This window comes from Planomonospora antibiotica (genome assembly GCF_014647955.1).
Lineage (GTDB): Bacteria > Actinomycetota > Actinomycetes > Streptosporangiales > Streptosporangiaceae > Planomonospora > Planomonospora parontospora.
In genome coordinates this window covers 110,024-194,801 of sequence record NZ_BMQE01000011.1, presented here as the reverse complement: position 1 = coordinate 194,801, position 84,778 = coordinate 110,024, and the positions used below count along the sequence as shown (strand labels likewise).

The window sequence follows — 84,778 nt, the reverse complement described above, 5'->3', positions numbered from 1 at the left end:
CGGCAGCTCGTCGATGGAGTATCTGCGCAGGAAGCCGCCGACCGGGGTGACCCTTGGATCGAAGCGCATCTTGAACAGCACGCCGTTGCCGTCGGCGACCCGGCTCAGCCGCTGCTTGGCCGTCTCGGCGTCCGGCACCATCGTGCGGAACTTGTAGATCCGGAACTCGCGGCCCCCCCGGCCCACCCGGGTCTGCGTGAAGATCGCCGGGCCCCGGTCGCCGAGGCGGATGGTGAGCGCGACCGCCAGCATGGGCAGGGCGAGGACGAAGAGGAAGGTCAGGGCCACCACGCGGTCGAAGACGTTCTTGAGGAGCTGCCGGTAGCCGGTGAGCTCGGGGTGGGCGACGTGCAGCAGCGGCAGTCCCGCGATCGGCTTGATGGAGGTCCGTGGTCCGGCGACCTCCATCAGAGCCGAGGCGACGTACAGCGTGATGTCGTCGTTCTCCAGTTCCCAGGCCAGCCGCCGCAGCGCCACCCCGTCGAGTTCCGGGCAGGCGAGCACGGCCACGGCGTCGGCGTCGTAGTGCCGCACCACCTCGTGGACTTGACGGAAGTCCCCCGCCACCGGGACGCCGTTCAGCTCGTCCTCCGCCGCGGGGAAGGGGGGCACGCACGCGGCCACCACGGTCATCCCGTGATGGCGTTCCTTGCGGAACTCGGTGATCAGAGCCTGGACGGAGGAGCGGTGTCCGACGGCCACGACACGGTGCCGGGCCGTGCCCCGGATGTACCACCGGTGCAGTCGTTTGCGCAGGAGGTGCCGGCCGATCAGCGTCAGGCATGTGGCCAGCGGGAGCGCGACGACGACGTAACCCCGGGCGAAGGGGATCTCGGTCGCGTACGCCACGGTCGCCACCACGGCGATGAGGGTGACGGCCGATTGGAAGACCCGACGGAACTCCTCGGGCCCCACCCCCGCGAACCGCGGCTCGTATCCGCGCGCGAGCGCGATGGCCCCGGGCCACATCACGCAGAGCACCACGCCCATTGTGATCTTTTCGGGAACCGTGGTGCTGGCCAGCGTCCGAGTGAGCTCGATCAGGCAGGCGAGCGTGATCGCCGCTGTGTCGACGAGGAACATCAGCCGGGCGTGCCTGCGCAGCGGCGAGGGGGAGGCCGAGGCGACCTTGCCGCGAGTGAGGCGTGAAGGCGGGGGGAGTGCCGCAGGTGACGTCATGGGACGCTCGCGCGGGCACGACGGGACCGTTCCGCCACGTGTGCCTCCGGGTGGAGTAAAGAAGAAGTGGGCCTTACTTTAGGAGAAACGGGTAATTCCGGCTGTAAACAGGACACTCTTTGGGAGAACCGTATCCGGTTCGTTAAGCAGGCTGGAAACCCGCCGGAGGCGGTGGTTCGACCGGGCCGCTCTGGCGGGTCGGCCGGCCGTCCCGGGAGGTCCGGCCGTGCAGAGGGCCCAGGGCCCGGTGCGCCGAGGACCGGTCCATCGGAGCGGTCCTCGGCCGGAGAAACGAACGGCCCCTCCGGTCGCGAGACCGGAGGGGCCGTATGCGGGCGGGGCGCGCCTATCCGATGCGCCAGGTGTCCCCAGACAGGAGCAGGTCGTCCAGGCTGCCGGGGCCGCGCTGCGCGACGGCCTCCTCCAGCTGCGTGGACATCAGCTCGTCGTAGGCGGGACGGTCGACGCTGCGGAAGACGCCGATCGGGACGTGCTCGAAGGCCGGCTCGTCCAGCCGGGAGAGCGCGAAGGCCAGCGACGGGTCGGCGCGGTGGGCGTCGTGGACGAGGATCTCGCTCTCGGCCACCTCCGCCCGGGGGACGACCTCGATGCCGCCGTCGGCCGCCCGCCGTACGGCCTTGGAGGCGCTGGCGATGGGCTGCCCGTGCTCCAGGCGCAGCGTGATGTCGTCGCGCTGCTCGGGGTCCTTCAGCTGGTCGAAGGCGCCGTCGTTGAAGATGTTGCAGTTCTGGTAGATCTCCACCAGCGAGGTGCCCTTGTGCTCGGCGGCCTCGCGCAGCACCGACTGCAGGTGCTTGCGGTCGGAGTCGATGGTCCTGGCCACGAAGGAGGCCTCGGCGCCGATCGCCAGCGAGATCGGGTTGAACGGCTTGTCCAGCGAGCCCATCGGGGTGGACTTGGTGATCTTGCCGACCTCGGAGGTCGGGGAGTACTGGCCCTTGGTCAGACCGTAGATCCTGTTGTTGAAGAGCAGGATGTTGAGGTTGACGTTGCGGCGCAGCGCGTGGATGAGGTGGTTGCCGCCGATGGAGAGCGAGTCGCCGTCACCGGTGATCACCCAGACGCTCAGGTCGGGCCGGGAGGCGGCCAGACCGGTGGCGATCGCGGGCGCGCGGCCGTGGATCGAGTGGAACCCGTAGGTGTTCATGTAGTACGGGAACCGGGAGGAGCAGCCGATGCCCGAGACGAACACCATGTTCTCGCGCTTGAGGCCGAGCTCCGGGACGAAGGACTGGACGGCGGCCAGGATGGCGTAGTCGCCGCAGCCCGGGCACCACCGGACCTCCTGGTCGGACTTGTACTCCTTCATGGACTGCTTGGCGTCGGACTTGGGGACCAGCGCCAGGCCCCTGCCGTTCAGGCCGGGGCCGCTCAGAAGCTCACTCACTGTCGATCACATCCTGGATCACGTCGGCCAGCTCCTCGGCCTTGAACGGGAGCCCCCGCACGCGGTTGTAGCTGATGATGTCGACCAGGAAGCGGGCGCGGAGCAGCATCGCGAGCTGGCCGAGGTTGATCTCCGGGAGCAGCACCTTGTCGTAGGACTTCAGCACCTCGCCGGTGTTGGCGGGCAGCGGGCTGAGGTGCCGCAGGTGCGCCTGCGCCACCTTCCCCCCGGACTTGCGGATGCGCCGTACGGCCGCGGCGATCGGGCCGTAGGTGGAGCCCCAGCCCAGCACCAGCACCCGGGTCCCGCCGTCGGGACCGTGCGGGTCGTCCACCTCCAGCGGCGGGATGTCCTCGGCGATCCCGTCGATCTTGGCCTGCCGGATCCGGACCATGCGGTCGTGGTTGTCGGGGTCGTAGGAGATGTTGCCGGTGCGGTCGGCCTTCTCGATGCCGCCGATCCGGTGCTCCAGGCCCGGGGTGCCCGGGACGGCCCACGGCCGGGCGAGGGTCTCGGGGTCGCGCAGGTAGGGCAGGAACTCCTCGCCCTCGGCCGGCGCGGCGGCGAACGCGGTGGAGATGTCCGGCAGGTCGGCGGCGGCCGGCACCCGCCACGGCTCCGAGCCGTTGGCGAGGTAGCCGTCGGAGAGCAGCATGACCGGCGTGCGGTACTTCACCGCGAGGCGGGCGGCCTCGACGGCCGCGTCGAAGCAGTCGCTGGGAGACATCGGCGCGACGACCGGCAGCGGCGACTCGCCGTTGCGGCCGTACATCGCCATCAGCAGGTCGGTCTGCTCGGTCTTGGTCGGCATGCCGGTCGACGGGCCCGAGCGCTGCACGTCCACCACGATCAGCGGCAGCTCGGTCATGACGGCCAGGCCGACCGTCTCGGCCTTCAGCGCCACGCCCGGACCGGAGGTCGTGGTGACGCCCAGCGCGCCGCCGAAGGCCGCGCCGAGCGCCGCGCCGACGCCCGCGATCTCGTCCTCGGCCTGGAAGGTGCGGATGCCGAAGTGCTTGTGCCGGGAGAGCTCGTGCAGGATGTCGCTGGCCGGCGTGATCGGGTAGGACCCGAGGAACAGCGGGAGCCCCGACCGCACGGAGGCGGCGATCAGGCCGTAGGCGAGCGCCTGGTTGCCGGAGATGTTGCGGTAGACGCCGGGCGCCAGCGGGGCCGGCTTGACCTCGTAGGAGACCGAGAAGGACTCGGTGGTCTCGCCGTAGTTCCAGCCCGCCTGGAAGGCCGCGATGTTGGCCTTGGCGATCTCGGGCTTCTTGGCGAACTTGTTCTCCAGGAACGAGATCGTCGCCTCGGTCGGCCGGTGGTAGAGCCAGCTGAGCAGGCCCAGGGCGAACATGTTCTTGGAGCGCTCGGCGTCCTTCTTCGACAGGTCGAAGCCCTCCAGGGCCTTGACCGTCAGCGAGGTCAGCGGCACCGGGTGGACGCGCCACTCGGCGAGCGAGTCGTCCTCCAGCGGGCTGGCGGCGTAGCCCACCTTCTGCAGGTTGCGCTTGGTGAACTCGTCGGTGTTGGCGATGATGTCGGCCCCGCGCGGCAGGTCGCCGAGGTTGGCCTTCAGCGCCGCCGGGTTCATCGCGACCAGGACGTTCGGCGCGTCACCCGGGGTGAGGATGTCGTGGTCGGCGAAGTGCAGCTGGAAGCTCGACACGCCGGGCAGGGTCCCTGCGGGGGCGCGGATCTCGGCGGGGAAGTTGGGGAGCGTCGACAGGTCGTTGCCGAACTCCGCCGTGCCCGCGGTGAAGCGATCACCCGTCAGCTGCATGCCGTCGCCGGAGTCGCCGGCGAAGCGGATGATCACGCGGTCGAGTTGCTGAACCTGCTTGGTCACAGCTCAGTCCTCCTCGACGCGAAGGGCGCCGTTGCTGTTGCCACCATGTTTACTTCCATGCTAGATCCCTCGGGGGTCACGCGTAGTCTTTCGCGTTCCGCACGGCGTGGGAGTGTGACGCATGTCGCAGTCCCCGGCGTGCCGCGGTGGTGGAGCGTGGGGGGCTCGGGCGTCGCGCCCGCGGCTCGGGGGGAGGCCGCGTGGATCACGATCGCGAACGGTCGTCCCGACACAGCCCGGCGGCGAGCCGGCACAGGTCGACGTGCAGGCGGCCGAAGAGGACAGTAGGGGTCACGATCGCCAACTATATGTCCTTCCCAGCAGGGGGCCCCATCTCTTCCGGCTATGGGGTCATAGCCGTCGGCTATGGCCGTGCCGCGGGGGCCGGGCCGGAGCGGTACGTCCCGCCCGCGCGCATCCCCGCGGAGCCGAACAACTCGGGCACGGTGACGAAGGCGTAGCCCTGCTCCGACAGCCGCCGCACGATCTCGGGGAGCGCCTCGACGGCCGGGCGGTGGACGTCGTGCATCAGGACGATCGACCCCGGCCGCGCCCCGGCGACGACCCGGCGCGCGACGGCCCGCGGGTCGCGGTCGCGCGCGTCCATCGCGTCGACGTCCCAGCCGACCACCGCCAGGCCCAGCCCGCGCGCGGCCTCGGCGACCCCGGCGCCGGCCGAGCCGTACGGCGGGCGCACCAGGGTGGGGGCCTGGCCGATCGCCTGGCCGATCGCCTCCTGGGCCCGGGTCAGCTGGTGGGCGGCCCTGCCCGGGGGCAGCGAGGCGAGGTCGCGGTGGGACCAGGTGTGGTTGGCCACCAGGTGCCCCTCCCGGCTCATCCGCCCGAGCAGGTCGGGGCGGGCGACCGCGTTCGAGCCGGTGACGAAGAAGGTGGCCCTGGCGCCGCGGGCGGCCAGGGCGTCCAGCAGCTCGCCGGTGGCCGGGCCCGGCCCGTCGTCGAAGGTCAGCGCGACGCACTTGACCGCCGCGCAGTCCACCGTGCCCGCCCGGGTGCTCCGCGCCGGGGGCCTGCCGGCGGCCGCCGCCCTGATGGACTCCCTGATGGATTCGGCGGTGGGCGTCGAGACCGGCAGCCGCCCGGCGCGCACGGCCGCGGCCCGGGCCCGCAGGCCGGTGGGGGAGAGCAGGCCCTCGGTCCTGCCCGCCGGCACGGCGACCGCCACCCGGCCGAGCGAGCCGGCGGCCACCTGGTAGTCGTCGAACTCCACGACGAGGTCGCCGTGCCGGTTGAACCCGACGGAGTCGAAGAGCCGCGCGTCCGCGCGGACGGCCGAGGCGTCCACGCCGGGCCCCCGGCCGGCCAGCTCCGCCCTGACCAGGCCGGCCAGCGAGGCCAGCGCGGGAGCGCCGGAGAGCAGGCCGGCGGAGTCCACGGCCCGCCTCTCCACCCGGTCGTACCAGACGGTGGTCCTGGACTCGCGCCAGCCGGACTGGGTGAGCTCGCCGACGCCCAGCCGCACGCCGACGACCTGCTCGGTCGCGGCGGGCAGTTGCCAGTCCACGTTGAGCTCGGGGCGGGTGCTCCCGTCCGGGCCGGCCGGCCGGGTGGCGGTCGCGGTGAACCGGTCCAGCCGCTCGGTCACCACGGCGCGGAGCCGTTCGGTGAGGCGGGGTGCGTCGGCCAGGACGGGGTAGACGATGTGCACGCTGCGTTCGCCGGAGTCGCCGTCGGTGATGGTGGCCGTGGTCAGGCCCTCGACCCGGGAGGGGTCCGCGTACTCGACGAGCGTGGGCTCAGAGGGGATCAGGCCGTCCGCCGCGAGGGAGGTCGCGGTGGAGCCGCAGCCGATCATGGCTACTGTGAGTAGCGCCACCCCGCCGACGAATCGCATTCTGTGCATGGATGTCACCGTAGGGCGGGAATGGCGCTGTTTACCTTTTCTTGGTACGACCGGTAAGCAGGCTTTGGCTGATTCAGGTTTAACCGCTCCACTCGGTGACGAGACATGTCGGATCCGTTAGCGGCCGGAGTCCGGGACCTGTGTGGGACGGGTCCCCGAGAGGAGATCCATTGGACGGCTACTTCGGTTCCTACGCCGTGGTCTTCGCGCTGCTCGCGATCGGGGTGGCGATCTTCGCCGGAGGGCTCCTGGCCAACCGGCTGCTCCGCCCGCACCGGCCGACCGCCGAGAAGCTGACCACCTACGAGTGCGGCGTCGACCCCGTCGGCGGGGACTGGGCCCAGTCCCAGGTGCGCTACTACGTCTTCACCTACCTGTACGTGGTGTTCGCGGTGGACGCGGTGTTCCTCTTCCCCTGGGCGACGGTCTTCGCCGCGCCCGGCTTCGGCATGACCACGCTGGTGGAGATGTTCGTCTTCCTCGGCTTCATCGCGCTCGGCATCCTCTACGCCTGGCGCAAGAGGGTGCTCGCCTGGACGTGACCCGCGGGGGGAGAATGGACCCATGGCGGATCTCCCGATGCCCACCGTACGGCCGGCGGTGGGGCCGGTCTCGCGACTGGCCCCCAAGCCCATGCGCTTCGTCCTCAACTGGGGGAGGCGCTACTCGCTCTGGGCGTTCAACTTCGGTCTCGCCTGCTGCGCGATCGAGTTCATCGCCACCTCGATGAGCCGGCACGACTTCATCAGGTTCGGGGTGATCCCGTTCGCCAACGGCCCCCGGCAGGCCGACCTGATGATCGTCTCGGGCACCGTCACCGACAAGATGGCCCCGGCCGTCAAGCGGCTGTACGAACAGATGCCCGACCCCAAGTACGTCATCTCCTTCGGCGCCTGCTCCAACACCGGCGGCCCCTACTGGGACTCCTACTGCGTGACCAAGGGCGTCGACCAGATCATCCCGGTGGACGTCTACGTCCCCGGCTGCCCGCCCCGGCCGGAGGCGCTGCTGCACGGCATCATGAAGCTCCAGGAGAAGATCGCCGCCGAGCACCTGGGCGACCGCTACGCCGCCGAGGGCGGGCGGGGGTGAGCGGGCGGGCGGACGTCTCCGCGATCGAGGAGCGGTACGGCTCCCGCGTCCGGGTGACGGAGTCGTTCGGCGAGACCACGGCGGACGTCGACCCCGGTGACTGGACCGGCCTGCTGGAGGCGGCCCGCGACGGGGGCCACGTGTTCCTCGACTGGCTGACCGGCGTCGACGAGCCGCCGGAGGGCTTCTCCGTCGTCGCCTGCGTCTACGACCCGGACGCCCGCTCGCGCCTGCTGCTGCGCACCCGGGTACCGCGCGAGGACCCCCGGCTGCCCACCGCGACCGGCGTGTTCCGGGGCGCGAACTGGCACGAGCGCGAGACCTTCGAGATGTTCGGCGTGGTCTTCGAGGGCCACCCGAACCTCGTCCCGCTGCTGCTGCCGGACGGCTTCGAGGGCTTCCCGCTGCGCAAGGACTTCGTGCTGGCCTCCCGGGTCGCCAAGGCCTGGCCGGGGGCGAAGGAACCGGGTGAGTCGGATCACGGCTCCCCGAGCCGCCGCAAGACCCTCCCGCCCGGCGTGCCCGCGGACTGGGCGCGCGACGGCCGGGCCGAGGGGCGTTCCGAGACGGAGGCGTGATGCTCACCGAGGTGCTCGACGCCGCCGTCCGGCTGGTCGCGATCGTCGCGGTCTTCCTCGTGCTGCCGCTGGTCGCCGGCCAGATGGAGCACAAGGTGATGGCGCACATGCAGGCCCGGCTCGGGCCGATGTACGCCGGGGGCTTCCACGGCTGGGCCCAGCTGATCGCCGACGGGGTGAAGTTCCTGCAGAAGGAGGACGTGATCCCGGCCGCCGCCGACCGCCGGGTCTTCGCCGTGGCCCCGGCCGTGGCGCTGGTGCCGTACCTCGTGGTGCTGGCCGTGATCCCCATCGGTCCCGGCCTGGTCGGGGTGGACCTGGACGCCGGGCTGTTCTTCGTGCTGGCCGTGATGGGGGTCGGCGTGCTCGGCTCGATCATGGCCGGCTGGTCGTCGGGGAACAAATACTCCCTGATGGGCGGGATGCGCTCGGCCGCGCAGCTGATGTCCTACGAGCTGCCGCTGGTGCTGGCCGCGTCCAGCGTCGCGATGGCGGCGGGCACGCTCTCCCTGCCGGGCATCGTGGCGGCCTGGCAGTGGTGGTGGCTGCCCTGGCAGGCGGTCGGCGGCGTGGTGTTCTTCGTCGCGGGACTCGCCGAGCTGCGCCGCCCGCCGTTCGACATGCCGATCGCCGAATCGGAGATCATCATGGGCCCGATGACGGAGTACACCGGCATCCGCTTCGCCCTGTTCATGCTGGCCGAGTACGCCGGGATCATCGTGCTCTCGGCGCTCACGAGCGTGCTCTTCCTGGGCGGCTGGCACGGCCCGCTGCTGCCCGGTCCCGTGTGGATGCTCCTGAAGGTGTTCGCCCTGGTGTTCGTGGTGATCTGGGTCCGGGTGAGCTTTCCCCGGCTCCGCGAGGACCAGCTGCAGAGACTCGCCTGGACCGGCCTGGTGCCGCTGGCGCTGGTCCAGCTCCTGCTCACCGGGGTCGTCAGGGTCGCGGCCGGGTGACCTCCCCGTCCGTCGGGGTACGGCTGGAGCCAGTGGACCATGCCGTCGTCGGGATCGCGGCCGGATGACCGCCCCGCCCGGGGATCGCGGGCGGGACGGTCACTGCACGGTCACTGCACGATGCGCAGCATGATGTCGGCGGCGGTGGGCCGGTTGGCGGGGTTCTTCTCCAGGCAGGCGGCGGCCAGCGGGCGCAGGGAGGCGGGCAGGACCGACAGGTCCGGCTGGTGGTTGATCACCCGGTTGAGGATCGCGGGGATGGTGTCCGAGCCGAAGGCGGTGCGGCCGGAGGCGGCGTAGATCATGGTGGACGCCCAGCTGAAGACGTCGGTCTCCGGGCCGATGTGCCCGCCGGCGAGCTGCTCGGGGGACATGTAGGCGGGGGTGCCCATGACGCTGGAGGTCACCGTGACCTGGTCGAGGGCGCGGGCGATGCCGAAGTCGATCACCCGGGGGCCGTCGGCGCCGATCAGCACGTTGGCCGGCTTGAAGTCCCGGTGCACGACGCCCGCCTTGTGGATCGCGGCCAGCGCGCCCGCGGTGGCCAGGGCGAGCCGGGTCAGCCCGTCCTCGCCGCGCGGCCCCTGGTCGCGGACGAGCTGCTCCAGCGACATCCCGTCCACGTACTCGCTGACGACGTAGGCCTGGTCGTCGTTGATGTTCACGTCCAGCACCCGGGCGGTGGAGAAGGTCGCCACCCGGCGCGTCGCCTCCACCTCCCGCAGGAACCGGTCCCGGGCCGCCTGGTTGCCGGTGAACCGCTCGTGCAGGACCTTGATCGCCACCTTCTGCCCCTGCGGGCTGAGCGCGAGGTGGACCGTCCCCTGCCCGCCCCGGCCCAGGGTGTCGATCACCCGGTACGGCCCGATCCACTCGGCGGACCGGTCGGACTGCGCGAAGGTCCTGTTCACGTTCGCGTCCGAGGACTGCGGGCTGTACATCGTGTGCTGCGTGTGGGGCGGCGCGTGCCGCGGGCCGGGCGGCGGGACCGGCGTGTACGGCCCGGGGGCGGGGCCGTACCGCGGCGGCGCGGTGTGCTGCGGGTGGGCGTGCCGGTCGTACGGCGCGGCCACGGTGGGCGCGGTGTGCTGCGGGTGGGCGTGCCGGTCGTACGGCGGGGCCGCGGTGGGCGGGTGCGGCGGAGGGGCGACCGGGGGGTGGTAGGGCGTCCCGGTGAAGGAGGGCCGCTCCCGGAAGACCGAGCCGCGGATGATCAGCGCGTGGCCGAGCCCGCCGAACCACGAGCCGAACAGGCCGACCATCATCAGGGCGTCCAGCCAGACGGGGATCAGATCGGAATCCCCGTAGATCCCCGCCCCGATGACGAACACCGCGATCCCTAGGGCGTAGACGGCGGTGGCGAGGACGAGCGGGGCGCTCCGGAGCCGCCGGGCGGCGTGCCCCATGATGAACGGGGTGCCGATGCCGCAGGTGAACAGGGGGACCAGCGCCCACACCACGCTCCATCCGGTGGTGGACGGGGCGGGTTTCTGCGACGGGTGCCAGGCGGGGCCGTACTGCTGGGACATGGCCGGAACAATACGTACATCTGCGGGCGCTCGCAGTCCCTCTCCCGGTTGATCTCCCAAGGGTCCGGCGACTCGAACGCACAGCCTGTGGAAAACGGTTGTGGATAACCTGCGGCATCTGTGGACGCAGCCCTCGCAGTCCTCGCGGACTTCCGCGCCTTGGACGGGACCGCCGCATTCCCGCGGGACCCTCGGTGCGTCATGATGTCCAAGTGGCGCGAATACCGGGAGTAGGACTGGTGAAGGGGCTGTCCGTCACCCTCCGGCACATGCTGAGCCGGTCGGTGACACAGCAGTACCCCGAGGTCAGGCCGGATCTGCCGGCACGGAGCCGGGGGGTGATCGCGCTCGTCGAGGAGAACTGCACGGTGTGCATGCTCTGCGCGCGCGAGTGCCCCGACTGGTGCATCTACATCGACTCCCACAAGGAGACCCTGCCCGCGCCCGAGGGCGGGCGCCCGCGCGCCCGCAACGTGCTCGACCGCTTCGCCATCGACTTCTCCCTCTGCATGTACTGCGGGATCTGCATCGAGGTCTGCCCCTTCGACGCATTGTTCTGGTCCCCGGAGTTCGAGTACGCCGACGGGGACATCCGCAACCTCGTCCACGAGCGGGACCGGCTGGCCGCCTGGGTGCAGACCGTCCCGCCGCCCCCCGCCCACGAGCCCAACGCCGACCCGCCCAAGGAGCTCGCGGCGGCCTCCCGCCCCGCCCGGCCCCCGGCCCCGGCCCGGCCCCGGCCGCAGGCCGCCGAGCCAGCCGCAGAACCACCTCCTGCCGAGCCGGGTCCCGCGAAGGCGGAGGAGGAAACGGAGCGGCCGAGGCGCAGGACATCGGCCAGGCACGCCAGCGTCCGGGCGATCAGGCCGCCGGGGGCGCTTCCGAAGAAGGACGGCCCGTCGGACGGCCCGCCGAGCGGGCCGTCCCCGGAAGGCCCGCCCACAGGCGGCCCGTCCGGGGAGGGGTCTCCGGGAGCTCCGCCCACAGGCGGCCCGCCCGGGGAGGGGCCTCCGGGAGCCCCGTCCACAGGCGGCCCGCCCGGCGGTGATCCGTCCACAGGCGGGAGCGGCGGGCCTCCGGCGAAGGGCGGACCGGGAGATGCTTCCACCACGGACCCGGGCGGCGGTGAGGAGGAACCATGACCCAAGCGGTGCCGTCCTACCTGTCGCCGACCGGGCAGGAGATCGTCTTCCTCCTCCTGGGGGTGCTGGCCGTCGGCTCGGCGCTGCTGGTGGTGACCACCCGGCAGCTCGTCCACGCCGCGCTCTGGCTGGTCGTCTGCTTCGGCGCGCTCGCCGGGTGCTACCTGGTCCTGACGGCCGAGTTCGTGGCATGGGTCCAGGTGCTGATCTACGTCGGGGCCGTCGTCGTCCTGCTCCTGTTCGGCATCATGCTCACCCGCGCCCCGATCGGGAGGGCCGCCGACCTCGACAGCGGCAACCGGGTCGCCGCCGCGGTCGTCGCCCTCGCGACCGCCGCCGTCCTGGTCACCGTGGTCGTCGACGGCTTCCACACGGCCTACGCCCCCCTGGATCCGGGCCGGGGTTCGGCGGGCGAGCTCGGTTCCAGCATCTTCCGCACCTGGGTGCTCCCCTTCGAGGCGCTCTCGGTCCTGCTGCTGGCCGCCCTGATCGGCGCCATCGTCATCTCCCGCACCGACATCCGCGGGAGGGAGTGACGTGCACATCGTCTATCCGGCGGTCGTCTCGGCGCTGCTGTTCTCCATCGGCGTGTACGGCGTGCTCGCCCGCCGCAACACGATCCTCGTCCTGATGTCGGTCGAGCTCATGCTCAACGCGGTCAACCTCAACCTGGTCGCCTTCGACGTCTGGCTGCGCGACCGGCTCCACGGCGGCCAGGTCCTCACGCTCTTCGTCATCGTGATCGCCGCCGCCGAGGTCGGCCTCGGCCTCGCGATCATCCTCGCGCTCTACCGCAACCGCCGGACCGTCGACCTCGACCGCCTGCGCGCCCTGGCCGAACCCGGCGCCTCCGAGCCGGACGGCACGGCTCCAGGGACGGTGACGCCGTGATCGCCCTCGCCGCACTCGCCGTCGCGCTGCCGTTCCTGTCCGCGGCCGTGGTGCTGCTGGGATCGCGCTGGCCGGGGCACGCCCGGGGCGGACCCGCCGACACGGCCGCGAACCGCCGGGCCGCCTGGATCGCGGCCGTCCCCACCGCGGCCTCCGCCGCCCTCGCGGTCTGGCTGGCCTCCACCCACTGGGCGAGGTTCGGCGACGGCCGGAGAGGGCCGTTCCCGTTCGCGGCCGCATCCGACGTCCCCGCCGTCACCGGGACGCTCACCGTCGTCGACACGGGCTCGGTGCCGATCGCGCTCGGCCTCCAGCTCGACGGTCTGTCCACGGCCGTCGCGGTCCTGGTCACCGTCGTCGCGCTCGCCGTGCAGGTCTACTCGATCGGCTACCTGCACGGCGACCGCCGCTACCCGTCCTACAGCGCGTTCGTCAGCCTGTTCACCGCCGCGATGCTCCTGGTGGTCTACGCCGCCGACCTCATCGTCCTCTACGTGGGCTGGGAGATCATGGGCCTGTGCTCCTACCTCCTGGTCGGGCACTGGTGGGAGGAGCGGGCCAACTCCCGCGCGGCGGTCAAGGCGTTCCTGGTCACCCGGCTCGGTGACGTCGGCTTCCTCTTCGGGATCTTCGTCCTCGGTTCGGCGGCCGGGAGCTTCAAGGTCGCCGACGTCCTCGCCGCGGTTCCGGACATGTCCTCCGGCACGGTCGTCGCGGCCACGATGCTGCTCCTCGCCGGGGTGGCGGGCAAGAGCGCCCAGGTCCCGCTGCACACCTGGCTCCCGGACGCGATGGCCGGCCCGACCCCGATCAGCGCGCTCATCCACGCGGCGACCATGGTCGCCGCCGGGATCTTCCTCGTCGCCCGCCTCTACCCGGTCTTCCTCCAGGCGGGTCCCACCCTGGACGTCCTCGCGATCCTGGCCGCCCTCGGCATGCTCGGCGCAGCCCTCGCGGCCCTCGCCCAGGACGACCTCAAACGCGTCCTGGCCTACTCCACGATCAGCCAGCTCGCCTACATGGCGGCGGCCCTGGCCGCGGGCTCCGACGGCGCCGCGGTCTTCCACCTGATCACCCACGGTGCCTTCAAGGCCCTGCTCTTCCTCTGCGCCGGAGCGGTCATCCACGCGGTCGGCTCCAACCTGATGAGCGCGATGGGCGGCCTGCGCCGGGAGCTGCCCGTCACCTTCGCCGCGATGACGATCGGCTTCGCCGCCCTGATGGGCCTCCCTCCGGCCAGCGGGTTCTTCAGCAAGGACGAGGTCCTGGTCGCCGTCGAGCGGGCCGTCTCGCAGGGACCGCTCACCGACGCCGCCGCCCTGCTGCTGTACGGCAGCGCCCTGGCCACGGTCGCGGTGACCGGCGCCTACGCCACCCGCGCCTGGTTGCGCACCTTCTTCGGGGAGCGTCCCGCGGTCGCCCTTCCCGAGCCGGCCCCCGGCACGGCCCACGTGATCGACGTCCACGAGGCTCCGGCCACCATGCGCCGGCCGATCCTGGTGCTCGCGGTGCCCGCCCTGCTGCTGGGCTTCGCCGGTGCCGCCGGCGTGCACTGGGGCACCGCCGCGTTGAGCGTCGCGGTGGCGCTGCTGGGCGCCGGGGCGGTCTACGCCGTGTGGCGGAGCGACCCGCGGACCGACCCCGCCCGCATGCTCGGTCCCTTCCGGGCCCCCTGCGAGCGGGCCTTCTACGTCGACACCGCCTACCGGAAGCTGTTCGTCGGCCCGGTCCTCGCCCTCGCCGGACTGGTCGTCCGCACCGACGACCGGGCGGTGGACGGCGCGGTGCGCGGTTCCGGCCGGGCGGCTCTGGGACTGTCCGGTCTGATGCGGTCGGCGCAGAACGGCAACCTGCAGCTCTACCTGACGGGCCTGCTCGCGGGCGTGCTGCTCATCGCGGTCGGGGCGGTGGTGCTCGGATGAGTTCCCTCCTGCCACAGGGGACGGGCGCGGTGAGCCCGCTCCTGATCCCCGGGGCGGGGCTGCTCCCGATCCACCGGATATGGCCGCCCCCGATCCGCCGGGAGGCGACGTGCCGATGAACTGGGTGCCGATCGCGCTTCTCGCGGTGCCGCTCGCCGGGGCCGCCGCGCTGCTGGCACCGCTCCCGGCGGACGCGGCGGCCAGGGGGCGGCTGCTGAGACTGCACGGGCTGGCCGTCTCCGGGATCACGCTCCTGCTGGCGGTGGTGCTGGCGGCCGGGTTCGACCACACGGATCCGGCACGCGTGCAGTTCACGACGGACCTCGCCTGGATCCCCGGCCTGGACCTCCGGTTCCACCTCGGCGTCGACGGGATCTCGCTCCCGCTGGTCGTGCTGACCGCGCTGCTGACCTTCCTCTGCTTCGTCTACCTGTGCTGGGGCCGCTCCGACGGCCCCGGGCAGCTGCTGCGGCCCCGGCCGGGCGGCAACCGTCCCCGGGCCCTGGTGTTCACCCTGCTGGTCCTCGAAGTCGGCATGATCGGCACGTTCCTCGCGCTCGACCTGCTGCTCTTCTTCGTCTTCTTCGAGGTCGTCCTCATCCCGATGTACTTCGTGATCGCCGTCTGGGGCGGCCGGGCCCGGCGCGCGGCGGCGACCAAGTTCATCCTCTACACGCTGCTCGGCTCGGTCGCGCTCCTGGTCGGCCTGCTGCTCGTCTGGGCGCAGACCGGCACCCTGGACATGGTCTCCCTCGCGGGGGCGCAGGGCACCGGGATGCCCCGGGCCGTGCAGATCATCGCCTTCCTGGCGATCGGCGTCGGGCTGGCGGTCAAGACCCCGATGTGGCCGCTGCACACCTGGTTGCCGGACGCCCACACCGAGGCTCCCACGGTCGGTTCCGTGCTGCTCGCCGGCGTGCTGCTCAAGATGGGCACCTACGGCTTCGCCCGCATCGCGATCCCGGTCCTGCCCGACGGGGCCGCCGCTGTCGCCCCCTGGCTCGGCGCCCTCGCGGTGGTCGGCATCGTCTACGGCTCGCTCGCGTGCCTGGCCCAGCGCGACCTCAAACGGATGATCGCCTACTCCTCGATCGGCCACATGGGCTTCGTGCTGCTCGGTTTCGCCACGCTCACCCCGGTCGGGGTCAACGCCGCCCTGTTCGGCAACATCGCACACGGCCTGATCACCGGTCTGCTGTTCTTCGTCGCCGGGGCCGTCAAGGAGCGGTACGGCACCGCCGACATGCCCACGCTCGGCGGAGGCATGCTGGTACGGCTGCCGCACCTCGGATCCGTGCTGACCTTCGCCTGCGTCGCCTCCCTCGGGCTGCCCGGCCTGGCCGGCTTCTGGGGGGAGATGCTCGCCCTCCTCGGTGCCTTCGAGCCCGCTCCCGGCCTGTCCCGCCCGCTCTTCCTGACCTTCATGGCCGTCGGCGGCCTCGGGACCGTGCTCACCGCCGCCTACTTCCTGGTCATGCTCTCCCGCGTCACGCACGGCCGTCCCACCGAGACCGTCCACGCCCCGGTGCTCGCCGGCACGGGCCCCGGCGACGCCGTGGCGGAAGCCGGACCCGGAGGCGGGGGAGGACTCCGGGACGTCAGGGCCTACGAGGTGGCCGCCTGGGCGCCCCTGATCGGGCTGATCCTGCTGTTCGGCCTCTGGCCGAAGGCGCTGCTGCTCATCACCGACCCGGTGGTCCGGACCTTCGTGGGGGCCCCGTGATCCAGTCGATCGACCACTACGCGATCGCGCCGCCGCTGATCCTGGCGCTGGTCGCGGGTCTCGTCCTGCTCCTGGACGCCTTCCTGCCCCGCAGGCCGTACTCCCGGCCGCTGCTGGGCGGGGTGACGCTGGCCGGGGTGCTCGGGGCGCTGGGCGCGGTCGTGGCGCAGTCTCTGCGCACCGGCGCGCCGCTGCGGACCTTCTGCGTGCCCGAAGGCCTGGCGGGGCCCTCGCGGCCCGGTCTCATCCCGCCCGGTGCGATCGGCGGCGGACCTCCGGCGGGGGACCTGCCCGCCCTCGCGGCGGGCCCCTCGTGCTCGTTCGTGGTGGACGGCTTCACGCTCGTCTTCGCGGGGCTCGCGCTGGCGGCCGGGATCGTGGTGGTGCTGCTGTCGATGGCGGAGATCTCCTCCGGAGCCGACGTCCCCGCCGGGGAGTGGCACTTCCTGCTGCTCTGCGTGCTGACCGGCGCGGTGGTCCTGCCCGCGGCCCGCGATCTGATCACGCTGGTGGTCGCCCTGGAGCTGGTGTCCCTGCCGGTCTTCGCGCTCACCGCGCTGAGGCGCTACGACGGCCGCGCCTCGGAGGCGGCGGTCAAGCTCTTCCTGGTCTCGGTGGTCTCCACCGCGGTGATGCTCTTCGGAGTCTCCCTGCTCTACGGCGTGACCGGGACCGTTCACCTCGACCGGCTGGCGCAGGCCCTGCGTCCGTACACACCGTGGTCCGGCGCGGTCCCCGTTCCGCCGGCGGAGAGCCCGCAGGCCTACGCCTCCTCGCTGCAGATCTCCCACGACCTGCCGCCCGTGCTCACCGTGGCCATGGTGCTGGTCCTGGCGGGATTCGCCTTCAAGGTCGCGGCGGTGCCGTTCCACGCCTGGGCCGCCGACGTCTACCAGGGGGCGCCGGTCCCGGTCGCGGCGCTGCTCTCGGTGGTCTCCAAGGCCGCGGGGTTCGCGGGCCTGATCCTCATCCTGGTCGCGGCCCTGCCCGCCCAGGTGCCGGTCTGGGCTCCGATCATCGCGATCGTGGCGGCGCTGACCATGACCGTCGGAAACCTTCTGGCCCTCCGGCAGCGCCACGCGGTCCGCCTGCTCGCCTGGTCGTCCGTGGCCCAGTCCGGCTACATCCTCGCCCCCCTCGGCGTCCAGACCCGCGAGGCGGCGAACGCCTCGATCACCTACCTGGTGTTCTACGCCGCGATGAACCTGGGGGCGTTCGCCGTGGTCATGCTCGTGTCGAGGCGGGACGGACAGGAGGGCATCGACGGCTACCGGGGGCTGGCCTTCCGCAGTCCCGCGGCGGGCCTGTCGCTGGTGTTCTTCCTGATCTGCCTGGCCGGTCTGCCGCCGGGGCTGGCCGGGTTGTTCGCCAAGATCGTGGTGTTCCGGGAGATCGTTGACGGTGGCGGGGCGTGGCTGGCCGCCGTGATGGCGGTCAACACCGTGATCGGTCTCTACTACTACGCCACCTGGGCCGCCCGCATCCTCACCCCGGTCCCGGCACGCGCACCGGCCGCCGACGGGACCGCCGTCACCGTTACCGTCACTGCCGATGCAGCCACCGCTGATGCAGCCACCGAGGATGTCGCCACCGAGGATGTCGCCACCGAGGATGCAGCCACCGCTGATGTCGCTACCGGGGCGCCGGGTGCGGCCCGCGCGGCGTCCGGTGCGGCCCGCAGGGGACCCGGCTCAGCTGCCGGATGGCTGCCCGTGGGCGTGGCGATCGCCCTGTCCGGCATCGCCGCGGTGGCCTTCTCTGCGGCTCCGCAGGCGGTGCTCGACCTGGTGCCGGGTTTCCTGATCGCCTCGCGCTGAGCGTTCCGGGGAACGCTCGGCCGGGCCGGAGACGTTGTCACTGCAGAACCAGCATCAACGTCACTGCAGGAACCAGCATCAACCGGGTGGGAGATGTCGTGCGGCACAACGGTCTGCGCACCGCGATCCTTCTGGGTGCGCTGTCCGCGGTGATCATCGCGGCGGGGGCGTGGCTGGGAGGCGGCGTCGGCGTGCGGATCGCGGTCGTGATCGCCCTGCTGGGCAACGGTGCCGCCTACTTCCTCTCCGACCGGATCGCCCTGTCCGCGATGCGCGCCCGGCCGGTGGGCGAGGTCGAGCAGCCGGTCCTCTACCGGATCGTGCGCGAGCTCTCCACCGAGGCCCGCCAGCCCATGCCGAGGCTCTACGTCTCCCCGACCATGCAGCCCAACGCCTTCGCCACCGGGCGCAACCCGCGAAACGCCGCGGTCTGCGTGACCTACGGCATCACACAGCTCCTCGACGAGCGCGAGCTGCGCGGGGTCATCGGCCACGAGCTGTCGCACGTGTACAACCGGGACATCCTGATCTCGTCGGTGGCCGGAGCGCTCGCCACGATGATCACCTATCTCGGTTACGTCGGCATGTTCTTCGGCGGCGGGGACGACGACGAGGGGCCGGGCTTCCTCGGTGCGCTGCTGATGATGGTGCTCGGCCCGGTGGCGGCCGGCATGATCCAGATGGCGATCTCCCGCTCCCGGGAGTACCACGCGGACGAGTCGGGCGCCCGGCTGACCGGTGACCCGCTGGCCCTCGCCTCGGCGCTGCGGAAGATCGAGATGGGTGCGAGGCGGCTCCCGCTCCCGGAGAACGGCCGCCTCGCCTCGACCTCGCACCTCATGATCGCCAACCCTTTCCGGGGAGCGGGGATCGGCCGGATGTTCTCCACCCACCCGCCCACCGCCGAGCGGGTCGCCCGCCTGGAGCGCATGGCCGGCTACCGCCGCTGAAGCCGGTACCCGGAGTCCGCTGGAACCCGTACCGGCGGTCCTAGGAGTGCAGGACGGCGGGGTCGGTCTCCCCGGGCGAGAGACCGGGGATGCCGTCGATGCTCTCGCGGTTGTTCTTGGCCCGGTAGGCGCGCTTGGCCTTGGAGTCCTTGCGCTGGGCCCATTCGTCCAGCAGCGTGCGGTCCTGGTCGTAGGACATGAAGGGGACGGAGAAACCGCAGGAGTCGGCGATGCGGTCGCAGTCGACGACGATGATCGATCTCACCCCCGGGTGCGGGCCGAACCTCGCGAGCAGCTCGGGGAAGCCGGGGTCCTCCGGCACGACGACGCGGCCCGTGCCGTACAGGCGCACGATGTTGGGCGGGCCGGAGAAGGCGCAGAACATGATCGTGATGCGGCCGTTCTGGCGGAGGTGGGCGATGGTCTCCACGCCGCTGCCGTCGAGATCGAGGTAGGCGACCGTGGCGTCGTCGATGACGGTGAAGGTGTCGGAGTATCCCTTGGGGGAGACGTTGACGTGACCGCCCTGCTCAGGAGCGGTCGCGACGAAGTAGACCGGCTGCGCTCCGATGAACGCGCGCAGCCGGTCGTCGATCCTGTCGTGGATTTTCCCCATGGAAGGGAAGATAACCGAGCTCACTCGCCCGGCAACCACCACGTCCAGAGACCGGACTTGATCTTGAAGGAGTCAAGCCTGCGGGTGGTGCCGGTCGCCGCGCCGACCGTCCGCTGCACGGCGGAGGTGATGTCGCCTTCCGAGTCCCCGCGCGAGGTCCAGAGCGTCAGCGCCCCGGCCGGGTCCCAGAAGAGCCGCTGCGGGGTCTCCCCCTCGGGGATGCCGAGTGCGACCGCGTCGGAGACGGTGTCGGAGGCCAGGTCGTAGGTACGCAGCCGCGAGGCGCCCGAGGCGCCGGTGACGATCAGCGCCACCGTGGTGGCGTCGTCGGCCAGGGCGACTGGCGAGTTGTTGGAGACGACCTGCGGGACCACCTGGCTCGCGGTCCTGCGCCCGCCGGTGTCGAAGACCCTGAACTCGGTGGTGTTGTCGTCGGTGAACCGGCTGGTGAGCAGGTGCCGGCCGTCCGGGCTGAAACCCAGCACGGTGTCGCCCGGCGGCAGCTCGGCGACCCTGCCGTTCGCCACGTCGGCGATCAGGGTGGGCAGTCTCGCGGCGGTGTCGAGGTAGTCGACCGCGACGATCGAGCCGTCGGGGGAGAGCGCGACGTCCACCTCGCTCATGTCCAGCCCTCCGGGCAGGGAGGCGGCCCTGCCCGGCAGGGAGCGGATCTTCCCGCTCGACACGTTCCGGACCACGAGCCGGTCGCCCTTGAAGTAGTTCACGACGCGGCCGTCACCGCTGACCGTGAAAAGGGCTCCGGCGCTGGTGTCGCTCTTACCGCCGGCGTACGCCGGATGGACCCGGGCGTCGGGCAGCCTGACGGTCCTCCCGCTGCGCAGGCTCAGCGTCCAGGCGCCGCAGGGGGCCGCGGCGTCCTTCTTCGTGCAGCTCTTCAGCCAGGCGTACCGTACGGCGTCGGCGTCGGCGTCGGCGTCGGTAGAGGCCGCCGAGGCCGGGGCGGAGCGGGTGGCGGAGGCGGCTCCCGTGTTCGCCTGCGCCGGGGTGGCGATCGTGGTCGTGGTCGTGGCCGTTGCGACGGCGAGGGTGAGCGCGGCGAGCGCGCGTGAGGGGGAGATCGGGCCCATCAAGGACTCCTTTCGTCGCCCGGATAGATGCGGCCCGGCCGCGAAAGGTTGTGTCACGAGTCGGTCACGGGGTCGGTTCTCCAGGCTCCGGGGAAGCACGGGAACTCCTTGCGGGCGTGAGGCGGTGTGCCTGCGGGTGCGGGTGCGGGTGCGGGTGCGGGTGCGGGTGCGGGTGCGGGTGCGGGTGCGGGTGCGGGCGTGAGGCGGTGCGGGTTACGCGCCTGCGGGTGTGGAGCGGTGTGCCTGCGGCCGCGCGGCAGCGTGCCTGCGGGTGCGGACGGGATGAAAGGGACGAAGCGGGTGCGGATGCGAGGGGCCGACGGGGAATCCACCGCTGTGGAGCGGAAAGCGCGGACGGAAGCCCGGCTTGTCGCCGCATGACAGCCCGGTGCCCGGAGTTTGGCTCCGGAGTGCCTAGGAAGTGTGAGGTGCATCACACAGAATTGCCGATCATGTCTGGTGTCGGGGGCCGTCGAAAGGATCGGAGATGGCTGTTTCCCGCACCGCCCTCCGCAGGTGCCTGCAGAGGCTGGCCGTATCGGTGAGCGCCGCCGCCGTCACCTTCGCCGGCACGAACGCGGCCTGGGGCACGGCGCGCACCGAGCCGCTGCGCGACGTGCTGCTGGTCGGCAACGCCCAGGCGGGCACGGTCAGCTTCATCGACGGCCGCACCTTCCAGAACCTGGGCTCGCTCGACGCGATCCCCGACCTGGAGGAGCGGCTCGCGGCGATGAACCCGGTGGAGAGAGCCGGATACGAGGCGGTCAACGCCGCGCAGGGCTACCGGAAGTTCGTCGACGACATGGCGCTCTCGCCGGACGGCCGGACGCTCTACGTCTCCCGTGGCAACCTCGCCGACGTGGTCGCCTTCGACGTCAAGGCCCGCAGGATCCTGTGGCGCCACAAGATCGAGGGATTCAAGGCCGATCACGCCGCGCTCTCCCCGGACGGCACCCGGTTCGTCGTCTCCGCGCTGACCGCCGCCAAAGTGGTGGTCCTGGACACGGCCGACGGGCGGTCCGTCGCCTCCTTCCCGACCGGGACCTATCCGCACGGCAACGACTACTCCCCGGACGGGACGCTGCTGTACAACCAGAGCATCGGCGTCACCTCGCTGCCCAGGGCGTTGAACGTGCTCAAGGGGGACAAGAGGGTGACGGTGGTCGACGCCCGGACGCACCGGGTCCTGCGGACCCACCGGTTCGCCTACGGCGTGCGGCCCTCGGTGTTCACCGCCGACAACAGGTACATGTACGCCCAGTTGTCCTACCTCAACGGGTTCATCGAGTACGACCTGAACGCCGGCAGGACCGTCCGCACGGTCACCATGCCGTTCAGCGACCGGGCCCGGGACATGTCCCCGGACGCCTATCCGCAGAACTCTGCCCACCACGGCATGGCGCTCTCCGGTGACGAGCGGAGGCTCTGCATGGCGGGCACGATCGACGACTACGTGGCGATCGTCGAACGGCCCTCGCTGTCCGTGGCCGGATACCGGCACTACGCCGCCGACAGCCTGCCGTACTGGACCGCCACCAGCGTGGACGGCCGGCACTGCTTCGTCTCCCTCAGCAACCAGGACGTCGTCTCCGTGATCGACTACGCCACCGCGGAGGAGGTGGCCCGCGTCCCGGTGGGGCGCTTCCCCCAGCGGGAGCGCCTCGGCGCCGCGCCCCAGGACGTGCTGGACTCGCTCGCCACAGGCTGACGGCCGGTTGAACCGATCAGGCGGGGCGGGCGTCTCGGCGTCATGAGGATCACCCGCCGGGTCGCCGCCGTCGCCGTCACGCTGATGGGCAGGAGCGGCGACGAGCTATCTGATCCGGTTCGCCTACCCCGATGGTCGGGCCCTGTGGCTGGGCAGCGCCGAAGAGCCCAACTCCTGCATGGACACCACCAACGGCACCGCCCACAGCCGCTCGTACATCGGACCCCGCATCACCGCCGCCTACCGGCGGGGAGCCTGGGATCCCGTACGGCCCGACCCCTGCGGAGTCGGTACCGGCCGGAGAGGCCAGGTCGAGCGGATGGTGCCCGAAGGGCCCGTCTCGGTCGTGGGCTGCAGGCACGATCCGCACGCCGGACGGCACCCCCGGACGGGGTACGGCGGGCAGGTCGTCCAAGCCCTGGCCACGGCGCTGAACTCGCTGGAGACCGTGCCCAGCGAGAACCAGTGCCAGGAGATCGGAAGGGCCGCCCACGACGTGTTCCGGCTCTCGTTCGGCTACCCGGACGGGCCGCCGGCCGAGGTGACCGTCCTGCCGGGCTGCAGGCCCGGCGTGAACAACGGCCTGCTCCAGGCCGACCTCGACGGTTCCGTCGAGAACCTGCTGGTACGGCTCGCTCCACCGGATTGAACCCCTACTCCCGCACGGGGGCTTGCGGGGTCACCCTCGTCCGTCCGGCGCGTGCCGCCGGAGGAACGCCCTCGCTGCGGCCTGTGCCCGGTCCGCCGCCGGGCTGAGCCAGAAGCCCAGGTGGTCGTCGCGCTCCATCCAGTGCCGTTCCGCTCTAGGTATCCGCGCGGCGGCGAACTCCCCGTGGTCGAAGGGCACATCGCCGTCCTGGGTGCCGTGGATCAGCAGTGCGGGAGCCGCGATCCGCCCCAGAGGCAGGTCGCCGCGCCGGGCCTGCACCGCGTCGTTGTCGGTGCCCGCCCAGCGCTCCTGGTAGGGGAACGTCGTATCGAACATCGCTTCGAAGAGCGCCCACACGCGCGGGGTGCTCATGATGTACGAGGTGCGTTCCGCCTGCTGCTCCTCGGTGAAGGTGCTGGTCTCGTCCAAGGTGCCCGCGACGATGGTCTCGAACGAGAGCCGCGCCGTCAGCAGGGCGAGCTTCTGGCCGACGGCGTTCAGGAACGTCCTCCGCAACGAAGAGGCTGGCTTCGCGGGCTGGGGCTTGCTCACTCCGCCGACGGAGATCAGCCCCCAGATCCGATCCGGATGGCGTGCGGCGAAGGTGTAGCCCACCGGGCTCCCCGCCGAGACCGCGAGGACCCCGACCCGGTCGATGCCGAGTTCGTCCAGCAGGGCGGCGAGCAGATCGGCCTGCTCCTCGTTGGTCCGGCCGCTCTCCAACGGTGTGCCCAGGTAACCCGGCCGGGAGGGACTCAGGATGCGGAACCCGTCCTGCTGCAGCCAGCCGGCGAACAGGCGCCCCTGGTCGGCTCCGCCGAGCCCGGCATGGACGGACAGCAGGACGGGACCTTCCGCGCCGTACAGGTCGTACTCGATCGGACCGAGCCGCGTGGTTGCCGTCCGCAGGTCGATCCGGACACCGTGGAGGAGCTCCCGGCGCGGATCGGTGTCGATGCCGCCGTCCCAGAGGAGAAGCCCGGTGACTCCCACGGCCGGCAGGCCGACCAGCACGGCGAGCACCACACTGACGATCTTGAGGGTTCTCGGTCTGCGCACCGCTCCGGTGGCGGCGGTGCCGTACCCGAACGCACTCGAGAACAACCGGGCGGCCGACGACACGGTCCTCTGGACGTACCTGATCGGGGTTCTCATGAGCCGATGATCGTCCAGCAGTCGACTGCGGGAATCCCCCGGCGGGAGGCTGCGCTCGTACACCGCGGGGATGAGGATCCGCCGCCCCGGGAGCAGTTGGCCCGCCTCTGGAGCGGGCGGCTGTTACGGCTTCTGCGGGTCGAAGACGATGCCGGCCACGCGGACCGTCGTGACCCGGACGGCTCTGACGAAGGTCTCCTGAGCAGGATCCTCTGCGAGGTGGAACATGGGTCTCACCGCCTCGGACGGGTGAGCGGCCGGGGCATGGGAGACCTCCTGCCCCGGCCGTGTGCCCTGGATGTGCCCTGATCAAGGATCAGAATCACGGAATCCCAGTGGAGACGCTGATTCCCGCCTGGTTAACGGTAGTTCGTGAACCGAACCCGGCCAGCCGACGACCTGCGGAGATCCCCTGATCGTGGCTCTGAGCTGCTGTTACACCCCTCGTCACCTGCCGTCGTTTCAGGCCGTTTCCCGGCGCAGTGTGCCCTCGTTGTGCCCTGAGGTTGCCTCGCTGGTGCCCTCTACAAGGACTGGCAGAGGCGGGACTGGTGCCGGTTTGAAGGGAGTGCAGCCGTACAGCTGGCGCATGCGGAGTGGGCTGCGCGAATGCCCCGCGCAGCCCGCACCCCCGCGAGGCCGGCCACCACGTTACTCGGTGGCAAGCCGACCCGGAGCGCAGGGCCCCTAGGCCCGAGCACCGGAAGCGGCGCGGCAGCATGACGCTATATACCAAGCGAATAAATCAATTCTGACCCATTGGCCAATCTCTTACGAGGAGAGCAAAAACAGATCTTGGGAAAATGTCGATAGATCGCTCAATTAATATTGGGTGACCTATCGACATTTAATGAGGCTTATTGGCCTTGAGGGCTTCTCTGTCTGCTTGTGTCACAGAAGTCTTTCTTGAGAAAGTGCTCCAGCACGTCGTAGACGCGCGTAGTCGAGAAGTTCGCTTACGCGGGTATTCTTGGCATGCCAGTCGTGAATAATGCTCTCACCAAGCAGTGCGTAATGCCAGTAAAGATCACCGCGTTGATAACTCGGGAGCTGATTGATCTGATCGCACCACGCAAGTGCTGCTCGTTGCTTACGCTTGACATTCTCGTCGCTGAGCGCAGACTGCGCCTTAGTTTCAACTACATACACGTCGGTATCCGTGCGAACGAGAAAGTCTGGGGAATATTGGGCAGGCATGCCGTCTGCCTTAAGATATGGGCGCCGCAGGAAAGCATGTCGATACTCATGTATCTTCAGGAGAGCCTGAATTCGAGTATCTTTATCGGCCCACTCAATGAACAGTCTCTCCAGGCCCCCACCCTTAGACGGGACCGGAAGTTTGGGATAGATGCATTTCTTGACGTCGACGCTCGAACTGGATCGGACCGGAATGGTCTTTACCTCAGACAGCATTCGGTACTGGATTAATGCTTCTGCGGCAGATTGAGTCTCCTGCAATTCGACGAGTTTGGTAGCGAATACTCCTGCAATTTCGTGCGCTACATCATCGATCAGCAGGACGCGCCATTTTTCTTCCGCTAATGGGTCGAAGCTGCAGTTAAATAGCCGATTTCGGATATAAGAATCGAGCCATCCTGTCAATAGAGGCTTGTATGCCTGCAAGATTGGAAATTGGCTGATTTCCTTATATTTCCCTGCGCTGCTAGTCAAACTACGACCGAGTGCTTCGGTGATACGCGTAGTCATACGAGATAGGTAGTCGTTATACCCCGTAGCGGTTAGGATTCCGCCATCGACGCGATAGTCGCCATATTGTGTTCCTGTTTGTGCATCATGAGAAACGAATCGATCGCCCTTGCCGATTTGCTGGATAAGCCAGTCGATCTGATACTTGCTCGGGGTGAGCTTCAGTGGATCGATGCTTGGCTGTTTTAGCTCCTCATCGGCATCGCGAATAATAATCGGCACTTCGAAATCGTATGCTTGGAAACCTTCGCGTAGGTCAATATGTTCCAGGTCACCGGTGGCTTCCGCGGAGTCAGCGTCATCACCGACCTCTCCAACAAGGTCGCCGCCGAGCAGCTCCTCATAGAACCTAGAAAAGGCTGGATGTTCGATGATGAAGAGCACATCGAAGTAGTTTGTCGGCTCCTCACGTCTAGCGATCCGTTCGCGAGTTTCGCGCTTAAGTTCGTCAATCGCGTTGTTACCTCGCCACATCAGGCGTAGACCGCGGCCAATTGTCTGTTCTAGCAGAATTGAGGCCTCAGAGGAGCGTAGAGGTACTATGACGCAGATATTGTTAACATCGAACCCTTCGCGGAGCATGAGTACCGATACGACGACTTTTGGCTGCTTATGGCGGTCGACATCAAAGAGCCGTTCGCGAATTGGCTCCCAATCCTTTGGTCCGAGCTCCTGCTTACGACCAGAGTCGACCCGAAGAATGTCACCCTCAGACAATCCGGTGCTCTGTAAGAATTCTACGACATGGGGAGTAACGGTGGTGTCTTCACAGATCACCAGTAGCTTTGGGTGTTTATATGGATCGGCAGAGGTAAACTGCTCCTCCAGGATCTGAAGCTTTCGGAGGCCAGCTCGAAGCATGACACGCTGACCTTGAGATAGACCGGTTACACGGTTCGTTTCGTCTCGCTCAGCTTTGAAGTCTAAGGGAAGCGAGGCGACTTCCTTTCGCTTATCCAGAGCGAGAGACTTCACTAACCCAGCGCGCATAGCTGAGGTCAAGTCAAAATCAACAACGATATGCGGGAAGTACTGCCGGCCCTTCTTCTTTCCTGAACCGACCTCGTTGTATGGAGTTGCAGAGAAATCGATCTGGATGAAGCGAGATCCCTTAGTAGAGGCAATCTCCATTAGGCTCTTCTGCCACTCCACGTCCGTAACTTCATCGGCTTTGCGGACTTCATGGATGTGGTGAGCCTCGTCATTGAACACTAGGAGGTCAGGTAGGTCCTTCAGTGCAGCTAGTGGACCCCCGCGAAGGAAACGACGGTCCAGTACGTCGAGAGCGTTTCCTGTTGCGGTTCCAGGAGCCAGAGGGAAAAAGCTCTCCACTGCAGCTTTAGGATCGATCTCGCGACCAGAAGCCTCTATATCTTCTTCGTCGGATACAAAATCTGGATCCTCTTGCCCAGCGAGTAGGTGCCAGTTAGTGATCGCTACTAGGCCAGATCCAGTAACTTTTTTGCCGATTTCCGCCTTGGGAACTATCGACGATTGCAGGAATCCGAAAACCTGAGTACGGTAATTTTCCGGAACGAATAGCTCTTGCTGCTGATAGATATCGCTCGTAGTGAAGTCGCGTTCCCCGCCGACTAGCTTGCCTTGAAACGAGTCCAGTAGGCGATCATAAACGATCAATCCTGGAGCGACTAGTAAGAAGTTGCTAGTGAAATTCTCATCCAGAGGATTAGCTACCTTATTAAGGTATTGCCAAACTAGCAGTGCATTTAGCACCCATGTCTTACCTGTGCCGGTCGCCATCTTTGCTGCATATTTCGGGTGCGCATGCCGATCGCGCGTAATCTCACCGAGGATGCCGCTGTCAAGGATCGCTTCACCGGCGACGGCTTCATAAAGTTCGCGCAGGCTCTTCGCGCCGATAATTTCATGCGCATAGATAATGTGCAAGATAGCTGAGCGCTGCCCTTCGTGGAAATTGAAGGTACGCAGGTCACAGTAATCCTGCTGGAACCAGAACTTCAGCAGTTCCGCCGTAGTTGGCGTCACATGCTCAAGTAGCTCAGTTGAAAGTCCCGAAACAAGGCTAGGGATCTGGCTGTTGATACGCTTGGAAAGTCCAACGGCGAGAGGAAAGAGATTATGGCGCTGATTCACTGATCTACCTCCACACCGTCGATCACGACCTCGGATTCGAAACCGAAAACGTCAACCGCTCGGACGCAGATCCGGCGTGCACTTCCCTTGGGAGGGAGTTGCATTCGTGCAGATGTGACGACGCGCAGCGGATCGCTATCGTTCTCAGTATTGCCGCGATAGTCCTGCCAGACAGACCTGAATACTTCGCCATCGTAGTCCGGGTCAACTGCCCAGTACTCGATTAGGGAGAGTGGTTCAGCGTTCATGACATCGCGAAGTGCGGACCGATTTTTTTCATCCAGGCTAATTGATTCGGGAGATAGCAGCACGTAGTTTTCAAGATCTATGCGCAATTCCTGGCCGTCTTTGGTGTCCTTGAAGGACGCGACTCGTGCCTGGAGATATTGCAGACTCGCGAAACGAACCTGGCTTGCTAGTTTGTCAGCCCCCTTCTTCTTAAGCCGGTCAAGTAGGTCTGGCGGGATGACGAGGACTTCAAGGTTGGGGTCGTTGAGAGCTGCGATGTCCTCGCCGATGCCGGCTGAGAAATTCCAGCCAAGTACGATCACCTTATCGAAACCACCGAGCTTGCTATCGCGGTATCCCTGTGCACGACGAAGTGTTGACACGGTCGTCAGCTTCGACGGGCTGTCGGCGAATACCAGAGTACGAGAGTTAGGCAAGCGGCCAAGGCTGCCGTTCACGTTGTCCTCGTGCGGTAGCGGCAGGGCACCGAACAAGTTGAGCACGACCTTGGCGAGATCGCCAACGCGGAAAGATCGGCCAAGTGTTGACCGTGCCTGCTCAACCTGGTAATCACCGATTGCTTGATACAAGAAAGGCTTGGCGTTCTGGTCGATGAGACGCTTGCGGGTCACCATTACTGCTGGTTTTCCCATGTCTGTCACAATCCATCGACGGCCAAGCCGTTCGGCCACTGCAGCAGTAGTACCAGATCCAACAAAGAAATCGGCGACTATGTCACCCTCATTCGAGGATGCCTTGATTACTCTTTCTAGGAGTTTTCCGGGCTTCTGTGTGCCATAGCCCGTGGTTTCGCCTTTTTGTAGGGTCTGGATGTCCGACCAAACATCTCGGCATCTTACACCATCAGGATTGAGGTAGATTTTTTTCTGAGGTACACGTCCGGGTTTTACAACCAAAATTCCTTCGTTCAGCCATTGAATGGCTGTTTCGTAGGGCATCCGGTAGCCGCCAGCCGGAGGCTTCTCTCCGAGTCCTAGTTCGTATTGGTAACCACCGCCTCCAGGGTTATCAATCGGACCAAGTCGGTATTCGCCCAGGTCGTCACTCTTGAGGCGTTTTTCATTCGTCTCCGCATGGGCCTGGAAGACATCATTCCATACGATGTGAGACGGAGATTTCCTGTAAAAGAAAAGCGTATCGTGGGATTTGATGAATTTTTTATTCTTTGCCGAAGAGTCTCCGATGGCGCCTGGCCATGCAATCTCATTTACGAATGAGTCGCGACCGAATATGTCGTCGAGAATTATCTTCAAGTAGTGAGCTACGCGATAGTCAATATGAACATAGAACGAACCGGAGTCCGCAAGTAGTTCACGCATCAAAACTAGACGGGGGACCATCATTGCGATATATGATGCTGTCCCATCCGCCCATGTGTCGGAGTAGGCGAACTGCTCGAGAACGGTGGGTCGCTGTTCGATTGTCGTACCAGGAAGTGTAATCTTTGTGCGATAGTCCGCTTTCGAATCAAATGGGGGGTCAATGTAAATGAGATCAATCTTGCCGCGCAGGCTCGGACTGTCTTCGTCGCCAGCCAGTAATGCTGCCATAGCAAGAAGGTTATCTCCGTAGACGAGACGATTGGATGGCCCATCGCTTAGCGGAGCGTCGTTCATGCTCTCGGTGTGTTGCACATGACGGAATAAGTCGAGGCTAGAAGTGTCCTTAGACGGAATCACAAGCTCGCGGGTCTGGAGAGTGACACGGTTGCGTCCTTCAAGGTGCTCAAGGATCTGAGCAGCTTGGCGCTTGCCGGCCGCGACAATACCGGGGAGCTGCTCAAGTAGCGACTTGCTCATGATCGATCTTCCATTCCGTGGGCGTGTCTCACCCTCCGTGCCACACTCTGTGTCTCTCGGGGGCATCGCTGGACTCAACTTTAAGGGCGACTAGCAGTGCTTGCCTCCTAGATCGCCGACTTGAAGTACACCGGCTGGACACAGGACTGGCTCCGCCCCTGAACCGCTCCGACGCTTCCATGGATGTTCGAGGTGCTCTGAGCGGCTGACCCTGTACCGCTTGCGGCCGGGCTTGGAGTGCTGGCTGTGGCCCTCTAGGATGCCTCCGTGAGGTCCCGCTTCTGAGGACAGATGGGCGGGGCCTCACATCTATAGGCTTCCGGCATGGTCCGCAGTGGTTTTTCAGCGCGCGGGCGGCGCGGCCGCGACCGGCCGAAGAGCCGCAGCGCGGCCGGCGACCGCCCAACGCGCGGCGGGCCGCGGAGCGGACCGCCCTTGAAGACGAGAAGATAAGTTACGTTCGATCATGCTGGCGGAGCCTGTCAGGCTGTTGGGCATGGCCGTAACGCAGCAGCTTGCCCGGATTCCGGAGCAGTGGTTGGAGTCCTGCCGGGCTTCGGCTGATGAGCTGGACCGGTTGTGCTCCTTCGAGATGGCTCCCCGCTCTGATCACCTGGATCTGGACTGGTCTCCGGGGCCGCTCCTGCGCATCGGCGAACTGGCCTGTACCGATCCTGAGGTCCTTGCCGTGCTTCGGCGAGCGTTGACCGGGGACACAGAGGTGAACCCGTCGTACCAGGACCACCCGGACGCGGTATGGGAGCATCCGGTCACCGCGTTGGAGCCTGTTGCGGTCGCCTTGGTGGCATCGATGCTGCCGGAGGCGGAGTCAGTGGTGCTGGGAGCTCTGTCGTCTCCCGACGGTGAAGCTCCGGGCATGGCCGGCGAACTCCTCCCGGGTGTCGACTCCTCCCGGGACTACCTGGAGCGGCACCTCACCGCGCTTCTCGGGTTCTATGCCGGGGCTGCACGTCGCAGTCTGGCCGTCGTCTTGTGGTGGGACTGACCGTGCCGCGCTCGGTGCTCTTCGGGCCGTTGGTGTGTCCTCAGGCCTGGTGGGTGCTCGTCGTCTCGGCCTCGTTCCAGACTCGTTCGAAGCTGTCGAGGTAGGTCGCTGCGGCGTTGTCGGTCTCGGTGCGGGTCAGGTAGATGACCGGTGCCTCCGGGGCTCGGGTGCCGTAAGCATGCAGGTTGACCAAGAGACCGTCGTCGGCGTGGTAGATCGAGTTGTAGAGCACCGTGCGGTGGAGCCGTACCTCGATGCCGTCGACGTCTTGGAGGGGTCGGTAGAGGGCCAGGGCGTTGCGGGCGCGGGCGGCCATGACGTCACCGCCGATGCCCTCTTCGACTCCTCGGGCCGCTACCTGTGGGCTGTCGGGGTCGCCCAGGGCGATACGGACCCGGACGCCTGCGCGGGCCTGCTCGGTGAGGACGCGCAACAGGCCGGCATCCTCGGCCAGGAACAGGCCGCTGTAGACGAGAATGCCGATCTCCTTCTCCGCCGCCTGGAAGAAGCCGCGCCAGGTCTCGGCCGGTACGGCCCAGCGGTGCGGATAGACCGCCTTGATCTCCCCGGGGAGTATCCGCCGGCCTTCGGCCTGCTCGGGCCAGAGCTCGCCCTCGTCCACGCCGAGGAGGTCGGCGACCGCCAGGCGGTGGCGGGGGTAGGGGATCCGGCCGCTGATCCAGCGGGCGACGGTCTTGGGGTCCACCGCCAGGCGGGCGGCGATGTCGACGGGTTGCAGTCGCGCCCGGATGAGCGCGTGACGGAGGTTCTCGTTCATGAGGGGGCGCACCTTCCGCAGCAGGGCCGGTGCCTGCGACGGTAACACGAGACGTCCCTAGACGTCCCTAAGTCGTGGTAGGGAAGTCCCGCCCCTCGAACGAAGCTCGTCGGCACGGACCCACCTGGGTATCGGGTCCGCCCTCCACAGATGGGAGTCTCCATGAGTGCCGTGAAAGCCAACCAGCGGGCCTATCAGGTCGACCTGCTCACCGCGCTGCGCAACGAGCTGGTGGACCGGGAGGTCATCGCGGTTCTGATCATCGATGACAAGGATCGGCCGTGCCTGGACGTCACCGACAGCACCTTCCGCGCCCGCCGGGTCTACCTCCACCTGCCGTTCCAGTGGTTCTACTGGGGCGACCAGCACGACGAACGGGTCTCCTGCCTCAAGCTGTTCCCCGCGGCCGACCGGATCGCCGAAGCGGCACGGGCCGGCTGGCGCGAGGGCGAACAGGGAGAACTCGGCCTCGACCTCAGCCGGATCATCAACGCCTACCGCTCCTGACACGATGTCCGAACATGAGAGCAGGTGGCTGACCGGCGGGCGGGTCTACCGGCAACTCGCCGACCGGCTCCGCGCCCAGATCACCGCGGGCACCTACCCGCCGGGAAGCGCTCTGCCCTCCGAGACGGCCCTGAGCGCGCAGTTCCGCGTGGCCCGCACCACCACCCGCCGGGGCCTGGCCGTCCTGGAGAACGAAGGGCTGATCGTCACCCTGCCTGGCAAGGGCCGCATGGTGGCCGGCGACGGGCACGCCGTGGCGGCGTACCGCTACCAAGTGATCGCCCGGGACCTGCGCGAGCAGATCCACGCCGGGACGATGGCCGCCGGGACGGTGCTGCCGAGTGAGCATGTCCTTCGCCGTCGGTACGGGGCTTCCCGCAACACCGTCCGCCGCGGCCTGGCCGACTTGGAGCGGGAGGGGCTGATCACCACCGAGCACGGTAAGGGTCGGTTCGTCCGTCCTGATCGGGATTGAGACGTCTCAGGACGTCCCTGGCCGGACCCTGGAAGTCCCCTGGGGTCCGGCATTTATCGTGAACCGCATGGGACAAGCTGAATGGGCCCGTGAGCTGGCCAGAACCATCCTGGAAGAGCCGTTGCCGCGCCGCTGGGCGCACTCGCAAGGGGTGGCCGCGAAGGCCGAATCACTGGCGCCGATCCTCGGGTCGGAAGCAGACCTGCTGATCGCCTCGGCCTGGCTGCATGACATCGGATATGCACCCGACCTCATCGACACCGGGTTCCATCCGCTCGACGGCGCACGCTACCTGCGAGACGTCGAGCGGGCCGACGCCACGTTGTGCGGCCTGGTGGCCTACCACTCGGGGGCGATCAACGAGGCTCGGGAGCGCGGTCTGATCGACCTGTTGACCGCTGAGTTCCATGAGGGACGGTCCGAGCTGGCCGAAGCGCTCATCTACTGTGACATCACCACCGGCCCGAGCGGCGAGCGGTTCACCGTGCATGAGCGTCTGGCGGAGATTCGCGCCCGTTATGGTCCCGGTGATTTGGTGACCCGTGTCATCGGCATCAACGAACCGTTGCTGCTGGCCGCGGTCGCCTCCGTTGAAGCGGCGCTAGCCGATGTGCGGTAGGTCGGCACCCTTCAGATAGTGCTCGATCCGCATCCGCATCGCCCGGTCCATCGGGAGGGACAGGACGTCCTCGCGCGGGACCCACCGTACTTCACGTGACTCGCTGCTCGTCGTTGGCGATCCCCCGACGGCACGCGCGGTGAGCACGATGGAGAACTCCTGCCGGGCCTCGCCGTTGGACGTGTAAAGGATCACGTGCCGGGGGTCGGTGTAAATCCCGACCATTCCGACGATCTCGCACGTGATCCCGGTCTCCTCTGCCGTCTCGCGTACCGCGGCCTGCGGGACCGACTCGCCCAGATCGATCGCACCCCCGGGGAGTGCCCAGTTGTCGTTGTCGGTGCGGTGGATCATCAAGATGTCGCCGGCGTCGTTGGTGACCACCGCGTTCACGGACGGAACCATGCTGTTGGGCGTGGGGGCGCCGGGGTCGTCGTGGTAGTCGATCCGCCGAGACATGATCACCACTCTACCGGGCGGGCTTCGTTCCATATCTTGTCGAAACTGTCCAGGTACGTGGTCACCATGTCTCCGCCGGCCACCCGGCGCAGGTGCAGCACTGGGGCGTTGGAGGCCACCTCGCCGTACACGTGCGTGTTCACGAGAACCTGATCGTCCGCCCGGAAGATCGAGTTGTAGAGCGTCGTACCGTGCATTCGGAACTCGGCCACCTCGCGCAGCGGCGCGTACAGGGAGAGCACATTCCGGATCTTTGCTGAGATCGCGTCCTTGCCGATGCCCTCATCAGAGCTACGCCGGATCACTTCCTCGGATTCCGGGTCACCGAGCAGTACGCGAAGCTGAGCCCCGGACCTGCCCCTCTCGGCGAGAAGTCGGATCAGCCCGGCATCCTCGGCAAGGAACATCCCGACGTACACCAAGATGTCGATCTTTTCTGATGCGCCGCGGAACAGGCTCTCCCACGCGCCCCGGGGCATCGTCCACCGATGCGGGTACACATTGATGATCTCGCTCTCGGACGCGGCCACGACCTGCTCTTGGCTGAGGGCCTGTGGCCACAGGTAGGTCTCGTCTGTACCCAGCAGCGACGCCACGGCGAATCGGTGTTTCCGGTACGGCTCGCGTCCCTTGGTGATCCACCGCTCGACGGTCTTGGGATCCACCGCGATGGCCTCGGCCAGCACGGCGACACTCATACCCTTCGCCAACAGCGCCGCGCGCAGCCGCTCGTTCGCCATCTCACCTGCCCGTCAGGGACGTCCGGGGACCTCGACATCGTATGCCGGACGTCCCGAACATGTCCCGTCCTGTAGTGATCTCGTCCCACCCTTCGGGCGGATTCTCGGTGTCACACCGCACGACACCGACTCGACGAAGGGAGACACAACCATGATCGACCTGATGGCCTCGCTAGAGGAAGGACCGGTCTGCGCCTGCGGCGCGACCGTAGAGGAGGGGCAGACGCTCTGCCGGAAGTGCCATGCGCTGGCGCGCTGGCTGCGCCGTACGGCCAAGCGGCGCAAGGCGGGCGGGCGGCGCGGCGAGACCCGGCGGCCGGCCGGTCGCCCGCAGGACTTCGCCGAGGCGGGGGTGATCTGGACGTGACCGCGATCCCGCTGATCATCGGCCTCGTGCTCGGGGCGGCCGTGCTCGTCGGCTACGTGCTCGTCATGGTCGGCATGCGCCAGGAGGACCGGCGCATGCACCTGGCCGCGACGCCTCCGAGCCGCACTGCGGGCCTGGCTCGCCGGGTGACCGGCTGCCACGTCCGGGGCGAGAGCGCTACCTACGGTCGGACAGCTCCGCTTCGACCTTCGCGAGTCGCTCCGACAACTCGCGCAGCGTGAGGCGGATCTCGGTGATCTCGTCGGCGGGTGGCGGGGCCGGCGCCGCGTCCTCCCGGACGAACACGCCCTTGCCCTGCTGGCCGACGACCAGGCCCTCGTTCCGCAGGATGCCGACGGCCATCTTCACCACGCTCAGCGATGCGCCGTACTGCTCGGCCAACTGGGCGGTGGAGGGCAGCGGGGTACCGAGCGCGAGAGCACCGCCACGGATCTGCTCCCGCAGATCGTCGGCGATCTGCAAGTAGCCGGGCCGCCCGGTGTGCTTGACCATCCGTCCCTCTTCCGCCGCGTCGTCTGCCTCTAGTTCAGCACAGCCGCGGAACCAAGCCAACCTTGAGAACATTGACAACTCAGCCAACTAGGTTAACTATGTTGACCACGACGAATAGGAGGTCACCCGCCATGCGCAACATCCCGATCCCGGTCGACACGACCAAGCTGCAGTTCGTCTGCGTCGCCGCACCCCGCCCGCGCCTGCTCAACAAGGACACCGGCGAGATCAAGACCGACAAGAACGGCACCCCCGTCTACGAGGTCGCCCTGTCGGCCATCAACAGCGCCGGCCGCATCGAGCTGATCCGCGTCAACACCTCCGGAGAACCGCCCGTCACCCTCGGCATGCCCGTCCACCCGGTCGACCTGGTCGGCTTCGTGTGGGAGCAGACCCGAAACGGCGAAGTGCGGTGGGGCATCAGCTACCGGGCCACCTCGATCGTCCCGGCGGAGGTGAGCGCCCTTGCGTGATGACCTGCTGCTGAGACTCCTCGACGCCTTCGTGGTCCTGACCGTCGCGGTGGCCGGCCTGTGGACCTGGCGGCGCTGGCACTACCGGTCCTTCTGGCTGGTGGTCGGCTACCCGCTCATGGCCGTCAGCGTCCGCACCACCTGGCGCAAGGTCGCCCTCGGCTGCGGCCTGACCAAGAAGCGCCACCGCTGGTGGTTCACCCTGGTCCCCAACGCGGTCGCCTCCACCGGCATGGTCAAGGTCCGCCGCCGCTTCCAGCGCATCGCGGTCGACACCAAGCCGTGGATGTGGCTGCCCCGACCGACCCGGTACGGCTGGCGGGTGACAGTCCACCTGCTGGAGGGCCAGATCCCCGACGACTACGCCCAGGCGGCCGAACGGCTCGCGCACTCCTGGCGGGTGCACGCCGTACGGGTCTCCTCGCCCCGGCCCGGCCGGGTCGTACTGGCCGCGACCATGCGCGATCCTCTCGTCCGGGTGGACGAGATCCCGCCGTCCTCGGAGCTGCTGAAGGTCACCGTGGGGCGGCTGGAGACCGGCAAACCGTGGGAGATCGACTTCCGCACCGTGCCGCACTGGTTGAACGCCGGGGCCACGCAGTCCGGCAAGTCGAACCTCGCCAACGCGCTCATCGTCGGCCTATCGCCGCAACCGGTCGCCCTGGTCGGCTTCGACCTTAAGAGCGGCGTGGAGTTCACCCCGTACGGCCCTCGGCTGTCGGCGCTGGCGACATCCCGCGCCGAGTGCGTCGGCCTGCTCGATGACCTGGTGGCGCTGATGGCCGACCGCATGGGCCTGTGCCGCCAAGCCGGGGCGCGCAACATCTGGCAGCTCCCACCGGGCGTGCGGCCGGTGCCGGTCGTGGTCCTGGTCGACGAGCTGGCCGAGCTGTACCTGATGGCCGACAAGAGCGAGAAAGACGAGATCGCCAAGACCTCAACCGCGTTGCTGCGGGTGGCGCAGCTCGGGCGGGCCTTCGGCATCTACCTGTTCTGCTGCGGCCAGCGCATCGGCTCCGACCTCGGCCCCGGTGTCACGGCGCTGCGCGCCCAGTGCTCCGGCCGCATCTGCCACCGGGTCAACGACCCGGAGACCGCGACCATGACCCTCGGCGACCTCGACCCGGCCGCGCTGGTGTCCGCCCGCGCGATCCCCGCCGAGACGCCCGGGGTGGCGATCGTGGCCGGCCAGGACGGCCAGTGGTACCGCGCCCGCTCCTTCTACGTCTCCGAGCACGCGGCCGAACACGCCGCCCGCATGTACGCCGACCTCACCCCCGCGTGGGAGGAGATCACCGCGGGAACCTGCGGCGCGGAGATCACCGAGGCCGACCTGAACGAACTCATCGACGCCTGAACCACCGAACCGACCTGACCTGACCTGGTCAGAAAGGGGGACACGATGCGACGCCTTGCCTGCTGGCTGCTCGACTCCGGGCCGGTCCTCGTCCTGGCCGCCATCGCGGGTGCCGGATCGTTCACCCACATCCACGACACCGCCAGCGAGCACGGGCAGACCGGCTGGATGGCCTGGGCCGTGGCCGTCTGCGTTGACCTGACCTGCGTCATGGCCGCCCGCGAGCGCCAGCGCGACGCCAAGACCGGCCGCCAGCGCTCCGGGCCGGTCTCCTGGCCGACGCTCGTGCTCGCCGGTGGGGTCGTGCTGTCCCTGGCCGCCAACCTCCACCAGGCCGAACCCTCGGTGTGGGGCTGGCTGGTCGCCGCCACCCCCGCCGGGGCGTTCCTCATCGCGGTCTCGATGCTGGAACGCCGCGCCGCCGCCTCCCGTCCCGCTCCGGCCCCGGTGACGGTCACCGCCTCGGCCGCGCCCGTCCCGACGTCACCGATGCCCGAACTCACCCCGGCCGATCCCGACGGCTCCGAGGCCGCGGCCGGACCGTCCCCGGCCCTGGTCACCTTCGCCCGCCGCGTCGCCGACGAACACCACACCCAGCACGGCGCACCCATCACGCCCGAACTGCTGCGCGCCCGCCTCGGCGTCTCCGACCAGCTCGCCGCCGACCTGCTGCGCACCCTGCACGCCGTACCGCAGACCGCCCGATGAGAAAGGAGACACACGCGATGACCGACACCGACCACCGACCCGCCGTGATCAAGGGCCTGCGCGAGCTGGCCGCCTTCCTGGAGGTCAACCCCGCCGTCCCCGTCCCGCCCCACGGCGTGACCATCCTGCACTTTCCCGCCCGGGGCACCGACGCCGAGATGATCGCCGAGATCGACCGGATCGCCGCGCTCCTCGGCACCGCACCTGACCCCGACGACATGGCCCACGGCCACCACAAGGCGCGTCTGACCTTCGGCCCGGTCAGCTATGAGGCACTCGCGATCCTGGCCGCCCCGCGCGCCCGGTATGCGGCCCTGGCCAGCTACTCCGGCTGCGTCGTCCCGGATGTCGTCGATGTCGACTGAGACCAGCGAAGAGACGACCGTCCCGCCCGTCCGTCGACCGCTCCCGCCTCGGCGTTGGCGCTGCTGCGACTGCGGGGGCACCGGTCTCGACTCCCTTGGCGGCACCTGCCGCCTGTGCGACGGCCTCGGCTTCGGCTGAGTCGTCGGCGCCCCCGGCCTGGCCGTACATCCGCCAAGACGCCTGCCAGGTCGGGGGCCATCCCCTTTGCACCCCAACGAGTGAAAGGAGGTCTCCATCTTGCCCGTACCCGCGCTCAACCCGCACGCGATCCGCGGCATGATCACCCGCCTGCACGATCCCGACTACGCCCGGTGGGCCGCCCAGATCCGTGCCACCGGCGGCTGCCGACAGCCCATCCACCTGCGGGGCCGCGTCGACCACATCGACCGGGCCACCGGTGAGCTGCTCCACCGCTACACCACCCGCACCGAACCCGGCGGCGTGCTGCGGGTGCCGTGCAAGACCCGGCGGGCCTCCCGCTGCCCGGCCTGCGCCGAGGTCTACCGGGCCGACACCTACCAGTTGATTCGCGCGGGCCTGTCCGGCGGCAAGGGCGTGCCCGAGACGGTCACCGGCCACCCGTGCCTGTTCGTCACCCTCACCGCCCCGTCCTTTGGGGTCGTCCACGCCCGGCGGGAGAAGAACGGCAAGGTCCTGCCCTGCCACGCCCGGCGCGACGCGGCCACCTGCCCGCACGGGCGAGTCATGTCCTGCACGAAGCGCCACGGTACCGAGGACGCCTGTCTCGGGGAACCGCTCTGCGGCGACTGCTACGACTACGCCGGAAGCGTGCTGTTCAACGCCTTGGCCTCCCAGCTCTGGCGGTACTTCACCGACGCCCTGCGCCGCCGCGTCGCCAAGCTGGGCGGGCTGACCCTGCGAGAGCTCCGGGAACGGCTCACGATCGCCTTCGCCAAGGTCGCCGAGTACCAGCGGCGCGGTGTCGTGCACTTCCATGCCGTCATCCGTCTCGACGGCCCCGACGGTCCTGCCTCTCCGCCTCCGGCCTGGGCGACGGCCGACGCCCTGGCGGACGCCGTACGGCATGCCGCCTCGGCCGTCTCCGTGCCGGTTCCGGCCGTCGCCAACGAGCCCGCCCGGGTGCTGCGCTGGGGCGCTCAGCTCGACATTCGCCCGATCACCATGGGCGGGGAACTGACCGAACAGGCCGTGGCCGGCTACATCGCCAAGTACGCCACTAAGGCCGCCGAGTGCGTCGGCACCCTGGACCGGCGGATCAGCCCTCTCGACGACCTGGACGCGCTTCCGCTGCGGGAGCACGCCCGGCGGCTCATCGCCGAGTGCTTCCGCCTGGGCACCCTCGACAACCTGGCCGACCTGCGGCTGACCCAGTGGGCACACATGCTCGGCTTCCGCGGCCACTTCTCCACCCGCTCCCGGCACTACTCCACGACCCTCGGGGACATCCGCGCCGATCGGGAGACCTTCGTCCGCGAGGAGGAGATCAGCACTGGGCGGTTGCCGCTCTTCGATGAGGACACCGTGCTCGTCGTCGCCGAATGGGAGTACGCGGGCAAGGGCCTGGCCCCCGGTGACGCCCTCCTCGCCGCCGCGCTGACCGGCGTCCCCCTGGCCGATCCCGGGGGCCCGCGATGAAGACGATGAACCGGCTCTGGACGGTGGAGGAGGTCGCCGAGTACCTCGGCGTGCCGGTCGGGACCCTCTACCAGTGGCGCTACAAGAAGACCGGCCCTCCCGGCCGGCGGATCGGAAAGTACCTGCGCTACCTCCCTGAGGACGTGCACGCCTGGGTGCGGGAGCAGACATGACCGTCTACGACCGGTGGCACAAGTCCCGGCCTGCTCCCGGTGAGCCGACCTGCAAGGAGCACAAGCGTGTTCCCACGAGCGGGCACGGGACCGGCGAGAGGTGGCAGGTCCGCTGGCGTGACGATCAGGGAGAGCAGCGCAAGCGGAACTTCACGAAGAAGAGCGACGCGGACAGCTTCGACGCGGAGACCAGGAACAACATCGACAAGGGTGTCTCGATCGACCTGGCGGCGGGCCGTGAGCGGGTGAAGGACGCGGCGGCCAAGTGGCGGGCCGATCTGCTGCACCGCGGGTCGACGAGCGAGCGGATGAACCGGGTGTTCCGGCTTCACGTGGACCCGATCCTCGGTCATCTCCAGATGGCCCAGGTACGGCCGTCGCACATTCGCGCGTGGGTGAAAGACCGTTCCCAGGTGCTGGCTCCATCCACGCTGAGCGTGGTCTACAGCAACCTCGCCGCGTTCTTCGCCGCGGCCGTCGTCGATCGGGCCATCGGCTTGTCCCCATGTCTCGGGGTGCGGCTGCCGAGTGCGGAAGAGCGACGGCAGTTCATCCCGACCCCCGACCAGGTGCACACGCTTGCCGAGTCGCTTCCCGCGCGTCTCGCGTCCGCGGTCTACCTGGCGGCGGGCTGCGGGCTCCGCGGTGGTGAGATCTTCGGGCTGGAGCTCGACCAGCTCGACCTGAAGCGTCGTGAGGTCGACGTGAGCCAGCAGCTCGTGTGCGTCAGCGGTCGCCTGCCCTACCTCGGGCCGCCCAAGACCAGGACGTCGGCGCGGACCGTCGAGCTTCCGGAGGTGGTCTGCAAGGCGTTCGCCGAGCACCTGAAGCGGTTCGGGCCGGTCGAGATCGAGATCGACGACGAGACCGATCCCCGCGATCCGCACCGCCGTACCGCCAAGCTGCTGTTCACCACGAAGATGCTGCTCCCGGTCCACCGGGCCACCTGGGCGCACGCCTGGGCGCCGGCGGCGCGCGCGGCGGGGATCCCGAAGGGAACCGGGCTGCACGTCCTGCGGCACTACTTCGCGACCCTGCTGATCCATAAGGGCGCGAGCGTCAAGACCGTTCAGCTCGCGCTCGGGCACAGCACGCCCACGGTCACGCTCAACACCTACGTGGGGGAGTGGCCCGAGGCGCAGGAGAGAACGCGTGCCCTGGTGGACGGCGCCCTCGGCCGGGTGCCCCGGATGGCACTGCCGAACTGACGACCGTCCGGCGTCTCAGGTGCCGGGCTGCTTCGAGCGGGGGAGCGGCCGGGGCTTGGGAGATCTCCTGCCCCGGCCGTGTGCCCTGGATGTGCCCTGATCAAGGACGGGAATCACGAACCCCCAGGTCAGAGCGTTGACTGCCCGCCTGGTTAACGGTAGTTCGTGAACTGGAGGGCGAGGTCCAGGTCCTTGCCCTTGAGGAGGGCGATGACCTCCTGGAGCTCGTCCCGCTTCTTGGAGCTCACCCGCAGTTCGTCACCCTGGATCTGCGCCTTGACGCCCTTGGGGCCCTCGTCCCGGATGATCTTCGAGATCTTCTTGGCGCTCTCCTGGTCGATGCCCTCCTTGAGGGTGACCACGAGGCGGTAGTCCTTGCCGGACAACTTGGGCTCGCCCGGGTCAAGGATCTTGAGGGACAGGCCTCGCTTGATCAGCTTCTCCTTGAACACGTCAAGGACGGCGTTGGCGCGCTCCTCGCTGTTGGCCTTGATCTCGACGGCCTTCTGGCCGCCTGACCACGCGATGCTCGCGCCGGTGCCCTTGAAGTCGAACCGGTGCCCGATCTCCTTGACCGTCTGGTTCAGCGCGTTGTCGGCCTCCTGATGGTCGATCTTGCTGACGATGTCGAAACTGCTGTCGGCCATGCGTCGACTGTCCTCTCTAGCTCTCTCGACGACCCTAGCGCTTTGCCTGTCAGCCCATGATGAAGGTGATCGTCGACATCATGGTGCCCCTTCCGGCAGCGAGCCGGTCCGGGCGGTGGAGCGCGGGGGCAAGGCGCGGGGAGGGGATCCAGGGGCAGGTGGAGGAGGCCGCCCGGCACGGGTCCGCCGACCGGGTTCCGGGCCTCGGACGTCGTGGTCGGACCGTGGGCGCGGGCCGGCGGACTCCGGCGCGACAGGCCGACGGCGGGAGCCGCCGCCGATGTCACGTCACGTCCGGAAGTCCGCTATTCTTCTTCATGTCGCCGCCTCGAGCGGATGATGCGGCAGGTTGCCCGAGTGGTCAAAGGGAGCGGTCTGTAAAACCGTCGGCTCAGCCTACGCAGGTTCAAGTCCTGCACCTGCCACCAGTCAAACTGGCAGCTCAGAGGCCCTCCGGGGCCTCTTTTGCTTTCCCGGGACATACGTCCCCGGGCGACCGGCCGACGCCACGGCCCCGTTCGGGGGTGATCCTCGTGGTCGTCGGTCAGGAGTCGAGCACCTGGGTGTTCTGGCAGGCGGCCAGGCGCCAGCGGCCGTCCTCCTTGGACATGACGTACAGCGGGCTCCCCTCTTCCCCGACGGGTCGGCCGTCGAGGGCCAGATACCGCTGGCGCACCTTGACGGCGGCGACGTCGGGGCGGATGAACAGCACGTGCACCACCTCGTAGACGGGTGTCATGTCCTTCATCGCGCCGGGGAGCACCCGGCGGGTGAACGCCGCGATCTCCTCGCGGCCGAAGAGGCGCCTGCCGTGGCCCGTGGTCCAGATCGCGTCGGACCGGAAGAGGTCGGCGAACGCGTCCGGGAGCTCGTTCCGCTGGGAGTGCTCGACCGCGGCGACCACCTGCTTGATCGCCTCGATCTCGGTTTCACGCGTCTGCTCGTCGAGCGCTGTCGTATTCATGGGGGCCAGCCTGATACCTCCACCAAAGTCGAGGTCAAGGGGGTGCGCGTGGCACCCTTCACCGGCTGAGCGCGGCCCACAGGGTGGCGAACTCCTCGGCGGTCAGCGGGCTCAGCCCGAAGTCGTCCGGGTAGAGCGGTCCTTCGGCCAGGAAGCCGTGCTCGTCCTCCATGCGGTGCCACGAGTACTGGCGGGCGAGGCCGTCGGCGCCGAGTTCGGCGTGCCTGACCGGCCAGTACTCGCCTCCGTCGTCGAGGACCGTCTCGAACAGCCACACGTGGCCGGCGGCGTCGACCCCGTGCCAGTAAAGGTGGGGGCGGTCGCTCTCGTCGAGGGCCCGGATCGCCTGCTTGCGCTGGTCCTGCACTGGTCCTCCTCATCGGCGGGAAATCGGTAGGAGAGCGGGCGGGCCCCGGCCCGGGCCTCCTCTCCTCATCATCGGGGAGACGGGGGACCGGCCGGGACCGCGGCGACCGCCTCGACCTCGATCAGGATGTCGGGCCGGAACAGGCCCGCGACCTGGACGAGCGAGCTCGTGGGGGGCCGCTCCAGGTTGACGAACTCGTCGCGTACGGCCCGCACGACGGGCAGCGCCGAGGTGTCGACAACGAAGATCGTCAGCTTGAACACGTGCTCCCAGGCCGCTCCGGCCGCCTCGAGGGCGGCACCGACGTTCCGCATGACCAGGCGGGTCTGGGCCTCCCAGTCACCGGCGGGCGCGGGTGTGCCGTCCGCGGCGATCGGGACCTGACCCGAGGTCCAGACGAGCCGGCTGCCCGGTGGAACGCTCGCGACGTGGCTGTAGCCGTTGGTCGCGGGCAGCGTCGCCGGGGTGCCGAACTCGATGTGCGTCATGCGTTCTCCTTCGTGCGCGGCCGGGCTTGCGGTGCCCGGCTCAGGCGGGACCGTACCGGAACAGGGCGTGCGATCTGATTTCACATCGCGTGCGCCGGGCGTGTATGGTTACACCTGTCCGCAGCGCGAGAGCGACAACGGACAGGCCCCTATAGCTCAGTCGGCAGAGCGTCTCCATGGTAAGGAGAAGGTCAACGGTTCGATTCCGTTTGGGGGCTCCACAGCCTGAATGCCCTGGCCTTATGGTTGGGGCTTTTGGCTTGGGTGGACTCGATGCAGCCACCTGGAAATGCTCAAGGTTCCCGGCACGTGGGCGGGCATATCGGGGCAAGCCCCTGATAGTGGCTCTGACCTGCACAGGTACGCGGTCGCTCCGCGAGTCGGGTATCCTTGCGGAGGCCGGTCGATTTCGTCGGCCTCAAGGCGGAGTAGCTCAGTCAGGCAGAGCAAACGGCTCATAATCGTTGTGTCGCCGGTTCAAGTCCGGCCTCCGCTACTACCCTCCCGGGCTCCCTTCCCTAGAAGGAGCCCTGGCGTGGGTTGTCCCAGTCCCGAACGTAGAAAGGCACTCCCACGTGGCTGCCACCGACGTTAGGCCCAAGATCACGCTGGCCTGCCAGGAGTGCAAGCACCGCAACTACATCACGCGGAAGAACCGGCGTAACGACCCGGACCGGCTTGAGCTCAAGAAGTACTGCCCCAACTGCAAGACGCACCAGGCGCACCGCGAGACCCGCTAGTCTCCGCGCGGCCCTCCGCTCCGCGGTGGAGGATGAGCGCTTCTGCAGATCTGCAGTTCTGCGGCATTCACATATTCATTCGGCGACCGGCGTCCTCCTCGAGGGCGCCGGTTTGTCGTTTCCGGACAGCTTTCCCGGGCGGGTGTTGACCGTGCTCCACACCCGGGCGGGCCCGTGGCCGGGCTACGGTTTCCTGGTGGCCGTCGGGGGACTGCTCTCCCGAACGTTGTTCTGTTAATGTCGGCCTCACCAGCTCGGATTCCGTAAAGGAGCACGATGGCTCTGAACCGTGATTTCGTCGGGCGGGCGTCCGCGCCCTCCTCGCCCTACGAGGTCAGTCGCGTGAAGATCAAAGAGTTCGCGACGGCGATCGGGGACAACAACCCGATCTACCGGGACAGGGAGGCCGCGCGGGCCGCCGGTCACCCGGACGTCGTGGCCCCGCCGACCTTCCCCATCGTGTTCAGCCTGGCCGGAGGGGCGATCCTGGCCGACCCCGAGCTCGGCCTGAACTTCGCGATGGTCGTCCACGGCGAGCAGCGCTTCCAGTACCAGCGGCCCATCTACGCCGGTGACGAGCTGGTCAGCGTCTCGACCGTGACCGACATCCGCAGCGTCGGCCGCAACGAGTTCATCACCGTGCGAAGTGATGTGACGACCGTCGGGGGCGAGCCCGTCTGCACGACCTACAACACCATCGTCGAGCGTGGAGGAGCGGGCTGATGGCCGCGACGGTCAAGTACGACGACATCGAGGTGGGCCAGGAGATCCCGGCCGTGGACTACCCGGTCCGCCGCGCGAGCCTGGTGATGTACGCCGGCGCCTCGGGCGACTTCAACCCCATCCACTGGAACGAGCGCTTCGCCAAGACCGTGGGGCTGCCCGACGTCATCGCCCACGGCATGTTCACCATGGCCCAGGGGGGGCGCTTCGTCACCGACTGGGCGGGGGACCCGGCCGCGGTCGTCGACTACGGCGTGCGGTTCTCGTCCATGGTGGTCGTCCCGGACGACGAGAAGGGCGCCGTCATCACGGTGAGCGGCGTGGTCGAGGAGAAGCTCGAGGACAAGCGCGTGGTGGTCGCCCTGACCGCCAGGTGCGACGGCTCGCGGGTGCTCTCCAAGGCCCGCGCGGTGGTCCAGCTCTCCTGACGGGGGGTTCCACCGCCCGGCGCTTCCGTGGCACCGCCGCGGATCGGGGTGAGAATCTTCCCCCGGTCCGTGGGTAGGCGTCCGGGCATGAGCGAAACACCACGTCACGTCAGTGAGCGAGCTGAGGAGCGGGCCGGCGAGAGGGTCCACGACCGGCCCGTGGAGGAGGCCGCCGAGACCGCGCGGCGGGGCGGTTCCCCGGAACGGGCGGACCCGCCCGGCGCCAAGCTGCTCGCCGACGAGGAGGCGGCGCCGGAGCAGGTGCCCGAGGGGTCCGAACTCGTCGGCCGGGAGGGTGACAACGAGCTGGAGGGCGACCCCGAGCGGGCGGTCTCCTCCCAGCGCCTCTGGGACGGAAGCCTGTCGGTGTCGCGACTGGACGAGGCCATGCCGCAGGGCCAGGACGAGGACCCCGCGGGTTCCCCGGAGCCGTCCCGGCGCGACGGCGCGGCGACCTGACCGCCCCTTCGAGACCGGCTGTGTCCCGGGCGTTCGAGGCCACATAGGCTGGTCGCGAATTTTGTCGGGTCTGCTGGGGATGGGGCATGGCTGAGCGGCTTGCAGGGGTACGGCTGGCGCCGTACACGACGTTGGGGCTGGGCGGACCGGCTCGGGCGTTCGTGGAGGCGAGGTCGGCGGAGGAGCTCGTCGGGCTGGTCGCGGAGGCGGACCGGGCGGGTGAGCCGGTGCTCGTGCTCGGCGGTGGCAGCAACCTGGTCGTGGCCGACGAGGGGTTCGACGGTCTGGTCGTGCGCGTCGCGTCGCGGGGGATCGAGGTCGCTGGGAACGGGGATTCCGCTGCCGGCGAGACCGGCCGGAACGGCGGGAGCGAGGACTCGGGCGCAGGCGGCAGCGGCCGGAACGGCGGGGACGGGGACTCCGGTGCCGGCGAGACCGGCCGGAACGGCGGGGACAGGATCACCGCGCAGGCCGGGGAGGACTGGGACGCGTTGGTCGAGCGGGCCGTGGCCGAGGGAAGGCCGGGGATCGAGTGCCTGTCGGGCATCCCCGGGCTGGTCGGCTCCACCCCGATCCAGAACGTCGGAGCCTACGGGCAGGACGTCTCGCAGACGATAACCGCGGTCCGGGTCTACGACCGGGTGGCGGGCGAGGTGCGGGACCTGACCGCGGCCGAGTGCGGATTCGCCTACCGGCACAGCGCCTTCAAGCAGGAGCCCGGACGGCACCTCGTGCTCGCGGTCACCTACGCGCTCCCGCGGGACGCCGGGAACGGCGGCCTGTCCGCCCCGATCGCCTACAAGGAGCTCGCCGCCCGGCTGGGCGTCGGCCTCGGCGACCGGGCGCCGCTGGCGGAGGTACGGCAGGCGGTCCTGGCGCTGCGCGCGGGCAAGGGCATGGTCCTCGACCCCGCCGACCCGGACACCCGGAGCGCGGGCTCGTTCTTCACCAACCCGGTGCTGACCGCGGACGAGGCGGCCGAGCTGGAACTGCGCGCGTCCGGCTTCCCCCGCTGGGACATGCCCGGCGGGGCCGTGAAGGTCCCCGCGGCCTGGCTGATCGAGAACGCCGGCTTCCCCAAGGGGTACCGGCGCGGCCCGGCCGCGATCTCCACCAAGCACACCCTGGCCCTGACCAATCCGGAGCTGGCGGCGACCACCGAGGACCTGCTCGCCCTGGCCAGGGAGGTCCGCGACGGCGTGCGCGAGAAGTTCGGGGTGACGCTCGTCAACGAGCCTGTGATGACCGGCACACGTCTGTAGCGGAATGAGTCCCGGACGCCGGGTGTTAGGGTCGGGTGGAAACATCCGAAGGGGAGTAGTCCCAATCGCGTGATCGACATACTGGCGCCCCAGGGCGCCCGGTCGCGCGGGCCTGGCAGGCACAGGCGGACGAGACCTTCGGCCTGGCAGGCATACCGAAATCGATGCCGCCGGGCCGAAGCGCGCCCGAGACTCCCCGGGTGCCCCCTTCCGGCCCGGTCGCATGCGCGTGAAGGGCGACCCCGTTGGAAGCGTTCTGGATCAGTCTCGCTGTGATCTTCGTCGCTGAGCTCGGCGACAAGAGCCAGCTCATGGCGATGACCTTCGCCACCCGGTTCAAGCCGTGGCCGGTCCTGGCCGGCATCACCCTGGCCACCGCGGTGGTCCACCTCGTCAGCGTCGGCCTCGGCGGGCTGGTCGGCGACTTCCTGCCCACCACCGCCATCACGATCGTGGCGGGCATCGCCTTCCTCGGCTTCGCCCTGTGGACGCTCCGCGGCGACGAGCTGACCGAGGAGGAGGCGGCCAAGGCCAAGCGGACCACCCGGTCGGCGATCATCGCGGTGACCGTGGCGTTCTTCCTGGCCGAGCTCGGCGACAAGACCATGCTCGCCACCATCACCCTGGCCACCCAGCACGGCTGGCTCGGCACCTGGATCGGCTCGACGGTCGGCATGGTCGCCGCCGACGCGCTGGCCATCGTGGTCGGCCGCCTGCTCGGCAAGAACCTGCCGGAGAGGGTCATCCGGTACGGCGCCGCCGCCGCCTTCGCGGTCTTCGGCGTGCTCCTGCTCCTTGAGCCGGTGCTCACCTGATCGGCATGATCCCCGGCTGGGGGACGCGCCGCCGGGCGGCCCCCACCGGCCCTCCGGCCAGGCGGCAGGCGAGGCAGTCGGCGTGGGCCGTCATCGGGTCCCGCAGCCTCCAGTCCCACTGGTCCGCCGGCCGGGGACCGCTGGGCTTGCCCCAGCCCATCAGGTGCAGCGCCCACGTGATCAGTCCGGCGGCCGCGACGGTCCCCGCCCCCAGCCAGACGCCGGGGAGCCACGCCGCGCACACGGACACCCCGATGGTCGCGGCCCCGGCGAGGGCGACGCCGCACCCGGTCCAGCCCGCGACCGTGTGGCCCAGGTCGCAGTCGCCGTGCATTCCGCTCATGGCTCTCCTTGGCGAGGCTTCGATCTCCGGCGTAGAGTGGAGAAAGATTTATCTTACGTACTAAATATCTTAGATGCTAAGGAGAACGGTCGTGGAAGGCAAGCCCCGCCCTGAGGCGTCGAGCGCCCAGGCGCTGGCCGGCATGGACCGGCTCATCGCGCTGAGCATCGTCGGGCAGCACGACATCGCCCAGCGGCTGGGTCTGAACGTCACCGACCTCACGTGTCTGGCTCACATCTGGGACTTCGGAGACGAGCCCCCGACCGCGGGCGACCTGGCGGAGAAGGCCAACCTGACCACCGGTGCGATCACCGGGGTCGTCAACCGCCTCGAACGGGCCGGTTACGCCCGCCGTCAGGCCGATCCCGCCGACCGCAGGCGGGTGCGGATCATCGCGGACGCGTCCGCCGCGGCCCGGGTGGCCGTGGTCTACCAGCCCTTCTACGACCGGCTCTCCGAGCTGTTCGCCGACTACTCACCCGACGAGGTCGCCGTGCTGGCCGACTGGTTCACCCGCGCCGCCGACGCGATGCGCCTCTCGCTGGAGGAGATCCGCGGGAAGGACTCCCGGACCGCGTCCTGACCGCGACCCGACCTCGTCCCGTCCGTGCGCGAGCCGTGCCTGTGCCCTGTCCGTGCGCAGGCCGTTCCCGCGCCCTGGTTCGTGCGCGGACGGCGCCCGCGGGCGCCTCAGCCGATCAGCGCCAGGCGGTGGGCGGCCGCCGCGGCCTCGCCGCGGGTCGAGACGCCGAGCTTGCCCAGGATGTTCGAGACGTGCACGCTCACCGTCTTGGCCGAGATGAACAGCTCCGCGGCGATGTCCCGGTTGGAGCGTCCCTGCGCGACGAGCCGGAGCACCTCCTGCTCGCGCGGGGTGAGCGAGACGGCTTCCGCGGTCCCCTCCGCCGCCTGCCGGGCCTCCGGTGCGAGCGCGGCGCCGACCCGGCGGGCCAGGGACTCGATCTCGGCGATCAGCGGCCGGGCCGACAGCGCCTCCGCGACCGGATGGGCGGTGCGGAGCCGTACGGCGGCGCCCTCGCGGTCGCCCGCGGCGGCGGCGGCGCGGGCCGCCTGGAGCAGCGACGAGGCGCGCAGGAACGGCCGGTCCAGCCGCTCCCAGGCGGAGGCCGCGGCGTCGTGGTCACCGGTGAGGCAGAACCGGTAGGCCTCGGCGACCGGGCCGTCCACGGTCATCGCGGCGGCGGTCGCCTCGATCCGGTCGCGCAGCGCCGCCGCCCGCTCGGGCGCGATGAGGCCGGCTGCGTCGCACACCACGGCGATCTGGGCGACCAGCCGCCAGCCGAGCTCGGGCTTGCTCAGGATGCGGGCCTCCAGCGTGACCTTCTCGGCCACGTCGAGGGCGGTCGCCGGCTCGCCCTCCAGCAGGTGCAGCCGCATCGCCAGGCAGGCGTTGACCACCGTCTCCTGGGTGAACTCCGCCTGCTCGGGGGAGAGCGCCAGCTCGGCCAGGACGGCCCTGAGCACCTCGGCCTCACCGCGCGCGGCGGCCACCGCCGCGCGGGTCCGGTTCAGGTGGTGCCGGTCGCGCGTGGAGGGATCCCTGGCGAGCTCCCGCTCGGCCAGCTCGGCCGCCTCGTCGAAGCGGCCCAGCGCCTCCAGCACCTCGGCCCGGTTGTTGGCGATGAAGGCGCCGTGGGCGCGGTAGCGGCCGTACTTGCGGGCCAGCCTCTCGCCCTCCAGCGCGAGCTCGACGGCCTCGGCCGAGCGGCCCAGGTTGTTGAGCGCGTCCACGCTGTTGGCCAGGGCGCGCAGCACGATCCGGCCCGAGCCGAGGCGTCTGCCGATCTCCATGGCGGTCTCGTTGGCCTCGACCAGGAGATGGAGCCGGCCCGCGATCGAGTGGCCCAACCCCAGGTTGAGCAGCAGGTCGGCCTCCAGGCACTCGTCGCCGTGGGCGCGGGAGATGGCCAGCGCCTCCTCGGTGAGCGCGGTCCCCTCGTCCACCTCGCTGCGGAACATCAGGTAGGAGCCAAGCCTGGCCAGCACGTGGGCGCGGGCCAGGCCGGGCCCGGGGACCAGCCGCTCGGCGTAGCGGAGGTCGGCGAGCGCTCCCGGCTTCCGCTTGGCCAGCTTGAACTGCGAGAGCCGTACGACCAGCTCGGCCACCCGCTCGGGTTCCGTCTTCTCGTCCAGCTCGGTGAGGGCGGCCTTGACGAACTTCGTGCCGCGGTCGAGCTCCCCGCAGGCGTAGGCGGCCTCCGAGGCCTGCTCCAGCACCGTGGTGTGGTCCGCGCCGATCCGCGCCGAGGCGTCGGGGACCTTGCTCCACAGCGCGAGGACCCGCTCCAGCAGCTGCACCTTCTCGTTGTAGGCGAAGGTCCGCGCGGCCTTCTGTGCGGCCTCCCAGGCCGAGACGAGGGCCCACAGGTCGTCGCGGGCGGAGTACCAGTGATGGGCGATCTCGATGGCGGCGCGGCCCGGCGGGACCAGCGCGCGGTCCCGCCCGATCTCCTCGGCGAAGCGGGCGTGCAGCCGCACGTGCTCGCCGGGCAGCAGCTCGTCGTGCACGGCCTCGCGGATGAGCGCGTGCCGGAAGGCGTACGCGCGGCCGTCGGCGACCTGGATCACGTTGGCCGCGACGGCGGGCCGGATCGCGTCCTCCAGCTCCGGGTCGGACAGGCCGCTGACGGCGGCGAGCAGATCGTGGCCGACCCGGATGCCGCCCGCGGCGGCGACGCGCAGCACGCGCTGGGTCTCGTCCGGCAGCCGCTCGACCGAGCCGATGATCAGGTCGTGCAGGGAGTCGGGGAAGGAGCAGCCGTCGCCGCACTCCGTCAGCGCCTCGACGAACAGCGGGATGCCCTCGCTGCGCCGGTAGACCTCGCCGACCCGGGCGAACTCCGGGACCGTGCCGAGGATGCCCGCCATCTGCGCGGCCACCTCGTCCTGGGTGAGCCGGGGCAGGTCCATCCGCAGGACCCCGTCCACCCGGCCGAGCTCGGCGAGCACCGGCCGGAGCGGGTGCTGGCGGTGCAGGTCGTCGGAGCGGTAGGTGAGGACCATCAGGACCGGCGCGGTGCGCAGGTTGCGGCTGAGGAAGGCGATCAGGTCGCGGCTGGACCGGTCGGCCCAGTGGATGTCCTCTATGACGAGGACGACCGGGCGCTGCTCGGCCAGGCGCTCCAGCAGGGTCAGGATCTGCTCGAAGAGCCGGGCCCGCGCGGTCTCGCTCTCGGTGTCGCCGCCGGGTTCGCCGAACTCGGGCAGCAGCCGGGCCAGGTCGCGGGCCGCGCCGTCCGGCAGCAGCGCCGCCACCTCGTCGGCTCCCCGCTCGCGGACCAGCTGGCGGATCGCGGCGGTGAAGGGCGCGTAGGCGAGGCCCTCGGCGGACAGCTCGACGCAGCCGCCGGCCAGCACCCGCGCGCCGTCGAGCGCGGCCCGCTCGGCGAAGCACGTGACCAGGCGGCTCTTGCCGACCCCCGCCTCGCCGCCGAGCAGCACCGCGGCGGCGTTCTTCTTCCGCGCCTGCTCGAAGGTCTCGGCCAGATCCGCGAGCTCCGCCTCCCGCCCCACGAAGACGGGGCTCACCGCCCGACCCATCATGTTTTCCAGCATGTCATGTCTTCTGTCGTGATTCCTCCGTTTAACCGGAGGGCCGCCCGTCTCGGGGAACCGCCCGCCGGGGAACCGTGCGCCCCGGCGGCGGGACGCCTGCGGCGGCGGATACACCTCCGCGGGCGTGGACGCCTGCGGAGGAAGAGGCATGTCCGCAGCCGGGAGCACCTGCGGAGGAAGCGCCCCTACGGAGGCAGAGATGCCCGGCCGGGCAGAGGCGTGCGGCCGGGCTCTCGTACGGACCTCATGCGGCGCTGGTCTTGCCGAAGAAGCGCAGCCCCCGGCGGAGACCGCCCTCGGAGCGGACCTTGCGGGCGGCCTGGACCTCGCGCGCCCGGCGGTGCGCGGCCGCCTCCTCACGGAGCTCGGCGTTGCGGTTGATCATTACCTGGAAGTGAATCTCGGGACCCATGTCGGGCTCCTCCTTGAAGCGGTGCGATTTCCTTACACACTCAAGGTTCGTCCTAAGGCCCCCGGTCCCACATCGGACGGATGCCTTATCTCGGGGCGCAGATCGCCTCATCCACGGCCTAGGACGTCCCCCCGGACGCCTAGGACGGGCCTGGGGCCGCCGGGCTGGAGCGAAGGAGGGGCCCGCCGCTCCCGCGGAGGTCCCGGGCGGGCCGTGACCATGTCCGGTCCGTTTCGTCGCTGAACTCGGCGAATGTTCACGAAAACCCGTTACCGGTCTCGGCCATGTCCAGTTTGGAACTGAACACACGAGTCGGCATGCTGGAGTGGTGTCAACCATGACTACTCCGCTCGCTGACGTGGCCTCGTCCGACGCCACGCTGCGAGCCTTCCTGCACGGCCTGCCCGGTGTCGACCGGGTGGGCGCGGACCAGCGAGCCGCGATGCTCGGTACCCGGTCGATCAAGACGACCGCCAAGGCGGAGGCCGTCGACCTGGCCATCCGCATGGTGGACCTGACGACCCTGGAGGGCGCGGACACGCCCGGCAAGGTCCGCGCGATGTGCGCCAAGGCCGTCCACCCCGATCCGGGCGACCCGTCCGTGCCCAAGGTGGCCGCGGTCTGCGTCTATCCCGACCTGGTCGCCCTGGCGGTGGACGCGCTCGCCGGCTCCGGCGTGAAGGTGGCCAGCGTCGCCACCGCGTTCCCGAGCGGGCGTTCGTCGCTGGACGTCAAGGTCGCCGACACCGCGCTCGCGGTGGCCGCAGGCGCCGACGAGATCGACATGGTCATCGACCGGGGCGCGTTCCTGTCGGGCGGCTACGCGAAGGTCTTCGAGGAGATCGTCGCGATCAAGGCCGCCTGCGCCCGCCCCGGAGACGGGCACGACGCGCACCTCAAGGTGATCCTGGAGACCGGCGAGCTCGCGACCTACGACAACGTACGGCGTGCGTCCTGGCTGGCGATGCTGGCCGGCGCCGACTTCATCAAGACCTCCACGGGCAAGGTCCAGCCCGCCGCGACGCTCCCGGTCACGCTGGTCATGCTGGAGGCGGTCCGGGACTTCCTGGCCGCGACCGGCCGCAAGGTCGGGGTGAAGCCCGCGGGCGGCATCCGGACCACCAAGGACGCGATCAAGATGCTCGTCCTGGTCAACGAGACCGTCGGCGAGGGCTGGCTGGACCCCGACTGGTTCCGCCTGGGCGCCTCCACCCTGCTCAACGACCTGCTGATGCAGCGCCAGAAGATGGCGACCGGCCGGTACGCGGGCCCCGACTACTTCACCCTGGACTGAGGCGATGTTCGAATACGCACCGGCACCCGAGTCCCGCGACGTCGTCGACATCCAACCGTCCTACGGCCTGTTCATCGACGGCGAGTTCACCGATGGGGCGGGCGCCGCCTTCAAGACGATCAACCCCGCGACCGAGGAGACCCTGGCCGAGGTGGCCGCGGCCTCCGAGGCCGACGTGGACCGCGCCGTCCGGGCCGCCCGCAGGGCGTTCGGCACCTGGTCGGCGATGCCCGGCTCCGAGCGGGCCAAGTACCTGTTCCGGATCGCCCGCATCATCCAGGAGCGCTCGCGCGAGCTGGCGGTGCTGGAGACGCTGGACAACGGCAAGCCGATCCGCGAGGCGCGCGACGTGGACCTGCCGCTGGTCGCCGCGCACTTCTTCTACTACGCGGGCTGGGCCGACAAGCTCGGCCACGCCGGCTACGGCCCGGACCCGAAGCCGCTGGGCGTGGCCGGCCAGGTCATCCCGTGGAACTTCCCGCTGCTCATGCTCGCCTGGAAGATCGCCCCGGCGCTGGCCTGCGGCAACACGGTGGTGCTCAAGCCCGCCGAGACGACGCCGCTGACCGCTCTGCTCTTCGCGGAGATCTGCCGGCAGGCCGACCTCCCGCCCGGCGTGGTGAACATCGTCACCGGCGCGGGGGAGACCGGCGCGGCCGTGGTGAACCACCCGGACGTGAACAAGGTCGCCTTCACCGGTTCCACCGAGGTCGGCCGCCTGATCGCGCGCAGCGTCGCGGGCTCCGGCAAGAAGGTCACCCTGGAGCTGGGCGGCAAGGCCGCCAACATCGTCTTCGACGACGCCGCGATCGACCAGGCCGTGGAGGGCATCGTCGACGGCATCTTCTTCAACCAGGGCCACGTCTGCTGCGCGGGCTCCCGGCTGCTGGTCCAGGAGTCGGTCGCGGACGAGCTGCTGGAGGCGCTCAAGCGTCGCCTGGGCAGGCTCCGGCTCGGCGACCCGCTGGACAAGAACACCGACATCGGCGCGATCAACTCCGCGGAGCAGCTCGCCCGGGTCCGCGAGCTGTCCGACATCGGCGAGGCCGAGGGCGCCGAGCGCTGGTCCCCGGCGTGCGAGCTCCCGGCCCGGGGCTTCTGGTTCCCGCCGACGATCTTCACCGGGGTCGCCCAGTCGCACCGGATCGCCCGCGACGAGGTCTTCGGCCCGGTCCTGGCCATGCTGACCTTCCGCACCCCGGCCGAGGCCGTGGAGAAGGCCAACAACACCCCGTACGGCCTGTCGGCCGGCGTCTGGACGGAGAAGGGCTCGCGCATCCTGTGGATGGCCGACCGGCTCCGCGCGGGCGTGGTGTGGGCCAACACCTTCAACAAGTTCGACCCCACCTCGCCGTTCGGCGGCTACAAGGAGTCCGGCTACGGCCGGGAGGGCGGACGGCACGGGCTGGAGGCGTATCTCGATGTGTGAATACCGGAGGTCGGGACCCGGCGGCTCCAGGGCCCGCCGGTCCCAGAGCACCCGGGGCCATGGTTTCGCCCGCGCCGGTCGCCCGGCGTTGCGGGGCTGGTTCGCCCACCGGTGCGGGGTGAGCCGCTGCGGCCAGGTCTTCGTGCCGGTACGGCTGGCACAGCAGCAGAGCACGTGGAGAGGGCGCGGAAATGACTGAGGCGGAGCAGCCGGGCAAGGAGCAGCCGGGCAGGGAGCGGGCGGAGGCGGCGCCGGACGGGCGCCGATCCGGTGCGCCGGGCCGGGCGGGCAGGCCGGGCACCGGGAGGTCCGGCGCGGGGAGACTCGGCGCCGCGGACTCCGACACCGCGGGCTCCGACGCCGCCGACTCCGGCGGGCCGGCGTCCGGCGAGTCGGTGTCCGACGGGCGTGAGCACGCGCGGGAGCTCTCCCGGCTGGCCGTGCGCAAGACGTACAAGCTGTACATCGGCGGGGCGTTCCCGCGGTCGGAGAGCGGAAGGTCCTACCCCGTGGCCTCCTCTGAGGGCGAGTTCCTGGCCAACGCCTCGAAAGCCTCGCGCAAGGACGCCCGCGACGCGGTCGTCGCGGCCCGCAAGGCCTTCGGCGGCTGGTCGGGCGCGACGGCCTACAACCGGGGGCAGATCCTCTACCGGATCGCCGAGATGCTGGAGAGCCGCCGGGCGCAGTTCGCCGCGGAGCTGGCCGCGACGGGCGCCGAGCGGCCCGGCGAGGCCGTGGACGCGGCGGTCGACCGGCTGGTCTGGTACGCCGGGTGGTCGGACAAGATCACCTCGGTGGCGGGGGCGGCCAACCCGGTCGCGGGGCCGTACTTCAACCTCTCCTCGCCGGAGCCGACCGGCGTGGTCGCGGTGGTCGCACCGGACGAGCCGCTGCTGGGGCTGGTCTCGGTGATCGCCCCGGTGATCGTCACCGGCAACACGTGCGTGGTGGTCGCCAGTGAGCGGGCACCGCTCCCGGCGATCACCCTGGCCGAGGTGCTCGCCACCTCGGACCTGCCCGGCGGCGTGGTGAACGTCCTCACCGGCTCGGTGCGGGAGCTCGCCCCCTGGCTGGCCGCGCACATGGACGTCAACGCGATCGACCTCACCGGCGTGACCGACGCGGACCTCGCGGTGGCGTGCGAACAGGCCGCGGCGGAGAACCTCAAGCGGGTGCTCCGCCCGTCCGCCCCGGACTGGTCGGCCGACCCCGGCGTCCGCCGGATGACGGCCTTCCTGGAGACCAAGACGGTCTGGCACCCGACGGGCGTCTGACCCTTTCCCGCCGCGTCCTGCCCGTTCAGAGGGGCGGGGCGTGGCGGGGCCAGGGGCGGGCGGCCTCGATCCGGGCGGCCAGGGTGAGCAGCTGCGCCTCGCCGCCGGGGGCGGCGACGAGCTGGACGCCGATGGGCACGCCGGTGGAGTGCCTGCCGTACGGGACGGTCATGGCGGGCCAGCCGGCCAGGTTCCAGGCGGCGGTGGCGGGGGCGTAGGCCAGGTTGACGCGGACGTTGGCCAGCAGGCCGCGCCCGCCCCAGCGGGCGGCGGGCGGCGGGACCGCGGCGAGCGCGGGGGTGACGAGCACGTCGGCGTTGCCGAACCACTGGTCGGCGCCGTGGGCCCGCCAGCGGTCGCGCCCCCTGGCCCCGTCCAGGCCGAACCGGCCGAGGAGCCTCCCGGCGCGGGCCAGGGCCTTCGTGCGCCGTTCCAGCCTGCGGCGGTCGAGTCCCGCGACGTCCTCGCGGGCGCACGCGAACCAGGCGGCCACCGCGGCGGAGCCGAGCCAGAGGGGCAGCCGGGCGCCGTGCTCCACGACCGTGTGCCCGGCCTCGCCGAGGGTGCGCGCGGCGTCGGTCACCGCCCGCTGGAACTCCTCGTCCACCGCGAACCCCGGCGGGAGCGGCCGCGGCGCGACGGCGACCCGGAGCCGCACCGGCTCGGACGGGAGCAGCCCGCCCGGGTAGTCGTCGATCGTCTCGTCCACCCGCAGGGACTCGGTCCGGTCGGGTGTGGCCAGGGACATGTCGCCGGCCATCACGGCGAGGGCGAGGGCGAGGTCGGCCACGGTCGTGGCGAGCGGGCCGTTCTCCGACATGGCGTGCCAGTCGTGCTCCGGCGGCGGGACCAGGCCGTGGCCGGGCTTGATCGTGACGAGGCCGCAGCAGGCGGCCGGGATGCGCAGCGAGCCGAGGCCGTCGTTGCCGTGGGCCAGCGGGACCATCCCCGCCGCCACGGCCGCGGCGCTCCCTCCGGACGATCCGCCGGGGGTGCGGGCGGGGTCCCAGGGGTTGCGCGCCGTGCCGTACACGCTGTCGGAGAACCCGGCCAGGCAGAGCTCCGGCACGTTGGTGATCCCGACGACCACCGCGCCCGCCGCGCGGAGCCTGGCCACCACGGGGTGGTCCTCGGGCTCGGGGGCGCCGGAGGTGGCGGCCGAGCCGTTGCGGAGCGTCTCACCGCGGACCGCGACGTTGTCCTTGACCGCCACGGGCACCCCGGCGAGCGGAAGCTCCGCCAGGTCCTCGCGCTCCTGTACGGCGTGCGCCTCGGCGAGCGCGGCCTCGGTCCTGACCGTGCGGAACGCCCCGATGCGCCCGTCGCGTTCGGCGATCGCGCCGAGGTGCTCCTCGACGACCCGCGGGGCCGTGGCCTTTCCCTGCCGCACGGCCTCCGCGATCTCCGCTGCGGATCTCCCCACCCACGACATATACCGAGTGTGGTCCTGCGGGCACTCCGAGGGGAAGCGCCCTATGTCTCAATCGGGTGACTTGTCGTCCTCCGGCGCCCTGCGCGGCTCGCGGCCCGCCTCCTTGAGCGCCCGGCGCAGGGCGTACTCGATCTGGGCGTTGATGCTGCGCAGGTCGTCGGCCGCCCACCTGGCGATCGCCTCGTAGACGGCCGGATCGAGCCGGAGCAGGAGCTTCTTGCGCTCCGGCATGGTCAGGAGTAGAGACTGCCGGCGTTGACCACCGGCTGGGTCGCCCGGTCGCCGCACAGGACGACCAGGAGGTTGGAGACCATCTGCGCCTTCCGCTCCTCGTCCAGATCCACCACGCCCTCCTCGGCCAGCCGGTCCAGCGCCAGCCGGACCATGCCCACGGCGCCGGCCACGATGTGCGTGCGGGCCGCGACGACCTGGGCGGCCTGCTGGCGGACCAGCATCGCCTGGGCGATCTCCGGAGCATAGGCGAGATGGGTGATCCGCGCCTCCAGGACCTCGACACCGGCGAGCTCGGTGCGCTCGCGCAGCTCGGTGGTGAGTTCTCCGGCGACCTCGGCGCCGTCGCGCAGGCTGGTCCGGCCCTCCTCGTGGGCGTCGTAGGGGTGGCTGGTGGCCAGGTGGCGGACGGCCGCCTCGGACTGGATCGCGACGTACTCCTCGTAGTCGTCGACGGAGAAGGCGGCCTTGGCGGTGTCGGTGACCTTGTAGACGACGACCGCGGCGATCTCGACCGGGTTGCCGTCGGCGTCGTTGACCTTGAGCTTGGCCGTCTCGAAGTTGCGCACCCTCAGGGTGACGTGCTGCTTGGTGGTGAACGGCAGGACCCACTGGAAGCCCGTCTCCTTCACCGTGCCGACGTAGCGGCCGAGGAACTGCACGACCTTCGCCTCGTTGGGGTTGACCACGGTGAACCCGCTGAGCAGGACGAGCGCGGCCAGGCCCCACGGGCCCACGGTGCCGAGCAGCGCCACGACCGAGTCGGTCCAGCCGGCCGCCACCACGACCGCCGCCAGCGCCGCGCCCAGCACCAGCAGGCCGATCAGGACGATGAAGCCGTTGATCCGGAATGCGCGTCGTTCCATGAATCCCACCTCTGCTATCGGGGGTCTATCGAAGTGATATCACCACGATAGCCCATCGGGCGGTGGTGCGCGCAAGCCGTACGGGGGGCGGGGCGGGCGAGCCGTACGGCGGGCGGGGTGCGCGAGCGGTACGGCGGGCGTCCTCCCGGCCGGGCACGGTCCTGCAAGTGAGTCCCAAGTGCACCCCCGCACACTGGGAGGCATGTGGTTCCTCGATCGCACGGCACGCCAGCTACGACGTCATCCCGCCCTGCTCACCTACCGGCCCCCGGAGCCGGCCCGGCTGGAGAGCCTGCTCCGCCAGTACGACCCCGGCCTGACGTCGTCGGGGGACTGGTTCGTCGTGCGGGGGACCCGGGTCCGCTGGGCCGAGCTCACCGAGGGCCTCGCCGCCCGGGCGCGCGTGCCCGCGGACCGCCGCGGAGCGATCATCGCCTGCGGCGGCGGGCACCGGACGGCGGGGACCTTCCTGCTGAACGGCCTGGCCAGCCGGATGGGCGGGGCGCTGTACCCGCCGGAGGAGCACGACGACCAGGTGGACGTCGAGGTGAACCTGGGCGGGCGCGCGGCGCTCGACTGCGAGGAGGTGGCCCACCTGGTGCGCCCGGTCCTCGGCGAGCGGGCCGTCGACCACGACCACGACCTGGGCCTGTGCCGGGTCGGCGGCGCGGACGAACGCCTCCGGGTGCACTACAGCCACCCGGAGCCCGGCTGGACGGACGACACCGACCACCTGGTCGACCTGGAGCTCCGCCCGGACGGACCGGACGACCCGGAGCTGGAACGCCTCTACCAGGCCGCCGTGGCCCTCGCCGCGGCCCTCGGCGGCACCATCCGCTCCAGGGACATGCCCGTCACCCGGTTCGAGGACATCGTCCCCACCCGGGACCGCCTGCCCGTCTGACGGCCCGGGACCGCCTGACGGCCTGGGAGCGGGCTCAGCGGCGCGGGTTGGCGCGGCGGGTGGCGACGGCGGACAGGGGGTCCTCGGGCCAGGGGTGCCGGGGATAGCGGCCCCGCAGCTCGGCGCGGACCGCGCGGTAGCCCTCGCGCCAGAAGGACGCCAGGTCCGAGGTGACCGCGGCCGGGCGGCCCGCCGGGGAGAGCAGGTGCACGACCGGGGGCACCCCGGCGATCCGCGGGGCGTCGTTCCAGCCGAACAGCTCCTGCAGCTTGACGGCGAGGACCGGCCGCTCGCCGGAGTAGTCGACCCTGATCCGCGACCCGCTCGGCACCTCGATCCGCTCGGGGGCCGTCTCGTCCAGACGGGCGCTCCACGGGACCAGCCGGCGCAGGGCCGCGGCCGCGTCGAGGCGCTCCAGGTCGGCGCGGCGGCGGGCGCGGGACAGCTCGGGCTCCAGCCAGAGGTCGGCGGCCTCGACCAGGGCGGCGTCGTCCACGGCCGGCCACGGGTCACCGAGCGCTCGGCGGCAGAAGGCCAGGCGCTCGCGCAGGGCCGCGGCCTCGGGGGCCCAGCGCAGGAGCGACGGACCCTCGGCGCGCAGGCCGTCCAGCAGGGCGGGCCGGACGTCGGCGTCGCGGAGGGGGACCGCGGAGAGCTCGACGGCGCCGAGGCGCTCGACCCGGCGGGCCGTGACGTCCCCCTTCCGCTCTCCCGGCGGGACGCGCCAGGCGATCTCGTCCGCGACGGAGTACAGGGGCGCGGCGGCGGACCTGGCGGTCTCCTCGTCGATCACGACGGCCTGCCTGATCCGCGCCGCCGCCGAGCCCGCGGGCCGGTCCGCGACCGCGACCGCGAGCCACTCCGCGGAGCCGAGCCGGGAGCCCGCGGGCAGCTCCGCGGCGGTCCCCGAGGCCATCAGGTAGGCCCCGCCCCGCCGCCTGGCGACCCGCTCCGGGTAGGCCAGCGCCACCACCAGCCCGGCGACCGCGTCGTCGCTCCGCTCGGCCCGGCCGCCGGACGGAGGCCCTCCGGCGCCCGGGACCGTGCCCGGTCGTGACCGCCGTGCCTGCTCCGGGGCTGTGCCCGGTCGTGACCGCCGCGCCTGCTCCGGGGCCGTGCCCGCGGTCCCCCTGCCAGTCCCCCCGCCGGCCCCGCCCCCGCCGGCCCCGCCCCCGGCGTCGCCCGCTCCCGGTACGGCGCGCGCCAGACGCCCGGCCTCCCGGCGCCAGCGGGCGGAGAACCCGTCGCCGCCCCGGCGGACCGCGCGCCAGACCGCGACCAGGTCGTCGCCCGCGTCGCGGGGGAGCTGCTCCGACAGCAGTGCGACGACCTCGGCGGCCCGATCGCCGGCGTCGACGAGAGCCCTGGCCAGCCGCGGATGGACACCGGCCGCCGCCATCCGCCGGCCCCGGTCGGTGACCCGGGCCCCGGAGAGGGCGGGGACGCCCGCCGCTCCCACGCCGCCTGCACCGTCCGCGCCGCGCGTGTCGGCTGCGCCGTTCGCCCCGCCCGGGGCGTTCGGGGCGTCCGGTGTCATGAGGGCGCCGAGCGCGCGCAGGGTGCGGTGCGCGGCCTCCAGCGCGGCGGGCGGCGGCGGGTCGAGCAGAGCCAGGCCTGCCGCCGACGGGTCGCCCCAGCACGCGGCGTGGAGGGCGAACCCGGTCAGGTCGGCGAGGGCGATCTCGGGCCGGGCGTGCTCGGGGAGGCGGTCGTGCTCGGCGGGGGACCAGCACCGGTAGACGACGCCGGGGGCCTCCCGGCCCGCCCGCCCGGCCCGCTGCTCGGCGGAGGCCCTGGAGACGCGGACGGTGGTGAGCGAGCCGAGACCGCGGGCGTGGTCGGTGCGGGGCTCGCGGGCCAGGCCGGAGTCGACCACGATCCGGACGCCGGGAACGGTGAGGCTCGACTCGGCGACGGAGGTCGCCAGGACCACCCGCCGGGCGCCGCCGGGGTCGGGGGAGAGGACCTCGTCCTGGACGCGGGCCGGGGCCTGGCCGTGGACCTGGAGGATCCGCAGACCGCCGGGACGGTCCGGGCGCCCGCCCTGCGGTTCGCCGGGGCGGTCCGTGCGGCCGCCGTCTTGAGGTGCGCCGAGACGGCCCGCACGGCCGCCTCCCTCCGGACCGCCGGAGCGCTCAAGGTCGGCGAGCATCCCGGCGACGCGGCCGATCTCGCCGACCCCGGGTAGGAAGCAGAGCACGTCCCCGTCGTGCTCGGCGAGCGCCCGCCGTACGACGTCGGCGACGTGGGCCAGGAAGGCGGGGTCGACGCGCAGGCCGTGCGGCGGGGTGACCGGCCGGGTGGGCGGGGCCCAGACCGGGGTGACGGGGTGCATGGTGCCGGAGGCGCGGATGATCGGTGCCGCGGGCTCCGGCATGCCGGGGCCGGGTGCGGTTTCCGGTCCGGTGGCGAGCAGGCGGGCCCATGGCCCGGCGTCGGCGGTGGCCGAGGTGGCGAGGATCCGCAGGTCGGGGCGGAGGGTCGCGCGCACGTCCAGGAGGAACGCGAGGGCGGTGTCGGCGTCCAGGTGGCGCTCGTGGCACTCGTCGAGCAGGACCGCGTGCACGCCGTCCAGCTCGGGATCGCGCTGGAGGCGCTGGAGGAGGACGCCGGTGGTGACGACCTCGACGACGGTGCCCGGGCCGGCCCGGCGCTCGCCCCTGACCGAGAATCCCACCTCGGCGCCGACCTCCGAGCCCAGCAGCCAGGCCATGCGCCGGGCCGCGGCCCGCGCGGCCATCCGGCGCGGCTCGGCCACGACCACCCTGCTGCGGGCCGAGCCGTCGAGGAGCCCGGCGAGGGCGAGCGGGACGAGGGTGGTCTTGCCGGTGCCGGGCGGTGCGACGAGCACGGCGGTGCCGCACGCGTCCAGGGCGGCGAGCAGCTCGGGCAGGGCGTGCCGGACGGGCAGGCCGGACCACTCGGAGCGCAGGCGCCCGGTGCTCCCCGGCCCGTCCGCAGGCCGTCCGCTGTGGCCCGGCCCGCCTGGCGTCTGCCCGCTGTGGTCCTGTCCGTCCGCCGTCACGACCCCTATTCAACCCGCCGGATCCGGCCGGTCGGAACGAGGAGCACTACGAGGAGATCGGCACGTTCGCGAACAGCCCGACACTGGGGATCTGGACGCCCAGCTCCTCCGCGGACTCGGGCACCCCGGTGAAGACGGAGTAGTACGACTCGGTGTCCCCCGGCGCGAGGTCCCCCGTGGTGGGGCTGCACGAGCAGGTGTCCCCGTCGGTCGTGGGGCCGTACTTCTTGCCGCTGGAGGGGTCCACCAGCATCACGCCCGCAGTGCTGTTGTAGTAGAACGGGGACGTCGCCGACTGCGACCCGAACGCGACCCACGGGTTCCAGTCGCTGGTGCCGGTGTTGCGGACCGACCACTGCAGGGTCACCCCCTGCCCCTTGCGGGTGAGCGAGGCGATCTCGACGTGCAGGGGGATCCCGTCGATCTGGAGGTCCCGGCCCACCGGCAGGCCGTTCCCGGACGGCTTCCGCCCGCCCGCGCCCGACTGGAGGACGAAGGAGAGCACGGCCGCCGCGACCGCGAGCGCGGTGACCGCGGCGAGCACCGGCACCGTCCACCGGCTCCGGGAGCCGGTGACCGGAGAGTCGGAGCCGGAGCCGGACGCGATCCGGGTGGGGACCCGGAGCCGGGCCGGGGTCCAGATGTCGCTGACCGCCTTGGTCGCGGCCTCGGCCGCCACCTCCTCCTGGCCGAGGAGCCGGTCGATGAGCTGCTGGGCGGTGGGCCGGCGGGCGGGGTCCTTGTCCAGCGCCCGCTCGACGAGGGGGCGCAGCCGCTCGTCGAGTCCGTCGAGGTGCGGGGCGTGGTGGGCGACCCGGTAGAGGACCGACGGAGCGGCCCCGCCGCCGAACGGGGGGCGGCCGGTGGCGGCGTAGGCGACCACGCAGCCCCACGCGAAGATGTCGGCCGCAGCCGTGACGCGCTCGCCGTTGACCTGCTCGGGGGACATGTACGAAGGGGTGCCGATCACCACGCTGGTGTCCCCGCCGGCCGTCTCCGCGAGCTGGGCGATGCCGAAGTCGATGACGCGCGGCCCGACCGGGCTGAGCAGGATGTTCGACGGCTTGAGATCCCGGTGGACGACCCCCGCCCGGTGGATGGCCGACAGGGCCGTGGCCACCCCGACGGCCAGGGCGTCCAGGTTGGACCCGGTGACGGGCCCCTGCTCCTCGATGACGGTCGCGAGGTCCGCGCCCTCGACGTACTCCGTGACGAGGTAGGCCTGACCGTCCTCCATGCCCACGTCGAGCACCGCCGCCGTGCAGAAGCGCGCGACCTTCTGCGCGGCCTCCGCCTCCTTGCGGAAGCGCCGGCGGAACTCCTCCTGCGCGGCGAGCTGGGGGCGCATGACCTTGAGCGCCACCTGCCGGCCCGCGGGGTCGCGCGCCAGGTGGACGATGCCCATGCCGCCCTCGCCGAGGCGGCGGACCGGAGTGTAGACCCCGATGCGGTGCGGTGGGACGCCGGTGTCCGGAGGCGGTTGCCTGTTCATCACCGGCAATCTTGCCCGGCATGGCCGGACATGTCAGGCATTTCTGATCACTGTGCCGTTACCGTCACCGACCATGACAGACTCCGGGCGGGGACCGGCCCCGCACGGGTCACCCCTGGCCCGCGGAGGGGTCCAGGACGCCGAAGCTCACCAGGGCGATGATCACCACGCCGAGGACCACCCGGTAGATCACGAAGCCGGTGAAGCGGTGGGTGCTGATGTACTTCAGGAACCAGGAGACCGCCGCGTAGCCGACCGCGAACGAGATCACGGTCGCCAGGATGGTCGGCCCCCAGGCGGGCGCCTGCTCCTCGCCGATGTCGAACAGCTTCAGCACGCCCGCGCCCAGCACGGCGGGGATGGCCAGCAGGAAGGAGTACTTCGCGGCCTCTTCACGGCGGTAGTCGAGCAGTAGGCCCGCGGTGATCGTGCCGCCGGAGCGGGAGACGCCCGGGATCAGGGCAAGGGACTGGGCGAGGCCGTAGACGACGGAGTGGGTGAAGCTGAGGTGCCGCTCCAGCGTGAGCTTGTCGCGGGCCTTGCGGTCGGCGAGCCAGAGGATCAGGCCGAAGACGATCAGCGTGGTGCCGATCAGACGCAGGTCCCGGAAGATCGTGTCGATCTTCTCCTCGAACAGCAGGCCCAGGACGAGGATCGGGAGCGTGCCGACGATCACGTACCAGCCCATGCGGGCGGCGTGGTGCGCGCGCAGCGCGGGCGTCCACAGGGCCCGGGTCCAGGTGGAGATGATCTCCCAGATCTCCTTGCGGAAGTAGATGAGCACCGCGGCCTCGGTGCCGAGCTGGATCACCGCGGTGAAGGCGGCGCCCGGATCCGGCCAGCCGAGGAAGGCGGAGACGACCCGGATATGGGCGCTGGAGGAGATGGGCAGGAACTCCGTCAGTCCCTGAAGGAGTCCGAGGACCACCGCTTCGAACCAGCCGATCAACGTGGATGCCTTCCCTACCGCGCCTGCGTGACCTAGGCGAGGTTAGCGGAGGCATGGGACGGCCGTGACTCGGCCATAAGGCTGAGAGCCCGACCCCGCCCGGCCCGGTCCGGTCCGGACAGGACCAGGATCAGCCGGGGCCGGGGCCGGGGTCGGCCGAGGGCCGGAACGGAATCGGGCGGTGCCGGGGTCGGTCGGGACCGGGCGGTGCCGGGGTCAGCCGGCGCGTGAACCGGACTCCCGGTCCAGGGGGCCCCACGCGTCGGCGCCCTGGCTGTCGATCAGCCGCTCGGCCTCCTCCATGACGGCGTCGTCGACGGTCGCCACGGCCTCGTCGCACGCGATGAGGGGCTCGTTGTCGGGCCCCCGGCCCACCTCCCGCCCGGACAGGACCCATGCCCTGACCCCGGGTCCCCGTTCGCGGCGCAGATGGGAGTAGTCGTGCAGGCGGCGGGCCGCCCACAACCGGACCGGCCGGTCCCCCCACCAGTCCTCGACGTCCAGGGGATTGGCGGACAGGCCCGGCAGCGCGGCCCCGGTGAGGGAGTCCCGGCTGCACCCGCTGGCCTCGTCCCTCTCCAGGTCCCTGGACCACCGGATGAACAGGCCCCGCCGCTCGTCCAGCAGTGCCGTCAGCTCCGACAGGCTGGTGATGGTGGATGGTCGCGACACCATGGCGTTCACCTCGTCTCCCCGTGCTGGTCGACGGTTCCCCGGTACGCCCGTCTCATGCCCGGAGCGTGCGGGCGGCCGGCACGCCCACCCCGCCGGGTACGGCACGGCCGGGGCCTTCGGACACGGCACGGCCGGGACCGCCGGGCGGCGGCCCCGGCCGACGCGTCGTCAGCGGTTCCCCTTCGCCGCGGAGATGTCGGCCAGAGCCGAGTCGGAGTCGCGGTCGATCGCCAGGTCCCCGATGCTCACGATGCCGACGGCGTGGTCGTTCTCGACCACGGGCACCCGCCGCACCGCCTTGTCGCGCATCAGCTGCACGACCTGCTCGATGCTGGTGTCGGGCCCGACCGTCGTGAGCTCCTCGCTGCACGCCTCCCGGACCGGGGTGTCGGGGCCCTTGTCCTGGGCCACGACGCGGACGGCGATGTCGCGGTCGGTCACGATCCCGCTGACATGGCCGTCGTCGGTGAGGATCACCGCTCCGGTGTCCTCGCTGACCATCAGCTGAGCCGCGACGGACACGGGCTGGCTCGCGTCGAGGGTCGCCGGATCGGCCGTCATCACATCGGCCACCGTCTTGCTCATGGGTCCTCCTCTGCTCGCGCTTGCCGGATTTCCTACCCCTCACAAAACGGACAAACAGTAATATTTAACGCGCGAGCCGGTGTCCACCTCCTTCGGTGGACACCGGCTCGCGGCGCACGGTCACGCAGGGTGCGGCGGCCGCTGGTCCGGCGGCACACCGCCGCCCTCCCCGCCGCCCTTGTTGCCCTTGTCCGTGCCGTGCGGCCGGCCCCCGGAGGCCGCGGTTCCGCTGGGCGTCTCGGGCATGACGTCGAGGTTCTCGTCGTTGGTCGGCGCCCCGCCGGATCTGCGAAGCTCCGGTTGCTGTGGCTGGGTCATGGTCTTCTCCTCGCCGTGCGAGAGGGTCCGTACTCCGTCTGGAGACTGCCCACAGGCTGGGGCGCAAATCTGGACGCATAGCCCATTTAGCATTAAAGAGTTCCATTGGGGCATGGAGGGGATGTGCTGCCCGCCGGTGCGCGACGGCCGCCGGACGGCGCGGGCGATCTCCGCCCCGCCGCCCGGCGACGGTGTCGCGCACCGGCGGGATCCCCTACGGCCGGATGATCGACACGTCGTCCACCCCGGCCTCCACCAGGGAGGCGCCCGAGGCGTCGGCCGCCTCGACGAGGATCCGCACGGTCTGCCCGGCGAAGGCCGAGACGTCGGCCTCCGCGGAGCTCCAGGCGCCGTCGCGGTCGGTGGCCGCGCCGAGCTGCTGGAACACCTGGGTCGTCCCGGACGGGCCGACGACCTTCACCCTCAGGTAGTCCGCGCTGGAGGAGTTGGAGCCGTGCGCCAGGTACCAGGAGAAGCGGAGCCTGAGCGCTCCGCCCGCCGGCAGGGCGATCTCCGGCGACCGGATGCTCGTGACGCCGCCGTCGATGTCGTAGGCCCCGGCCGAGGAGCCCGCCAGGCGCCCGGTGACCAGGTCGTTGACGCCGCTGACCGTGGTGCCGAGCTGCTTGGTCCCGCTGGAGGAGGTGGCCGCCGGGTCCCCGCGCTCCCACTGGCCGGAGGTGGCGGTGTCGGTGCCGGACGGGTTCGCCGTCCAACCGGTCGCCGTCTCGAACGTGTCCTGCCAGACGGCCTGCGGCGGGACGGCCGTGGCGATCGTCCACACGGCGTAGGCGATCGCGTCGGCGTTGCGGTCCAGCGCGGTGTCGCTGATGTTGGTGATCGTGTCACAGGACCGGTGGTAGCAGGGGTCGAACGCCCGCCCCGCCGTACCGCCCCACAGGGTGGCCTGGGCGCTGGTCTTGGTGCCCTCCGCGCCGGTGAACGTGCCTCCGGCCGGGATGCCGACGGCGATGAACGGACCGTAGTCGGAGCGGCCGTCGAAGTCGGTGCCCCGGGTCGGCACGCCGATCGAGGCGAAGTAGTCCTGGAGCGTCCGCTCCAGCTGGGCGGAGCCCGCCGGGCCGGGGCCCGAGCCGGTGCCGTCGGAGTTGTCGCCGTCGTAGACGAAGTAGCCGGCGTTGGGCGAGCCGACCATGTCGAAGTTCAGATAGCCCTTGATCTTCGCGCGCTCGGCGGACGGGAGGTTGTTCACGTAGTACTGCGAGCCGCGCAGGCCCAGCTCCTCGGCGCCCCACCAGGCGAAGCGCAGGTGCTTGGCCGGGGTGAGGCCCTGGCGGGCCACTTCCAGGGCGGTCTCCAGGATGGCGGCGCTGCCGGAGCCGTTGTCGTTGATGCCGGGGCCGGAGGTCACGCTGTCGAGGTGCGCGCCGACCATGAGGACGTCGTTCGGGTCGCCGCCCGGCCAGTCGGCGATGACGTTGTAGCCGGTCGCGCCGCCGTAGGTGAACGGCTGCAGGGTGGTGGTGAATCCGGCGCCGTCCAGCAGGCCCTTGACGTAGTCGGCCGAGGCCCGGTAGCCGGGACGGCCGTGGGCGCGGTTGCCGCCGTTGGCGGTGGCGATGGACTGGAACTGGGTCAGGTGGGCCTTCACGGCCGAGAGGGGGATGTCGGGCGGGGCGGCCGCCGACGCGGTGGGGATCATCAGGGGGGTGAGTGCCAGCGGGACGGCCAGGATCGCCGCCATCCCGATGGACCGGAGAGTGCGCATCGTGCTCCTCGGGTCGGAGGTGGAAGGGTTCCCCCGAGCGGCGCGCACCCCTGGGTGGGGGTGCGCGCCGTACAGCATGGTGGTGCGCTTTGCGGGGCGCGGTGCGTCCCGCCCCGGCCGGTCGACGACCCCGGCCGGTCACCCGGGCCGGTTCACGGCCCCGGCCCCGGCCGGGGACCGCTCCGGCGGGTTGCCGGGCGGGTTACTTGGCGGGCTCGACGTGCTTGCCGTCCTTGCCGTGCGCGTGGGCGGCGGGAGCGGCGGCCGACTTCGCCAGGGCGGCGGCGTTCCGGTCGGGGATGGTGGACAGGTCGTAGGCGTAGAAGGTGGTCGCGTAGGCGATCGCCTTGGAGTTGCGCTCCAGCGCGGCGGCGTTGATGTTGGTGATGCCGTCGCAGGCGGCGTGGTAGCAGGGGTCGTACGGCGCGCCGGCGGTGCCGCCGAACTTCGCGGCCTGCTCCTCGGTCTTGATGCCCTCGGCGCCGGTGAAGATGCCGCCGGAGGGGATGCCGTTGGCGATGAACGGGCCGTAGTCGGAGCGGCCGTCGAAGTCGGTGCCCTCGAAGCCCAGGCGGCGCTTGGCGTAGTACTTCTCGAAGAGCTTCTCGATCTCGGCGGAGCCCGCCGGGCCCGCGCCCGCGCCCTCGGCGTCGGAGTCGTCACCGTCGTAGAGGAAGGTGACGTCGTTCGGGGAGGCGACCATGTCGAAGTTCAGGTAGAGCCGGATCTTGTCCTTCTCCGCCTGGGACAGGCCCGCGACGTACTGCTCGGAGCCGAGCAGGCCGAGCTCCTCGGCGCCCCAGAAGGCGAAGCGCAGCTTGTGCTTGGTGGGCACCTTGGCCAGCTTCAGCGCGGTCTCCAGGATGGCGGCGCTGCCGGAGCCGTTGTCGTTGATGCCGGCGCCCTCGGGCACGCCGTCCAGGTGGGCGCCGACCATCACGATCTCGCCCTTCTTGCCCCACCGCGAGTCGGCGATGAGGTTCTTGGTCCTGCCGACCGTGGTGGCGGCGTCGACCTTCAGGCGCACGGTGGTGCCGGGGCTGTCGGCCAGGTCGAGGCCGACCGCGGTGCTCGCCATCACGATCGGGAAGCCGAGGCGCCACTCGACGATGTCGAACTCCAGCGGGTCGGTGCGGCCCGCCTGGCCCTCGTTGAAGAAGATCACACCAGCCGCGCCCGCCTCCTTGGCGTTGGTGGCCTTGTCGACGAACGGGCAGGTGCCGCGCTGGAGCAGCGCGATCCGGCCGGGGACGAACCCGGCGAAGTCGGCGTCCTCGCAGCCCGCGGTGGAGGTGTTGGGGGTCTCCGGCACCGGGATGACCGCGTCGACCACCTGGACCTCCGCCGTGACGTCACCTCCGCTGGAGGAGTGCACGGTCACGAAGTCGGTGCCGACCGTGTAGGTCTTGGCCTCGGGGGCGGTCTGCTGCAGGACCGAGGGGGAGAACTCCTCCCACCTGAGCGGGAACTCGACGTCGGTGGTCGAGGTCCTGTACCCGGCGCGGCGCAGCTTGTCCTGCACGTAGGCGAGGGAGGCGTCGTAGCCGGGGCTGCCCGCGGCGCGGTTGCCGCCGTTGGCGGTGGCGATCTCCTGGAACTTCTCCAGGTGCTTGTGCACGTTCTTGCCCTTGACCTGGTAGGTCATGGCGGTGGCGAGGACGTCGGGGACGTCGACCGCGGACGCGCTCGCCGGTGTGGTGAGGGCGAGGGGAAGGGCGAGGGCCGTGGCCATGGTGGCCACTGTGAGGCCTCGGGCCGCTCCGCGTCGGAATTTCAGGCGCATAACGCTCCTCGGGAGTCTGCTTGGGGGGTCCCCATTCCGTACTAGAGCGGAACGTACCGTGATCAATCGCCAACGCATAGAGGAGCTGACGGGGAGTTGCGCGAATAGTTACAGAATCCGGTCGATGCGGGGCCGAAGTGTCATGGATGTCCGGCGGTGCCGGGACCGCCGACCCTGTCAGGGTTTTCTCAGGGACGTCCGGGGAACGGGGATCTCTCCGTCGCTCGTTCTGACAGATGAAGACCGACGAACCGGGGAGAGACCATGCACCGTTCGAGAAAGCACAAGATCATCGCTGGCGTCTGCGGCGGGATCGCCGACAGCCTCGGCCTGCCCCCCACGCTCGTCCGGGTGCTCTGGCTGGTGCTCTCGCTCATCCCGGGGCCGCTCTGGATCGCCTACGTGGCCCTGTGGATCCTCATGCCGAAGGCGCCGGAGACCGTCTACGGACGCTGAATAGACTCGGGGCATGAGGCGACGCCCCCTGTCACTGATCCAGGACGACCTGGTCGACTACGAGAAGGCCATGGACCGGATGGCCGAGCTGGTCGGCGAGCGGCAGCGCGACGAGCGGCCGGACACGCTCTGGCTGCTCAGCCACCATCCCGTCTACACCGTCGGCAGGCGCACACCGGAGCAGCACCTGCCCGACCCGTCCCGCGGCATCCCCGTCGTGAGCACCGGGCGCGGCGGCCAGCTCACCTACCACGGCCCCGGCCAGCTGGTCGGCTACCTCGTCGTCAAGCTCGGCGAGGGCGAGGGGATCGTCGACTACGTGCGCGAGGTCGAGCTCCGGCTCGTCGGCGCGCTGGACGCCCTGGGGGTCCCGGCCGAGCGGCGGGACACCCCGCCCGGCTCCGAGCTGCTCACCGGCGTCTGGACGCGCGCGACCGGGCGGAAGATCGTCTCGATCGGCATGCGCCAGAGCCGGAGCGTCACCAGCCACGGGTTCGCCCTCAACGTCGACGGCGACCTGACCCCGTGGAACTGGGCGGTGCCCTGCGGCATGCCGGAGGTGGAGATGACCTCGCTGGCCAACGAGGGCGTCGCGACCGCCATGGACGGCGTCCGCGACGCGGTGGCGGCGGCCTTCGAGGCGCGCTGACCCCGCGGCGGTCTCCGGGGCGGCCGTGGTGGTCTCCGGGGCGGCCTCCACCGCTCACCGGCTCCGCTCCGGCCGCGCGGCGGGCGGGGCCGGGGCGCTCCGGGTCCGGCGGGCCGGGGGAGGGACCCGGCGGGCCCGGAGCGCCCGGGCCGGATCAGGAGACGGGCTCGGGCTCGTCGGTGGCGGCGTCGTCGTCGACCGTACGGCGCGGCCCGGTGAACCAGTGCCGGGCCGACAGCGCCCACCACAGCCCCACGCTCAGGACCATGACGCCCACCACGATGGGCGCGTAGTTCACCGCGGTCCAGGTGAAGTCCTCGCCGAACGGCACCGCCTCCGGGACCAGCGGCATGACGAAGTAGACCGAGACGACCGCGATCTCGATGATCGCGATCCAGCACATCACCTTGTACCTGCGTCCCAGCGTCCACGGGCCGGGCTCGAAGCGGTCGCCCATCCGCAGCCGGAGCCAGATCGGGATCAGGAACGCGAGGTAGAGCCCGATGACCGCGACCGAGACGACCGCGTAGAACGCGAGCGGCAGGCCGTTCGGGGCCTCGTAGAGCGCGGGCAGGGTGAGGACCAGGGCCAGCACGCAGCCGAAGACGATCGCGTTGACCGGGGTCCGGTTGGCGTCGACCCTCGACCAGAGCCGCCACCCGGGGATCGCGCCGTCCCGGGAGAAGGCGTAGGTCATCCGGGACATCGAGGTCACGCAGCTCATGCCGCAGAAGAACTGGCCGACGGTGGAGATCGCGAAGATCGCGGTGGCCAGGTTGCCGGGGAGCGCCGAGTCGAAGACGGCGCCCACGAAGCCGCCCGCCTCGTTGACCGCCTGCACGTCGGTGGCCGCGAACAGGAAGGCGAGCAGCACGATCCAGCCGCCGATCGCCGAGTAGAAGATCGACTGCCACAGGCCCCGGGCGGCGGCCGTGGACGCGCCCTGGGTCTCCTCCGACACGTGCGCGCACGCGTCGAAACCGGTGATCGTGTACTGGGTCAGCAGGAAGCCGAGCGGGAGCACGTAGAACCAGTAGGACGTGTCGGAGAAACCGGAGTTGTTGATCGTCTCGGTGAAGACGAACGACATCGACTGGTGCGAGTCGGGCCCGAAGACCAGGATCAGCACGACGGCGGCGGCGCCGAACACGTGCCACCACACCGAGACGTTCTGCAGCACCGAGATCAGCCGGTGGCTGTAGACGTTGATCAGCGCGTGCAGCACCAGGACGACCGCGAACAGGATGAAGGTGTTGCCGAGCGAGACCTCGAACCCCGGCGCGAACCGGTTGACCGTGATGTTCATGAACGTCGCGCAGCCGTAGTCGACCGAGGCGGTGACCGCGATCAGGCCGATGAGGTTGAACCAGCCGGTGAACCAGCCGTGCACCGGCCGGCCCATCTTCGCCGCCCACCAGTAGATGCCGCCGGCGGTCGGGTAGGCCGAGACCAGCTCGGACATGCACAGGCCGATGATCAGGATGAAGACCGAGATCAGCGGCCAGCCCCAGGAGATGGCGACCGGGCCGCCGTTGTTCCAGGCCTGGCCGAAGGTGGTGAAGCAGCCGGCGAGGATGGAGATGATCGAGAAGGAGATGGCGAAGTTGGAGAAGCCGCTCCAGGTCCTGGAGAGCTCCTGCTTGTAGCCGAGTTCGGCGAGTCGTCTCGCGTCCTCGTCCACCGGGGCCGGCTCGGTCATTCAAGACTCCTTGCGTCGTGCGGGGGGTGGGGATCCGGGGCTCGCGCCCCGGACGTCGTCGATCAGCCGCCCGAACCCCGGGTCGCCGAGGTCCCGTACGGCCCGCGCGAACTTCCCGGCGGCCTCGGCCCCGTAGTCGAAGCCGGCGGCGGCGGCCTGCTCGCGCAGCAGCCCGTGGTGCACGGAGAACCAGAGGGTCCAGGTGATGTTCGACATGATCAGGTTGAGCCGGACCCGGGCGGCGAGCCGCGGGCTGTCCTCGCCGAAGTACTCCCGGGCCAGCCGGCGGGTGAGGTCCGGGTCGTACTCCGCCTCGGCGGCGATGTCGCCCAGTTCGAAGGCCGGGTCGCCGTTCCCGGAGAGCTGGTAGTCGACGATCCGCACCTCGCCGCCGCAGAGGATGAGGTTCGCCGGGAGCAGGTCGTTGTGGCAGGGCACGGCCGGCAGCGGGCGCGCGGCCAGCGCGCGCTCGATCTCGGCGGCGGCCGGGAGCGCGGCCTCGTAGCCGCCGGGGGTGCGCAGGCCGTGCCTGCGGCACAGGGCGAGGAACTCCTCCAGCTTGCGGAAGACCGAGAAGCCGCCGACGAACGGGGGCCCGGCGTGCAGGCGGCGGCAGGCCGCCGCGATCGGACCGGGCAGGGCCCGCACGGCCCGCGCGTCCAGCGTGACGCCGTCGAGGTACTCCAGCAGCAGGGCGCCGGGCATGCGGTGCAGGACCCGCGGGCCGACCCCGGCCTCGGCCGCCCGGAGGGTGTTGGCGATCTCGTCGTCGAGCGGGATGCCGAGGCCGGCGGCCGAGACCCGGGGGTCGAGGACCCGCAGCAGCCAGCGCCGCCCGTCGGCGGCGTCCACCCGGGCGACCCGGTGGCTGAGGCCGCCCGCCAGCGGCGTCTCGGTGACGGGTTGTCCCGCCCATTCGCGGACGCGCGCGAGAGCGTCTGGCATGCCGCACTCCTTTGGCCTACCTTCAGACCATTGATCCGATTCTGCGGACGAGTCGTTACAGAGGAGCTCTGGACATGGGACATCCCGACTCCGCGAGGGCCGTCGTGATCGGCGGCGGCGTGGCCGGTTGCAGCGTGGCCTACCACCTGGCGAGGCTCGGCTGGACCGAGGTCCTCCTGGTGGAGCGGCACGGGCTCACCGAGGGGACCACCTGGCACTCGGCCGGTTTCGTGGGCCAGCTCCGCTCCACGGTCACCCAGACGAAGATGATCATGTATTCGGCCGGCCTCTATCCCGAGCTGGCCGAGCTCACCGGCCTGGACCCCGGCTGGCGCGGGGTGGGCGGGCTCCGGCTGGCGACCACGCCGGAGCGGGTGGAGGAGTCGCTGCGCCTGGCCGGGGCCGCGGAGACCTACGGGCTGGACGTCGCGGTGCTCTCCGGGGCGGAGGCGGGGGAGCGGCTGCCGCTGCTGGAGACGGCCGACGTGCGGGCCGCGCTCTGGCTGCCGGGCGACGGCCGGCTCGACCCGGCGCTGCTGGCCAGGGCGCTGGCCGCGGGGGCGGAGAAGCTGGGCGCGCGCATCCTCACCGGGACCGAGGTGACCGGGTTCGACATCGAGAACGGTGAGGTCGCCGGGGTGCGGCTGGCCCGGACCGCGCGGCCGGGCGCGGGAGCGGGGACGGATGCGAGAGCGGTTCCGGGGACGGGGAAGGGGACGGGTGCGGTTCCGGGGACGGAGCCGGGCGCGGGAGCGGGAGCGGCGGCGGAGGCGGTTCCGGGGGCGGGTTCCGGGATCGAGGAGTGGTCCGTCCGGACCGGGACGGTCGTCATCGCCGCCGGGGCGGCCAGCGGGCGGCTGGGGCGGCTGGCGGGGGTGGACATCCCGGTCGTGCCGATCAAGCACCAGTACGTCGTCACCGAGCCTTTCGGGGTCTCCTCCTCCATTCCCACGGTGCGGGACCCGGACAACATCGTGTACTTCCGGGAGGAGGCCGGGGGGATCCTCGTCGGGGGGTACATCCGGACCCCCGAGGTCTGGGACACGCCCGCGCCCCTGGCGGAGCCCCGGACGCTGTTCCCCGCCGACATGGCGAAATTCCAGGAGTCGTGGGAGTCGGCGGTCCGGAGGGTCCCGGCGCTGGGCCGTACGGAGATCGTGAAGGTGGTGCACGGGCCCGAGGCGTTCACGCCGGACGGCGAGTTCCTGCTCGGCCCGACCCCGGTGCGCGGCCTGTGGGCGGCGGCCGGCTTCTGCGTGCACGGGCTGGCCGCGGCGGGCGGCGTGGGCAAGGTCATGGCCGAGTGGATCACGGACGGCACGCCCGAGTACGACCTGTTCGGCATGGACCTGCGCCGCTTCGGCGGCCACGCCCGGTCGGCCGCCTGGGCGCGGTCCAGGGCCCTGGACGCCTACTCGACGTACTACGACATCGTCTACCCGGGCGAGGAGCGCACCGCTGCCCGGCCGCTGCGCCGCTCCCCCGCCTGGGTACGGCACGCGGAGCTGGGCGCCGCGTTCGGTGAGAAGGCGGGCTGGGAGCGGGTCAACTGGTTCGGGTCGAACGCCGGGGACGGGCCGCCGGAGGACGACGCGGAGCCGGACGGCGCCCGGCCGGGCGGTGCGGATGGTGCGGATGGTGCGGAGCAGGACGGCGCCCGGCCGGGCGGTGCGGACGGTGCGGGAAGCGTCCACAGGGCCAGGGGGAGGGGGCTCCGGCCGGAGGGGTGGGCCGGGCGGATCTGGTCGCCGGCCGTGCGCGCCGAGTGCCTGGCCACGCGGGACGCGGCCGGACTGTTCGACCAGACCTCGTTCGCCAAGCTGGAGGTCTCCGGCCCCGGCGCGCTGGAACGGCTCCAGCGGGCCTGCGCCGGGGAGCTGGACCGGCCCGTCGGCTCGGTCGTCTACACCCAGCTGCTCAACGCCCGCGGCGGCATCGAGGCCGACCTGACCGTCACCCGCCTGGCCGCCGACCGCTTCCGCCTGGTCACCGGGACCGCCTTCGGCGTGCACGACGCCGCCTGGCTGCGCGGGCACGGCCTGGAGGTGCGCGACGTCACCTCCGCCCACGCCTGCTACTGCCTGTGGGGCCCGCGCGCGCTGGACGTCCTCGGCGCTCTCTCCCCCGACGACCTGGCCTTCGGCTACCTGCGGGCCAGAGAGATCAGCGTGGGGAACGTCCCGGTGCTGGCCCAGCGGGTCACGTTCGTCGGCGAGTTCGGCTGGGAGCTGTACTGCCCGTCGGAGTACGGCCTCACGCTCTGGGACGCGCTCATGCGGGCCGGCGCGCCGTACGGCCTGCGCCCCGGCGGGTACCGGGCGATCGACTCGATGCGCCTGGAGAAGGGCTACCGGGTCTGGGGCCTGGACATCACCCCGGAGACCACCCCGCTGGAGGCGGGCCTGGGCTTCGCGGTCGCCCGGGACAAGGACTTCCTCGGCCGCGAGGCCCTGCTGCGGGACGCCGAACCCGCGCGGCGGCTGCGCTGCCTGGTCCTCGACGACCCCCGGCAGGTCTGCCTGGGCGGGGAGCCGGTCCGGATCGGCGGCGAGCCGGCCTCCCGCGTGACGAGCGGCGGGTACGGCCACCGGGTCGAGCACTCGATCGCCTACGCCTACCTGCCCGCCGGCCTGGCCCCCGGGGACCGGGTCCAGGTGGGCGTCACCGGGACCTGGACGGACGCGTCCGTGGTCGCCGAGCCGCTCTACGACCCCGCCTCCGAGCGGGTCAGGCGGCTGCCGGGCTGACCGCACTGCGGACGAGCCCGATGAAATGACCGCATGTGCTATTTTCTGGCCATGCGGTCAAAAAATGAGCCGATCGGCCAAGAAGGGCGATCCTTCATCGAGACGGCGCGGCGGGCGCAGATCGTCGCCTGCGCGATCGAGGTGATCGCCGAGGTGGGCTACGCGCAGGCGTCGCTGGCGTCGATCGCCAGGCGGGCGGGGATCAGCAAGGGGGTGATCTCCTACCACTTCAAGGGCAAGGATGAGCTGATCCAGCAGGTGGTCGACGAGGCGTTCACCCTGGGCGACGCCTTCACCCGCCCGCGGGTCGAGGCCCAGACCACCGCCGCGGCCATGCTCGCCGCCTACATCGAGTCGACCGTCGAGTTCTACCGGACCCACCGGGCTCACATGATCGCCCTGCTGGACATCTGGTCGGCCTTCCGCCACGACGACGGCAGGCCGAGGCTCGACACGACCGCCAACGAGCCGGAACTGGCCTCCGTCGAGGAGATCCTGCGGTTCGGGCAGCTGGCGGGAGAGTTCCGCGAGTTCTCCGCCCGGGTGATGGCCGTCACGGTGAAACAGGCGGTCGACGGCGTGCTCACCCAGATGGCGGCCTACCCCGACGTCGACCTCGACGCCTACGCGCGCGAACTCGTCACGACCTTCGACATCGCGACCCGGAAGGAACGATGATGCCCCCCGAGCCCGGCCCCCGGCCCGTCTCCCCGCCCGTCTCCCGGCCCGTCTCCCCGTCCGGCCCCGGGCTCGCCTCCTGGCCGGCGTCTTCCGGACCCGTCTCCCCGCCCGGCCCGCCCGCGGGCGGGGAGCCGCCGTCCGGCCTCCGTCCCCCGCGCCACCCGGTGGACGGCCGCGCGATCGGCTGGTGGACCGGCCAGGCGCTGGTGCTGGTCGCCCCGCCCGTGCTGGTCCTGCTCCTCCTCGGCCTGCTGATCCCGCCCGCCCGGTTCTGGCTTCTGCTCCCGGCCCTGGTGATCGCCGTGCCCGGCCTGGTCTACACGCTGGTGATGCCCCGGGTGCGCCATCGCGTGCACCGCTGGGAGATCACGGACGACGCGGTCTACACCGCCTCCGGATGGATCTGGCACAAGTGGCGGGTCGCCCCGATGTCCCGGATCCAGACCGTGGACACGGTCAGGGGCCCGATCCAGCAGATCTTCGGTCTGGCCGGGGTGACCGTGACCACGGCCTCGGCCGCCGGGGCGATCAAGATCAACGGGATCGACCGGGTCCTCGCCGCCGAGCTCGCCGAGCGCCTCACCGCACGCACCCAGGCCGTTCCGGAGGACGCCGCATGAGACGGGACGAGTACGCCGGCGGTGCCGGAGACACCGCGGCCGCCGAGGTCGCCGAGGTCGCCGAGGTCGCCGACGGCACCGGGAACGCCCGGAACGCCGAGGTCGCCGACGGCACCGGGAGCGCCCGGAACGCCGGGTACGCCGTGGCCGCGGAGAACGCCGAGAACAGCAGGGGCGCCGACGCCGGGGACGACGGGTCCAGGGCGCGGTGGTCGCGGCTCGACCCGCGGCTGCTCCGGTTCACCCTGGCCAGGTCGCTCGGGCCGGCGGCGCCCGTCGCGATGACGCTGCCGTTCGCCCGGGACGGGCTCGGCCTCCAGGCGGCCGTCACGCTCGGCGTGATCCTCGTGGTCTTCGCCGCGATCGCGGTGGCCGGTCTCGTCCGCTACGCGACCACCCGGTACCGGGTCACCGCCGAGCGGGTGGAGTTCCGCTCCGGGCTCGTCTTCCGGAGGCGTCGCTCGGTCCCGCGCGACCGGGTGCGCAGCGTCGACCTCACGGCCGACCCGCTGCGGAGGTTCTTCGGCCTGGCCACGGTCACGATCGGTACGGGCCGGACGGACGACGGGAAGGGGCTCGTCCTCGACGGGGTCTCCCGCGCCGCCGCCCGCCTGCTCCGGGTGGAGCTGCTGGGCCGTACGGATCCGGCGGACTCCGTCATCGCGGAGCTGCGTCCCGCCTGGATCCGCTACGCCCTGCTGAGCAGCTGGTCGCTGCTGATCGGCCTGGCCCCGTTCGGGGTGTTCTTCCGGGTGCTGGACGCCTTCGGGGTCGATCCGGCCGAGGTCGGCTTCCTCGGCGACCTCTGGAGCCGCGTCACCGCGACGGACCCGTTCGTGGTCGCGGCCGTCGCGGTCGCGATCGTGCTCTCCATCGGCCTGTCCGGCGCCCTGCTGCTGTACGTGGAGTCGTGGTGGAACTTCCGGCTGACCCGTGAACCCGACCGCGCGTTCTCGATCCGGCGCGGCCTGCTGACCACGCGATCCGTGACTCTGGAGGAGCGCCGGCTGTACGGGGTCGAGCTGGCCGAGCCGCTGCCGCTGCGCTGGGGCGGCGGGGCCAGGCTGAAGGCCGTGGCCACCGGCCTCGGCGAGGACGAGTCGGTCGTCCTGCTGCCGCCCGCCCCGCGCGCCGAGGCGCACCGGGTCGCCGCGGCCGTGCTCGCCGCAGCGACGTGCGCAGCGATGCCCGCAGCGGCACCTGTGGAGAAGGCGTCCTCGGAGCCGCCCGTGGAGGCGCCTGCACCGACGCCCGTGGAGGCGTCCGCGGAGGCGTCCGCGGAGGCGGTCGGAGAGGTGTCCGGGAAGGCGTCGCCCACCCTGGCGCCGCTGGCCGCCCACCCCCGTGCCGCGCTCCGCCGCAGGGTCGTCCGGGCGTTCTGGCCGCCGATGGTCGTCTCCGCGGTCCTGGGCGGGCTCGCCGCCTGGCTGAGCTGGGTCCCCGGCCTCCTCTGGCTGGCCGGTCCCGCCCTGCTCCCCGCCGCCCTGCTCCTGGCCCTCGACGCCTACCGCAACCTGGGCCACGGTCTCCACGGCCCCTACCTCGTCACGCGGTACGGCACCGCCCGGCGCAGGACCGTGGCGCTGCGCCGTACCTCGATCATCGGCTGGACGGTCGGCCGGTCGCCCTTCCAGCGCCGGGCGGGCCTGATCACCCTGGCGGCGACGACGGCGGCGGGCGGAGGGTCGTACAAGGTCGTGGACGTCTCCGTCGCGGAGGGCCTGGCCTTCGCGGAGGAGTCCGTCCCCGGTCTGCTGGCCCCGTTCGTCCGCTGACACCGCCGACCGTACTCATACCCCCATGGGGTTGCCTTCCGCGGTCCGCTGTGGCATTCTGGGAACGTGGATATACCCTATAGGGGTATGCGGAGAGGGGGAGAGATGAACGGCGCGACCAAGGTGGGGGCGTACGTGCTCGGGCTGGCCGCCGTCTTCGGCGGCGCGTTCGGTGCCGGAAAGCTCGCCGGGCCGGTCGGGGAGACCGGGCGCGTGGCGGCCGGGCACGCGACGGCCGGAGCCTCCGGCGGCGCGGGCCACGCGGGCGGCGCGCACGCCGGGCAGGAGGGGGCGGCCGGGGCCACCGGGGCCACCGGATCCGCCGGGGCGGCCGGGCTGCCCGGCGGGCTCCAGGTGTCGGCGGGCGGATACACGCTGGTGCCGAGGACGGACGTGGTCGAGCCGGGCGAGGAGACGGACTTCCGCTTCTCGGTGACCGGCCCCGACGGCCGCCCGGTGACCCGGTTCACCCCGCAGCACGAGAAGGAGCTGCACTTCATCGTGGTCCGCCGGGACCTGACCGGCTTCCAGCACCTCCACCCGAGCAGGGAGGCCGACGGCACCTGGTCGGTCCCGCTGACCCTCCCCGCGCCGGGGGAATACCGCGCGTTCGCCGACTTCGCCCCCGAGGGCGCGGCGGGCATGACGCTCGGCACCGACCTGTCGGCCCCCGGCGACTACCGGCCCGAGCCCCTCGGCGGGCCCGTGCGCACCGCGACCGTGGACGGCTACACGGTCACCCTCGCCGGCGACCTGGTCCCCGGCCGGTCGAGCGCGCTGACGCTCTCGGTGAGCAGGGACGGCGAGCCGGTCACCGACCTGGAGCCCTACCTGGGCGCCTACGGCCACCTCGTCGCGCTGCGCGACGGCGATCTGGCCTACCTGCACGTCCACCCGGGAGGCGAGCCCGGCGACGGGAAGACCCCGGCCGGACCCGGCATCACCTTCCACGCCGAGGTGCCCAGCGCGGGGGCCTACCGCCTGTTCCTCGACTTCAAGCACGGCGGCGAGGTCCGGACCGCCGAGTTCACCGCGGTCACCGCGGGCACGCCGGCGCCGGCCGGAGGCGACGGCGACCGGTCCGGCGGCGGACCCGGGGCGGACCGGTCCGGTGACGGACCCGGGGGCGGGGACGGCAGCGGTGCGAAGGGCGACGGCGAGGGCCGGGACGGCAGCGGTGCGAAGGGCGGCGGCGAGGGCCGGGACGGGGACGAGGGCGGGGACGCCACCCCGGCGCCCGAGGCGTCGCACGGCGCCGACGGGCACGGTCACTGACCGAGGAATACCCCCGGGGGGTTAGACGTTCCCTGGGGTGAGAGGTGCGGCGGACACCCCGATTACCGCCTGCGGCCCCGGGCCGCGCACGATGGATCGACGAGCAAGAGGAGAGGCCATGTCCACGACCACCACCAGGCCGCCCGCCGGCGGCGGCGAGATCGAGCTCGCCATCGGCGGTATGACATGCGCCTCCTGTGCGAACCGGATCGAGCGCAAGCTCAACAAGCTGGACGGCGTGAGCGCCACGGTCAACTACGCCACCGAGAAGGCGAAGGTCGTCTACGCCGGGAGCGTCAGCCCCGAGGACCTGGTCGCCGAGGTGGAGAAGGCCGGCTACACCGCCGAGCTGCCCGCCGTACGGGAGGAGCCGCAGGAGGGGGAGCGCGACGAGCTCGCGCCGCTCCGCCAGCGGCTGGTCGCCTCGGTCGCGCTCTCCGTCCCGGTCGTCGCGATGGCGATGGTCCCGGCGCTGCAGTTCGACAACTGGCAGTGGCTCTCGCTGGCGCTGGCCGGACCCGTCGTGCTCTACGGCGGCTGGCCGTTCCACCGGGCGGCCTGGACCAACCTGCGCCACGGCGCGGCGACCATGGACACCCTCGTCTCGCTCGGCACGCTCGCCGCCTTCGGCTGGTCGCTCTGGGCCCTGTTCTTCGGCACGGCCGGCATGCCGGGCATGCGGCACGGCTTCGAGTTCACCCTGGCCAGGGGCGACGGGTCGGGCAACATCTACTTCGAGGCCGCCGCCGGAGTGATCGCCTTCATCCTGGCCGGCCGCTACTTCGAGGCCCGCTCCAAGCGGCGGGCGGGCGCCGCGCTCCACGCGCTGCTGGAGATGGGCGCCAAGGAGGTCACCCTCGCCTCGGGCGAGCGCGTCCCGGCCGAGCGGCTGGCGGCCGGCGACCTCTTCCTGGTACGGCCCGGCGAGAAGATCGCCACCGACGGCGTGGTCGAGGAGGGCTCCTCGGCGGTGGACGCCTCGATGCTGACCGGCGAGCCGGTGCCGGTGGAGGTCCGCCCCGGCGACGCCGTGGTCGGCGCGACCGTGAACGCCGGCGGACGGCTCGTGGTCCGGGCCACCCGGGTCGGCTCCGAGACCCAGCTCGCCCGGATGGCACGGCTGGTGGAGGACGCGCAGAACGGCAAGGCGCAGGTGCAGCGGCTGGCCGACCGGATCTCCGGGGTCTTCGTGCCGATCGTGATCGCCCTGTCGCTGGCCACCCTGGGCTTCTGGCTGGGCACCGGCACCGGCGCGGCCGCCGCCTTCACCGCCGCGGTCGCGGTGCTCATCATCGCCTGCCCGTGCGCGCTGGGCCTGGCCACCCCGACCGCGCTGATGGTCGGCACCGGCCGGGGCGCCCAGCTCGGCATCCTGATCAAGGGCCCCGAGGTGCTGGAGTCGACCCGGCGGATCGACACCGTCGTCCTGGACAAGACCGGCACCGTGACCACGGGGAAGATGACCCTCTCCGGCGTCCTCCTCGCCGAGGGGGAGAGCCGCGCGGAGGTCCTGCGACTGGCCGGCGCCCTGGAGTCCGCCTCGGAGCACCCGATCGCCCAGGCGATCGCCCGCGCCGCGGAGTCCACCGCGAAGGTCGAGGACTTCGCCAACGTGGAGGGCCTGGGCGTGCAGGGCGTCGTGGACGGCCACGCCGTGCTCGTCGGACGCCCGCAGCTGCTGGCCGAGTGGTCCCAGCACCTGCCCGCCGACCTGGCCCGGGGGCTGGAGGAGGCACAGGTCCGGGGCGAGACCGCGGTCGCGGTCGGCTGGGACGGGCGGGCCCGCGCGGTGCTCACCGTCGCCGACGCGGTCAAGCCCACCTCGGCCGAGGCGGTCGCCGCCCTGCGCGGGCTGGGCCTGCACCCGGTCCTGCTCACCGGCGACCACCGGGAGGCGGCCCGCCGGGTCGCCGCCGAGGTCGGCATCGACGAGGTCATCGCCGACGTGCTCCCCGCCGACAAGGTGGACGTGGTCAAGCGGCTCCAGGCCGAGGGCCGCACGGTCGCCATGGTCGGCGACGGCGTCAACGACGCCGCGGCGCTGGCCCAGGCCGACCTCGGCATGGCGATGGGCACCGGCACCGACGTGGCGATCGAGGCCTCCGACCTGACCCTGGTCCGGGGCGACCTGCGGGTGGCCGCGGACGCGATCCGCCTGTCGCGCCGGACCCTGGCCACGATCAAGGGCAACCTGTTCTGGGCCTTCGCCTACAACGTGGCCGCGCTGCCGCTGGCCGCGCTCGGCCTGCTCACCCCGATGATCGCCGGCGCCGCGATGGCGTTCTCCTCGGTCTTCGTGGTCAGCAACAGCCTCCGCCTGCGCCGCTTCCGCTGAGGCTGCTCCGGCGCCCCGGGTCCGCTACGGGATCCGGGGCGTCGCCGTGCGGGAGGCCAGGCGGTGCAGGGCGACGAGGACGTAGCCGAGGACGGCGAAGCCGGCCGTGAGGAAGACCGCCTGGAGCGCGACGCCGTCGTAGCCGAGCCGGTCCACGTCGAGGAAGGGGTACGGGTAGCGTCGCTCGGTGCCCGGGGCGAGCAGGGCGCCGCGGGTCAGTGCGAAGACGAGATAGGCGGCGGGGTAGGCCAGCCACACGAGCGGCCTGCTCCATCCCGGGCGCAGAGCGCGGTCGAAGAGCAGCCAGTCGGCGAAGGCCATGATCGGTGTGATGTAGTGCAGCAGCAGGTTGCCCATGTCCTGGACGTCGTTTCCCCGGCCGTCGGGGAGCAGTCCCAGGGGGCTCGCGCCGTGGGTCAGGATGAAATGGGCGACCAGGCCGGTGATGGAGATGAACAGGGTCACCGCGCCCTTGAGGAACGCCGACGGCACGCCCCGGCCCGACAGCTGCCAGACGTGGTAGGCCACCAGCATGATGTTGCTCTGCACGGTGAAGTAGACCGGCGGGTTGAGCGGATCGGACGCCGCCAGCCAGGTGCAGAGCAGTCCCGCCAGACCCGCGGCGACCAGCACGATTCGGTAGGTCTTCGTCCCGTTCACTCGCACACCATACTGGTAGGTAATGGGCTTATCAGACGGAAAGGGCATCAATCGCCTGATCTCGCGTGACCGGACACCCGGCATCCGCGCGGTGGACGTGCGGGTGGGCCCGGCGATGTCACGGGCCCGCGGTTTCAGCGGGTATCAGGGTCCGGAGGGCGCCGGGGTTCACAGGGCGGCGAGGTGCGGAGGGCGCCGGGGTTCACAGGGCGGCGAGGTGCGGAGGACGCCGGGGTTCACAGGGCGGCGAGGTGCGGGACGGTCAGACGGACGGGGACGTCCGGGACGGGTGGGGCGCCGGTCCGGTCGACCCAGCAGAAGTCCACTCCCGCCTCCCGCGCGCAGCCGCCGTCGCTCACCGGGGAGTCGCCGACCAT

81 protein-coding genes and 3 tRNA genes (1 of these 84 only partly in view) are annotated in these 84,778 nt (G+C 70.9%); 47 read left to right on the top strand and 37 right to left on the bottom strand.

Translation table 11 applies throughout. The features are described 5' to 3' along the window. The 5 genes from IEZ06_RS13700 to IEZ06_RS13685 all read right to left on the bottom strand — a co-directional run. Positions 1-1,179, bottom strand: a 1,179-nt coding sequence (locus tag IEZ06_RS13700) for a sugar transferase (protein ID WP_189237059.1), incomplete at its 3' end; no start/stop codon positions are given. Positions 1,180-1,525: 346 nt separating this feature from the next. Beyond that, positions 1,526-2,587, bottom strand: a complete 1,062-nt coding sequence (locus IEZ06_RS13695) for a 2-oxoacid:ferredoxin oxidoreductase subunit beta (RefSeq protein ID WP_189237058.1) — start codon at positions 2,585-2,587, stop codon at positions 1,526-1,528. Then, positions 2,580-4,436: a 2-oxoacid:acceptor oxidoreductase subunit alpha gene (locus IEZ06_RS13690; protein ID WP_189237057.1), complete on the bottom strand. Its 1,857-nt coding sequence runs from the start codon at positions 4,434-4,436 to the stop codon at positions 2,580-2,582. Before IEZ06_RS13690 ends, IEZ06_RS13695 begins: the two co-directional genes overlap by 8 nt. Positions 4,437-4,641: 205 nt before the next feature. Then, positions 4,642-4,731, bottom strand: a complete 90-nt coding sequence (locus IEZ06_RS37635; protein WP_369690506.1) for a putative leader peptide — start codon at positions 4,729-4,731, stop codon at positions 4,642-4,644. A 69-nt stretch (positions 4,732-4,800) separates the two neighbouring features. After that, entirely contained in the window at positions 4,801-6,297 is a 1,497-nt protein-coding gene (locus IEZ06_RS13685; protein ID WP_189237056.1) for a polysaccharide deacetylase family protein, read from the bottom strand. Between the two features lie 170 nt (positions 6,298-6,467). Here IEZ06_RS13685 and IEZ06_RS13680 point away from each other — a divergent pair, with 170 nt between their 5' ends. Genes IEZ06_RS13680 through nuoH form a run of 4 tightly spaced genes read left to right on the top strand, consistent with a single transcriptional unit; the run spans position 6,468 to position 8,923 of the window. After that, the gene (locus tag IEZ06_RS13680; RefSeq protein ID WP_189237055.1) at positions 6,468-6,839 is read left to right on the top strand and encodes an NADH-quinone oxidoreductase subunit A; all 372 of its coding nucleotides are present in this window, start codon (positions 6,468-6,470) and stop codon (positions 6,837-6,839) included. 22 nt (positions 6,840-6,861) lie between these two features. After that, positions 6,862-7,389, top strand: coding sequence for an NADH-quinone oxidoreductase subunit B (locus tag IEZ06_RS13675; RefSeq protein ID WP_189237054.1), 528 nt, complete (start codon positions 6,862-6,864; stop codon positions 7,387-7,389). Next, positions 7,386-7,967, top strand: a complete 582-nt coding sequence (locus IEZ06_RS13670) for an NADH-quinone oxidoreductase subunit C (RefSeq protein ID WP_189237053.1) — start codon at positions 7,386-7,388, stop codon at positions 7,965-7,967. The genes IEZ06_RS13675 and IEZ06_RS13670 overlap by 4 nt, the downstream gene beginning before the upstream one ends. Beyond that, entirely contained in the window at positions 7,967-8,923 is a 957-nt protein-coding gene (nuoH, locus tag IEZ06_RS13665; protein WP_189237052.1) for an NADH-quinone oxidoreductase subunit NuoH, read from the top strand. The genes IEZ06_RS13670 and nuoH overlap by 1 nt, the downstream gene beginning before the upstream one ends. A gap of 110 nt (positions 8,924-9,033) precedes the next feature. On the opposite strand, the gene IEZ06_RS13660 is transcribed toward nuoH, so the two are convergent. After that, positions 9,034-10,452 carry a serine/threonine-protein kinase gene (locus IEZ06_RS13660; RefSeq protein WP_189237051.1) on the bottom strand — a complete coding sequence of 473 codons (1,419 nt, stop codon included), beginning with the start codon at positions 10,450-10,452 and terminating at the stop codon, positions 9,034-9,036. Between the two features lie 212 nt (positions 10,453-10,664). Between IEZ06_RS13660 and IEZ06_RS13655 the strand changes: the two genes are divergently transcribed. From IEZ06_RS13655 to htpX, 7 genes are all read left to right on the top strand, one after another. Next, positions 10,665-11,594, top strand: a complete 930-nt coding sequence (locus IEZ06_RS13655) for a NuoI/complex I 23 kDa subunit family protein (RefSeq protein WP_229798075.1) — start codon at positions 10,665-10,667, stop codon at positions 11,592-11,594. Next, complete coding sequence (locus tag IEZ06_RS13650; RefSeq protein ID WP_189237050.1) at positions 11,591-12,130, top strand: NADH-quinone oxidoreductase subunit J family protein; 540 nt, start codon at positions 11,591-11,593, stop codon at positions 12,128-12,130. The genes IEZ06_RS13655 and IEZ06_RS13650 overlap by 4 nt, the downstream gene beginning before the upstream one ends. 1 nt (position 12,131) lies before the next feature. Further along, positions 12,132-12,485 (top strand): NADH-quinone oxidoreductase subunit NuoK, encoded by a 354-nt coding sequence (gene nuoK, locus IEZ06_RS13645; RefSeq protein WP_189237049.1) that lies wholly within the window; start codon positions 12,132-12,134, stop codon positions 12,483-12,485. Further along, a complete protein-coding gene (locus tag IEZ06_RS13640; protein ID WP_189237048.1) occupies positions 12,482-14,407 on the top strand; it encodes an NADH-quinone oxidoreductase subunit 5 family protein in 1,926 nt (641 codons plus the stop codon). The genes nuoK and IEZ06_RS13640 overlap by 4 nt, the downstream gene beginning before the upstream one ends. 115 nt (positions 14,408-14,522) lie before the next feature. Continuing rightward, positions 14,523-16,130, top strand: coding sequence for a complex I subunit 4 family protein (locus tag IEZ06_RS13635; protein ID WP_189237072.1), 1,608 nt, complete (start codon positions 14,523-14,525; stop codon positions 16,128-16,130). Continuing rightward, positions 16,127-17,947 carry an NADH-quinone oxidoreductase subunit N gene (locus IEZ06_RS13630; protein WP_189237047.1) on the top strand — a complete coding sequence of 607 codons (1,821 nt, stop codon included), beginning with the start codon at positions 16,127-16,129 and terminating at the stop codon, positions 17,945-17,947. Before IEZ06_RS13635 ends, IEZ06_RS13630 begins: the two co-directional genes overlap by 4 nt. A gap of 98 nt (positions 17,948-18,045) precedes the next feature. Beyond that, complete coding sequence (gene htpX / locus IEZ06_RS13625) at positions 18,046-18,897, top strand: zinc metalloprotease HtpX (RefSeq protein WP_189237071.1); 852 nt, start codon at positions 18,046-18,048, stop codon at positions 18,895-18,897. A 40-nt stretch (positions 18,898-18,937) separates the two neighbouring features. Here htpX and IEZ06_RS13620 read toward each other — a convergent pair whose 3' ends face one another. Next, positions 18,938-19,513, bottom strand: a complete 576-nt coding sequence (locus IEZ06_RS13620; RefSeq protein ID WP_189237046.1) for a pyridoxamine 5'-phosphate oxidase family protein — start codon at positions 19,511-19,513, stop codon at positions 18,938-18,940. A gap of 20 nt (positions 19,514-19,533) precedes the next feature. Continuing rightward, positions 19,534-20,601, bottom strand: coding sequence for a TolB-like translocation protein (locus IEZ06_RS13615; RefSeq protein WP_189237045.1), 1,068 nt, complete (start codon positions 20,599-20,601; stop codon positions 19,534-19,536). Between the two features lie 487 nt (positions 20,602-21,088). Between IEZ06_RS13615 and IEZ06_RS13610 the strand changes: the two genes are divergently transcribed. Both IEZ06_RS13610 and IEZ06_RS13605 read left to right on the top strand, forming a co-directional pair. Then, positions 21,089-22,309, top strand: coding sequence for a YncE family protein (locus IEZ06_RS13610; protein WP_189237044.1), 1,221 nt, complete (start codon positions 21,089-21,091; stop codon positions 22,307-22,309). Positions 22,310-22,487: 178 nt separating this feature from the next. After that, the gene (locus IEZ06_RS13605; protein ID WP_189237043.1) at positions 22,488-22,958 is read left to right on the top strand and encodes a hypothetical protein; all 471 of its coding nucleotides are present in this window, start codon (positions 22,488-22,490) and stop codon (positions 22,956-22,958) included. A gap of 30 nt (positions 22,959-22,988) precedes the next feature. Here IEZ06_RS13605 and IEZ06_RS13600 read toward each other — a convergent pair whose 3' ends face one another. From IEZ06_RS13600 to IEZ06_RS13590, 3 genes are all read right to left on the bottom strand, one after another. Then, positions 22,989-24,113, bottom strand: a complete 1,125-nt coding sequence (locus IEZ06_RS13600; RefSeq protein ID WP_189237042.1) for an alpha/beta fold hydrolase — start codon at positions 24,111-24,113, stop codon at positions 22,989-22,991. Positions 24,114-25,004: 891 nt separating this feature from the next. Further along, entirely contained in the window at positions 25,005-27,935 is a 2,931-nt protein-coding gene (locus tag IEZ06_RS13595; RefSeq protein WP_189237041.1) for a DEAD/DEAH box helicase family protein, read from the bottom strand. Continuing rightward, the gene (locus tag IEZ06_RS13590; RefSeq protein WP_189237040.1) at positions 27,932-29,983 is read right to left on the bottom strand and encodes a site-specific DNA-methyltransferase; all 2,052 of its coding nucleotides are present in this window, start codon (positions 29,981-29,983) and stop codon (positions 27,932-27,934) included. The genes IEZ06_RS13595 and IEZ06_RS13590 overlap by 4 nt, the downstream gene beginning before the upstream one ends. 496 nt (positions 29,984-30,479) lie before the next feature. Here IEZ06_RS13590 and IEZ06_RS13585 point away from each other — a divergent pair, with 496 nt between their 5' ends. After that, entirely contained in the window at positions 30,480-30,989 is a 510-nt protein-coding gene (locus IEZ06_RS13585; RefSeq protein WP_189237039.1) for a DUF1877 domain-containing protein, read from the top strand. 40 nt (positions 30,990-31,029) lie between these two features. On the opposite strand, the gene IEZ06_RS13580 is transcribed toward IEZ06_RS13585, so the two are convergent. Further along, positions 31,030-31,767: a helix-turn-helix transcriptional regulator gene (locus IEZ06_RS13580; RefSeq protein WP_189237038.1), complete on the bottom strand. Its 738-nt coding sequence runs from the start codon at positions 31,765-31,767 to the stop codon at positions 31,030-31,032. Between the two features lie 162 nt (positions 31,768-31,929). Here IEZ06_RS13580 and IEZ06_RS13575 point away from each other — a divergent pair, with 162 nt between their 5' ends. The 3 genes from IEZ06_RS13575 (at position 31,930) to IEZ06_RS13565 (ending at position 33,368) form a co-directional block, all read left to right on the top strand. Then, on the top strand, positions 31,930-32,274 hold the full coding sequence (locus IEZ06_RS13575; RefSeq protein WP_189237037.1) for a hypothetical protein: 345 nt from the start codon (positions 31,930-31,932) through the stop codon (positions 32,272-32,274). 4 nt (positions 32,275-32,278) lie between these two features. Next, positions 32,279-32,749, top strand: coding sequence for a GntR family transcriptional regulator (locus IEZ06_RS13570; protein ID WP_189237036.1), 471 nt, complete (start codon positions 32,279-32,281; stop codon positions 32,747-32,749). 67 nt (positions 32,750-32,816) lie between these two features. Next, on the top strand, positions 32,817-33,368 hold the full coding sequence (locus IEZ06_RS13565) for an HD domain-containing protein (RefSeq protein WP_189237035.1): 552 nt from the start codon (positions 32,817-32,819) through the stop codon (positions 33,366-33,368). Here the strand turns inward: IEZ06_RS13565 and IEZ06_RS13560 are convergent. Beyond that, entirely contained in the window at positions 33,351-33,827 is a 477-nt protein-coding gene (locus tag IEZ06_RS13560; RefSeq protein ID WP_189237034.1) for an NUDIX hydrolase, read from the bottom strand. The genes IEZ06_RS13565 and IEZ06_RS13560 overlap by 18 nt on opposite strands. 2 nt (positions 33,828-33,829) lie before the next feature. Continuing rightward, complete coding sequence (locus IEZ06_RS13555; protein ID WP_189237033.1) at positions 33,830-34,567, bottom strand: helix-turn-helix domain-containing protein; 738 nt, start codon at positions 34,565-34,567, stop codon at positions 33,830-33,832. A gap of 151 nt (positions 34,568-34,718) precedes the next feature. On the opposite strand from IEZ06_RS13555, the gene IEZ06_RS13550 reads away from it, so the two are divergent. Further along, complete coding sequence (locus IEZ06_RS13550) at positions 34,719-34,934, top strand: hypothetical protein (RefSeq protein ID WP_189237032.1); 216 nt, start codon at positions 34,719-34,721, stop codon at positions 34,932-34,934. A gap of 177 nt (positions 34,935-35,111) precedes the next feature. On the opposite strand, the gene IEZ06_RS13545 is transcribed toward IEZ06_RS13550, so the two are convergent. Continuing rightward, complete coding sequence (locus IEZ06_RS13545; RefSeq protein WP_189237031.1) at positions 35,112-35,447, bottom strand: GntR family transcriptional regulator; 336 nt, start codon at positions 35,445-35,447, stop codon at positions 35,112-35,114. A gap of 131 nt (positions 35,448-35,578) precedes the next feature. Here IEZ06_RS13545 and IEZ06_RS13540 point away from each other — a divergent pair, with 131 nt between their 5' ends. The 7 genes from IEZ06_RS13540 to IEZ06_RS13510 all read left to right on the top strand — a co-directional run bounded on the left by IEZ06_RS13540 (position 35,579) and on the right by IEZ06_RS13510 (position 41,349). Then, a complete protein-coding gene (locus tag IEZ06_RS13540) occupies positions 35,579-35,920 on the top strand; it encodes an SCO3933 family regulatory protein (protein WP_189237030.1) in 342 nt (113 codons plus the stop codon). Next, the gene (locus IEZ06_RS13535; protein ID WP_229798073.1) at positions 35,913-37,277 is read left to right on the top strand and encodes an FtsK/SpoIIIE domain-containing protein; all 1,365 of its coding nucleotides are present in this window, start codon (positions 35,913-35,915) and stop codon (positions 37,275-37,277) included. The genes IEZ06_RS13540 and IEZ06_RS13535 overlap by 8 nt, the downstream gene beginning before the upstream one ends. Positions 37,278-37,322: 45 nt before the next feature. Next, positions 37,323-37,985, top strand: a complete 663-nt coding sequence (locus IEZ06_RS13530) for a DUF2637 domain-containing protein (protein WP_189237029.1) — start codon at positions 37,323-37,325, stop codon at positions 37,983-37,985. A gap of 17 nt (positions 37,986-38,002) precedes the next feature. After that, positions 38,003-38,350: a hypothetical protein gene (locus tag IEZ06_RS13525; protein WP_189237028.1), complete on the top strand. Its 348-nt coding sequence runs from the start codon at positions 38,003-38,005 to the stop codon at positions 38,348-38,350. Between the two features lie 277 nt (positions 38,351-38,627). Beyond that, complete coding sequence (locus IEZ06_RS13520) at positions 38,628-39,968, top strand: replication initiator (RefSeq protein WP_189237069.1); 1,341 nt, start codon at positions 38,628-38,630, stop codon at positions 39,966-39,968. Further along, a complete protein-coding gene (locus IEZ06_RS13515) occupies positions 39,965-40,141 on the top strand; it encodes a helix-turn-helix transcriptional regulator (protein WP_189237027.1) in 177 nt (58 codons plus the stop codon). Before IEZ06_RS13520 ends, IEZ06_RS13515 begins: the two co-directional genes overlap by 4 nt. Next, positions 40,138-41,349, top strand: coding sequence for a tyrosine-type recombinase/integrase (locus tag IEZ06_RS13510; protein ID WP_189237026.1), 1,212 nt, complete (start codon positions 40,138-40,140; stop codon positions 41,347-41,349). Before IEZ06_RS13515 ends, IEZ06_RS13510 begins: the two co-directional genes overlap by 4 nt. Positions 41,350-41,501: 152 nt before the next feature. On the opposite strand, the gene IEZ06_RS13505 is transcribed toward IEZ06_RS13510, so the two are convergent. Further along, a complete protein-coding gene (locus IEZ06_RS13505) occupies positions 41,502-41,996 on the bottom strand; it encodes a YajQ family cyclic di-GMP-binding protein (protein ID WP_189237025.1) in 495 nt (164 codons plus the stop codon). Between the two features lie 343 nt (positions 41,997-42,339). Between IEZ06_RS13505 and IEZ06_RS13500 the strand changes: the two genes are divergently transcribed. Further along, positions 42,340-42,424, top strand: a tRNA-Tyr gene (locus IEZ06_RS13500). A gap of 116 nt (positions 42,425-42,540) precedes the next feature. On the opposite strand, the gene IEZ06_RS13495 is transcribed toward IEZ06_RS13500, so the two are convergent. The 3 genes from IEZ06_RS13495 to IEZ06_RS13485 all read right to left on the bottom strand — a co-directional run bounded on the left by IEZ06_RS13495 (position 42,541) and on the right by IEZ06_RS13485 (position 43,815). Next, positions 42,541-42,960: an SgcJ/EcaC family oxidoreductase gene (locus tag IEZ06_RS13495; protein WP_189237024.1), complete on the bottom strand. Its 420-nt coding sequence runs from the start codon at positions 42,958-42,960 to the stop codon at positions 42,541-42,543. Between the two features lie 58 nt (positions 42,961-43,018). Then, the gene (locus IEZ06_RS13490) at positions 43,019-43,327 is read right to left on the bottom strand and encodes a hypothetical protein (protein ID WP_189237023.1); all 309 of its coding nucleotides are present in this window, start codon (positions 43,325-43,327) and stop codon (positions 43,019-43,021) included. Positions 43,328-43,395: 68 nt separating this feature from the next. Then, entirely contained in the window at positions 43,396-43,815 is a 420-nt protein-coding gene (locus IEZ06_RS13485) for a RidA family protein (RefSeq protein ID WP_189237022.1), read from the bottom strand. A 145-nt stretch (positions 43,816-43,960) separates the two neighbouring features. On the opposite strand from IEZ06_RS13485, the gene IEZ06_RS13480 reads away from it, so the two are divergent. From IEZ06_RS13480 to IEZ06_RS13445, 8 genes are all read left to right on the top strand, one after another. Next, positions 43,961-44,036: transfer RNA gene (locus IEZ06_RS13480), tRNA-Thr, on the top strand. A gap of 201 nt (positions 44,037-44,237) precedes the next feature. After that, a tRNA-Met gene (locus tag IEZ06_RS13475) sits at positions 44,238-44,311 on the top strand. Between the two features lie 79 nt (positions 44,312-44,390). Further along, positions 44,391-44,555, top strand: a complete 165-nt coding sequence (rpmG, locus tag IEZ06_RS13470) for a 50S ribosomal protein L33 (protein WP_030921771.1) — start codon at positions 44,391-44,393, stop codon at positions 44,553-44,555. Positions 44,556-44,831: 276 nt separating this feature from the next. Continuing rightward, positions 44,832-45,278: a MaoC family dehydratase N-terminal domain-containing protein gene (locus IEZ06_RS13465; protein ID WP_068896282.1), complete on the top strand. Its 447-nt coding sequence runs from the start codon at positions 44,832-44,834 to the stop codon at positions 45,276-45,278. Next, positions 45,278-45,706, top strand: coding sequence for a MaoC family dehydratase (locus IEZ06_RS13460; protein ID WP_189237021.1), 429 nt, complete (start codon positions 45,278-45,280; stop codon positions 45,704-45,706). The genes IEZ06_RS13465 and IEZ06_RS13460 overlap by 1 nt, the downstream gene beginning before the upstream one ends. Before the next feature lie 87 nt (positions 45,707-45,793). Then, on the top strand, positions 45,794-46,165 hold the full coding sequence (locus IEZ06_RS13455) for a hypothetical protein (protein ID WP_189237020.1): 372 nt from the start codon (positions 45,794-45,796) through the stop codon (positions 46,163-46,165). Positions 46,166-46,251: 86 nt separating this feature from the next. After that, positions 46,252-47,427 carry a UDP-N-acetylmuramate dehydrogenase gene (locus IEZ06_RS13450; protein ID WP_189237019.1) on the top strand — a complete coding sequence of 392 codons (1,176 nt, stop codon included), beginning with the start codon at positions 46,252-46,254 and terminating at the stop codon, positions 47,425-47,427. A 245-nt stretch (positions 47,428-47,672) separates the two neighbouring features. Then, positions 47,673-48,242: a TMEM165/GDT1 family protein gene (locus IEZ06_RS13445; protein ID WP_189237018.1), complete on the top strand. Its 570-nt coding sequence runs from the start codon at positions 47,673-47,675 to the stop codon at positions 48,240-48,242. Here the strand turns inward: IEZ06_RS13445 and IEZ06_RS13440 are convergent. Next, positions 48,235-48,585 carry an HGxxPAAW family protein gene (locus IEZ06_RS13440; protein WP_203871845.1) on the bottom strand — a complete coding sequence of 117 codons (351 nt, stop codon included), beginning with the start codon at positions 48,583-48,585 and terminating at the stop codon, positions 48,235-48,237. The genes IEZ06_RS13445 and IEZ06_RS13440 overlap by 8 nt on opposite strands. 91 nt (positions 48,586-48,676) lie before the next feature. Here IEZ06_RS13440 and IEZ06_RS13435 point away from each other — a divergent pair, with 91 nt between their 5' ends. Continuing rightward, entirely contained in the window at positions 48,677-49,168 is a 492-nt protein-coding gene (locus tag IEZ06_RS13435) for a MarR family winged helix-turn-helix transcriptional regulator (protein WP_189237017.1), read from the top strand. 107 nt (positions 49,169-49,275) lie between these two features. On the opposite strand, the gene IEZ06_RS13430 is transcribed toward IEZ06_RS13435, so the two are convergent. Together IEZ06_RS13430 and IEZ06_RS13425 are read right to left on the bottom strand one after the other, a co-directional pair. Continuing rightward, the gene (locus tag IEZ06_RS13430) at positions 49,276-52,149 is read right to left on the bottom strand and encodes a helix-turn-helix transcriptional regulator (RefSeq protein WP_229798071.1); all 2,874 of its coding nucleotides are present in this window, start codon (positions 52,147-52,149) and stop codon (positions 49,276-49,278) included. Positions 52,150-52,405: 256 nt separating this feature from the next. Beyond that, entirely contained in the window at positions 52,406-52,573 is a 168-nt protein-coding gene (locus IEZ06_RS13425) for a hypothetical protein (RefSeq protein ID WP_189237015.1), read from the bottom strand. Positions 52,574-52,910: 337 nt separating this feature from the next. Here IEZ06_RS13425 and deoC point away from each other — a divergent pair, with 337 nt between their 5' ends. The 3 genes from deoC (at position 52,911) to IEZ06_RS13410 (ending at position 56,570) form a co-directional block, all read left to right on the top strand. Continuing rightward, positions 52,911-53,867 carry a deoxyribose-phosphate aldolase gene (gene deoC / locus IEZ06_RS13420; protein ID WP_189237014.1) on the top strand — a complete coding sequence of 319 codons (957 nt, stop codon included), beginning with the start codon at positions 52,911-52,913 and terminating at the stop codon, positions 53,865-53,867. A gap of 4 nt (positions 53,868-53,871) precedes the next feature. Then, complete coding sequence (locus IEZ06_RS13415) at positions 53,872-55,296, top strand: aldehyde dehydrogenase family protein (protein WP_189237013.1); 1,425 nt, start codon at positions 53,872-53,874, stop codon at positions 55,294-55,296. Between the two features lie 395 nt (positions 55,297-55,691). Continuing rightward, the gene (locus IEZ06_RS13410; protein ID WP_229798079.1) at positions 55,692-56,570 is read left to right on the top strand and encodes an aldehyde dehydrogenase family protein; all 879 of its coding nucleotides are present in this window, start codon (positions 55,692-55,694) and stop codon (positions 56,568-56,570) included. A gap of 25 nt (positions 56,571-56,595) precedes the next feature. Here the strand turns inward: IEZ06_RS13410 and IEZ06_RS13405 are convergent, their stop codons facing one another. Genes IEZ06_RS13405 through IEZ06_RS13395 form a run of 3 tightly spaced genes read right to left on the bottom strand, consistent with a single transcriptional unit; the run spans position 56,596 to position 59,099 of the window. Next, positions 56,596-58,002: an amidase gene (locus IEZ06_RS13405; protein ID WP_189237012.1), complete on the bottom strand. Its 1,407-nt coding sequence runs from the start codon at positions 58,000-58,002 to the stop codon at positions 56,596-56,598. 48 nt (positions 58,003-58,050) lie between these two features. Further along, on the bottom strand, positions 58,051-58,233 hold the full coding sequence (locus IEZ06_RS13400) for a type II toxin-antitoxin system antitoxin (RefSeq protein WP_189237011.1): 183 nt from the start codon (positions 58,231-58,233) through the stop codon (positions 58,051-58,053). A gap of 2 nt (positions 58,234-58,235) precedes the next feature. Next, positions 58,236-59,099 carry an SPFH domain-containing protein gene (locus IEZ06_RS13395; RefSeq protein WP_189237010.1) on the bottom strand — a complete coding sequence of 288 codons (864 nt, stop codon included), beginning with the start codon at positions 59,097-59,099 and terminating at the stop codon, positions 58,236-58,238. Between the two features lie 202 nt (positions 59,100-59,301). Here IEZ06_RS13395 and IEZ06_RS13390 point away from each other — a divergent pair, with 202 nt between their 5' ends. Then, a complete protein-coding gene (locus IEZ06_RS13390) occupies positions 59,302-60,003 on the top strand; it encodes a hypothetical protein (RefSeq protein WP_189237009.1) in 702 nt (233 codons plus the stop codon). A gap of 34 nt (positions 60,004-60,037) precedes the next feature. Here the strand turns inward: IEZ06_RS13390 and IEZ06_RS13385 are convergent, their stop codons facing one another. From IEZ06_RS13385 to IEZ06_RS13345, 8 genes are all read right to left on the bottom strand, one after another. Further along, positions 60,038-62,935 carry an ATP-dependent RNA helicase gene (locus tag IEZ06_RS13385; protein WP_203871849.1) on the bottom strand — a complete coding sequence of 966 codons (2,898 nt, stop codon included), beginning with the start codon at positions 62,933-62,935 and terminating at the stop codon, positions 60,038-60,040. Positions 62,936-63,074: 139 nt separating this feature from the next. Next, a complete protein-coding gene (locus tag IEZ06_RS36270) occupies positions 63,075-64,520 on the bottom strand; it encodes a serine/threonine-protein kinase (protein ID WP_203871844.1) in 1,446 nt (481 codons plus the stop codon). Between the two features lie 109 nt (positions 64,521-64,629). Further along, positions 64,630-65,469, bottom strand: a complete 840-nt coding sequence (locus IEZ06_RS13370) for an undecaprenyl-diphosphate phosphatase (RefSeq protein WP_196466474.1) — start codon at positions 65,467-65,469, stop codon at positions 64,630-64,632. Between the two features lie 216 nt (positions 65,470-65,685). Next, complete coding sequence (locus IEZ06_RS13365; RefSeq protein WP_189237008.1) at positions 65,686-66,144, bottom strand: DUF6098 family protein; 459 nt, start codon at positions 66,142-66,144, stop codon at positions 65,686-65,688. A 168-nt stretch (positions 66,145-66,312) separates the two neighbouring features. Then, positions 66,313-66,729 carry a CBS domain-containing protein gene (locus tag IEZ06_RS13360; protein WP_068896319.1) on the bottom strand — a complete coding sequence of 139 codons (417 nt, stop codon included), beginning with the start codon at positions 66,727-66,729 and terminating at the stop codon, positions 66,313-66,315. Between the two features lie 120 nt (positions 66,730-66,849). Continuing rightward, positions 66,850-67,047 (bottom strand): hypothetical protein, encoded by a 198-nt coding sequence (locus IEZ06_RS13355; RefSeq protein ID WP_189237007.1) that lies wholly within the window; start codon positions 67,045-67,047, stop codon positions 66,850-66,852. Between the two features lie 214 nt (positions 67,048-67,261). Continuing rightward, entirely contained in the window at positions 67,262-68,776 is a 1,515-nt protein-coding gene (locus IEZ06_RS13350) for a M28 family metallopeptidase (RefSeq protein ID WP_189237006.1), read from the bottom strand. Positions 68,777-68,978: 202 nt separating this feature from the next. After that, positions 68,979-70,508 carry a M28 family peptidase gene (locus IEZ06_RS13345; RefSeq protein WP_229798069.1) on the bottom strand — a complete coding sequence of 510 codons (1,530 nt, stop codon included), beginning with the start codon at positions 70,506-70,508 and terminating at the stop codon, positions 68,979-68,981. Positions 70,509-70,823: 315 nt separating this feature from the next. Between IEZ06_RS13345 and IEZ06_RS13340 the strand changes: the two genes are divergently transcribed. Together IEZ06_RS13340 and lipB are read left to right on the top strand one after the other, a co-directional pair. Continuing rightward, the gene (locus tag IEZ06_RS13340; RefSeq protein WP_068896325.1) at positions 70,824-71,015 is read left to right on the top strand and encodes a PspC domain-containing protein; all 192 of its coding nucleotides are present in this window, start codon (positions 70,824-70,826) and stop codon (positions 71,013-71,015) included. A gap of 13 nt (positions 71,016-71,028) precedes the next feature. Then, on the top strand, positions 71,029-71,664 hold the full coding sequence (gene lipB / locus IEZ06_RS13335; protein WP_189237004.1) for a lipoyl(octanoyl) transferase LipB: 636 nt from the start codon (positions 71,029-71,031) through the stop codon (positions 71,662-71,664). Positions 71,665-71,818: 154 nt separating this feature from the next. Here the strand turns inward: lipB and IEZ06_RS13330 are convergent, their stop codons facing one another. Together IEZ06_RS13330 and IEZ06_RS13325 are read right to left on the bottom strand one after the other, a co-directional pair. Continuing rightward, the gene (locus IEZ06_RS13330) at positions 71,819-73,363 is read right to left on the bottom strand and encodes an amino acid permease (protein WP_189237003.1); all 1,545 of its coding nucleotides are present in this window, start codon (positions 73,361-73,363) and stop codon (positions 71,819-71,821) included. Then, entirely contained in the window at positions 73,364-74,308 is a 945-nt protein-coding gene (locus IEZ06_RS13325; RefSeq protein ID WP_189237002.1) for a phosphotransferase, read from the bottom strand. A gap of 74 nt (positions 74,309-74,382) precedes the next feature. Here IEZ06_RS13325 and IEZ06_RS13320 point away from each other — a divergent pair, with 74 nt between their 5' ends. The 6 genes from IEZ06_RS13320 to IEZ06_RS13295 all read left to right on the top strand — a co-directional run bounded on the left by IEZ06_RS13320 (position 74,383) and on the right by IEZ06_RS13295 (position 83,741). Continuing rightward, positions 74,383-77,055 (top strand): GcvT family protein, encoded by a 2,673-nt coding sequence (locus IEZ06_RS13320; RefSeq protein WP_189237001.1) that lies wholly within the window; start codon positions 74,383-74,385, stop codon positions 77,053-77,055. Between the two features lie 51 nt (positions 77,056-77,106). Then, positions 77,107-77,733, top strand: a complete 627-nt coding sequence (locus IEZ06_RS13315) for a TetR family transcriptional regulator (protein WP_189237000.1) — start codon at positions 77,107-77,109, stop codon at positions 77,731-77,733. After that, on the top strand, positions 77,733-78,356 hold the full coding sequence (locus tag IEZ06_RS13310; RefSeq protein ID WP_189236999.1) for a PH domain-containing protein: 624 nt from the start codon (positions 77,733-77,735) through the stop codon (positions 78,354-78,356). The genes IEZ06_RS13315 and IEZ06_RS13310 overlap by 1 nt, the downstream gene beginning before the upstream one ends. Next, a complete protein-coding gene (locus tag IEZ06_RS13305) occupies positions 78,353-80,131 on the top strand; it encodes a PH domain-containing protein (RefSeq protein WP_189236998.1) in 1,779 nt (592 codons plus the stop codon). The genes IEZ06_RS13310 and IEZ06_RS13305 overlap by 4 nt, the downstream gene beginning before the upstream one ends. Positions 80,132-80,218: 87 nt before the next feature. Further along, positions 80,219-81,406, top strand: coding sequence for a DUF8832 domain-containing protein (locus tag IEZ06_RS13300; RefSeq protein ID WP_203871842.1), 1,188 nt, complete (start codon positions 80,219-80,221; stop codon positions 81,404-81,406). A gap of 118 nt (positions 81,407-81,524) precedes the next feature. Continuing rightward, entirely contained in the window at positions 81,525-83,741 is a 2,217-nt protein-coding gene (locus IEZ06_RS13295) for a heavy metal translocating P-type ATPase (RefSeq protein ID WP_189236997.1), read from the top strand. A 24-nt stretch (positions 83,742-83,765) separates the two neighbouring features. Here IEZ06_RS13295 and IEZ06_RS13290 read toward each other — a convergent pair whose 3' ends face one another. Next, entirely contained in the window at positions 83,766-84,401 is a 636-nt protein-coding gene (locus IEZ06_RS13290) for a Pr6Pr family membrane protein (protein WP_189236996.1), read from the bottom strand. Positions 84,402-84,637: 236 nt separating this feature from the next. Then, a protein-coding gene (locus IEZ06_RS13285; RefSeq protein ID WP_189236995.1) for an HAD-IA family hydrolase crosses the window boundary here: on the bottom strand, positions 84,638-84,778 show its final stretch. Its footprint extends 684 nt past the window's final position; the window shows 141 of its 825 coding nt (coding positions 685-825); its start codon lies off the right edge, out of view — the gene reads right to left on this strand; it ends in the stop codon at positions 84,638-84,640.

Excerpts from the sequence above, each read along its gene's own strand:
- IEZ06_RS13685 (WP_189237056.1), bottom strand. The coding sequence starts at position 6,297 with ATGCACAGAATGCGATTCGTCGGCGGGGTGGCGCTACTCACAGTAGCC.
- IEZ06_RS13675 (WP_189237054.1), top strand. The coding sequence starts at position 6,862 with ATGGCGGATCTCCCGATGCCCACCGTACGGCCGGCGGTGGGGCCGGTC.
- nuoH (WP_189237052.1), top strand. The coding sequence starts at position 7,967 with ATGCTCACCGAGGTGCTCGACGCCGCCGTCCGGCTGGTCGCGATCGTC.
- IEZ06_RS13660 (WP_189237051.1), bottom strand. The coding sequence starts at position 10,452 with ATGTCCCAGCAGTACGGCCCCGCCTGGCACCCGTCGCAGAAACCCGCC.
- IEZ06_RS13650 (WP_189237050.1), top strand. The coding sequence starts at position 11,591 with ATGACCCAAGCGGTGCCGTCCTACCTGTCGCCGACCGGGCAGGAGATC.
- IEZ06_RS13635 (WP_189237072.1), top strand. The coding sequence starts at position 14,523 with ATGAACTGGGTGCCGATCGCGCTTCTCGCGGTGCCGCTCGCCGGGGCC.
- IEZ06_RS13620 (WP_189237046.1), bottom strand. The coding sequence starts at position 19,513 with ATGGGGAAAATCCACGACAGGATCGACGACCGGCTGCGCGCGTTCATC.
- IEZ06_RS13615 (WP_189237045.1), bottom strand. The coding sequence starts at position 20,601 with ATGGGCCCGATCTCCCCCTCACGCGCGCTCGCCGCGCTCACCCTCGCC.
- IEZ06_RS13610 (WP_189237044.1), top strand. The coding sequence starts at position 21,089 with ATGGCTGTTTCCCGCACCGCCCTCCGCAGGTGCCTGCAGAGGCTGGCC.
- IEZ06_RS13605 (WP_189237043.1), top strand. The coding sequence starts at position 22,488 with ATGGACACCACCAACGGCACCGCCCACAGCCGCTCGTACATCGGACCC.
- IEZ06_RS13600 (WP_189237042.1), bottom strand. The coding sequence starts at position 24,113 with ATGAGAACCCCGATCAGGTACGTCCAGAGGACCGTGTCGTCGGCCGCC.
- IEZ06_RS13590 (WP_189237040.1), bottom strand. The coding sequence starts at position 29,983 with ATGAGCAAGTCGCTACTTGAGCAGCTCCCCGGTATTGTCGCGGCCGGC.
- IEZ06_RS13585 (WP_189237039.1), top strand. The coding sequence starts at position 30,480 with ATGGCCGTAACGCAGCAGCTTGCCCGGATTCCGGAGCAGTGGTTGGAG.
- IEZ06_RS13580 (WP_189237038.1), bottom strand. The coding sequence starts at position 31,767 with ATGAACGAGAACCTCCGTCACGCGCTCATCCGGGCGCGACTGCAACCC.
- IEZ06_RS13575 (WP_189237037.1), top strand. The coding sequence starts at position 31,930 with ATGAGTGCCGTGAAAGCCAACCAGCGGGCCTATCAGGTCGACCTGCTC.
- IEZ06_RS13570 (WP_189237036.1), top strand. The coding sequence starts at position 32,279 with ATGTCCGAACATGAGAGCAGGTGGCTGACCGGCGGGCGGGTCTACCGG.
- IEZ06_RS13565 (WP_189237035.1), top strand. The coding sequence starts at position 32,817 with ATGGGACAAGCTGAATGGGCCCGTGAGCTGGCCAGAACCATCCTGGAA.
- IEZ06_RS13560 (WP_189237034.1), bottom strand. The coding sequence starts at position 33,827 with ATGTCTCGGCGGATCGACTACCACGACGACCCCGGCGCCCCCACGCCC.
- IEZ06_RS13555 (WP_189237033.1), bottom strand. The coding sequence starts at position 34,567 with ATGGCGAACGAGCGGCTGCGCGCGGCGCTGTTGGCGAAGGGTATGAGT.
- IEZ06_RS13550 (WP_189237032.1), top strand. The coding sequence starts at position 34,719 with ATGATCGACCTGATGGCCTCGCTAGAGGAAGGACCGGTCTGCGCCTGC.
- IEZ06_RS13545 (WP_189237031.1), bottom strand. The coding sequence starts at position 35,447 with ATGGTCAAGCACACCGGGCGGCCCGGCTACTTGCAGATCGCCGACGAT.
- IEZ06_RS13540 (WP_189237030.1), top strand. The coding sequence starts at position 35,579 with ATGCGCAACATCCCGATCCCGGTCGACACGACCAAGCTGCAGTTCGTC.
- IEZ06_RS13530 (WP_189237029.1), top strand. The coding sequence starts at position 37,323 with ATGCGACGCCTTGCCTGCTGGCTGCTCGACTCCGGGCCGGTCCTCGTC.
- IEZ06_RS13525 (WP_189237028.1), top strand. The coding sequence starts at position 38,003 with ATGACCGACACCGACCACCGACCCGCCGTGATCAAGGGCCTGCGCGAG.
- IEZ06_RS13520 (WP_189237069.1), top strand. The coding sequence starts at position 38,628 with ATGATCACCCGCCTGCACGATCCCGACTACGCCCGGTGGGCCGCCCAG.
- IEZ06_RS13515 (WP_189237027.1), top strand. The coding sequence starts at position 39,965 with ATGAAGACGATGAACCGGCTCTGGACGGTGGAGGAGGTCGCCGAGTAC.
- IEZ06_RS13510 (WP_189237026.1), top strand. The coding sequence starts at position 40,138 with ATGACCGTCTACGACCGGTGGCACAAGTCCCGGCCTGCTCCCGGTGAG.
- IEZ06_RS13505 (WP_189237025.1), bottom strand. The coding sequence starts at position 41,996 with ATGGCCGACAGCAGTTTCGACATCGTCAGCAAGATCGACCATCAGGAG.
- IEZ06_RS13495 (WP_189237024.1), bottom strand. The coding sequence starts at position 42,960 with ATGAATACGACAGCGCTCGACGAGCAGACGCGTGAAACCGAGATCGAG.
- IEZ06_RS13485 (WP_189237022.1), bottom strand. The coding sequence starts at position 43,815 with ATGACGCACATCGAGTTCGGCACCCCGGCGACGCTGCCCGCGACCAAC.
- IEZ06_RS13465 (WP_068896282.1), top strand. The coding sequence starts at position 44,832 with ATGGCTCTGAACCGTGATTTCGTCGGGCGGGCGTCCGCGCCCTCCTCG.
- IEZ06_RS13460 (WP_189237021.1), top strand. The coding sequence starts at position 45,278 with ATGGCCGCGACGGTCAAGTACGACGACATCGAGGTGGGCCAGGAGATC.
- IEZ06_RS13455 (WP_189237020.1), top strand. The coding sequence starts at position 45,794 with ATGAGCGAAACACCACGTCACGTCAGTGAGCGAGCTGAGGAGCGGGCC.
- IEZ06_RS13450 (WP_189237019.1), top strand. The coding sequence starts at position 46,252 with ATGGCTGAGCGGCTTGCAGGGGTACGGCTGGCGCCGTACACGACGTTG.
- IEZ06_RS13440 (WP_203871845.1), bottom strand. The coding sequence starts at position 48,585 with ATGAGCGGAATGCACGGCGACTGCGACCTGGGCCACACGGTCGCGGGC.
- IEZ06_RS13430 (WP_229798071.1), bottom strand. The coding sequence starts at position 52,149 with ATGATGGGTCGGGCGGTGAGCCCCGTCTTCGTGGGGCGGGAGGCGGAG.
- IEZ06_RS13425 (WP_189237015.1), bottom strand. The coding sequence starts at position 52,573 with ATGGGTCCCGAGATTCACTTCCAGGTAATGATCAACCGCAACGCCGAG.
- deoC (WP_189237014.1), top strand. The coding sequence starts at position 52,911 with ATGACTACTCCGCTCGCTGACGTGGCCTCGTCCGACGCCACGCTGCGA.
- IEZ06_RS13415 (WP_189237013.1), top strand. The coding sequence starts at position 53,872 with ATGTTCGAATACGCACCGGCACCCGAGTCCCGCGACGTCGTCGACATC.
- IEZ06_RS13405 (WP_189237012.1), bottom strand. The coding sequence starts at position 58,002 with ATGTCGTGGGTGGGGAGATCCGCAGCGGAGATCGCGGAGGCCGTGCGG.
- IEZ06_RS13400 (WP_189237011.1), bottom strand. The coding sequence starts at position 58,233 with ATGCCGGAGCGCAAGAAGCTCCTGCTCCGGCTCGATCCGGCCGTCTAC.
- IEZ06_RS13395 (WP_189237010.1), bottom strand. The coding sequence starts at position 59,099 with ATGGAACGACGCGCATTCCGGATCAACGGCTTCATCGTCCTGATCGGC.
- IEZ06_RS13390 (WP_189237009.1), top strand. The coding sequence starts at position 59,302 with ATGTGGTTCCTCGATCGCACGGCACGCCAGCTACGACGTCATCCCGCC.
- IEZ06_RS36270 (WP_203871844.1), bottom strand. The coding sequence starts at position 64,520 with ATGAACAGGCAACCGCCTCCGGACACCGGCGTCCCACCGCACCGCATC.
- IEZ06_RS13365 (WP_189237008.1), bottom strand. The coding sequence starts at position 66,144 with ATGGTGTCGCGACCATCCACCATCACCAGCCTGTCGGAGCTGACGGCA.
- IEZ06_RS13360 (WP_068896319.1), bottom strand. The coding sequence starts at position 66,729 with ATGAGCAAGACGGTGGCCGATGTGATGACGGCCGATCCGGCGACCCTC.
- IEZ06_RS13355 (WP_189237007.1), bottom strand. The coding sequence starts at position 67,047 with ATGACCCAGCCACAGCAACCGGAGCTTCGCAGATCCGGCGGGGCGCCG.
- IEZ06_RS13350 (WP_189237006.1), bottom strand. The coding sequence starts at position 68,776 with ATGCGCACTCTCCGGTCCATCGGGATGGCGGCGATCCTGGCCGTCCCG.
- IEZ06_RS13345 (WP_229798069.1), bottom strand. The coding sequence starts at position 70,508 with ATGGCCACGGCCCTCGCCCTTCCCCTCGCCCTCACCACACCGGCGAGC.
- IEZ06_RS13340 (WP_068896325.1), top strand. The coding sequence starts at position 70,824 with ATGCACCGTTCGAGAAAGCACAAGATCATCGCTGGCGTCTGCGGCGGG.
- lipB (WP_189237004.1), top strand. The coding sequence starts at position 71,029 with ATGAGGCGACGCCCCCTGTCACTGATCCAGGACGACCTGGTCGACTAC.
- IEZ06_RS13330 (WP_189237003.1), bottom strand. The coding sequence starts at position 73,363 with ATGACCGAGCCGGCCCCGGTGGACGAGGACGCGAGACGACTCGCCGAA.
- IEZ06_RS13325 (WP_189237002.1), bottom strand. The coding sequence starts at position 74,308 with ATGCCAGACGCTCTCGCGCGCGTCCGCGAATGGGCGGGACAACCCGTC.
- IEZ06_RS13320 (WP_189237001.1), top strand. The coding sequence starts at position 74,383 with ATGGGACATCCCGACTCCGCGAGGGCCGTCGTGATCGGCGGCGGCGTG.
- IEZ06_RS13315 (WP_189237000.1), top strand. The coding sequence starts at position 77,107 with ATGCGGTCAAAAAATGAGCCGATCGGCCAAGAAGGGCGATCCTTCATC.
- IEZ06_RS13310 (WP_189236999.1), top strand. The coding sequence starts at position 77,733 with ATGCCCCCCGAGCCCGGCCCCCGGCCCGTCTCCCCGCCCGTCTCCCGG.
- IEZ06_RS13305 (WP_189236998.1), top strand. The coding sequence starts at position 78,353 with ATGAGACGGGACGAGTACGCCGGCGGTGCCGGAGACACCGCGGCCGCC.
- IEZ06_RS13300 (WP_203871842.1), top strand. The coding sequence starts at position 80,219 with ATGCGGAGAGGGGGAGAGATGAACGGCGCGACCAAGGTGGGGGCGTAC.
- IEZ06_RS13295 (WP_189236997.1), top strand. The coding sequence starts at position 81,525 with ATGTCCACGACCACCACCAGGCCGCCCGCCGGCGGCGGCGAGATCGAG.